Origin of the sequence: Vibrio sp. 947 (assembly GCF_033339115.1) — a bacterium.
GTDB lineage: Bacteria > Pseudomonadota > Gammaproteobacteria > Enterobacterales > Vibrionaceae > Vibrio > Vibrio alginolyticus.
In genome coordinates this window covers 57,672-173,014 of the sequence record NZ_JAWOTX010000008.1, presented here as the reverse complement: position 1 = coordinate 173,014, position 115,343 = coordinate 57,672, and the positions used below count along the sequence as shown (strand labels likewise).

The 115,343-nt window shown below is 44.3% G+C and carries 107 protein-coding genes and 1 other RNA gene (2 of these 108 cut by a window edge); 51 read left to right on the top strand and 57 right to left on the bottom strand.

What is annotated here, in order from left to right; all coding sequences use genetic code 11:
* From queF to xni, 5 genes are all read left to right on the top strand, one after another.
* Nucleotides 1-16, top strand: partial view of an NADPH-dependent 7-cyano-7-deazaguanine reductase QueF gene (gene queF / locus R7Q39_RS12670; protein WP_318076354.1) — the 3' end only. 830 nt of this gene lie to the left of the window's left edge; 16 of the gene's 846 nt are visible here — the last part of the coding sequence; the start codon falls outside the window, past its left edge; its stop codon occupies nucleotides 14-16.
* Between the two features lie 164 nt (nucleotides 17-180).
* Nucleotides 181-2,463, top strand: coding sequence for a tetratricopeptide repeat protein (locus R7Q39_RS12665; protein WP_318076353.1), 2,283 nt, complete (start codon nucleotides 181-183; stop codon nucleotides 2,461-2,463).
* A gap of 98 nt (nucleotides 2,464-2,561) precedes the next feature.
* Entirely contained in the window at nucleotides 2,562-4,127 is a 1,566-nt protein-coding gene (locus tag R7Q39_RS12660; RefSeq protein WP_005381978.1) for a sensor domain-containing diguanylate cyclase, read from the top strand.
* A 291-nt stretch (nucleotides 4,128-4,418) separates the two neighbouring features.
* Nucleotides 4,419-5,795 carry a nucleotide 5'-monophosphate nucleosidase PpnN gene (gene ppnN, locus R7Q39_RS12655; protein WP_005383611.1) on the top strand — a complete coding sequence of 459 codons (1,377 nt, stop codon included), beginning with the start codon at nucleotides 4,419-4,421 and terminating at the stop codon, nucleotides 5,793-5,795.
* 58 nt (nucleotides 5,796-5,853) lie between these two features.
* On the top strand, nucleotides 5,854-6,636 hold the full coding sequence (gene xni, locus R7Q39_RS12650; protein WP_025768895.1) for a flap endonuclease Xni: 783 nt from the start codon (nucleotides 5,854-5,856) through the stop codon (nucleotides 6,634-6,636).
* 108 nt (nucleotides 6,637-6,744) lie between these two features.
* Here the strand turns inward: xni and rlmM are convergent, their stop codons facing one another.
* From rlmM to pomA, 7 genes are all read right to left on the bottom strand, one after another.
* Nucleotides 6,745-7,836 (bottom strand): 23S rRNA (cytidine(2498)-2'-O)-methyltransferase RlmM, encoded by a 1,092-nt coding sequence (rlmM, locus tag R7Q39_RS12645; RefSeq protein WP_017820611.1) that lies wholly within the window; start codon nucleotides 7,834-7,836, stop codon nucleotides 6,745-6,747.
* A complete protein-coding gene (locus tag R7Q39_RS12640; RefSeq protein ID WP_047010151.1) occupies nucleotides 7,833-8,231 on the bottom strand; it encodes a DUF423 domain-containing protein in 399 nt (132 codons plus the stop codon). The genes rlmM and R7Q39_RS12640 overlap by 4 nt, the downstream gene beginning before the upstream one ends.
* Complete coding sequence (locus R7Q39_RS12635) at nucleotides 8,221-8,844, bottom strand: alpha/beta fold hydrolase (RefSeq protein WP_053302995.1); 624 nt, start codon at nucleotides 8,842-8,844, stop codon at nucleotides 8,221-8,223. The genes R7Q39_RS12640 and R7Q39_RS12635 overlap by 11 nt, the downstream gene beginning before the upstream one ends.
* On the bottom strand, nucleotides 8,825-9,745 hold the full coding sequence (locus R7Q39_RS12630; RefSeq protein WP_005383616.1) for a transcriptional regulator GcvA: 921 nt from the start codon (nucleotides 9,743-9,745) through the stop codon (nucleotides 8,825-8,827). The genes R7Q39_RS12635 and R7Q39_RS12630 overlap by 20 nt, the downstream gene beginning before the upstream one ends.
* Before the next feature lie 510 nt (nucleotides 9,746-10,255).
* Nucleotides 10,256-11,704, bottom strand: a complete 1,449-nt coding sequence (gene thiI, locus R7Q39_RS12625) for a tRNA uracil 4-sulfurtransferase ThiI (RefSeq protein ID WP_005383617.1) — start codon at nucleotides 11,702-11,704, stop codon at nucleotides 10,256-10,258.
* Between the two features lie 211 nt (nucleotides 11,705-11,915).
* The gene (locus R7Q39_RS12620) at nucleotides 11,916-12,863 is read right to left on the bottom strand and encodes a flagellar motor protein MotB (protein WP_033905844.1); all 948 of its coding nucleotides are present in this window, start codon (nucleotides 12,861-12,863) and stop codon (nucleotides 11,916-11,918) included.
* Nucleotides 12,864-12,877: 14 nt separating this feature from the next.
* On the bottom strand, nucleotides 12,878-13,639 hold the full coding sequence (gene pomA / locus R7Q39_RS12615; protein WP_005381564.1) for a flagellar motor protein PomA: 762 nt from the start codon (nucleotides 13,637-13,639) through the stop codon (nucleotides 12,878-12,880).
* Nucleotides 13,640-13,902: 263 nt separating this feature from the next.
* Between pomA and xseB the strand changes: the two genes are divergently transcribed.
* Genes xseB through dxs form a run of 3 tightly spaced genes read left to right on the top strand, consistent with a single transcriptional unit; the run spans nucleotide 13,903 to nucleotide 16,937 of the window.
* Nucleotides 13,903-14,145, top strand: coding sequence for an exodeoxyribonuclease VII small subunit (gene xseB, locus R7Q39_RS12610; RefSeq protein WP_005381566.1), 243 nt, complete (start codon nucleotides 13,903-13,905; stop codon nucleotides 14,143-14,145).
* A 21-nt stretch (nucleotides 14,146-14,166) separates the two neighbouring features.
* Complete coding sequence (gene ispA / locus R7Q39_RS12605; protein ID WP_033905843.1) at nucleotides 14,167-15,051, top strand: (2E,6E)-farnesyl diphosphate synthase; 885 nt, start codon at nucleotides 14,167-14,169, stop codon at nucleotides 15,049-15,051.
* Nucleotides 15,052-15,071: 20 nt separating this feature from the next.
* Complete coding sequence (gene dxs / locus R7Q39_RS12600) at nucleotides 15,072-16,937, top strand: 1-deoxy-D-xylulose-5-phosphate synthase (protein ID WP_033905842.1); 1,866 nt, start codon at nucleotides 15,072-15,074, stop codon at nucleotides 16,935-16,937.
* Nucleotides 16,938-16,984: 47 nt separating this feature from the next.
* Here the strand turns inward: dxs and pgpA are convergent, their stop codons facing one another.
* From pgpA to R7Q39_RS12530, 14 genes are all read right to left on the bottom strand, one after another.
* The gene (gene pgpA, locus R7Q39_RS12595; RefSeq protein ID WP_031780838.1) at nucleotides 16,985-17,491 is read right to left on the bottom strand and encodes a phosphatidylglycerophosphatase A; all 507 of its coding nucleotides are present in this window, start codon (nucleotides 17,489-17,491) and stop codon (nucleotides 16,985-16,987) included.
* A 91-nt stretch (nucleotides 17,492-17,582) separates the two neighbouring features.
* Nucleotides 17,583-18,548 carry a thiamine-phosphate kinase gene (gene thiL, locus R7Q39_RS12590; protein ID WP_167415050.1) on the bottom strand — a complete coding sequence of 322 codons (966 nt, stop codon included), beginning with the start codon at nucleotides 18,546-18,548 and terminating at the stop codon, nucleotides 17,583-17,585.
* 78 nt (nucleotides 18,549-18,626) lie between these two features.
* Nucleotides 18,627-19,094 (bottom strand): transcription antitermination factor NusB, encoded by a 468-nt coding sequence (gene nusB, locus R7Q39_RS12585; protein ID WP_005381571.1) that lies wholly within the window; start codon nucleotides 19,092-19,094, stop codon nucleotides 18,627-18,629.
* Entirely contained in the window at nucleotides 19,094-19,564 is a 471-nt protein-coding gene (gene ribE, locus R7Q39_RS12580) for a 6,7-dimethyl-8-ribityllumazine synthase (RefSeq protein ID WP_005381572.1), read from the bottom strand. Before ribE ends, nusB begins: the two co-directional genes overlap by 1 nt.
* A 169-nt stretch (nucleotides 19,565-19,733) precedes the next feature.
* Entirely contained in the window at nucleotides 19,734-20,843 is a 1,110-nt protein-coding gene (gene ribBA / locus R7Q39_RS12575; protein ID WP_005381573.1) for a bifunctional 3,4-dihydroxy-2-butanone-4-phosphate synthase/GTP cyclohydrolase II, read from the bottom strand.
* 173 nt (nucleotides 20,844-21,016) lie between these two features.
* Nucleotides 21,017-21,670 carry a riboflavin synthase gene (locus tag R7Q39_RS12570; RefSeq protein WP_005383626.1) on the bottom strand — a complete coding sequence of 218 codons (654 nt, stop codon included), beginning with the start codon at nucleotides 21,668-21,670 and terminating at the stop codon, nucleotides 21,017-21,019.
* 8 nt (nucleotides 21,671-21,678) lie between these two features.
* The gene (gene ribD, locus R7Q39_RS12565; RefSeq protein WP_158157276.1) at nucleotides 21,679-22,806 is read right to left on the bottom strand and encodes a bifunctional diaminohydroxyphosphoribosylaminopyrimidine deaminase/5-amino-6-(5-phosphoribosylamino)uracil reductase RibD; all 1,128 of its coding nucleotides are present in this window, start codon (nucleotides 22,804-22,806) and stop codon (nucleotides 21,679-21,681) included.
* Between the two features lie 7 nt (nucleotides 22,807-22,813).
* The gene (nrdR, locus tag R7Q39_RS12560; RefSeq protein ID WP_005381578.1) at nucleotides 22,814-23,263 is read right to left on the bottom strand and encodes a transcriptional regulator NrdR; all 450 of its coding nucleotides are present in this window, start codon (nucleotides 23,261-23,263) and stop codon (nucleotides 22,814-22,816) included.
* A 206-nt stretch (nucleotides 23,264-23,469) separates the two neighbouring features.
* A complete protein-coding gene (locus R7Q39_RS12555) occupies nucleotides 23,470-24,720 on the bottom strand; it encodes a glutamate-5-semialdehyde dehydrogenase (protein WP_318076352.1) in 1,251 nt (416 codons plus the stop codon).
* Nucleotides 24,721-24,737: 17 nt separating this feature from the next.
* Nucleotides 24,738-25,877 (bottom strand): glutamate 5-kinase, encoded by a 1,140-nt coding sequence (gene proB, locus R7Q39_RS12550; protein ID WP_054579046.1) that lies wholly within the window; start codon nucleotides 25,875-25,877, stop codon nucleotides 24,738-24,740.
* 121 nt (nucleotides 25,878-25,998) lie between these two features.
* The gene (gene crl, locus R7Q39_RS12545; protein WP_005381584.1) at nucleotides 25,999-26,388 is read right to left on the bottom strand and encodes a sigma factor-binding protein Crl; all 390 of its coding nucleotides are present in this window, start codon (nucleotides 26,386-26,388) and stop codon (nucleotides 25,999-26,001) included.
* A gap of 115 nt (nucleotides 26,389-26,503) precedes the next feature.
* Nucleotides 26,504-27,751 (bottom strand): esterase FrsA, encoded by a 1,248-nt coding sequence (gene frsA, locus R7Q39_RS12540; RefSeq protein ID WP_005381586.1) that lies wholly within the window; start codon nucleotides 27,749-27,751, stop codon nucleotides 26,504-26,506.
* A gap of 91 nt (nucleotides 27,752-27,842) precedes the next feature.
* Nucleotides 27,843-28,307 carry an oxytetracycline resistance phosphoribosyltransferase domain-containing protein Tet(34) gene (gene tet(34) / locus R7Q39_RS12535; RefSeq protein ID WP_005381590.1) on the bottom strand — a complete coding sequence of 155 codons (465 nt, stop codon included), beginning with the start codon at nucleotides 28,305-28,307 and terminating at the stop codon, nucleotides 27,843-27,845.
* Nucleotides 28,308-28,571: 264 nt separating this feature from the next.
* The gene (locus tag R7Q39_RS12530; protein ID WP_318076351.1) at nucleotides 28,572-29,861 is read right to left on the bottom strand and encodes an NCS2 family permease; all 1,290 of its coding nucleotides are present in this window, start codon (nucleotides 29,859-29,861) and stop codon (nucleotides 28,572-28,574) included.
* Nucleotides 29,862-30,884: 1,023 nt separating this feature from the next.
* Between R7Q39_RS12530 and R7Q39_RS12525 the strand changes: the two genes are divergently transcribed.
* Complete coding sequence (locus R7Q39_RS12525) at nucleotides 30,885-32,357, top strand: aminoacyl-histidine dipeptidase (RefSeq protein WP_005381594.1); 1,473 nt, start codon at nucleotides 30,885-30,887, stop codon at nucleotides 32,355-32,357.
* 64 nt (nucleotides 32,358-32,421) lie between these two features.
* On the opposite strand, the gene R7Q39_RS12520 is transcribed toward R7Q39_RS12525, so the two are convergent.
* On the bottom strand, nucleotides 32,422-32,961 hold the full coding sequence (locus R7Q39_RS12520; protein ID WP_005381596.1) for a DUF3332 domain-containing protein: 540 nt from the start codon (nucleotides 32,959-32,961) through the stop codon (nucleotides 32,422-32,424).
* Nucleotides 32,962-33,291: 330 nt separating this feature from the next.
* Here R7Q39_RS12520 and R7Q39_RS12515 point away from each other — a divergent pair, with 330 nt between their 5' ends.
* From R7Q39_RS12515 to R7Q39_RS12505, 3 genes are all read left to right on the top strand, one after another.
* Nucleotides 33,292-34,359 (top strand): succinylglutamate desuccinylase/aspartoacylase family protein, encoded by a 1,068-nt coding sequence (locus R7Q39_RS12515; RefSeq protein WP_017820600.1) that lies wholly within the window; start codon nucleotides 33,292-33,294, stop codon nucleotides 34,357-34,359.
* Between the two features lie 263 nt (nucleotides 34,360-34,622).
* Nucleotides 34,623-36,809, top strand: a complete 2,187-nt coding sequence (locus R7Q39_RS12510) for a TonB-dependent receptor domain-containing protein (RefSeq protein ID WP_258510122.1) — start codon at nucleotides 34,623-34,625, stop codon at nucleotides 36,807-36,809.
* A 118-nt stretch (nucleotides 36,810-36,927) separates the two neighbouring features.
* Nucleotides 36,928-37,368 (top strand): hypothetical protein, encoded by a 441-nt coding sequence (locus R7Q39_RS12505; protein ID WP_005381599.1) that lies wholly within the window; start codon nucleotides 36,928-36,930, stop codon nucleotides 37,366-37,368.
* A 90-nt stretch (nucleotides 37,369-37,458) separates the two neighbouring features.
* On the opposite strand, the gene R7Q39_RS12500 is transcribed toward R7Q39_RS12505, so the two are convergent.
* On the bottom strand, nucleotides 37,459-37,767 hold the full coding sequence (locus R7Q39_RS12500; protein WP_025998700.1) for a DUF3622 domain-containing protein: 309 nt from the start codon (nucleotides 37,765-37,767) through the stop codon (nucleotides 37,459-37,461).
* A gap of 295 nt (nucleotides 37,768-38,062) precedes the next feature.
* Nucleotides 38,063-41,956 carry a phosphoribosylformylglycinamidine synthase gene (gene purL / locus R7Q39_RS12495; RefSeq protein ID WP_318076350.1) on the bottom strand — a complete coding sequence of 1,298 codons (3,894 nt, stop codon included), beginning with the start codon at nucleotides 41,954-41,956 and terminating at the stop codon, nucleotides 38,063-38,065.
* A 299-nt stretch (nucleotides 41,957-42,255) separates the two neighbouring features.
* Here purL and mltF point away from each other — a divergent pair, with 299 nt between their 5' ends.
* Nucleotides 42,256-43,833 carry a membrane-bound lytic murein transglycosylase MltF gene (gene mltF / locus R7Q39_RS12490; RefSeq protein WP_031777268.1) on the top strand — a complete coding sequence of 526 codons (1,578 nt, stop codon included), beginning with the start codon at nucleotides 42,256-42,258 and terminating at the stop codon, nucleotides 43,831-43,833.
* Nucleotides 43,834-44,421: 588 nt separating this feature from the next.
* On the opposite strand, the gene tadA is transcribed toward mltF, so the two are convergent.
* From tadA to R7Q39_RS12460, 6 genes are all read right to left on the bottom strand, one after another.
* On the bottom strand, nucleotides 44,422-44,970 hold the full coding sequence (tadA, locus tag R7Q39_RS12485) for a tRNA adenosine(34) deaminase TadA (RefSeq protein WP_170894037.1): 549 nt from the start codon (nucleotides 44,968-44,970) through the stop codon (nucleotides 44,422-44,424).
* A gap of 212 nt (nucleotides 44,971-45,182) precedes the next feature.
* Nucleotides 45,183-46,742 (bottom strand): AbgT family transporter, encoded by a 1,560-nt coding sequence (locus R7Q39_RS12480; RefSeq protein ID WP_017635695.1) that lies wholly within the window; start codon nucleotides 46,740-46,742, stop codon nucleotides 45,183-45,185.
* A 288-nt stretch (nucleotides 46,743-47,030) separates the two neighbouring features.
* Nucleotides 47,031-47,441 (bottom strand): prepilin-type N-terminal cleavage/methylation domain-containing protein, encoded by a 411-nt coding sequence (locus R7Q39_RS12475; protein WP_031780848.1) that lies wholly within the window; start codon nucleotides 47,439-47,441, stop codon nucleotides 47,031-47,033.
* On the bottom strand, nucleotides 47,431-48,741 hold the full coding sequence (locus R7Q39_RS12470; protein ID WP_064369023.1) for a hypothetical protein: 1,311 nt from the start codon (nucleotides 48,739-48,741) through the stop codon (nucleotides 47,431-47,433). Before R7Q39_RS12470 ends, R7Q39_RS12475 begins: the two co-directional genes overlap by 11 nt.
* A complete protein-coding gene (locus R7Q39_RS12465) occupies nucleotides 48,738-49,355 on the bottom strand; it encodes a pilus assembly protein PilW (RefSeq protein WP_318076349.1) in 618 nt (205 codons plus the stop codon). Before R7Q39_RS12465 ends, R7Q39_RS12470 begins: the two co-directional genes overlap by 4 nt.
* On the bottom strand, nucleotides 49,336-49,845 hold the full coding sequence (locus R7Q39_RS12460; RefSeq protein ID WP_064369022.1) for a GspH/FimT family pseudopilin: 510 nt from the start codon (nucleotides 49,843-49,845) through the stop codon (nucleotides 49,336-49,338). Before R7Q39_RS12460 ends, R7Q39_RS12465 begins: the two co-directional genes overlap by 20 nt.
* A 103-nt stretch (nucleotides 49,846-49,948) precedes the next feature.
* Here R7Q39_RS12460 and R7Q39_RS12455 point away from each other — a divergent pair, with 103 nt between their 5' ends.
* Nucleotides 49,949-50,380, top strand: coding sequence for a type IV pilin protein (locus tag R7Q39_RS12455; protein ID WP_205391100.1), 432 nt, complete (start codon nucleotides 49,949-49,951; stop codon nucleotides 50,378-50,380).
* Between the two features lie 69 nt (nucleotides 50,381-50,449).
* Here the strand turns inward: R7Q39_RS12455 and dnaJ are convergent, their stop codons facing one another.
* From dnaJ to grpE, 4 genes are all read right to left on the bottom strand, one after another.
* Nucleotides 50,450-51,598, bottom strand: a complete 1,149-nt coding sequence (dnaJ, locus tag R7Q39_RS12450) for a molecular chaperone DnaJ (protein ID WP_005381620.1) — start codon at nucleotides 51,596-51,598, stop codon at nucleotides 50,450-50,452.
* 204 nt (nucleotides 51,599-51,802) lie between these two features.
* Entirely contained in the window at nucleotides 51,803-53,716 is a 1,914-nt protein-coding gene (dnaK, locus tag R7Q39_RS12445) for a molecular chaperone DnaK (protein ID WP_005381623.1), read from the bottom strand.
* A gap of 347 nt (nucleotides 53,717-54,063) precedes the next feature.
* Nucleotides 54,064-55,338 (bottom strand): dicarboxylate/amino acid:cation symporter, encoded by a 1,275-nt coding sequence (locus tag R7Q39_RS12440; RefSeq protein ID WP_005381625.1) that lies wholly within the window; start codon nucleotides 55,336-55,338, stop codon nucleotides 54,064-54,066.
* Nucleotides 55,339-55,756: 418 nt separating this feature from the next.
* Nucleotides 55,757-56,353: a nucleotide exchange factor GrpE gene (gene grpE, locus R7Q39_RS12435; protein ID WP_318076348.1), complete on the bottom strand. Its 597-nt coding sequence runs from the start codon at nucleotides 56,351-56,353 to the stop codon at nucleotides 55,757-55,759.
* Nucleotides 56,354-56,499: 146 nt separating this feature from the next.
* On the opposite strand from grpE, the gene nadK reads away from it, so the two are divergent.
* From nadK to bamE, 5 genes are all read left to right on the top strand, one after another.
* Nucleotides 56,500-57,384, top strand: coding sequence for an NAD(+) kinase (gene nadK, locus R7Q39_RS12430; RefSeq protein WP_005381631.1), 885 nt, complete (start codon nucleotides 56,500-56,502; stop codon nucleotides 57,382-57,384).
* Between the two features lie 265 nt (nucleotides 57,385-57,649).
* Nucleotides 57,650-58,840: a DUF3103 domain-containing protein gene (locus R7Q39_RS12425; RefSeq protein WP_005383752.1), complete on the top strand. Its 1,191-nt coding sequence runs from the start codon at nucleotides 57,650-57,652 to the stop codon at nucleotides 58,838-58,840.
* Nucleotides 58,841-59,006: 166 nt separating this feature from the next.
* Nucleotides 59,007-60,671 carry a DNA repair protein RecN gene (gene recN, locus R7Q39_RS12420; RefSeq protein ID WP_025768877.1) on the top strand — a complete coding sequence of 555 codons (1,665 nt, stop codon included), beginning with the start codon at nucleotides 59,007-59,009 and terminating at the stop codon, nucleotides 60,669-60,671.
* A gap of 21 nt (nucleotides 60,672-60,692) precedes the next feature.
* Nucleotides 60,693-61,175 carry a GNAT family N-acetyltransferase gene (locus R7Q39_RS12415; RefSeq protein WP_025768876.1) on the top strand — a complete coding sequence of 161 codons (483 nt, stop codon included), beginning with the start codon at nucleotides 60,693-60,695 and terminating at the stop codon, nucleotides 61,173-61,175.
* Between the two features lie 242 nt (nucleotides 61,176-61,417).
* The gene (gene bamE, locus R7Q39_RS12410; protein ID WP_171344840.1) at nucleotides 61,418-61,777 is read left to right on the top strand and encodes an outer membrane protein assembly factor BamE; all 360 of its coding nucleotides are present in this window, start codon (nucleotides 61,418-61,420) and stop codon (nucleotides 61,775-61,777) included.
* 101 nt (nucleotides 61,778-61,878) lie between these two features.
* Here the strand turns inward: bamE and R7Q39_RS12405 are convergent, their stop codons facing one another.
* Nucleotides 61,879-62,238, bottom strand: coding sequence for an RnfH family protein (locus tag R7Q39_RS12405; RefSeq protein ID WP_025768875.1), 360 nt, complete (start codon nucleotides 62,236-62,238; stop codon nucleotides 61,879-61,881).
* Nucleotides 62,228-62,671 (bottom strand): SRPBCC family protein, encoded by a 444-nt coding sequence (locus tag R7Q39_RS12400; protein WP_005381641.1) that lies wholly within the window; start codon nucleotides 62,669-62,671, stop codon nucleotides 62,228-62,230. Before R7Q39_RS12400 ends, R7Q39_RS12405 begins: the two co-directional genes overlap by 11 nt.
* Nucleotides 62,672-62,790: 119 nt before the next feature.
* On the opposite strand from R7Q39_RS12400, the gene smpB reads away from it, so the two are divergent.
* The 18 genes from smpB (at nucleotide 62,791) to glpC (ending at nucleotide 78,939) form a co-directional block, all read left to right on the top strand.
* Nucleotides 62,791-63,276 carry an SsrA-binding protein SmpB gene (gene smpB / locus R7Q39_RS12395; RefSeq protein ID WP_005381642.1) on the top strand — a complete coding sequence of 162 codons (486 nt, stop codon included), beginning with the start codon at nucleotides 62,791-62,793 and terminating at the stop codon, nucleotides 63,274-63,276.
* A 66-nt stretch (nucleotides 63,277-63,342) separates the two neighbouring features.
* Nucleotides 63,343-63,710, top strand: a transfer-messenger RNA (tmRNA) gene (ssrA, locus tag R7Q39_RS12390).
* A 176-nt stretch (nucleotides 63,711-63,886) separates the two neighbouring features.
* Nucleotides 63,887-65,137 carry an integrase domain-containing protein gene (locus tag R7Q39_RS12385; RefSeq protein WP_065275053.1) on the top strand — a complete coding sequence of 417 codons (1,251 nt, stop codon included), beginning with the start codon at nucleotides 63,887-63,889 and terminating at the stop codon, nucleotides 65,135-65,137.
* Nucleotides 65,138-65,239: 102 nt separating this feature from the next.
* Nucleotides 65,240-66,055 carry a hypothetical protein gene (locus R7Q39_RS12380; protein WP_065274226.1) on the top strand — a complete coding sequence of 272 codons (816 nt, stop codon included), beginning with the start codon at nucleotides 65,240-65,242 and terminating at the stop codon, nucleotides 66,053-66,055.
* A 117-nt stretch (nucleotides 66,056-66,172) separates the two neighbouring features.
* Nucleotides 66,173-66,403: a helix-turn-helix transcriptional regulator gene (locus R7Q39_RS12375; protein ID WP_065274225.1), complete on the top strand. Its 231-nt coding sequence runs from the start codon at nucleotides 66,173-66,175 to the stop codon at nucleotides 66,401-66,403.
* On the top strand, nucleotides 66,403-66,774 hold the full coding sequence (locus R7Q39_RS12370) for a hypothetical protein (protein WP_065274224.1): 372 nt from the start codon (nucleotides 66,403-66,405) through the stop codon (nucleotides 66,772-66,774). Before R7Q39_RS12375 ends, R7Q39_RS12370 begins: the two co-directional genes overlap by 1 nt.
* Entirely contained in the window at nucleotides 66,771-67,583 is an 813-nt protein-coding gene (locus R7Q39_RS12365; RefSeq protein ID WP_082240140.1) for a phage regulatory protein/antirepressor Ant, read from the top strand. Before R7Q39_RS12370 ends, R7Q39_RS12365 begins: the two co-directional genes overlap by 4 nt.
* A gap of 176 nt (nucleotides 67,584-67,759) precedes the next feature.
* Entirely contained in the window at nucleotides 67,760-68,158 is a 399-nt protein-coding gene (locus R7Q39_RS12360; RefSeq protein WP_318076347.1) for a hypothetical protein, read from the top strand.
* Nucleotides 68,155-68,487, top strand: a complete 333-nt coding sequence (locus tag R7Q39_RS12355; protein WP_065274222.1) for a hypothetical protein — start codon at nucleotides 68,155-68,157, stop codon at nucleotides 68,485-68,487. Before R7Q39_RS12360 ends, R7Q39_RS12355 begins: the two co-directional genes overlap by 4 nt.
* Before the next feature lie 11 nt (nucleotides 68,488-68,498).
* Nucleotides 68,499-68,729 carry a hypothetical protein gene (locus R7Q39_RS12350; RefSeq protein WP_065274221.1) on the top strand — a complete coding sequence of 77 codons (231 nt, stop codon included), beginning with the start codon at nucleotides 68,499-68,501 and terminating at the stop codon, nucleotides 68,727-68,729.
* The gene (locus R7Q39_RS12345) at nucleotides 68,722-69,144 is read left to right on the top strand and encodes a hypothetical protein (protein WP_065274220.1); all 423 of its coding nucleotides are present in this window, start codon (nucleotides 68,722-68,724) and stop codon (nucleotides 69,142-69,144) included. Before R7Q39_RS12350 ends, R7Q39_RS12345 begins: the two co-directional genes overlap by 8 nt.
* Nucleotides 69,145-69,835: 691 nt before the next feature.
* Nucleotides 69,836-70,096, top strand: coding sequence for a hypothetical protein (locus tag R7Q39_RS12340; RefSeq protein ID WP_318076346.1), 261 nt, complete (start codon nucleotides 69,836-69,838; stop codon nucleotides 70,094-70,096).
* Nucleotides 70,097-70,130: 34 nt separating this feature from the next.
* Nucleotides 70,131-70,532: a hypothetical protein gene (locus R7Q39_RS12335; RefSeq protein WP_318076345.1), complete on the top strand. Its 402-nt coding sequence runs from the start codon at nucleotides 70,131-70,133 to the stop codon at nucleotides 70,530-70,532.
* A 319-nt stretch (nucleotides 70,533-70,851) separates the two neighbouring features.
* Complete coding sequence (locus R7Q39_RS12330) at nucleotides 70,852-72,555, top strand: DUF262 domain-containing protein (protein WP_318076344.1); 1,704 nt, start codon at nucleotides 70,852-70,854, stop codon at nucleotides 72,553-72,555.
* Between the two features lie 640 nt (nucleotides 72,556-73,195).
* Nucleotides 73,196-74,116 carry an IS5 family transposase gene (locus R7Q39_RS12325; protein ID WP_025594252.1) on the top strand — a complete coding sequence of 307 codons (921 nt, stop codon included), beginning with the start codon at nucleotides 73,196-73,198 and terminating at the stop codon, nucleotides 74,114-74,116.
* 607 nt (nucleotides 74,117-74,723) lie between these two features.
* Nucleotides 74,724-76,394: an anaerobic glycerol-3-phosphate dehydrogenase subunit A gene (glpA, locus tag R7Q39_RS12320; RefSeq protein WP_318076343.1), complete on the top strand. Its 1,671-nt coding sequence runs from the start codon at nucleotides 74,724-74,726 to the stop codon at nucleotides 76,392-76,394.
* Entirely contained in the window at nucleotides 76,391-77,716 is a 1,326-nt protein-coding gene (glpB, locus tag R7Q39_RS12315) for a glycerol-3-phosphate dehydrogenase subunit GlpB (RefSeq protein WP_014257458.1), read from the top strand. The genes glpA and glpB overlap by 4 nt, the downstream gene beginning before the upstream one ends.
* Complete coding sequence (gene glpC, locus R7Q39_RS12310) at nucleotides 77,713-78,939, top strand: anaerobic glycerol-3-phosphate dehydrogenase subunit GlpC (RefSeq protein ID WP_004726856.1); 1,227 nt, start codon at nucleotides 77,713-77,715, stop codon at nucleotides 78,937-78,939. The genes glpB and glpC overlap by 4 nt, the downstream gene beginning before the upstream one ends.
* 146 nt (nucleotides 78,940-79,085) lie before the next feature.
* On the opposite strand, the gene R7Q39_RS12305 is transcribed toward glpC, so the two are convergent.
* Nucleotides 79,086-79,526, bottom strand: a complete 441-nt coding sequence (locus R7Q39_RS12305; RefSeq protein ID WP_237668614.1) for a DUF4832 domain-containing protein — start codon at nucleotides 79,524-79,526, stop codon at nucleotides 79,086-79,088.
* Between the two features lie 9 nt (nucleotides 79,527-79,535).
* On the opposite strand from R7Q39_RS12305, the gene R7Q39_RS12300 reads away from it, so the two are divergent.
* The gene (locus R7Q39_RS12300) at nucleotides 79,536-79,949 is read left to right on the top strand and encodes a LysE/ArgO family amino acid transporter (RefSeq protein ID WP_025594145.1); all 414 of its coding nucleotides are present in this window, start codon (nucleotides 79,536-79,538) and stop codon (nucleotides 79,947-79,949) included.
* Between the two features lie 192 nt (nucleotides 79,950-80,141).
* Here R7Q39_RS12300 and R7Q39_RS12295 read toward each other — a convergent pair whose 3' ends face one another.
* Nucleotides 80,142-80,528: a hypothetical protein gene (locus tag R7Q39_RS12295; RefSeq protein ID WP_065274216.1), complete on the bottom strand. Its 387-nt coding sequence runs from the start codon at nucleotides 80,526-80,528 to the stop codon at nucleotides 80,142-80,144.
* Nucleotides 80,529-81,472: 944 nt separating this feature from the next.
* Here R7Q39_RS12295 and R7Q39_RS12290 point away from each other — a divergent pair.
* Both R7Q39_RS12290 and R7Q39_RS12285 read left to right on the top strand, forming a co-directional pair.
* Entirely contained in the window at nucleotides 81,473-81,721 is a 249-nt protein-coding gene (locus R7Q39_RS12290; protein ID WP_065274215.1) for a hypothetical protein, read from the top strand.
* Between the two features lie 690 nt (nucleotides 81,722-82,411).
* On the top strand, nucleotides 82,412-82,897 hold the full coding sequence (locus tag R7Q39_RS12285) for a DUF6795 domain-containing protein (RefSeq protein ID WP_318076342.1): 486 nt from the start codon (nucleotides 82,412-82,414) through the stop codon (nucleotides 82,895-82,897).
* Between the two features lie 691 nt (nucleotides 82,898-83,588).
* Here the strand turns inward: R7Q39_RS12285 and R7Q39_RS12280 are convergent.
* Entirely contained in the window at nucleotides 83,589-84,152 is a 564-nt protein-coding gene (locus R7Q39_RS12280; RefSeq protein ID WP_005381668.1) for a porin family protein, read from the bottom strand.
* A 397-nt stretch (nucleotides 84,153-84,549) separates the two neighbouring features.
* On the opposite strand from R7Q39_RS12280, the gene R7Q39_RS12275 reads away from it, so the two are divergent.
* The 4 genes from R7Q39_RS12275 to R7Q39_RS12260 all read left to right on the top strand — a co-directional run bounded on the left by R7Q39_RS12275 (nucleotide 84,550) and on the right by R7Q39_RS12260 (nucleotide 89,427).
* Nucleotides 84,550-85,431, top strand: a complete 882-nt coding sequence (locus tag R7Q39_RS12275; RefSeq protein ID WP_318076341.1) for a LysR family transcriptional regulator — start codon at nucleotides 84,550-84,552, stop codon at nucleotides 85,429-85,431.
* A 120-nt stretch (nucleotides 85,432-85,551) separates the two neighbouring features.
* Nucleotides 85,552-87,087 carry a bifunctional GNAT family N-acetyltransferase/carbon-nitrogen hydrolase family protein gene (locus tag R7Q39_RS12270; protein ID WP_005381670.1) on the top strand — a complete coding sequence of 512 codons (1,536 nt, stop codon included), beginning with the start codon at nucleotides 85,552-85,554 and terminating at the stop codon, nucleotides 87,085-87,087.
* A gap of 204 nt (nucleotides 87,088-87,291) precedes the next feature.
* Complete coding sequence (locus R7Q39_RS12265; RefSeq protein WP_318076364.1) at nucleotides 87,292-87,879, top strand: DedA family protein; 588 nt, start codon at nucleotides 87,292-87,294, stop codon at nucleotides 87,877-87,879.
* 180 nt (nucleotides 87,880-88,059) lie between these two features.
* Entirely contained in the window at nucleotides 88,060-89,427 is a 1,368-nt protein-coding gene (locus R7Q39_RS12260; protein WP_005381672.1) for a Na+/H+ antiporter NhaC family protein, read from the top strand.
* Nucleotides 89,428-89,503: 76 nt separating this feature from the next.
* Here the strand turns inward: R7Q39_RS12260 and R7Q39_RS12255 are convergent, their stop codons facing one another.
* The 4 genes from R7Q39_RS12255 to R7Q39_RS12240 all read right to left on the bottom strand — a co-directional run bounded on the left by R7Q39_RS12255 (nucleotide 89,504) and on the right by R7Q39_RS12240 (nucleotide 94,172).
* Complete coding sequence (locus tag R7Q39_RS12255) at nucleotides 89,504-90,343, bottom strand: 3-keto-5-aminohexanoate cleavage protein (RefSeq protein WP_158157263.1); 840 nt, start codon at nucleotides 90,341-90,343, stop codon at nucleotides 89,504-89,506.
* On the bottom strand, nucleotides 90,334-91,665 hold the full coding sequence (locus tag R7Q39_RS12250) for an aspartate aminotransferase family protein (protein WP_054575103.1): 1,332 nt from the start codon (nucleotides 91,663-91,665) through the stop codon (nucleotides 90,334-90,336). Before R7Q39_RS12250 ends, R7Q39_RS12255 begins: the two co-directional genes overlap by 10 nt.
* Before the next feature lie 209 nt (nucleotides 91,666-91,874).
* Nucleotides 91,875-93,143 (bottom strand): O-acetylhomoserine aminocarboxypropyltransferase/cysteine synthase family protein, encoded by a 1,269-nt coding sequence (locus tag R7Q39_RS12245; RefSeq protein WP_005381677.1) that lies wholly within the window; start codon nucleotides 93,141-93,143, stop codon nucleotides 91,875-91,877.
* 117 nt (nucleotides 93,144-93,260) lie between these two features.
* Nucleotides 93,261-94,172 (bottom strand): LysR substrate-binding domain-containing protein, encoded by a 912-nt coding sequence (locus tag R7Q39_RS12240; RefSeq protein WP_137281744.1) that lies wholly within the window; start codon nucleotides 94,170-94,172, stop codon nucleotides 93,261-93,263.
* A 106-nt stretch (nucleotides 94,173-94,278) separates the two neighbouring features.
* Here R7Q39_RS12240 and R7Q39_RS12235 point away from each other — a divergent pair, with 106 nt between their 5' ends.
* On the top strand, nucleotides 94,279-95,535 hold the full coding sequence (locus R7Q39_RS12235; RefSeq protein WP_318076340.1) for a D-amino acid dehydrogenase: 1,257 nt from the start codon (nucleotides 94,279-94,281) through the stop codon (nucleotides 95,533-95,535).
* A gap of 307 nt (nucleotides 95,536-95,842) precedes the next feature.
* Entirely contained in the window at nucleotides 95,843-97,390 is a 1,548-nt protein-coding gene (locus R7Q39_RS12230) for an alanine/glycine:cation symporter family protein (protein WP_005381681.1), read from the top strand.
* A 100-nt stretch (nucleotides 97,391-97,490) separates the two neighbouring features.
* Here R7Q39_RS12230 and R7Q39_RS12225 read toward each other — a convergent pair whose 3' ends face one another.
* The 4 genes from R7Q39_RS12225 to R7Q39_RS12210 all read right to left on the bottom strand — a co-directional run bounded on the left by R7Q39_RS12225 (nucleotide 97,491) and on the right by R7Q39_RS12210 (nucleotide 102,081).
* Nucleotides 97,491-98,081, bottom strand: a complete 591-nt coding sequence (locus R7Q39_RS12225; protein ID WP_262669248.1) for an acetate uptake transporter — start codon at nucleotides 98,079-98,081, stop codon at nucleotides 97,491-97,493.
* A 182-nt stretch (nucleotides 98,082-98,263) separates the two neighbouring features.
* Complete coding sequence (locus tag R7Q39_RS12220) at nucleotides 98,264-99,946, bottom strand: chitinase (RefSeq protein WP_005381683.1); 1,683 nt, start codon at nucleotides 99,944-99,946, stop codon at nucleotides 98,264-98,266.
* Between the two features lie 212 nt (nucleotides 99,947-100,158).
* The gene (locus tag R7Q39_RS12215) at nucleotides 100,159-101,682 is read right to left on the bottom strand and encodes a Na+/H+ antiporter NhaC family protein (protein WP_005381684.1); all 1,524 of its coding nucleotides are present in this window, start codon (nucleotides 101,680-101,682) and stop codon (nucleotides 100,159-100,161) included.
* A 213-nt stretch (nucleotides 101,683-101,895) separates the two neighbouring features.
* Nucleotides 101,896-102,081 carry a hypothetical protein gene (locus R7Q39_RS12210; protein WP_025594098.1) on the bottom strand — a complete coding sequence of 62 codons (186 nt, stop codon included), beginning with the start codon at nucleotides 102,079-102,081 and terminating at the stop codon, nucleotides 101,896-101,898.
* 483 nt (nucleotides 102,082-102,564) lie between these two features.
* Here R7Q39_RS12210 and R7Q39_RS12205 point away from each other — a divergent pair, with 483 nt between their 5' ends.
* The 5 genes from R7Q39_RS12205 to R7Q39_RS12185 all read left to right on the top strand — a co-directional run bounded on the left by R7Q39_RS12205 (nucleotide 102,565) and on the right by R7Q39_RS12185 (nucleotide 106,812).
* Nucleotides 102,565-103,002, top strand: coding sequence for a hypothetical protein (locus tag R7Q39_RS12205; RefSeq protein ID WP_256899415.1), 438 nt, complete (start codon nucleotides 102,565-102,567; stop codon nucleotides 103,000-103,002).
* 74 nt (nucleotides 103,003-103,076) lie between these two features.
* The gene (locus tag R7Q39_RS12200; protein WP_256899416.1) at nucleotides 103,077-104,279 is read left to right on the top strand and encodes a hypothetical protein; all 1,203 of its coding nucleotides are present in this window, start codon (nucleotides 103,077-103,079) and stop codon (nucleotides 104,277-104,279) included.
* A 490-nt stretch (nucleotides 104,280-104,769) separates the two neighbouring features.
* The gene (locus tag R7Q39_RS12195; protein ID WP_256899417.1) at nucleotides 104,770-105,168 is read left to right on the top strand and encodes a hypothetical protein; all 399 of its coding nucleotides are present in this window, start codon (nucleotides 104,770-104,772) and stop codon (nucleotides 105,166-105,168) included.
* Between the two features lie 141 nt (nucleotides 105,169-105,309).
* Nucleotides 105,310-105,891, top strand: coding sequence for a hypothetical protein (locus tag R7Q39_RS12190; protein ID WP_256899418.1), 582 nt, complete (start codon nucleotides 105,310-105,312; stop codon nucleotides 105,889-105,891).
* A 153-nt stretch (nucleotides 105,892-106,044) separates the two neighbouring features.
* Nucleotides 106,045-106,812 (top strand): hypothetical protein, encoded by a 768-nt coding sequence (locus R7Q39_RS12185; RefSeq protein ID WP_256899419.1) that lies wholly within the window; start codon nucleotides 106,045-106,047, stop codon nucleotides 106,810-106,812.
* A gap of 173 nt (nucleotides 106,813-106,985) precedes the next feature.
* Here the strand turns inward: R7Q39_RS12185 and R7Q39_RS12180 are convergent, their stop codons facing one another.
* The 10 genes from R7Q39_RS12180 to guaA form a co-directional block, all read right to left on the bottom strand.
* Nucleotides 106,986-107,240 carry a hypothetical protein gene (locus R7Q39_RS12180; RefSeq protein ID WP_140371510.1) on the bottom strand — a complete coding sequence of 85 codons (255 nt, stop codon included), beginning with the start codon at nucleotides 107,238-107,240 and terminating at the stop codon, nucleotides 106,986-106,988.
* 16 nt (nucleotides 107,241-107,256) lie between these two features.
* Entirely contained in the window at nucleotides 107,257-107,457 is a 201-nt protein-coding gene (locus R7Q39_RS12175; RefSeq protein ID WP_025594149.1) for a hypothetical protein, read from the bottom strand.
* Between the two features lie 52 nt (nucleotides 107,458-107,509).
* Nucleotides 107,510-108,799 carry a P-type conjugative transfer protein TrbL gene (gene trbL / locus R7Q39_RS12170; protein WP_025594150.1) on the bottom strand — a complete coding sequence of 430 codons (1,290 nt, stop codon included), beginning with the start codon at nucleotides 108,797-108,799 and terminating at the stop codon, nucleotides 107,510-107,512.
* 2 nt (nucleotides 108,800-108,801) lie between these two features.
* The gene (locus R7Q39_RS12165; protein ID WP_025594152.1) at nucleotides 108,802-108,999 is read right to left on the bottom strand and encodes a hypothetical protein; all 198 of its coding nucleotides are present in this window, start codon (nucleotides 108,997-108,999) and stop codon (nucleotides 108,802-108,804) included.
* 2 nt (nucleotides 109,000-109,001) lie between these two features.
* Complete coding sequence (trbJ, locus tag R7Q39_RS12160; RefSeq protein ID WP_025594154.1) at nucleotides 109,002-109,778, bottom strand: P-type conjugative transfer protein TrbJ; 777 nt, start codon at nucleotides 109,776-109,778, stop codon at nucleotides 109,002-109,004.
* A gap of 1,006 nt (nucleotides 109,779-110,784) precedes the next feature.
* Nucleotides 110,785-111,549 (bottom strand): hypothetical protein, encoded by a 765-nt coding sequence (locus R7Q39_RS12155; RefSeq protein WP_025594155.1) that lies wholly within the window; start codon nucleotides 111,547-111,549, stop codon nucleotides 110,785-110,787.
* Nucleotides 111,536-112,387: a helicase RepA family protein gene (locus R7Q39_RS12150; protein ID WP_203346621.1), complete on the bottom strand. Its 852-nt coding sequence runs from the start codon at nucleotides 112,385-112,387 to the stop codon at nucleotides 111,536-111,538. The genes R7Q39_RS12155 and R7Q39_RS12150 overlap by 14 nt, the downstream gene beginning before the upstream one ends.
* A gap of 4 nt (nucleotides 112,388-112,391) precedes the next feature.
* Complete coding sequence (locus tag R7Q39_RS12145) at nucleotides 112,392-112,622, bottom strand: helix-turn-helix transcriptional regulator (protein WP_025594422.1); 231 nt, start codon at nucleotides 112,620-112,622, stop codon at nucleotides 112,392-112,394.
* Between the two features lie 938 nt (nucleotides 112,623-113,560).
* A complete protein-coding gene (locus R7Q39_RS12140) occupies nucleotides 113,561-114,757 on the bottom strand; it encodes a tyrosine-type recombinase/integrase (RefSeq protein WP_025594421.1) in 1,197 nt (398 codons plus the stop codon).
* Nucleotides 114,758-115,064: 307 nt separating this feature from the next.
* A protein-coding gene (guaA, locus tag R7Q39_RS12135) for a glutamine-hydrolyzing GMP synthase (RefSeq protein ID WP_005381685.1) crosses the window boundary here: on the bottom strand, nucleotides 115,065-115,343 show its 3' end. Its footprint extends 1,275 nt past the window's final position; 279 of the gene's 1,554 nt are visible here — the last part of the coding sequence; its start codon lies beyond the right edge, outside the window; the stop codon is at nucleotides 115,065-115,067.

Sequence of the window (115,343 nt, the reverse complement as noted above, 5' to 3'; positions counted from 1 at the left end):
TATGGCTCGTCAGTAAGCGCATAGGCAACAGAAATAAGTTCGGCAATCTAAAGGGTTGCCGGACGTTTTTATTGTCCAGGCATGTTACTATATCAAATGGCTTCAACCCGCATTTAAACGGCTAATTGAGGCTTTTCGCCGTTATCGCCATATCTAAAAACAGTTCGAGGGAACGAAAGGATGTTTTGGGACAGTTCGCGTCTATTCAAGTTGATTGGCTCTCTTTGCTTGCTGTTTGTACAGCCACTTCATGCAACCATTTTATCGTCCGCGTTACTCAACGAAGCACAACAATTGGCGGAAATAGAGCCATCACAAGCAAAACAAGCGGCAACCAACTATTTGTCACAGCGTGAACTAACAGAACGCAAAGAAAGTGACAGCCCTTCAGCCATGTCTCGCGACGAAACAGATCGTAGCGTTCGCACACCAAGCAGCACCATCGAAGCGCACAAGATTATCGCTCAGGCAGATTACGCCATGGGTAATGTTCGTTCGGCTATCGAGCACCTAAATAAAGCGGAACGCTTAGCGCAAGAATATCAATTGCCGTACATGGACTTAGATCTCCAGCTGATGCGCAACCAAATGATTTGGATGTACGACGAAAACTACTCAAAAGCGGAAGACACGCTTAACCAAATTGAACAACAGCTCGATGAAGCCGATGCCGTATTACAACGCACCGACAGCGTTCGCTACCGACTAGTGATGCAAAGAGCACTCCTCGCTTCACATAGTGGCGATATCATTAAAGCGGAAAACTTGTACTCTGAAGCAAAGACCATGCTTGACGATAGCCGCTCTGAGTTAGCCTTGATCGACTACTACACTGCCGTCGGCGAGTTTTACCTCAATAGCAAGAAGTACAATTTGGCTTTGTCAGAACTGCTATACGGTTATTGGCAATCTATTGAAAGTAACAGTGGTGCAAGATTAGCAAAAGTGAATCGCCTTTTGGCTAGGCTCTTCCAGGAGCGACGAGTGTACGACAAAGCGATCGAATACTTATCCCAAGCCGCAGATTTTTATGACTCCTACCCTAGCTCTCCGATCCTAGCGGACGTCCTAGAGCAAATGGGCGACATCTACTTTTATCAGGGTAAGTTTAACCTTGCGTTAGTGCATTACTTCAACGTGCTTGACCATGAAAGTACCAGTAAGAACATCAATAGAATCATTAAAATTCGCTTAAGCTTGGCGGCTACCTACCTACAACTCTATAACTACGCGCTAGCAGAGCAGTACTTAGACCGCTCTAAAGAGCTTTTAGAATACACCAATATTCCTAAGCTTGAAGCAAAGGCTGCCCTGCTTCAGTCAGGTCTGGCTTATCATCAAAATGACAGTAAAGACGTCATTACTAATGCAAAGCTGGCGTTAGCGCTTGCTGAAAAGTCACCTGAAAATAACAACTTCATTAAGCAGCAGTCATACCGTTTACTTGGGTTGGGTTACGAGCAGGCAGGCGAATACAAACTTTCTCTGCAAGCTTATAAAAAATACACCAACCTCGTTCGTCTAGAACAAAAGCAGCTTAACCAAATCAGTGAGGATGCGTTCCGTCAGCAAAAAGAATTTGCCGAACAAACCATCCATTACATCGGTCAATCAGAACGCTTAGAGCAAGTGGAAAGAGAGCATCGTAAATTCCAGAAAATCTCATTTGCATTGTTTATTACTGTCTTGGTCATGTTTTTGTTCATTATGCGCCGTGGTGTCATTATGCAGCGCCAAGCAAGTGAAATCGAAAAACTGCGTAACGACCTCTTCACCCACTCTCGCTCTCGTTTACGTAACTTGCGTATGCTGAATGTTAAGCTTTCTCGCTCATTGAAAAAGTCGAGCGAAACTTTCGAGCAATGGCAAATGGGTGAATTGATCCACGAACCACTTAATGATCGCCTACGCTTTGTTATGATCGATTTGCCATTCTTACGAAGCATGTACGTCCATAACGGCTATAAGGCAGGTCTAGAACTAGAACGGGCATTTGGCGACTTCCTTGCGGAAAAAATAGAAAAACCGTCGCGTCTTTACCATTTCTCAGATGCGAACTTACTCTACATAGAACCGAACGCTGACCGTGATGCTTCTGCCGAAGTCATGTTCGAAAAATTCCAGACTTGGGTGGATGAGTTCGCACAGCAGCACAACGTCAATCGTATTATTCGTATGGGCATCAGTGATTATCCGTTCTTACCCCGAGCCTACACTGCAATTAACGATGAGGAATTACTCGATCTGTTGCTGCTTGCGACTCACATCGCACGAGAAGTCAGCTTGAAGGATAAGCAAAGCCACTGGGTGTTCTTAAAAGCCATCGATAATGCGCCTGCTGCTAGCTTTGCAACAGGTAACATAAGAACTGCCTGTCAACATGCCATTAGCCAAGGCCTGATCAAGATCCATTCGTCCTACAAGAATGAGGACGACATCAAGAAAATATTAAAAAATGGATAATTAAACGCCTGTTGAACGTAATAACTAATGACGCTATAAAGTTTTTTGTTATTATCGGATAATTGTCAGTAGTACATGGACTTAACCGTAGTCACTTCATGGGAATCTTGGAATCCGATATTCAGTCGCAGCTGCATCAGCTGAGTTGTCAACTTGACCAACTCAGACTGACTCATCGTGATACTTCACTCAAATTCAAACGTGAACAACAAGTTCTTAAACGCGTTGTGGCATCATTGTCTTCAGCTTGCCAGGGTTCGAATACTCAGGTATCCAACTACCTATTTGAAATCCAACAAGAGCTGCAACATCAAAAAGATATCAGCACTCTTATCCCGCGTTTAGCGGTATTAGAGAGGATGCTCAAACAGCAGTCGAAGACGATGGATAAACAGAACGGTTACCTTGACGAACAAATCAAGCACAGTGGTGAAACACTGCAACGTGTCACTGGCTTACCTGCGCAGTTAAAACGTGAACTACGGAACCTGATGAGTTTCTCTGAAGTTCACGCCAGCAATAAAGCTGATCAAGCCACTAAGCTACTGAGTATTTACGAACGCGCTCTGAAAATCATCACGTCTAATTCACGTCTACATCTTAGTGAATTTGAAAACAATCCCGACAGATCTCAGCTTGAGTGCTTAGCCAGCGACCTCCAACATACTATTACAGAGCTGGATTTCGAGGGAGAATCAGGCGATAGATTGCTGGATATTCGCGCTAAGTTGCTCCTTGGCGTGAGTGCCGAGTCTCTCATTGAGCTTACGCTCTCAACGCTGAAATTGGTTGTCGAAGCAACAAAGTTCGAGCGCGAGGCGTCTAGCCAATTCCTTGATCAGCTGAACACTTCTCTCGCAAGTAACCTAAAAACCGTTCATCAGAACGTCGACCAGCATCATACCTACTTTGAACACCGCCAAGAGCTCAACACAGAAATGAACAGCTTGGTTGAATTAAGCCAAAAGTCACTTAATCAAGCTCAAGATATCGCGGTTGTGAAAAAAGAAATCACGCCTCTTCTCGAAAAAATGGCGTCGCTGACAGAGCGACTGAAAATGACGGAAGAGCGAGAGCAAGCGCTGCAAGAGCGGTTAAGTTACAGTAAGAACCAACTCGAAGCGGTATTTGAAACTACGCAAGATTATCGTCGACGCTTAGATGACCAAGCTCAGCGTATGTTGCTCGACCCGCTGACTAAAGTTTATAACCGCACTGCATTTAACGATCGACTAGAGCTAGAGTATCGCCGTTGGATTCGCTCTCAGCAAAACCTTCGTGTTGTGCTATTTGATGTAGACAACTTCAAAGCGGTGAATGATAGCTATGGTTATACGGCTGGCGATAAAGCGCTGAAGATCATCGCTCGTACTATTAACAAGCGCGTATCAGAAACGGAAACAGTAGCTCGCTTTGGTGGCGAGGAGTTTATTCTACTCGTCCCGGAACAATCTGAAGAATACACACTGGATCTGATTAAGCATATCCAGCGTGATATTAGCCAATTACCCTTTAAGTTCCGTGAGCAAAATATCATGATTACCTTAGCTGCTGTATCGACGTCTTTCAAAGAGTCCGATACGCCAGAGTATGTGCTCGATCGTCTTGGCAAGATGCTTGCGGACGCTAAAAAACGTGGAACAAACCAGCTTAACTGGAGCTAAGATTCGTACAAAAAGCGAGCAAACAAACCAAATTTGGTGCAATCTACGCTTTATAACCACCAATTTTCAACGAGTTATCACATTTCTTCCCTTTTAGTCTGCTAAGCTGTAAAAACCCAAGTCACTTCAAGATGATGTATTTATAGAAGGCAAATGTATCATCTTGAGGTTGCTTGGGAGTTGATAACCATAAAACCAAATCGGCCAACTACCTTTCATCAAACCATACGTATAACACCCAAAAGGTAAGTTGGTACTTTCCCTCAAATTAATGCAACACAAGGAGGCGTTATGATTACCCATATAAGCCCCGCTGGTAGCATGGACTTGCTATCTCAACTAGAAGTAGAGCGCTTAAAGAACACAGCCTCGAGTGAACTTTATCAGCTGTACCGTAATTGCACATTAGCGGTGTTGAACTCCGGTAGCCATACCGATAACTCGAAAGAACTGCTCGATAAATACCAATCGTTTGATGTCAACGTCGTGCGTCGTGAGCGTGGTATTAAGCTTGAGCTGACTAATCCGCCAGAGCACGCTTTTGTTGACGGCGAAATAATTAAAGGTATCCAAGAGCATCTGTTCTCCGTATTGCGTGATATCGTTTACGTAAACATGCATTTGGCAGACGCCCAACGGCTCAACCTTACTAACCCAATTCACATTACGAACCTCGTATTCGGCATTCTTCGTAATGCAAGAGCATTAACTCCAGGTATCGCACCGAATCTTGTCGTATGTTGGGGTGGTCACTCTATCAATGGAGTGGAGTATCAGTACACACGTGAAGTGGGTAACGAACTGGGCCTGCGTGAACTTAACATCTGTACAGGTTGCGGCCCTGGCGCAATGGAAGGGCCGATGAAAGGTGCAGCGATTGGGCACGCAAAGCAACGTTATACTCAGCAACGTTATCTTGGTTTAACCGAGCCCTCGATTATTGCGGCCGAGCCACCAAACCCAATAGTAAATGAACTGGTCATCATGCCCGACATCGAAAAGCGCTTGGAAGCCTTCGTCCGTATGGCTCATGGTATCGTTATTTTCCCAGGAGGCCCAGGCACAGCGGAAGAGCTACTGTACATTCTTGGCATCATGATGCACCCGGATAACGCCGATCAGCCAATGCCTATCGTATTAACAGGACCAAAAGAGAGTGAAGAGTACTTCCGCTCTATTGATGAGTTCATTCGCGACACACTTGGTGAGGAAGGGCAAAAGCACTACGAGATCATCATTGACGACCCGGCAGAAGTCGCTCGTATTATGAAACGCTCCATGGACTCGGTACGCCTTCACCGAAAAGAGAAAGGCGATGCGTACAGCTTTAACTGGTCATTGAAAATTGAGCCAAACTTCCAACTGCCATTCGAGCCTACTCATGAGTCGATGGAACAATTGGATTTAAGCCTAGATCAAGAACCGCAAGTTTTAGCGGCCAACTTGCGTCAAGCCTTCTCTGGCATAGTGGCAGGTAACGTAAAGGCTGAAGGCATTCGAGAAATAGAACGTAGAGGGCCTTTCACCATTCATGGCGACGCAGTCCTCATGAAAAAACTCGATAAGTTGCTAAAAGACTTTGTCGAACAGCACCGAATGAAATTACCTGGCGGTTCAGACTACGAACCGTGTTATCGAATCGCTCACCCGGAAATTGGTGGTCGATAGTCAGGCTAGCATTCGTTACACTAGGGGCATTACGCCCCTTTTTTATTGCTAAGTCATTATGTCTATTCATCTTGTTATCATTGATGCCCTAAACCTGATCCGCCGAGTGCACTCAGCACAACCAGATCCAACCGACATAGCAAGAACCATAACCACAACGCAAAGAACCCTCACTCGCATTCTGTCAGAGGCCAACCCGACACACATCATCGCGGTTTTTGATCACCACGAACAAGACAGAGGTTGGCGTGCTGAAATTCTCCCTGACTATAAGCAAAACCGAAAACCAATGCCTCAGCCACTACTGCAAGGGTTAGATGCGATTCAACAAGCGTGGTGGGAGCAAGGTATTGATTCATTGCTTTCTGAAGGCGATGAAGCAGATGATTTGGTTGCTACACTCGCAACGAAAGTGGCCAGCCATGGTGAAAAAGTCACCATCGTTTCCACAGACAAAGGTTACTGCCAGCTACTTTCCCCTACCCTACAAATCCGTGATTATTTCCAACACCGTTGGTTAGATGAACCATTTATCGAAAAAGAGTTCGGCGTAAAACCAAATCAACTAGCGGACTACTGGGGATTGACAGGGATAAGCTCTAGCCAGGTTCCGGGCGTACCTGGAATTGGCCCGAAAGCAGCGAAAGAGATTCTCACTCAGTTTGAGAGTATTGAAGCTGCCTACGCTAGTGAAGACCTCGTACCGAAATACCGTAAAAAATTGGACGAGCACATTGAGTCTGCTCGTTTATGTAAACGCGTCGCCGCTTTAAAGTGCGATATCGAACTAGGCTTTAACTTGCAAGATATTCGCTTTTTAGGGCCAAACAAAGCGAAGTAGTGCCCGATGGTAGTTTCACACCATGAAACCCTCAGATATTAAAAAAGCGCCATTTGAAGGCGCTTTTTCTATTCTAATCACTATTCCCAAAAGACTCGGGGAATAAAGTTAGTAAGGTGAAATATTCGACAGACATTGGATATGAATCGTGATCTCTTCACGATCATGATACAAATGTTTAGCTTGTAGCTTGAACTTTACCTTATTATCAATGAGGAACTGCTTCAGATTTTCAAGGTCTTGCAACACTTCGTCATAACGCCCTTTCATTGGCAGCTTAAGGTTAAAGATGGCCTCTTTTGCCCAACCTTTTAACAGCCACTGTCCCATCAGGTGAGCAACACGAGCTGGCTTTTCCACCATGTCACAAACAATCCATGTTACGTTCTTGCGGTCTGGTTCGAACTTAAAGCCATCCACCATATGGTGTTTGATCTGGCCAGTTTCCATCAAACTGTCTGCCATCATGCCGTTATCAACGCAGTGAACGAACATTGAGCGCTTCACTAATTGGTACGTCCAACCGCCTGGACATGCACCTAAATCCACACCCCACATACCTGGTGCCAAACGCTCATCCCACTCTTCACGTGGAATAAAGACATGAAATGCTTCTTCCAGTTTAAGTGTTGAACGACTTGGAGCGTCTGCTGGGAATTTAAGGCGAGGGATACCCATGAAGAACTGTGAGTTGTTGTCAGTGTAAGAGTAACCAACGTAACAGTGGCCAGGCTCAACAAAGCAAATGTGCAGTACTGGTTTTTTCGCGTTATCTTTGTTCAGCATTAAGCCTTTGCCGCGCAACGCTTGACGCATTGGGACGGTAAACTTACGGCAGAATTTCAGTAGCTCTTTCGCTTCATTTGTATCTGGCGTTTCAATTCTCAAATCACCACAACGAGGGAATGCTTCGATGTCTGCTAGTTCATTCAAAATTGGACTAATTCGGTCATCACTTGGCAACGATTGAAACTCAGCTGCTACCGCAAACATTTGTCGAGCAAAAATTAAAGACTTAAAGTCTAAACCTCTCGCAAGTTTGTCGGCATCTCCATCTTGGTAACACTCGAAGACAACATAACCTGAGTTTCTCTTCACACGAGGGAAGCCATACACTTCCAACTGTGTCGCTTTGTCCTGAATTTCACCAGCACACTCTTTCTCAAAGCCAGAACGGCAATAGAGCATTAGTTGTTTCACTTGGAGACCTCTTTGATATTGAACGCAGCAAAAAAGAACAGACACCAACCAATCATGAACAGTAATCCTCCCACAGGAGTAATTGGCCCAAACCACTTAATGCCCGTCAGCGCCAGCGCGTAAAGACTGCCGCTAAAACAAAAGATGCCGATAATAAAGCAAATCGCCGCAATGAAAAAATATTTTTGTGCTTTTTGTCCCAAATTGAGCAGAAGCAGAATGGCACAAAACACAATCGCCAACGTGTGAATAAATTGATACAGAACTCCGGTCTCAAATACACCGAGCAAATAAGGGGCCAGTGTCGCTTTTAGCCCATGAGCAGCAAATGCTCCAAGAGCGACCGAAAGCAGCCCAGACAGACCAGAGAATGAGAGTAACCACTTACTTTTCACTGTACACCTCTTTTATAAACGCCGCTAACTGCTCTATCGCGAGTGCAATGTTACCCACTTCAGTATGACCTGAGCTCTTGCGCGGTTTGAAGCTGTGGTCACCATCAGGTAAAAAGCTCACCGTTACTTGTGACGAAAGGACGAAATCATCGAATTCCTCACGCTTACCAAAGGTGTCTCGTTCCCCTTGCAGAATCAGCGTAGGTTTCTCAATGGTTGCTAAGTGCTCGCCTTTGTATTTCTCTGGCTTTCCTGGCGGGTGAAATGGAAACCCTAAACAGGCAATGCCCGACACCAGCTCATTTTCAGCCAACAAGCTCGACATACGACCGCCCATTGACTTACCACCAATAACCACGGGAGAAGAAGTAAAGTGAGCGATCACTTCGCTGTATGCTTCGAGCAACTTTGGCGCGCGATCGGGCGGACGCTTTTTGCCATCTTCCGAACGTTTCACCATGTAAGGGAAATTAAAACGCACTACACGAATACCTTGCTCCACTAATCCTTTGGCGACAGCTGTCATGAAGTCATGCTCCATCCCCGCACCTGCGCCGTGAGCAAAAATAAACAGCGGTCCGTTTTCAGGTCCCTCAGCTATCCAGTGATTCATCCAATACTTCCTCTTGTTCTTTTCTCGCGGTTGCTAACATCCAGTCTCTAAACGTTGCGATTCGGCCCATATCTGCCTGCTGTTCATGACACACCACATAGAATGCATTCTTAGATATCAACACCTCGTCGAATGGTGCAATGAGTCGTCCGGCTTCCATTTCAGGTTTGGCGAGTACGTTGTTACCGAGCGCGACCCCCTGACCGTGCGCAGCAGCCTGTAGCACCATCGTTGAGTGACTAAAAATAGGACCGTGGTTTACGTTGATGCCTTCAATGTTGTAATGACGAGCAAACTGCTTCCAGTCTTTACGCGAAGTATCGTGTAACAAAGTATGTAATTTGAGGTCACTTAAAGATTCTAATGGTTTGTTACCCAAAAGTAATGAAGGTGAACAAAGTGGGATCAAAAACTCTTGGTACAATTTATCTGCTCGCAAACCTGGCCAGTTCCCACGGCCATAGTAGATCGCCACATCAACATCATCAGTCAGTGAGCCTTCATCCATATCTACGGCTTTAATACGTACATCGATATCGGGCTCTTGAGCATTAAAATCGGCCAAACGAGGTACAAGCCATTGGATAGCAAAACTCGGCGGTAGGCTAATCGTCAATGCCCCTTTTTCGCTACGTTCCAACACCTTATCTGTCGCTTCCGCAATCGAGGTGAAAATATCTTTGATATCGAGAAAGTAACTTTGGCCTTCTTCTGTTAACAACAAAGAACGATTACGTCGACGGAAGAGCTTCAATGATAAGAACTCTTCAAGCGCTTTAATCTGGTGACTGACCGCGGCTTGAGTAACAAATAACTCTTCTGCTGCTCGTGTAAAACTGAGATGACGAGCAGCCGCTTCGAAGACTCGAAGCGAATTTAATGGAGGCAATCTGCGAGACATATGGGACCTCTAATAGGATTAGTTTTTTTAATCTGAAACATTATAAAATGTCCGTTGTCGAACAGCCAGATAAATTCTATATTTCACCCCGCAACACGGGCCTGAACGGCTTGATTTCTTTGGAAATCAATTGGCTTCGTTGTTGCGATGTTGTGTTTGCAAACTCGTATTTCGAGTTAGGTAGATTTCTACCATAATGTTTTGTCCACACTCCCTGTGACAAAACATATACTTCCTGTATTTATTTTTGACCTGTCTGTCAAATTTGTTACACCGCCTAAATTAGGCGGTGTTTTTTTATCTATCAAAAATCTCATCCGCATATCTGGCAGCAATATCACTTTATTACTCTTCTTTCGGATTAATTATCGTTATATCAACACAAAGTGTATGGCTTTGCGATGAGCCTCAACATTATGCTAAGTAATGGTTGTCTGTAACGCGATCAAAAACAAAAAAGGCGCAAATTGATGTCTCAATTTGCGCCTTTTAACGTATTTTAACAGTCAGCTATGGACGGTAAACTTTTACGTTGCTGAAGCCTTGCTCTTGCAAGTAAAGCGCTTGCAGACGGCTCATCACACCGCGGTCACAGTAAAGTAGGTATGTCTTAGACTGGTCTAAGTCACCAAACTGTGTACCCAGCTTGTAGAAAGGGATATGTTTCACATCCACACCTTCGATTTCAAGTGGGTTATCGTCTTCCTCTTCAGGACTACGAATATCTAGCACAACCGCGTGCTCTTCTACCGCTTGAACTTGCTCTACTTCTGGTGCGGCTTGCTCAGACTCTTTTGCGATATCACGAATGTCCATCATGCGAGCTTCTTGAACCACTTGCTCAAGGATACTAAAGTCGAATTTCTCTTCTTCAGCTTCTAGCTTGCCTTTCACCGCTTTCACGGTTGGCTTCTTAGAGATAACACCACAGTATTCTGGCATTGTCTTTGCGAAATCTTCTGTGCCGATTTCACGTGCTAGATTGATGATGTCTTCTTTATCCCAGTTGATAAGCGGACGCAGAATCAGCGTGTCTGTTACGTTATCGATGTGGCGTAGATTGGTTAGCGTTTGGCTCGATACTTGACCTAGCGCTTCACCTGTTACCAATGCTTCGATCTTCATCTTCTGGGCGATCATGCCTGCTGCACGCATAAACATACGCTTCAAGATCACGCCCATTTGGCCGTCATCGACTTTCTCTAGGATTTCCGCAACCACAGGCTCGAAATCAACTGAGATAAAACGTACTTTTGCTGAAGAACCGTATTTGTTCCATAGGTAGTGAGAAACCTGCTTAACGCCGATTTCGTGTGCTGGACCACCTAAGTTAAAGAAGCAGTAATGTACTTTTGAACCACGCTTGATATGAAGATAGCTTGAAACACCAGAATCGAAACCACCCGAGATCAGGCTTAACACGTCTTCTTGCGTACCCAGTGGGAAACCACCTAGGCCTTTATGACGAGACAATACTTGGTTTAGCTTGTCGTTCGAGACTTCTACCTTGATCGTCACGTCTGGGTTTCGTAGCTTAACACTAGCGCTTTCAATCGCTTGATTTAAACCACCGCCTACATAACGCTCTAGTTCAATAGAGGTAAAGTCATGCTTGCCACGACGCTTCGCACGTACAACAAAGGTTTTATTTTCGAGTGCAGCACGGTTGAGTTCTAGCACTTGCTCGAAGATATCGTGCAAGTCTTTAAATTCAGTTTGCTTCACTTCCAGTACGTGGTGAATGCCTGGTGTATGAGTCAAAACCTCAAGAACTTCAGCGTGGAATTCGTTACTCTCAGAGGTCACTTCAATGTGATCACGACGGTTAAATACCGCGACAGACTCCGTGCGGCTCTTAATGATGTTACGAATGTTGCACTCTAAAATCTTTGTGAAGCGCTTACGCACAGATTCACTTTTTACAAAAATTTCTGGATGGGGCTTTACAATAAATTTCATAGTCTAATTCGCAGGTTAGTTTCGCAATCAACAAAGAGTGACACTCAACTTCAATACTTCATACGCAGTAAAACCGCGTTTCAGTCACAAAAAGTAGTCTGAGCTCACTTTTAAGGCGCAAGATTATACACCCAAGCGGATTGGAAAAACAAAAAAAGCGAGCAATCTGCTCGCTTTCTTACCTCTTTACTGACTTAAAACTAAAGCCTAGTTATTGAATTACTGGCACTTCTTCACTGTAGAGAGGCTCGCCTTGCATAATGCTGATTTCAACCCGTCGGTTAAGCGCACGATTTTCATCAGAATCATTCGGTAACAAGGGCTCCGTATCCGCCATACCCCGCACTCTCAAACGTTGATGAGAGAAGCCTCTCACTTTCTCCATCTCTTGCGCGACTGATACTGCACGCTGAGAAGAGAGATCCCAGTTAGAACGATAAAGTTCCGAGTCTAGCGGTCGATTGTCTGTATGGCCAGATACTCGAACAATGCCTGGCACGTCTTTTACTAGCTCTGCAATCTGACGAACTAAAGGACGAAACTTAGGCTGCAAGAAAGCCGAACCTTCTGGGAATGCACCTTTTTCACGCATACGTATAACAATCTGCTGACCGAGATTTTCAACTTCAATGGCGCCTTGTTCAATCTCTCGTTCTAAGGCTTTCTTGATGCTTTCCATCAAGGTTTCCATCTCTTGCGACATCTCTTTAGATTGCTGTTGTTGCATGTCCGCTTCGGCAGACTCATTGTTTTGAGTTGACGTTTCTGCCGATTGCCCACCCGTTAACTTGCCTTCATCACGTTTTGTGCCACCAGCTCGATCAGACTCCCCTTCATGAAATTCGAGCGTCTGCTGAGTGATGTCCATGGTTTGCTGCATGATGACATCAATCGGAGTTGGTTCCGGCCGACCCGGTCGAAACTCTTGGGCAATAATGCTAGTACCTTTGGGAATGTCTTTCACTTCAAGCTGATTTTGCACACCGAAAGCAAATTTCATTGATCCTGCAATTTGTTTGAACTTCAGTACATCCATCTCAGAAAACGAGAGCAGAAGAACAAAGAAACACATCAGTAGCGACATCAAATCTGCGAATGTCCCCATCCATAACGGGAGGCCAGGTGGCGGACAATCGCATTTGTTATCTTCATCATCCATCACGACTCTCCAAGTTACTCGTCAATCTCAAGGGCACGTTTACCTTCATTGAGGTAGTTCTTCAAGTAACTATCGATCACTCGCGGGTTTTGGCCATCTTGAATCGCTAATACGCCATCCATGATCAAACGGCGATTTAGCGTTTCTTGGTCACGACGAAGAGAAAGCTTATCCGCAATAGGGAAAAACACCATATTGGACAGGATCGCGCCATACAATGTGGTCAAGAGTGCAACGGCCATTGCTGGTCCAATCGCTTTTGGATCATCCATGTTTGAAAGCATCGCAACAAGACCAACCAAGGTGCCAATCATTCCCATCGCAGGAGCAACGTCGCCAAAGGCGCGAAATACACCAGTACCTTGCGTATGTCGTTCATCCGTAAGCGCGATGTCTTTTTTGAGTGCCGCTCTCACAACGTCGGCATCATGGCCATCAACCAGTAGATCAATGCCTTTCTGCATGAATGTGTTGTTTATTTCCATCTCTTCAAGAGCAAGAAAACCACCTTTACGCGCCGCATCGGCCATTTCCACAATTTTTGCGATCAGGTCTTCGGGTTCATCCGCTTTAAACATGAAGGCTTTGCCAGCAATCTTTGTCGCACCAAAAAACTGTCCCATTGTGAACTTCATCAACACGACGAATATTGAGCCACCAACGACAATAAGGATCGACGTGACATCGACAAACATGCCGATGCTGCCACCAAGCACCATCGCCATAATGACGAATGCAAAACCACCAATCAAACCTAATAGGGTTGCTAAATCCACAAAGCACTCCTCACGCTATACTCAAATACTGCCATTGGGCGGATTATTACCTGTATCGACAACTCGCGCAGAATTTTTAGAAAAATCTTAGCTAATGGATCACAAATTACACTTAACAACCTCAACCAAAATATGGGGTTTCACCGCTTAGACTCGTTGAACGCTAATTTTGTGACAATTATATAAGGTTAAATTTGACCAAGTTACTAGGCTAAGGTAACTTTCGTGCATCTTACCCGAGGCTTGATTAAGGCAGAAAAAAGATGGCGGTCAAGAAACCAGAAAACATGACCTTTGAAGCAACCATTGAAGAGCTTGATAGCTTGGTTGATCAATTAGAAAATGGCGATCTTGCTCTAGATGATGCCCTGCGTAAGTTTGAACGAGGCATTGCCTTAGCTCGTGCAGGCCAAACTAAATTAAGCGACGCCGAACAGCGCGTGAGCATTCTTCTTAGTGAAGATGATGAAGCACCACTGAGTGACTTCAAACCAGATTCAGAATAACAATCAGTAGTGAGCAATGTGATGCAACAGACATTGACGTCTTTTCAACAAAGAAACAATCAGCAATTGAATTTGTGGCTCGATCAGCTTCCATATCAAGAGCAGCCATTGATTCAAGCAATGAAATACGGCCTTTTGCTAGGTGGGAAACGCGTTCGCCCTTTTCTTGTTTACATCACAGGTCAAATGCTCGGCTGTAAACCTGAAGACTTAGACACCCCCGCCGCTGCTATCGAATGTATACATGCCTACTCACTCATTCATGATGATCTGCCAGCCATGGACGATGATGAACTGCGTCGAGGTCAACCAACTTGTCATATTAAGTTTGATGAAGCAACCGCAATACTGACAGGTGATGCACTACAAACCCTTGCCTTCACTATTATTGCTGATGGTCAATTAAGCCCGGCGGCAGAAGCTCAACGCATCAGCATGATCAAAGCCTTAGCGCATTCCTCTGGTGCCAGCGGCATGTGTGTAGGGCAAGCCTTAGATTTAGGCGCGGAAAATCGCCAAGTTTCTCTTGAAGAAATGGAAGAGATACACCGTAAAAAAACCGGAGCTCTGATTGATTGTGCGGTAAAATTAGGTGCATTAGCTGCTGGTGAGAAAGGTATCGAGGTTCTACCTCACTTGGAGCGCTACTCAAAAGCAATTGGTTTGGCGTTTCAGGTTCAAGACGATATTCTTGATATCATCAGTGACACAGAAACACTGGGTAAGCCTCAAGGTTCCGACCAAGGTCTGAATAAGAGCACTTATCCTTCCCTGCTGGGTTTAGAGGGAGCCATAGAGAAAGCTCACACTCTGTTACAGGAAGCACTTCAAGCATTGGAAGCTATCCCATACAATACTCAGTTACTCGAAGAGTTCGCCCGATATGTCATCGAGCGCAAAAATTAACACTATAAGCGCGCATTTATATGACTCTTGATATTTCAAAGTACCCAACACTGGCGTTAGCAAATACACCGGAAGAATTACGTCTTCTTCCGAAAGAAACATTACCAAATCTGTGTGATGAACTGCGAACGTATCTGCTAAATTCAGTGAGCCAATCTAGCGGACACTTAGCGTCTGGCTTAGGCACCGTAGAGCTAACTGTCGCTCTGCATTATGTTTACAACACCCCTATCGACAAATTGATCTGGGATGTTGGTCATCAGGCTTACCCGCACAAAATCCTCACCGGACGTCGCGATAAAATGCCAACAATTCGCCAAAAGGATGGTCTACACCCTTTCCCTTGGCGTGAAGAAAGTGAATATGACACCTTATCTGTCGGCCACTCTTCGACATCGATTAGTGCAGGTCTTGGCATGGCCATCAGCGCACAAAAAGAAGGTAAAGGTCGCAAAATCGTCAGTGTGATTGGTGATGGCGCAATTACAGCAGGCATGGCATTCGAAGCCATGAACCACGCTGGCGACGTTCATCCTGATATGTTGGTGATTTTGAACGACAACGAAATGTCTATTTCAGAAAACGTCGGCGCCCTGAATAACCACCTTGCAAAAGTACTTTCTGGTAGCTTGTACACTTCTATCCGTGAAGGCGGTAAAAAAGTGTTGTCTGGTGTTCCACCTATTAAAGAGTTGGTTCGCCGTACGGAAGAACACCTAAAAGGCATGGTGGTGCCTGGTACTCTGTTCGAAGAGTTCGGCTTTAATTACATTGGCCCGGTTGATGGGCACGACGTCAATGAACTCGTCAAAACGCTGAAAAATATGCGTGAGCTCAAAGGTCCTCAATTCCTACACATCATGACCAAGAAAGGCAAAGGTTATGAGCCTGCCGAGAAAGATCCTATCGGCTACCATGCAGTGCCGAAGTTCGCACCGGCAAACAATAGCTTACCGAAGAGCAGTGGCGGTAAGCCAACTTACTCAAAGATCTTCGGTGACTTTTTATGTGACATGGCGGCCCAAGATCCTAAGCTAATGGCAATTACGCCAGCAATGCGCGAAGGATCAGGTATGGTGCGTTTCTCAAAAGAGTACCCAGACCAATACTTTGATGTGGCGATTGCTGAGCAGCACGCAGTGACACTGGCAACAGGCATGGCAATTGCGGGCGATCATCCAATCGTTGCTATCTATTCGACTTTCTTGCAACGTGGTTATGACCAATTGATCCACGACATCGCGATCATGGACTTACCAGTGATGTTTGCGATCGACCGCGCAGGTCTCGTTGGCGCAGATGGTCAAACTCACCAAGGTGCGTTCGATCTAAGCTTTATGCGCTGTATTCCGAACATGGTGATCATGGCGCCAAGCGACGAAAACGAGTGCCGACAAATGCTTTACACTGGCCATAAGCATTCTGGCCCGAGTGCGGTTCGATACCCTCGTGGTAGCGGCATGGGCGTAGAAATCGAAACTGAGTTTACGGCGTTAGAAATCGGTAAAGGGCGCATGGTTCGCCAAGGTGAAAAAGTTGCTATTCTGAACTTTGGTACTTTCTTGGGTAACGCGCTAGAAGCGGCAGAATACCTTAACGCCACTGTTGCTGATATGCGCTTTGTGAAGCCGCTCGATGAAGCATTAATTCGTCAATTAGCCACAGATCATGACGTGCTCGTGACGTTAGAAGAAAATGTTATCGCGGGTGGTGCTGGTGCTGGTGTCGTTGAGTTCATGATGAAAGATAAAATCATTAAACCTGTGTTGAACCTAGGTTTACCAGATGAGTTTATTCATCAGGGAACACAAGATGAACTGCATGAAGAGCTTGGTCTCGATGCAAAAGGAATTGAAAAATCCATCTTGGATTATTTAGCAAAATAGAATGTAAAAAGGGATGCTCATAGCATCCCTTTTTTTACGGTCAACGTTTAATTCATCCAGCCCGCATATTTTGCGACTAGAAACAGGGCAACACCGGCCATAACTCCCGCCACGATATCATCAACCATAATACCCAGCCCACCGTGAACTCGCTTATCTAGCCACCCAATTGGCCAAGGTTTTACCATATCGAAAAAACGAAATAAGATGAAGCCAGTGATCAACCACTTCCATTCAGTGAGTGGAATATTCAGTGCAGGTACAATGCTCATCGTAATCCAAAAGCCTGCAAACTCATCCCATACGATTGAACCATGATCATGTACTTTCATGTCTGCAGAGGTCACTTGGCATATTTGAATGCCGATCACACACGAAATCAGAACAACAATGACATACGCCGTAAATGGTAATTGTGCCAACAACAAAAAGAAAGGCACGGCCGCCAGTGTGCCCATTGTTCCAGGGATAAACGGGGATAATCCACTGCCAAAACCCGTCGCCAATAGATGCCACGGGTTCTTTAATGAAATCAGAGAAAGAGGGTTGGTCATATCCTTAAACCTATACTGCTAGTTTGGTTTCAATCGTCATGCCTGTGAGTTGCTCAATAGTAACAGGCTCTTGGCTAGAGCTTAGCTCAGATCATTTAAAGTGGTCGAAGCCACTTAAGTCCCAATCAAGTGGTTGATTGTTATCATGCAGCTCGAAGGTTCCATTTGGTCGGATTTGACCAATACATGTGACCTTACAGCCAGTATGAGATAAAGCGCTTTGTAACGAGCCTCGATTTTGCTCCGGCACGGTAAAACACAACTCGTATTCTTCGCCACTTGCTAAAGCATACTGCTGCGCGCTGATCTTATCATCTAAAAACTGGACTAATTCTGAAGAGATCGGTAGCTGAGAGACATCAATACTCACCCCAACCTGAGATCGCTGTAAAATGTGCTTAATATCAGAGATTAAACCATCTGAAATATCTATCGCCGAAGAGGCTAGGCCAACAAGAGCTTGTCCAGCAAGCACACGCGGAGAACTAAGGTAATGAGCTCGCTCTAGTGCTTCCGCGCCGGCTCTGCTGCGCAGAGAGTCATCTAGAATCACATCCAAGCCAGCTTTTGCATCGCCAAGGTTTCCCGTTACATATACCCAATCCCCAGGCTTTGCGCCGGATCGCGTGAGAGCTTTACCTTCAGGTACAAAACCTTGCACCGTGAGTGTCAGACACAATGGCCCTTTGGTGGTATCACCGCCTATTAACTGAATACCATAGTAATCAGCCAGTTCGAAAAATGCATCACAGAAAGGTGCAAGCCATTCTTCATCTGGCTCGGGCATCGTTAATGCAAAGCTCACCCATGCAGGCGTTGCTCCCATCGCTGCCAAATCACTGATGTTAGAAGCCAATGCTTTGTGTGCGACCCATGCTGGGTTCGCGTCGGCTAAGAAATGCGTTCCAGCTACCAATGTATCCGTGCTAATCGCAATCTGAACATTAGCTGGCGCTTTGACCAAAGCACAATCATCACCAGCGGCTAGATGGACATCTTTACGTTGGCTCTGACGACCGACGAAGTACTTGTCTATCAGATTAAATTCACCAGACATAATTCACTTACTTTTTGATGTAAAAGCTTTTGATACAAAAAAGGTCAGCATGTGCTGACCTTTTCATTGAAGAAATCGTTATTTCTTACGAATGTGAGGTGCTGCTTTATCAAGTACACCATTCACAAACTTGTGGCTATCTTCTGCTGCGAAAACTTTTGCAAGTTCAATCGCTTCATTGATAACAACTTTGTAAGGAACATCTTCGCGACGAGTCATCTCGTACATAGCAAGGCGAAGAAGAGCAAGTTCCATCATATCTAAATCCTGCATAGGACGAGAAATGTATGGACGAATTTTGCTATCTAGCTCAGCGTGGCTAAGTACAACACCGCTTAATAGTTCACGGAAGTAAGCTACGTCTGTCTCTGGAGCAGCAAGCGCTGGCTCAGATGCATGAAGTTCTTCTTCATCGTATTTGTCGCCAGACAAAAACTGTTCTTCAATCTTGGCAACATTCTCTTTAGTAATTTGCCATGAGTAGATCGCCTGTAGAGCGAATTGACGTGCGTTACGACGTGCGGCTGGTTTCACACTGGCCCCCATTAGGAATCAATTTCAGATAGTACATTAATCATTTCAAGTGCGCTTAGTGCAGCCTCTGCACCTTTATTACCAGCCTTGGTTCCTGCGCGTTCAATCGCTTGATCGATCGTATCAACAGTCAAAACACCAAATGCTACTGGAATGCTGAATTCCATAGACACTTGTGCTAGACCTTTGTTCATTTCACTACAAACATAGTCAAAGTGAGGCGTTCCACCGCGAATAACAGACCCTAGAGAAACAATAGCGTCGAATTTGCCAGTTTTAGCAACACGCTGAGCTACTAGAGGTAGTTCTACGGCACCTGGACAACGCACAACCGTGATGTTGTCTTCGCTTACTTGTCCGTGACGCTTTAGTGTATCGATCGCACCAGAAAGTAGGCTTTCGTTAATAAAACTGTTGAAACGAGAAATAACGATAGCAATTTTTGCATTTGGCGCTGGGAAGCCACCCTCGATCACTTTCATAAGCTTTCCTTTAACTCTATTTATAAGTGAAATATGTTCATCAAGTGAGAATCGCCGGATTCTAGCACAAATTTGTGAGCAATATCTAATGGAAATTGGAGGCAAATCACCGGTTCCTAGCCATTGACGAGTTAAGCACGTCAAAGACTAGGAACTTATTGTTCGGTTGTTACTCGCAGACGTACTCAACAACGTTCAGACCAAAACCACCTAACGCGTGGTACTTTTTGTTGGTCGATGACAGAAGGCGCATATCATGTACACCGAGATCCGCAAGAATCTGTGAACCAACGCCAACACGGCGAGACGTGCCTTGTTTTTTAGCAAGCGTTGGGGCTTCACCTTTGTCTTGCGCTTCGAACATCTTCACGCGATGAATAAGTAGATCGGTCGATTCTTCATGGCCAAGAACAACCAGCACACCGCCTTCTTCACCAATGCGTTTCATTGCCTTATCTAGTGTCCAGCTGCGCTCTGCATTACGATCGCTACGTAGTAAGTCGGTAAAAACGTCTTGAAGATGAACGCGAACCAGTGGCGCTTTTTCTTTCAAATCGCCCTTGCACATTGCGTAGTGCACTTGGTTATCAATGGTGTCTTTGTAAGTGACTAACGTGAACTCGCCAAACTCTGTCGGTAGCTTGCACTCTGCCACACGTTCAATCGTTGTCTCAGTGTTATTGCGGTACTCAATTAGGTCGGCAATAGTGCCCAATTTAATACCGTGCTTCTCTGCAAAGATCTCTAGATCTGGGCGACGAGCCATGGTGCCGTCGTCATTTAAGATCTCAACAATCACCGATGCTGGCTCTAAACCAGCAAGACGAGCCAAATCACAGCCAGCTTCAGTGTGACCTGCGCGAGTCAGTACACCGCCGTCTTGAGCTGCGAGAGGGAAGATGTGACCAGGCTGCACCAAATCCGCAGCTTTAGCGTTTGGCGCGACTGCTGCTTGAACGGTACGTGCGCGATCTGCGGCTGAAATACCAGTCGTTACCCCTTCTGCTGCCTCAATCGAAACAGTAAAGTTGGTGGTGTATTGCGCATTATTGTCTTGCACCATTGGTGGCAGACCTAGACTTTCGCAACGATCTTTGGTCATGGTTAAACAAATCAGGCCACGGCCATAGGTTGCCATAAAGTTGATGGCTTCCGGCGTAATATGCTCGGCAGCCATGATCAAGTCACCTTCATTCTCGCGGTCTTCATCATCCATTAGGATGACCATTTTGCCTGCGCGAATATCATCAATAATTTCTTGTGGCGTACTGATTGGCATAGTCTGTTATCCCGTTATTCTAAATTTGTTATTGCGACAGCAATGAAAAATTACGTTGCAGTGAATGCTAGTTAGGTCAATAGTTTGAGCTTTGCATTAAGCAAGTCAATGAATCTCGCGGTGTTCTGTGAGTCTGCTCTTTATCGCATGCCTCACGCAGCCACTCCCAAGACTTATGCAAAACCGTTTTGCTGTAAAAAGTCCATCGTGATACGAGACTCGGCCTTATCTTCTTGTTGTCCTTGCAGTAAACGCTCCATATAACGCGCAAGTACATCAACTTCTAAGTTGACTTTGCGCCCCACTTGAAACTGGTCAATCGTAGTTTCTTCACTCGTATGAGGAACGATCGTCAGCTTAAAAGCATTTTTACGTAAGTCGTTGACGGTTAGGCTAATACCATCAACAGTAATCGAGCCTTTCTCTGCAACGTACTTGCTAATTTCCGCAGGCATTGCAACCCAAAACTCTATCGCACGGCCAACTGAATTGCGTTCGACAATTTCACCAACCCCATCGACATGGCCAGAAACGATATGTCCACCCAATCGCGTTGTTGGCAACATGGCTTTTTCTAGATTCACCTTATCGCCTACTTGGTAATCAGCAAACCCAGTTTTCTTCAAGGTTTCTAATGACAGATCAGCACTGTAATAGTGGCTTCCGAAGTCAACTACCGTTAAGCAAACACCATTGGTCGCAATGCTATCGCCTAACTTAACGTCTGACATATCAAGCGTACCCGTTTCAACCGTGACGGTGATGTCTTCGCCCTTCGGCGTAATCGCAGCTAACTTGCCCACTGCTTCTACTATTCCTGTAAACATACTATTTCTTATCTAATTTCATTACGTTTTATGGTGGCGGTGATGCGAATGTCTACCCCAACCATACGAACGTCTGTAATGTTTAAATCTATGACGTCAGCCATAGCGCTTAACCCTAAAGCACCGATAAGCCCCCGACCATCGCTGCCCATGAGTTTTGGCGCAAGGTAAACAATGAGCTCATCTACAAGATTAGCCTTTATCATCGCACTCGCTAGCGTAGCTCCAGCTTCAACCCATAAGTGATTGATGTGGTGCTCATCCGAGATACGTTTTAATGTCGTTGATAAGTCAATTTGGTCAGCGCTGTCCAATAGAGGGATACAGTCTCCATCAGAGCGAACAATAACTCGTTCTCCATCGGTATGGAACAGCTTGAGCGCATCAGTTAAATGGTTCTGACGGTCTAAGATTACACGTACTGGTTGACGAAGCTCTTCTTGTAAATACTGCGCTTGAACACTATTAGGTAAGTCATCCCAGCGCACATTGAGTGATGCATTATCATCAATCACCGTTTTGCTAGTAGAAAGAATGCCACCACTTATCGCTCGATAACGCTGCACATCTTGGCGGGCCGCTGGGGAGGTGATCCATTGGCTCTGACCATTACTGAGTGCGCTTTGCCCATCCAAACTGGCTGCCATTTTTAATTGAACAAACGGCATGCCTGTACGCATGTACTTTATAAAACCAGGGTTAAGGGCAAGGGCATCTTGCTCTAACAAGCCGATTTGTACTTCAACTCCGGCATCACGCAACATCTGGATGCCGCGACCTGCAACTTTCGGGTTTGGGTCTACCATGGCGCAAACCACACGTGCCACTTTGGCTTTAATCAGCCCTTCGGCACATGGCGGTGTACGGCCGTAATGAGAGCAAGGTTCTAGCGTCACATAAGCGGTTGCACCAACCGCTTTTTCACCCGCCATGCGCATCGCGTGCACTTCGGCATGCGGCTCACCAGCACGATGGTGATAGCCTTCACCGACAATTTCTTCATCACGAACGATGACACACCCTACATTTGGATTAGGGGCGGTGGTATAAATGCCACGTTTCGCTAACTTAATAGCTCGTGACATCATGGCGAAATCTAAATCAGAAAACGCTCTTTCAGGAGTGTGTTGAGTCATGAGCTACTCAGTCTTCTAGGCGGGCAATCTCTTCGCCAAACTCGCGAATATCTTCAAAGCTTCGGTAAACGGAAGCGAAACGAATGTAAGCCACCTTATCGAGCTCTTTGAGCTGGTCCATGACTAAATTACCAATCATTTCACTCGGAACCTCTCGCTCACCCGTCGCACGCAGTTGTGATTTGATCATACTGATCGCTAACTCTATAGAATCGGCACTCACTGGGCGTTTCTCTAAAGCGCGTTGAATACCGCCAACCATTTTATCTTCATCAAATGGTTCACGGTTGCCATTCGATTTGATCACTTTAGGCATCACTAACTCTGCGCTTTCAAACGTAGTGAAACGCTCGCTACACGCCAAGCACTGACGGCGACGTCGAACTTGATGGCCATCAGCCACTAAGCGGGAATCAATAACTTTGGTATCGTTCTCGGAACAAAAAGGACAATGCATATCACCTCCATATCTATACCAAAATAACCTCATGAGCAATCACGGATAACCACGCGTTTATGGTTATACGGACTCTATTAAAGCTATTTGGGTATAACGCTTTCAAACCGAAATAAAAGCTCATGTAGTGTAGCGGAATTGGTATGTTAGACAAAACAAAAAGGGGCGCAAAGGCCCCTTTTTCACTCAAGATCTCGTCGAATGTGTTAACTGCGTGCTAAGTAGTTCGCTTTACCAACCCACTTGTAGCTAGTTAGCTCTTCTAAGCCCATCGGACCGCGTGCATGTAGCTTTTGCGTAGATACTGCGACTTCTGCGCCAAGGCCAAATTGCGCACCGTCTGTAAAGCGCGTTGAAGCATTCACATAAACCGCCGCCGAACCGACAGAATTGATGAACAGCTCTGAGTTTTCCAAGCTATTGGTCATGATCGCATCTGAGTGGCTCGCGTTATGGACACGCATATGATCAATGGCATCTTTCACATCAGACACAACTTTTACACCAAGAGTGTAGCTCAACCATTCCGTATCAAAGTCACCTTCAACAGCATCGCGAATTTGTGTTGCTTGAGCCATCAGTGCTTTTGCCTTAGGCTCTGTCACGAAGGTCACTTTATCGTTCATGCGCTCTACGATCATTGGTAGGAATTGCGCTGCAATTTTTTCATGCACGAGCAGCGTATCTAATGAGTTACACGCAGATGGACGTTGAACTTTAGAGTTCTCAACCACATTCAGGGATTTCTTTAGATCAGCGGATTCGTCGACAAAGATATGGCTGATACCAAAGCCACCAATAATCACCGGAATCGTGCTGTTTTCTTTACACATTTTGTGTAGGCCAGCACCACCGCGTGGAATGATCATGTCGACGTAATCGTCCAACTTAAGCAATTGAGAAACAAGCTCACGATCTGGTTTTTCAATGTACTGCACAGAAGCGGCTGGAAGGTTCGCCTTTGCGAGCGCAGACTGAATAACCTTCACTAATTCCATATTCGAGAAAAATGTCTCTTTGCCACCACGTAAAATACTTGCGTTGCCGGTTTTCAAGCACAACGCTGCAATATCAATGGTTACGTTTGGACGCGCTTCATAAATTACGCCCACGACACCAAGCGGCACACGACGACGAGACAGTGACATCCCATTTTCCAGTACCTTACTGTCTATTTCGCTGCCTACAGGATCATTCAAGCTAATGACGTTGCGAACATCATTCGCAATTGCAGTCAATCGTTCTTCATTAAGCAAAAGGCGATCGAGCAGCGCATCGGTTAAACCCGCTTCACGGCCAAGTTCGATGTCTTTAGCGTTTGCCGCCAAAATAGCAGCAGAGTTTGCTTCTAGCTCATCAGCAATGAAGGCTAATGCTTGGTTCTTTTGCGCAGTTGACGCTGTCGCTAATTCGAAAGCTGCATCTTTAGCAGCTTTACCCATATTCGTTAAATCCACTTTGCTTCCCTCTAATTCTATTCCTGAATGACGACCAAATCATCGCGGTGAATCACCTCAGAGCCATAATCATGCCCCAAAATAGAGATGATATCTTTACTGTGTTTACCCGTAATTTTAGTTAGGTCATCACTTGAGTAAGCGCTGATGCCACGAGCCACCAACTTACCGTGAGCGTTTGTTACACGCGCCACTTCGCCTCGTGCGAAGTCACCACTAACTTTGATGACCCCTTTAGCAAGTAGGCTACTGCCCTTGCCGACCACAGCATTGACTGCACCATCATCAATAACGATGTCGCCCGATGCCGCAGGTCCCGCTAGAATCCAGCGTTTACGGTTCTCTAAGGCTTCAGCGCAAGGTAGGAAGCGCGTGCCCTGAGGTTCAGCACTTAAAGAGTCAAAGATAACATTCGACGCACTACCAGCAGCAATAATAACCTCGATACCTGCGCGGCGAGCGATGTCTGCGGCTTGCAGCTTCGTTGCCATACCACCAGTACCCAATGTTGTACCGCTTCCACCTGCGATTTTACGCAGCGTATCGTCGATGGTTTTTACTTCCTTGATAAGCTCTGCGTTCGGATCTCTACGAGGGTCAGCAGTAAACAGACCTTTTTGGTCCGTTAAAAGCAAGAGCTTATCTGCACCACATAAAATGCCTACCAAAGCGGAAAGGTTGTCGTTATCGCCAACTTTAATCTCGCTAGTCGCAACGGCATCATTTTCGTTTACGATAGGAACAATATCGTTCGCAACGAGCGCATTAATAGTGTCACGCGCGTTAAGGAATCGCTCACGATCTTCTAAATCGGCACGGGTTAGTAACATTTGGCCGATCTTGATACCATAAATACCAAACAAAGACTCCCATGTTTGAATCAAGCGGCTCTGCCCCACCGCGGCAAGTAACTGCTTACTCGCCATCTCGTTGGGCAATGCGGGGTAACCAAGATGCTCACGGCCTGCTGCAATCGCACCAGACGAAACCATTACGATTGAATGGCCTTGTTTTTTAAGCTCAGCACACTGGCGTGCTAACTCAACCATGTGTGCACGGTCGAGTGCCAGAGTGCCGCCTGTCAGCACACTTGTACCCAGTTTCACAACGACAGTTTGTGGTTGTGAAACAACTGCATTTTGTTGATTCGTTGTCATGATGTCTTCTGAAGTGAAAAACAAATAAAGAGAGGATGTTTTAACAATCAAATAGGGAATTAACAAGAGAAAAGGTGCGTTTTCGCACCTTTTTGTTTGGTATTAAATGAAAACAACCAAATTAAGCGAAATCGAAAGACTCCGTGTGATATTCGACTTCTAATTTGAAGTGTTCTTCTAAAGTATCAACCAGCTTTTGATGGAATGTGCTCTGCGTGAGATACACTTCCTCTACCACTTTTTTGGGAAGGGCTTCAGATACCCATTGCCCTTCTTTGTTGTACTTGCCAATATGATATTTAGCAGTAAAGCCTCCCTCGATGGATTCCAAATCCATCCACCAGCCCCAAAATTCACGCTTCTCAGGCGATTTTTTGTCGTCTACACATACAGATAAACAATCAAAATAATAGCGCCCTTCTTGCGATTGTGGTTCGCGCAGGTAAGGCCCTATCGCCTTCAACTTTGACATCAAGCGAAAGTGAGTCGGGCCCTGAGTCGTCTCTGACATATGAATCTCCGTTTTCATAGTTAAAAGTAAACACCCAAGAATGATTATTATTTTTAATTATCATGAGCTTATTTTTTGCTCAGATATATCACTCTTAACTAATTTAGGAGAATTGTCACCCTAATAATTCATCTTCTAGCCACTTTATGGCTAAATCGAGGGATTGCTCATATCCTTTTGTAATTGTTTTGGAACTGATTTTTTTCGCTCTACCATACTGGCTAAATAGAGCAACAAGTTGATTATCACTGTGTGGCGACACTGGATCGCCTTCAAGACTCAAAGCCAAAATAGGCACTTTGGTTTTTCGACTGCTCAGGAAGCCCTGAACCTTCAATGACCACGCCATCATCTGACCTGCCATGCTATTAATATCAACCGCATTTTTCCCCAAACGGGAAGCCAAAAGATCTAAATACATCTTCGGCATTTTTTGTAACTTCTGAGGGGAAGTAAAAATATCATGTACGGGTGCGCCTAGAGCGACACAAGCTTTGATCTTTTCCTGCTCGACAAAAGAGAGTCTGATCATGGCATTACCACCAAAACGAAACCCAACTAACCCCACTTTGTGATGATCAACCCAAGGTAGCGAGTAAAGCTCATTCAATACCGCTTGATGTAGGCAACTTGAATTCTCGGTCAAGGGCCAATGAGAGCTATGCCCTACCGAAGGCATGTCTACGGTTAACATCGCAATATCTCGCGGTGCAAGACGATTACGGAACAAACGCCACATGTCGGTTTGTAGAGTATCCAAACCAGCGCTCACCATGACCACTGGCAACTGTTTATCCGTTCTTGGTAAATGGAGGTTCGCGATGATTTTGCGATTTTGGTAAGGCACTTCAATTTGCTTGATGGTGTACTTAGTTTTTTCTGCGCCGTCAGAATACGCTTTGTTTGCCAGCACTTGAGCCTGCGATGCCAAGTTATCATTTTTTAAATGTGGGTAGCCTGCAATACTAAAACACAAAGAAGCAGTGAAGAGTTCATCCGCTGCCTCTTCTCCTTGCATTTCATTTGCTCGCTTCTGATGATCCATACCAAGCTTGATCCACTCAAATGTCCAGTTACCACTGTGATAACCCATTACAGTGTCTAACCAATCATCATTGGTTCGCGAGTGAGATGATGAAGCAATTTTGGACAGTACGCCTTCCATTTCGATCGGAGACAATCCTTGCCAAGCCCATTGCAAGCGACGCAAATGACGATACCAAGCACGATCACCCTGCGCTTCTCGTTCATCAAGTATTTTTTTACTGGTCGGCATGTACTGGGTAAGCGCGGAGGTTTCTTTTGCTTGCTTATGTTTCACGAACAAAGTTTCGGAAAGATTTTTACTGACGTCTTCAGACATAGGAAGAACCCTAGGCTATTAGCATGATTTAATATCATAATAAAAAAAATGCCCCTATAAAGGGGCACTTCTCAATATTCTTTAACCGCGCTTATTTTTGCTTGCGGTTTACTGGCTCAGCATACTGGATTGACATATCCCAAGGCTGCTCGATCCAAGTGTCTTGAGCAATATCTACAACGTAATCATCCAGCAGCTCTTTGCCTGATGGTTTCGCACACACAGCGATCATTTTCGCTTTTGGATACATCTCACGTAGTTTGCGCGCTGTATCACCACTGTCTACTAGGTCTTCAACGATTAGGTAACCTTCGCCATCACCTTCAGGTGCTTTTAGTACCGTCATATCGCGCTGATGATCATGGTCGTAGCTTGAAATACAGATTGTATCAACGTAACGAATACCCAGTTCACGAGCCAAAATAGCGCCAGGAACCAAACCGCCGCGGCTTACCGCCCAAATTCCTTTCCATTGCTCAGCTGGCATTTGTTTCTCAGCCAGTTCACGGCAGTAAGTCTGCATTGCATCCCAAGTGATAATGAATTTTTTACTCATTGTAATAACCTAATAATTTGAAAATATGCATCCTCAAAATCTAGCGAAGTCACTCAAAAGCGGAATGCTCACTAACTTCTCCAAAATGTTTGGAGACGAGGATTTCAAGCTGCGCAAACGATTATTCTACCGAAACACACCGCTAATACCAACGGTGATATCAAAATTCTCTGCCTATTCCGCAGAAAAACCGTCTTCTGTGAACAACGTAAAAAAAGAAAAAGCCAGCGTGAATAAATCCACACTGGCTTTTTGCTCGAGAAATTAACCGACGAGGTATTTAACGATGAAGATGGCTGACATCACCCATACACTCATCGACACTTCACGGCCCTTACCGCTGAATAACTTGATCGCCGCGTATGCGATAAAGCCTAACGTGATACCTTCTGCAATCGAGAATGTTAGCGGCATAACTAAACAAGTCACAACAACTGGGGACGCTTCAGTTAGGTCACGCCAATCAATGCTTACTAGCCCAGACAGCATCAAGATCGCCACATAGAATAGCGCACCTGACGTTGCATAAGCAGGGATCATACCCGCAAGTGGTGAGAACAATAGAGCAAGTAGGAAGAGTACACCAACAACCACGGCTGTTAGACCAGTACGCCCACCCGCAGCCACACCAGAAACGCTTTCAATATAAGATGTCGTGTTGGAGGTACCAAGTAATGCACCTACTGACGTTGCTGTTGAGTCTGCAAGTAACGCTTTGTTTAAACGAGGGATGTTGCCATTCTCATCAGTTAGACCTGCTTTTTGAGAAACGCCAACGAGCGTACCTGCGGTGTCAAATAAATCGACAAATAGGAAAGCAAATACGACGGAAATCATGCCTACTTCAAACAAACCAGAGAAATCCAGTTGCATGAAAGTTGGCGCAATGCTTGGTGGCGTTGACATAATACCGCCCCACTGCACATCACCAAATAGAAGACCAAGCGCTGTAACGCCAAGAATGGCGATCATCACCGCACCTTTCACACCACGGTGAACCAGTGCAATCGTAAGAAAGAAGCCAATCGCGGCCAATACAGATGGCAATGATGTGATCTCTCCCATAGAAACTAATGTCGCTGGGTTATCAACGACGATACCTGCATTTTTTAATGCGATAAACGCTAAGAAAAGACCAATACCAGCTGAAATACCTGTTCGTAGAGAATGCGGGATCGAGTTAATAATCCACTCACGGATCTTAAATACGCTTAAAAGAATGAACAGAAGGCCAGAAACAAATACAGCCGCCAACGCAACTTGCCACGTATAACCCATTCCCAATACAACAGAGTAAGTAAAAAATGCGTTCAGGCCCATTCCTGGTGCCTGTGCAATTGGGTAGTTGGCAACAAATCCCATGATGAAACAGCCGATAGCGGCCGCAAGACAAGTTGCAACAAAAATGGCACCACGGTCCATACCGGTATCCGACAAGATCGCTGGGTTTACAAAAATAATGTAAGCCATGGTTAGGAAGGTGGTAACACCTGCAATGATCTCAGTGCGCACATTTGTGCCATTGTCACTGAGCTTAAAAAGCCTCTCGAGCATGATCGAATCCTGTAAAGGTAAAAAGTAAACGGTTGCGTAATCGATTGGCGGGAATTATAAAGTTATCAAATAGCAAATTCTAGATAGAATCTTCACTCTAATGCGATTTTTTTCTTTGGATATGAAACCCATTCGCTAATTCTTAAAAGCAAAACAGGAAATATATTCATATAAAACAACAAGTAATAATTATCGTTTAGAACCCAACAACAGAATAAAAATTGAACAATGTACTAAACTTTCAGATGAAAAAGGCCCATTTTAAACATGGTATCTAACAGATTTGATGGAAAAGTCGATAAAACCGAAGAATGGGGAATAGAAGAAGGCTTTGATGGCAATAAGTGAGTCAGGAAGAGAAAATAGAGATAAAAAAACGCCACCCAATTTGGGTGGCGGTGAATCATGTCAGCACTATCACTGAAAAAAAATTCCAATTTATAGGGGTGAACAAACTGTTCGAGTCACATGCGTTGACTTCACTTAGTAGCCAAAGCTTGTTGGGTATACAAAGTTACCGGTGTAAACAGACTTGCTATTCCAGAACATTGTACTTGGTAAACCTTTCATAACTATCACCTTTTAAATCAATTAAACATTCGTTGATTTCTCGGTTCCTTGGAGGCGATAAAACGGACTCATCCTTTGAGCATTTCATTCTTCTCTCAGAAGCTGGTTACAAATATACCACCAAGAAATTTAATTACAAGCATTTTAGTGATTGAAATCACAAAAAATACATAAATTGACCTTTATCAAATTTTATATGTAATTAAATTACAATTTTATGAATTAAAAAATAAAGCCAATTTCAGAATGTATGATAGAGAACACATAGTGCTTGTTATTGTATTCACAAACTGTGACAGTTCTGAGAGAAATCCTTGTGATCGCGACTACTCGTACTCCTTATCTGGTGGTATGCTAACGGCAATTTGAAGGCCAAATCGTCTAGCATTTAATGCTACCTTGACAATATTTTTACGGTATATATTTGGCAAAGCACATCAAAAGGAGTCCTCCGTGTCTGAGTTCCATTCTGAGATCAGTACCTTATCACCTGCTCCACTTTGGCAGTTTTTCGATAAGATTTGTTCTATCCCTCATCCATCGAAACATGAAGAAGCATTAGCACAGTACATTATCAACTGGGCAACAGAGCAAGGCTTTGACGTTCGCCGTGATCCAACTGGTAACGTGTTCATCAAAAAGCCCGCGACACCAGGAATGGAAAATAAGAAGGCTGTTGTACTTCAAGCACACATCGACATGGTGCCGCAGAAAAACGAAGACACTGAACACGACTTCACCAAAGATCCAATCCAACCTTACATCGATGGCGAATGGGTAACTGCGAAAGGCACGACGCTTGGTGCAGATAACGGTATTGGTATGGCTTCTTGCCTTGCTGTATTGGCATCTAAAGATATTAAGCACGGTCCACTCGAAGTTCTGCTGACGATTGATGAAGAAGCAGGCATGACTGGCGCATTTGGCCTTGAAGCTGGTTGGTTAGAGGGTGAGATTCTTCTAAATACAGACTCTGAGCAAGAAGGCGAAGTCTACATGGGTTGTGCAGGTGGCGTTGATGGCACCATGACTTTCGATATTTCTCGAGAATCAACGCCTGCAGGTTTTGTAACACGCCAACTGACGCTGAAAGGCCTAAAAGGCGGTCACTCAGGTTGTGACATTCACACAGGTCGCGGTAATGCCAACAAATTACTTGGTCGTTTCCTTGCCGGTCATGCTCAAGAGCTTGATTTACGTTTAGTCGAATTCCGTGGTGGTAGCTTACGTAATGCAATCCCACGCGAAGCGTTTGTTACTGTCGCGCTTCCTGTCGAAAACCAAGACAAACTTGCTGAGCTGTTCAACCACTACACTGAGCTGCTTAAAACTGAATTGGGTAAAATCGAAACAGGTATCGTAACCTTTAATGAAGCGATCACGACTGACGCGCAAGTATTTTCAATCGCCGATCAGCAACGATTCATTGCGGCACTTAACGCTTGTCCAAACGGCGTAATCCGTATGAGTGATGAGGTGGAAGGCGTTGTTGAAACTTCTCTAAACGTTGGTGTGATCAGCACAGAAGAAAATAAAGTCACCGTGCTTTGCTTGATTCGTTCTCTCATTGACTCTGGCCGTAGCCAAGTGGAAAGCATGCTGCGCTCGATTACTGAGCTAGCAGGCGCACAAATTCAGTTCTCAGGCGCTTACCCTGGCTGGAAGCCAGATGCAGATTCCGAGATCATGGCAATTTTCCGTGATATGTATGAAGGCATTTACGGTCATAAGCCGAACATCATGGTCATCCATGCTGGTCTTGAGTGTGGCCTATTTAAAGAACCATACCCACACATGGATATGGTTTCTTTCGGTCCAACAATAAAATTCCCTCACTCTCCAGATGAGAAAGTGAAGATTGATACTGTTCAGTTGTACTGGGATCAGATGGTCGCGCTTTTAGAAGCGATTCCAGAGAAAGCATAATTCAATCACGAAAAATGACAAAGGGTGCCATACGGCACCCTTTTTTTGGTTTAGTTGAACCCAACTACACACGGTTTTGCGCGTAAGCGGCTAATTCATCCATTGAGGTTTGTGCAGCAACTTCACCATCAATGTAGTAAGTAACAAACTCACCATCGCGTACACCCATGAGTGTCGCCTTTTCACCGTTACTGTAAGTAATATCCATTTGAACAGTGTTCTCATCGATTTGCTGCATTCGCCCCTGCTCAATGACACGGTTATCCGCTAATGGTGCGATTGGTGCCGTCGTTAAGGACTTATCTAACTGGTGATTGACATCAATGTAAGTATCTACCTTTGTATCGAAGATATGTGGCTTACCATTTAACGGGTTCTTACCCGTCCAAAATTCTAGAGAGTTAAACACGATATAATCCGCTGCGATCGCGACACCATAAACAGGCGCTAAAAGCATATTTAGGCCACCTCGAGCGTAACGGTTGTCAACAGCTTTCAAGTTAAACCCCATGACATAACCTGTCACGGCATTACTACCTACGCAACCTGAAAGTGAAACTGCTACCGCAGTCAATGCACCAATTTTAGCAATTGCCTTTTTCATCAAAACCTCTAGTTAGAAAGTGTGAAACCTCAAATTCGGCGCGGATATTATCGGATAAAAAGTAGGGTTAAAAGTCCGTTTTTTTGTCCTCCATGAACAGTATTATTTTTAATACAGTCACATTTTTTAAGGCTATTATTGCGCTCTCTTCTCTATGGCTTGTTATGTATTAAACTGATAGAAAAGATCATATTGAAAACAAAAACTTCACACATACCAAAATTTCACGCATGACGATTAAAGTAATTTGTCGTGTCCTTAATGAGAATGATTAGTGCGATTTTGCAGCAATTGTTACATTGCTGATGACGCATTTGACAGAGATGGTTTATGGCCAGAAGTAAAAAAAGCAAAGTGTTTGAGCTCTTAGGACATCAAATACAACCAGGGCAACGATTAGAGATCGAATTTGAAGCAGCGAAGCTATATACACATTCGCCTTTATCTATTCCTGTGGAAATAATCCATGGGAAACAAGAAGGACCAGTGTTAATGGTGAATGCTGCTATCCATGGTGATGAGCTTAATGGCGTAGAAATCGTTCGTCAGATCATTAACCAACTGGATCCACAAAAACTGAAAGGCACTGTCATTGCAGTACCTATCGTTAACGTTTTTGGTTTCATCCATAAATCTCGTTACTTGCCCGACCGACGAGATCTCAACCGTTGCTTTCCTGGCAGTGAAAAAGGCGCACTTGCATCTCGTATGGCACACGGGTTCTTTAACAACATTGCCAAGCGTTGTGACTACATTTTGGATCTACACACAGGGGCCATTCATCGCACGAACTTGCCACAGATCCGCGCAAACTTAAGCAACCCAGAAACTCTGCGTATTGCTCAAGCATTTGCAACGCCAGTGATTGTTGATTCAGCATTGCGTGATGGCTCTTTACGCAGTGAAGCAGAAAAATGTGATATTCCAGTGCTCACCTACGAGGCTGGCGAAGCATTGCGTTTTGATCCACTTTCGATCAGCGCTGGTGTACTCGGGGTTCGGCGCGTAATGCAAGCCATTGGTATGTTGCGAGCGAGCAGGAAAAAGCTGCCTGAGCCTATCATAGCGAAGTCCACCAGCTGGGTTCGCGCGTCAGGTAACGGCATTTTGCGTACTGTCGTTAATCTGGGAGACAAAGTAGAACAGGGTGAAACGCTCGCTTATATTAGCTCTCCTCTTGGTCATGATGAGATAGAACTAAAAGCCCCGAAGCGTGGTTTAGTTATCGGTCAACAAACATTACCATTGGTGAACGAAGGCGATGCAATTTTCCACCTTGCCTATTTTAACCAAGGTGATAATGCTTTAGAGCAAGCAGTCGAAAGCTATATTGAAGGCCTCACTGAATTCGATGCCGAGCCGCTGACCACCGGACAGATACCGTTAGAAACTCAGTAATTCCTACCAAGTAGGCGCCTGATTAGCTCAAAAGGGGCAACAGTGCTCGCACTATCTTGTTTAAAGCCAATAAGCTCAGCGTCCATGATGCTGGGCTTTTTGTTTTATGTACGCTAACGATACTTATCGTAGTTTCCACGAATGGATAAAAAACTTTACAATCCGTCGCAAAAACACATTTGATAATTAATCTCATTATCATTTATTAATCGTAATAATGTTCTTATAATCCCAGCTTCATAAAAACACTATAAATCATCAATATGAAACGATTAAAAAGTCATCCATTCAAAGTAAATCTCATTTCACTGGCTTTGCTCTTCCCTCTTTATTCATATGCCGAGACAGCGCCAAATGAAGAGCTTGAAGTCATAGGCGTTCGTTATGCCAAACCTATTACCATTGCTGAGCCTGCGCAAACCACCATTAATTGGTCAGAGATTGAAGAGCAACAGTACTCTAATTTTGCCTCAATGATCGATGCCGTTCCCGGTGCATCAATAGATGGTGGCGGTCGTTCTGGTGGCGAACGTATTAACATTCGTGGTTTTGATGATCCAAGCGATATCGCCGTCTTTGTCGATGGCGCTCCAATCGGCTTTCAACAATACCGCTACGGTACCTTCTTTTTTGATCCGTTCTTAATTGGCGAAGCAGAAATTATCAAGGGCGCGCACGACTATCGAGCACTCAACGGGAAGTTTGGTGGCTCCATTCGCATTAAAACCAAAAGTGTCGATGATCTCCTGTACGGCGAAAGAAACTTTGGTGCTCGCATCTCAAGTGCATACAACACCAACGGCGATGAGAACGCCTACACGCTAACACTCTATGGTAAAAACGATACTGGTTTTTATTTTCTAGCGAATGGCTCGGTAAAAGATTCTGATGACATTAAAGTCGGAGGTGGTGAAACGCTGGATTACTCAGGTTATGAGCAAGAAAACATGCTCGTAAAGGTTGGTTATGAAAACAACGATCACGAATTTGAAATTAGCCACACTCGCTACAAAGATGAAGGTCGTAAACCTTGGGCTAACCGCCGCGGAAAAATGCCTAACATCACCGAATACAATATCAAGAAATACGGCTCATTAGAAAAAGCCCAATACGCTTACACCGTCGATAACAAATACACGGACAACACCACGACCATCTCTTACCACTACATGCCGACTAACCCGTATATTGATTTCAATATCAAAATGGCACGTTCCGAAAACGATCGTCATTGGGTTCGCCCTGACGTAGCATTCGAGAAAATGTTCGTTTCTGTTGGCAGTTACGGTCATGAGTCATGGCTGAGTTACGAGCGTGACTACGTTGATGTGTTTAACCAAGCACAATTCGGAGACCACACTCTAATCACTGGGCTTCAATATCAAAAAACCGATAGAGACTCGTTAGTATTCAACGCATCATACGACAGTAATGAAGCAAAAAATTACGGTTGGTACACCCCTTACTACGAACCATCTGGCACGCAGTCAATTTATGCCGCTTACATTGCTGATCACTATCAAGCAACAAACCGCCTAACAATCACACCTTCTCTGCGTTACGAATACATCAAGAGTGAAGGAAAAGGGAACGCTGCGCCGGATTATAATGATCCAGCTGCCGGACATAACTACGGTGAAACGACGCATAAAGGCTTTAGCCCACGTTTGGATATCGACTTTGATGCGAGCAATAATACGCGTTTAAACGCCTCCTACGCCTACGCTTTAAAAGCACCAACCGTTGATAACATCTACTCAGTGCAATATGCGCGAGCTACCGCTACGGCTACTGCTTTGAATCTGGACGTGTCTCGTATCCATGCTTATCAAGCAAGCGTTATCAACTTAACGGAAGGGCTGGTGAACTCTCGCGATAACCTCGCAACAGAGTTAACTATGTTCTATAACGATGTTAGCGACACAGTTGATATACGAACGGGCGAAAACCTCGACAAAAATACTACTGAGTTACAAAGCTGGAATACAAACCTAGATGGCTTTAAAAACTATGGCTTTGAGCTAATTTCACAATACCGGATTGAAGATTTCTACAGTAATTTCTCAGCAAGTTACATTCGCGGCAAAAACAAAGGTAGCCTATCTGACTCTACAGGTTCAGATGATGATCATCCTGATGTACCGCCATTAAACATTAATCTGGGTTTGGGTTACGAATGGATTCCTGGTTTACGTACGGGCTGGGAAGTCCGTTGGTATGATGCGCAAACCAAAACCAAGGCAAGCGGTAATAATTTAAAAGTGAAATCGCCAAGTGAGCAATACACGCTACAAAACGCTTACGTGGTTTGGGAAATACAACAAGTCGAAGGCTTGAGCGTTGGCGCGGTTGTGAAAAACTTAACCGATCGTTACTACGAAGCATACCTATCTAATGGCGTGCCTTCGCCTGGTCGCGAAGTCAAACTGCACCTCACTTATCAATACTAACCATACCTAAAAGATGCAGGGCAGACATTAACTGCCCTGTTATATCGTATCCAATGGCCATAATTGCACGCCGTTTTATTTATCAGTATTATCATTTCCTTTTGCTTGCATACACATTATGAACAATCTAAAAACACGGCTTCTTCTGATTTGCTTCTTCCCTGTAGGTAGCCTAGCGCAAGCTTCTGAGAACATTGCAGACTACTTACAAGAACAAAGCAAGCACCAAGTTTCAGAAGATTTTTACGCACAGCCAACAGCAAATAACCTGAATCTAGATGCAAAAACTAACTCTTTAACTTGGCACGAAGATGGTAAGCCGGATCACTGTCGTTACGCCAAGCAGCCCAAAGACGTCGCAACACATTTCGACTACGGTGAAGCAAACGATCTATCTGACGGCTTACAACACTTTGATTTACCGGAAAGACATTCTGCAAAGGTCAAATCGACACATCGCACTTATGCTAATAACCCTCACCTTCTTCCTGGCAATAAACAATTTGCAGCCCCTGAAGACGGCACGTTTAGCTTGTCCGTATCGTCGGATTGTTTTTAGCCGATATAAATAAAAAATGCCCTGAGACAAAACTCAAGGCATTTTCACTATTTGTTTGATGGGTAACGTCACCATCTCACCGATTTAAACTTATTCTTCGTCAGTGTCTACTTCGGTTTCACGTGCTTTGCGGGCTTCTTCTTTACGAACTTTTGCCGCTAGTTGTTCTGCTTCGCGCTCTTGACGTTGCGCTGCTTTACGCTCGTTACGAACCACTTGGTTTTGGATAAATCCAGCCAGTTCTTGTTCAGCCCAAGCTTGTGCTTTCTCTTCGCTGTCAAAGCCTGTTTCACGCTTTGATACTACAGTCTTACGAGATGTCACTTGGCGAGTGATTTCTGCGCTCCAGCCGTTACGTTTTTCAGTGACGCGGATAGCAAATTTTGGATTCTTAGACATTTCTTTCATTTCCTAAGGGATTTAGGGATCAATCAGGGATTCGGTCAACTTGATAACTCCATCTAAGCTGAGCTGTTTAACACCATCCCTTGGTAAGCGCGGTATTAGAGCATAAAAGTAATCTAAACGCTGCAAGTTTTTTACGCTAGATAATAGATGACAAAGAAGAGGCAGAACAAAGCAACGTTTCGCCAAGTCACTAGAAAGAGCGACGAAGAAAAAAGAGTGATAAGAAAAAAGAAAGCGCTGGTCTCTCAACCAACGCTTTACTTAAGCTAGATTAACTTTTGGTTAATTAACCAATATTCTTACGGGCATTTTGGAACATACGCATCCAAGCGCCATTTTCACCCCAACCTTCCGGAGCCCAAGAATTTGCAACTGTGCGGAATACGCGCTCTGGGTGAGGCATCATGATAGTTACGCGACCGTCTGCTGTTGTTAAACCAGTAATCGCGTTTGGCGAACCATTCGGGTTGTTCGGGTATTGTTGTGTTGGGTTACCGAGGTTATCCACGTAACGAATCGCAACCGTACCTGATGCTTCAATCGCTGCTAGGTGCTCTGCATCACGTACTTCTACACGCCCTTCACCGTGGGAAACCGCGATTGGCATACGCGAACCAGCCATGCCGTCGAAGAATACAGAATCAGATTTCTGAACTTCAACTAGACTAAAGCGCGCTTCAAAACGCTCAGATTCGTTGCGCACAAAACGTGGCCACAAGTCTGCACCTGGGATCAGCTCTTTCAGGTTTGATAGCATCTGACAACCGTTACATACACCTAAAGAGAACGTCTCTTCACGGTTGAAGAAGGCTTGGAACTGTTCACGAGCTTGTGCGTTAAACAGGATAGACTTAGCCCAACCTTCACCCGCACCTAATACGTCGCCGTAAGAGAAGCCACCACAAGCTACTAGGCCATGGTATTCATCCAGTACCGCTTGGCCCGTTAGGATATCGCTCATATGGATGTCGGTTGCTTCAAAACCAGCTCTGTCAAACGCTGCTGCCATTTCGACGTGGGAGTTAACGCCCTGCTCACGTAGAATTGCCATCTTAGGTTTAGCACCTTTCGCAATGTACGGTGCTGCAACGTCTTCATTTACGTCGAAGCTGAGCTTAACGTTTAGACCAGGGTCAGAGTTGTCTTTCTTAGCTTCGTGCTCTTGGTCTGCACACGCTGGGTTATCACGTAGACCTTGCATCTTATGCGTTGTTTCAGCCCAGATAACGCGTAGTTCGGTACGTGAACGTTCAAGTACAACTGCATCACCAGAAGTGATAACAAAGTCGTCTGAAGCTTCAACAGAACCAATCACATGTGAGCATGCCTCTAAGCCGTTTGCCGCCAGAGTAGATAGAACTGAATCTAGATCATCATTCTTAACTTGAACAACCGCACCTAGCTCTTCGTTAAATAGAACGGCTAGCGCATCATCACCCAGCTCTGCGATGTTCGCTTTTACGCCACAGTGACCCGCGAACGCCATCTCAGCCAGTGTAACAAAAAGACCGCCGTCGCCTTTATCGTGGTAAGCCACTAGCTTGTCATCACGTACTAACGCTTGCATTGCATCAAAGAAGCCTTTTAGCTGCTCTGCATTATCTACGTCAGCAGGTTTGTCACCCAGCTGTTTGTATACTTGTGCCAATGCTGTCGCACCTAAGCGGTTTTTGCCGTTACCCAAGTCAACAAGAACTAGAGAAGTCTTTCCGTTGTCAGTGCGTAGTTGTGGAGTCACGGTCTTACGTACGTCTTCCACACGACCAAATGCCGTGATAACTAACGACAGTGGAGAAGTGACTTCTTTGCTCTCGCCGTTTTCTTCCCACTTGGTTTTCATCGACATGGAGTCTTTACCAACTGGGATAGTCAAACCTAAAGCAGGACACAGTTCTTCACCAACCGCTTTCACTGCTTCGTAAAGACCCGCATCTTCACCTGGGTGACCCGCTGGAGACATCCAGTTCGCAGACAGTTTAATGTGTTTAATATCACCGATGTCTGTTGCCGCAATGTTCGTTAGTGACTCACCAACGGCTAGGCGAGCCGATGCTCCAAAGTCTAGTAATGCCACTGGCGTGCGCTCACCCATCGACATTGCTTCGCCATGGTAAGTGTCGTAGCTTGCCGCTGTTACTGCGCAGTTTGCTACTGGTACCTGCCAAGGACCAACCATTTGATCACGAGCAACCAGACCCGTTACTGTTCGGTCACCGATAGTAATTAGGAATGTTTTTTCTGCAACAGCAGGAAGACGAAGTACGCGATCCACCGCTTCATTAAGCTCAATACCATCACGAACAATGGCAGGGCTTTCCACTTTTAGTGTGGTTGCGTCACGGTGCATCTTCGGTGGCTTACCAAGCAGGATATCCATTGGCATATCGATTGGCGTATTGTCGAAGTGAGAATCTTCTAGCGTTAGATGACGCTCTTCTGTCGCCACACCCACCACTGCATACGGTGCGCGTTCACGCTTACAGATGGCGTCGAATGCTTCCATGTTTTCTGGCGCTACCGCTAGAACGTAACGTTCCTGTGATTCGTTACACCAGATTTCCAGTGGGCTCATGCCCGGCTCATCGTTTGGTACATCGCGTAATTGGAACTTACCGCCACGCTCACCGTCGTCGACAAGTTCAGGCAATGCGTTAGAGATACCGCCTGCACCCACATCGTGGATAAATGCGATTGGGTTATCGTCGCCTAACTGCCAACAACGGTCGATCACTTCCTGACAGCGACGTTCCATCTCTGGGTTTTCACGCTGTACCGAAGCGAAGTCCAGATCTTCTGCTGACTGACCAGATGCCATGGAAGATGCCGCACCACCACCAAGACCGATGTTCATTGCCGGACCACCAAGTACGATTAGGCTCGCACCTACAGGGATCTCTTTCTTCTGTACGTGTTCATCGCGGATGTTACCCATACCACCAGCAATCATGATTGGTTTGTGGTAACCACGAATTTCTTCACCCGCATGAGAAGTGACTTTTTCTTCGTAAGTACGGAAGTAACCCAATAGATTTGGACGACCAAATTCGTTGTTGAATGCCGCGCCGCCAAGAGGACCTTCAAGCATGATGTCTAACGCATTCACAATACGACCCGGCTTGCCGAAGTCGGTTTCCCATGGCTGTTCAAAACCAGGAATACGTAAGTTAGAGGTTGTAAAACCAACCAGACCCGCTTTTGGCTTACCGCCGATACCCGTCGCGCCTTCGTCACGAATTTCACCGCCTGAGCCAGTCGATGCGCCCGGCCACGGAGAGATTGCCGTTGGGTGGTTGTGCGTTTCTACCTTCATCAAGATGTGCGTATCTTCATGGTGGTACGTGTATTGACGAGATTTAGGGTCAGGGAAAAAACGCCCCGCTTTAGAACCTGTCATAACGGCTGCGTTGTCTTTGTATGCAGACAGCACATAGTCAGGTGTCGTTTCAAAAGTGTTTTTGATCATTTTGAACAAAGACTTAGGTTGATCTACCCCGTCGATAGTCCAATCTGCGTTAAAAATTTTGTGGCGACAATGCTCTGAGTTCGCCTGAGCAAACATCATCAATTCAATGTCGTTTGGGTTACGCCCAAGCTTAGTAAAGTTCTCTACCAAGTAATCAATTTCATCTTCTGCGAGTGCCAAGCCAAGGGAAACGTTTGCCTCTTCAAGCGCAAGACGACCGCCAGCTAAGATATCAACATGTGCGACAGGCTTAGGCTCTGCAACAGTAAATAATGCTGATGCGGCTTCAAATTCTGTGAATACTGTTTCCATCATACGGTCGTGAATTAACGCTTTAACAGCGTCAGCTTGAGCTTCTGATAGAACAACTGAAGATTCGACATAATAAGCCGTACCACGCTCTAGACGTTTCACTTTATCCAGACCACAGTTAACAGCGATATCGGTAGATTTAGAAGACCAAGGCGAGATAGTGCCAGGACGAGGCGTGACAAGAAGTAGAAGACCTTCAGGCTCATGCTCTTCGATGGTTGGGCCGTAAGTTAGTAACTTTTCAAGTTTTTCTAACTCTTGGTCATCAAGGTCTGACTTTAGATCGGCAAAGTGCATAAACTCGGCATAAATGCCAGTTACAGGCAGATCTTGTTCACGACAAAGTTCCAGTAGTTTATTAACACGAAACTCAGAAAGAGCTGGGGAGCCACGCAAAATTCTCATGTGCTTAGGTCTCTTATGCAATTGATTAAGGTGATATTGGAATAAATTCAGACACTTAAAATAAGCCCTGTCGAACCTATGCCGATTCCACCTCGTCATTGCGAGCGCATTATATAGTAATTGTTTTTGTGATGTAACACCAAAAGCAACCGTTTGCGTCATTTTTTTTGTCAAATTTGAATTACAACTAAAATGTCGATAAAACACACAATGTCACGTTATAAGTGTGTGATTCACTTTGCCCCATGAGCTCGCTTTGATATAAAGGCAAATAGAAATTTTCCAAGATGTACCTATTAATGCAAATAAGTCACTTCAACCGGCTCAAGCGCAGTGCTCTAATTTTAGTTTCTGTTCTTTTACTCTCTGCTTGCCAGATTGAGTCGGAGCCCAAAAGTGAATTTGAAAAAATTCAAGAACGTGGTGTGCTTCGTGTTGGCACGCTAAACAATCAGCTTTCCTACTACATAGGTCCCGATGGTCCCGCAGGGTTGGATTACGAATTGGCGCGTCAGTTTGCGGAGCAGCTCGGCGTCAAACTCGAGATTAAACCAGCCTTTCGCCAGGCTGAGCTTTTTCCTGCTCTTAAGAAAGGAGATATCGATATCATCGCTACGGGTTTAAATCAAACGTCACAAGCAGTCAAACGATTTAGACCAGGCCCTGCCTATTATTATGTAAGCCAACAAGTGGTATATAAAAAAGGGCAACTTCGACCACGTGATATCGAACAACTCATTGAATACCAAGCCTCGAAAGACGACGAGTCCGACGAAGATACAAATGCAGGCGCTCAAACATTAAAGATCGTTGAACAATCGCAATATGTTCCGACCCTAACAGCGTTAAAGAAGCAGTATCCAGAACTTCAGTTTGAAATTGTTGGTGATGCTGACACGAGAGACTTACTCAAATACGTATCGACGGGTGAGTTACGTTTTACTGTGACTGATTCGGTGGAACTTTCCCTTGCTCAACGCCTTTACCCCGATCTTGCGCTCGCGTTTGAACTTACAGAAGATCAACCAGTATCTTGGTTTACTCGACGCTCTGAAGACGAAAGTTTGTATGCGATGCTGATAGAGTTTTTCGGTAACATCAAACAATCAGGAGAACTGTCCACCCTCGAAGAAAAGTACATTGGTCATATTGAAGCATTTGACTACGTTGATACTCGCGCATTCATTCGAGCTCTGGATGACAAATTGCCTAAATGGGCACCTTTATTCCAAAAATACAGCGAAGAGTTCGACTGGCGCTTAATTGCAGCATTGGCTTATCAAGAGTCACATTGGAAACCAACAGCAAAATCGCCAACGGGTGTTAGGGGGATGATGATGCTTACTCTGCCAACAGCGAAAAGCGTCGGGGTAACAAACCGTTTAGACCCTGAGCAATCTGTTCGTGGTGGTGTCGAGTACTTACGTCGCATTGTAGGTCGCGTGCCTGATAGCATCAACGAGCATGAAAAAATATGGTTTGCGTTAGCTTCATACAATATTGGTTACGGCCACATGATGGACGCACGACGACTCACCAAAGCACAAGGTGGCGATCCGAACGCTTGGGCCGATGTAAAAGATAGGCTGCCTTTACTGCGTCAGAAGCGCTATTACAGCCAAACTCGCTATGGGTACGCCAGAGGCGATGAAGCGCGTAATTACGTAGAAAATATTCGACGTTACTACCAATCCATCATTGGTCATGTCAGCCAACAGCCAGCGATTGATGAGAATAGCGATGACTTGCAAGTGATTCCGCCGCTCAACCCCGACATTTTGATATCGGGCGCAGTAGAGACCGTCGTAGAACAAGTCTCTGGCGCTTCTGACGTCACGGTTGAAGAAGACACCGAACAAGAAAGCATTGAAGAATAAACCCGCGGTAAACTAAAAAATGACGAGCCTATGAAGCTCGTCATTTTTGTTGAGTCCTAACGAAAACTTATCTAGACTCCAATATTCTGAGTGACACCAACCACACTCAACCATTCCTTTGGTTGGTCGCCTTTTCTTCATCGTTAGTAAAACTGATTGCTTTGTAACAGATTACTTTACAACCACATGGTTTAGCTCACTTGATGAAGCGGCACTTTCGGCTACACTCTGCCGAAATAACGTCACTCCTATTATTAAGCATCGTATTGAAATTGTTTGCTGGCTCTGTGCAATGCAGAAGTCAAATGAAGAACGTTTAAACCATACAATGTTTAGTGCGATTATCGAGCCTATTGCCAAGCATCGATGAGCCGCGCTTTACTGGTATAAGTCTTGTCTGCAGGAGGTTTTGAATATGAGAAGACGTAGAGTGCAGTCAAAGCGTTTAAATAACACAGTAGCTGCTATCCGACGTAAACGTAAACTGACATGTATGAAAAAGAAAGTAAGTTCACGTAATCGTGTTTTTGTACATTTAGTCAATCACTAGTGCGTCCAAGCAAACATCTACCACGTTGTAGGTGTTTGCTAGCCCTCACTACTCCCACTACCTTGCTCGCTCTCTCCATTTTCTAATGCTTTTTGTGCTTGCTTCTTCGCTTTAATTTCCTTTCGGCGACGCTTAAAAAACGCTTGTAGCTGAGTGCGGCACTCATCTTCTAGCAGCCCCTTTTCAACTAAGGCGTAATGGTAAGCGGCTTGACTTTCAAACAAATTAAGCACAGTTCCTGCTGCTCCAGCTTTTAAATCTGGCGCTCCAAAAACAACCCGCTTAACGCGGCTATGCAATAAGGCTCCGGCACACATTGGGCATGGCTCAAGTGTTACATATAACGTCGTATCCAGAAGGCGGTAATTTTCTAGCTTTTGGCCTGCTTTACGCAGCGTTTGGATCTCAGCATGTGCGGTAGCGTCATTAGTACCAATAGAGCGATTCCACCCCTCAGCGATAATTTCACCATCTTTGACAAGCACTGCGCCAACAGGTACTTCCCCCTCAGCTTCTGCTTGCTCAGCAAGCTCCATCGCTCTGCGCATAAACAATTCATCTTGAGGGGAAAACGGATGGTTAGACAAAGGAGGCTCCAAAGAAACAAAAAACGATTGAAGTCAGGAATTTTATCACCAACTTCGGTTTCACTACAGCAACACATCACGGGACAAAGTCTGCAACTCCAAAAAACTAGTTACAAGACCTATCGATGTTCGTTTTACGAGAACAAAAAAACGCAGATCGAAGACCTGCGCTTTTTGGCTGCCAATTAGCGGCTTTCACACCCTACACGTTTTTACATTGTGTAAGTGTAAGGAGCTTGAATGCCTAGCGGGATACCTACCATCCAATAAGCAACTAGGAAGATAGACCAACCGATCAGCATTGCGATCGAGAATGGCATCATTAGTGACGCAAGCGTACCGATACCAGCAGACTTCACATAACGCTGACAGTAAACCACAACAAGAGGGAAAAATACCATTAGAGGCGAAATGATGTTCGATACAGAGTCACCCACACGGTAAGCCGCCTGAGACAGCTCAGGCGAGATACCAACCGCCATTAGCATTGGCACTAGGATTGGACCAATTAAAGCCCATTTTGCCGATGCCGAACCAATAAGTAGGTTTACAGACGCGGTTAGAAGGATCATACCGATGATGGTCACTTCACCTGGTAGGTTCATCGCTTTTAAGCCTTCTGCGCCATACAACGCTAGCATCGTACCGATGTTTGACTGAGCAAATGCAGATAGGAACTGAGCACAGAAGAACGACATAACAATGTATGCGCCCATGGTTGACATAGTATCAGCCATCGCTTTGATAATGTCGTTGCTGGTCTTGAACGTTCCAGACACTTTACCGTAAACGTAACCAGGAATGATAAACAGAATAAAGATCAACGGCACGATAGACTTCATTATCGGTGCTGAGAAGGCAGTAATTTCACCTTCAGGCGAGCGAAGTGCTGATGTTTCTGGAATTAACGCTGCAACAAGTAAAGCAATACCCGCCATCATTGCCCAACCTGCATAACGGAATGCTTTTGATTCCAGTTCAGTAAATGAACCTAGGTTTGGCGCGGTTTCCGCATCATCATCAATTGGCATTTTTGATAAACGAGGCTCGATAATTTTCTCTGTCACGTACCAACCAATCCCCACAATAATGATAGAGGATAGGCCAGTGAAGAAGATGTTCGCTAATGGGTTAACCACGTATTCAGGATCAAGAACCTGCGCCGCAGTTTGCGTAAAGCCTGCTAGTAGTGGATCGATACCTGAAGGGATAAAGTTTGCAGAGAAGCCACCAGATACACCTGCAAATGCTGCCGCAATACCTGCTAAAGGGTGACGACCTGCCGCATGGAAGATAATACCGCCAAGAGGAATAACCAGAACATAGCCTGCATCTGCCGCAGTATGCGATACAATGGCAACCAAAATAAGCATTGGAGTAAGAAGCTTAGCTGGCGTGAAGTTCAGCATCTTCTTAAGACCCGTCGTAATAAAGCCCGAAGAATCTGCAACACCCACACCTAGCATTGCGACAAGTACGATACCCAGTGGCGCAAAACCAGTAAACGTCGTCACCATGTTAGCAAGGAAACTTGCTAGCGCTTCGCCCGTAAGTAAGTTGGTGATAGTAAGAGCTTCGCCCGTTCGAGGGTTTGGAAGATCGAATGATACATTCGACAAAAGTGCTGACGCCGCCCAAGTAATGATCAATGCCCAGAAGAACAAAATCGCAGGATCAGGAATTTTGTTACCTGTCCTCTCGATAAAGTTTAAAAAGCGCTCCATCCCGCTCGGCTTCGATGATGGTGCCTTATTTACAGCTTGGTTACTCATGGTAACTCCATAGTGAATGATGTTGGTGCCAAGGCCTATTTGAATAATTATAACGACCTACTATCCAACGAGTATTCTAGTAAACACTAATGGGGAAAGCACAAGGTTCTAGATTTTTTTTCATAATTGGAGACATATTTTGCAAAAACACCACTTCAATTAAACATAATAAAAACAGTAGCACATCAACTCAATTAACAGTTCAAAAACTATTTATTAACCGTGACAAATCCGGTATTAAACAGGAATTACACCCGCATTTGTCCCAGCCCATGTATGCAATTGAACTTAGTTTTCGAATTCACTGTATTGTGAGATCATCGTTTTAAGCTGAACGGATTGCGTCTGCCCCATTCTATCTTCCCAACTTGTTGTGATGATGATCGTCTTTAGTGAACCTGATACAGTAGCAGGTGGCACATCCCACTCCACCGTGTACGCTCCAGTGGCGGAAGATCCTGTCACGATAGAGGCAAAACTGGCAGTAGAAATCGTAGAAAGCGCATCCGAAGCACCACGCGTTCGGAACCATTCAAGCTGGTTCTCTGTTAGACGCAGTGCTTCAATACTTTTTATGGCATATTCGGATTCGCGTTCTAGATACACGTTTAGCTTAGTTAAACCTAGAGCCCCAACACCGATAAGCAGAAAAGAAATTAGAACTTCAAGAAGGTTAAAACCTTTTTGTTTAGAGATCATTCCAGGAGCCTCGCTGCCACTTTAGTTTCTCAATGTACTTGCCGCTCTTTCCACCATTGTAGGCAGGTATCAAAGATCCATTTAATTTTATAGTTCTATCTTCTGCATCTAACCCTATCCCGCCATCAAGCTTCAATGAACCATCTAGCAAAAAAGCATATTTATTAAAGTCATTATTAATATCATGCTTGTGAAAAGAAGTAGGGGTTACACCTATATCATTTTTTGAATCAAAAAGATCAATCCATATTTCTTTAACATCCAACACAGTTGGCTTTGAAAGGTATTGGTAAAGAAGTCCATCAAAATAACTCATACTTTGACTGTAGAGAACACCATCATAAATAATAAGCTGAATAGCATTATCTACAGGCTGAGTAGTAGAACCAAAAATATTTCCTGATATTGCGCAACTGCCATCGACCCAAAACCTTCGTTTTCCAGCAGCGTAAGCATTAGCTAACTTAGTATGGCATGACTTAACCCAACCTTTAGGTGTCTTACCGCTAGCAATTACAACGCCAACAGGATCCGCTTTAATCTCGTTTTTGAGTTTTGCTACGTTAACTGCGTTGAAATCCATAGTGAATAAGTCTTTGAAAACCGAAATATTTGCAACATTTTCTTTGATATCTTCATTTTTATTCGAAGTGCTAGTAGTAGCTAGGTAGGTTGGACGTTTGGTTTCTTCAAATAAATTGGATTTGTGCGAATTCTTACAAGTAAAGCTAGGAGCCCCTAAAATCCCAGTAGCATGACTACTGACTGAACTGTCCACCGTCAGAAAGTGCTCATCAGAACCACTTACACTTGCTACATAACTCACGGTTCCACCAGCAATAATAGATGTACACTCACTGTCAGACGACAAACCTTTTGCTTTAGGGACAAAGTGCATTGAGCCAGTAAGCTCTACCGACGCACTCGTTTTTAGTACAGCACCAAGGCCGTTCCCTGTCGAAATTATCACTTTACTTAAATTTGTATTTCCCTCTTTAGATGTAACCAAATATTCATAATCGCTGAGCTTTTTTATCGTAGTAGATACTGTACAGCCTAGTAAAGTAATTGTTCCGGAAGGAGGAAGAACTAACATCTTCTCCTTTATTTGTGCAAAAGCACATTCCAGTCCTCCTTCAGCCTTCCAATGTTCTTGTCGAGCTTTTAGTTCATTCTGAGCCACTTTTAATTGAAAAAATACTCCCTTTGATGATGCGAGAGATGTAATCAAAGCAAACAATAATAGTATGGATGTTACTAACAACGTCGTGTACCCAGAACATCCAAATTTAGATCTCATTGCCAATTCCTTTGCTTAATTGAAAATTCTGCAACTTGATTAATTACGCCATCTACAGTTTGTAAAGCCAAAGTAACATCCGTTACAGCGCTAATATTTGTGCCATTCGTTACGACATCAGAATTTACTGTAAAACTCGTCACTTGAAAAATATCTTCATCAAATAAAGAACGACAAAAATCCACACCATCAAAAGACAGTATTTTGGTTTGGGATACTACGCCATTTTCACAGATTACAAGTTTGCTATCTCGCTTCTCATACTTAATATTTCTATAGTTTTTATTTAGCGGAGAGTCATCTCTAAAATAAACAAAACCAATAGAAGATGCACCACTGATTGTAACTGTTTCCAAGGCTCCGGATAATTTAAGAGACATACCATGACCACCATCATAACCAGCCCTTTGAATATCTTCTTTCATAACAGATAAAGTGATATTAAGACTTTGCAATAAATTTAGCTCTAAGCTTTTTTCTTTTGCTGTTTTTTGTAAACTCAAGAATATAGAGCCCACTACACTAAGAACAATTAACCCAATTAAAGAACTAATCATTAATTCAATTAAAGAGCTACCTATTTGATAGCGTTTGTTAGCACTGACGGTAATCATATAACTTAGTTCCAGAGTTACTACAAATCTTAATCCTCCCAGGAGGGTTTGAGATCTTTGCTTGTAGTTTTATGTTTTGAGCATTGGTTGGGAAAAACTCTATATTTCCTCCTTGGGGCCGTCCACGGACCTCATCGAAGCTTATTTTTTGATTATCGTAACTGTGCTTCAAAGATAATTCAGAGTATGCGGAGCCGGAAAGGTTTAAGATTACTCCCCCTGAGCCGCTAGATGAGTTAGTTAACTGTAGAGACCATGCACCTTGACTGACAACGACGTTTTTAGCCATAGAGAAATGAATATATAACTTTTGATTTCTCATTACCGCCTCGGACTTACTTTGGCTTAGAAAACCAGCTAATTCAGTTGCTAATCGCTGCATTTGCACAGTTTGTGAAACACGGCTAAAGCTTGGAGCTGCAAACGCCAATATAATACTCAGTACAGCAACAGTAATAAGAAGCTCCAACAACGTAAACCCGCGAGGCATTTCCCAAATTCCTATGTAAACGGCAAAAGGGCCGTAATTCATCTTGCACAGATGCTATCACCTGCCAAAAATAGGCGGAAAAGTGAAAAGGAAACTACTCGTGATGATTCGAATTTCTCGTTGTAACGGCTACAAAAAAGGATTGAGAGGGATGACATTGATCGAATTACTGATAGCTGTCGTGATTGTCGGGATCATTGCTGCGATCGCCTACCCTTCTTACACTAATCATGTAATCAAGTCTCATAGGACGGTTGCCTTGAGCGATCTTAATCGAATTCAGCTAGAGCTAGAGACATCTTATGATGGTGGGTACGACTGGAGTCATATTCTCTCTGGAGGCACATGCACTCTATGTGACTCAGACACAAATAGATTTTCTTTCGATATTGCGAGCTCTGCAAGTACGGCCTATACCATTACAGCAACAGCAAAATCGTCTCTGGGACAAGACGACGACGAGTGCTTGACTGGTTCTAAAACGATTACTTTAACGTCAACAAATGTCGAAGAACCAAGTGATTGCTGGAATTAGGAAGAACACCGAGATGCAAAAAGGCCTGCATTTTAGCAGGCCTTTGTATTTGTGCTTTTCACTAACGTCTTAGCTGGTTAAATCATCAAAGAACTTTTTCACACCGTTGAAAAAGCCTTCTGATTTAGGCTTGTGCTTTGTCGCCGCTTCACCACCACAAGACTCTTCAAACTCTTTGAGCAGTTCTTTTTGGCGTGAGCTTAGGTTTACTGGTGTTTCAACAACCAACTTAACAATAAGATCACCAACACCGCCACCGCGAACGCCTTTCACACCTTTACCACGCATACGGAACATACGACCTGTTTGCGTTTCTGAAGGCACTTTTAGGCTTACGCGACCATCTAGGGTTGGTACTTCAACTTCACCACCTAGAGCTGCCATCGCAAAGCTTACTGGCACTTCACAGTATAGGTTGTTGCCATCACGCTCGAAGATATGGTGCTCTTTCACGTGCACTTGTACATACAAGTCGCCAGCAGGTGCTCCCATTTCTCCCGCTTCACCTTCGCCAGATAGACGAATACGGTCGCCAGTATCAACACCTGCAGGGATCTTAACATTAAGTGTTTTTGTTTTCTGCTTACGACCTTGACCATGACACTCATTACAAGGGTCTTTAATGATTTTACCTTTACCGTGACAGGTAGGACAGGTTTGCTGCACTGCGAAGAAGCCTTGGCGCATCTGTACTTGACCATGACCATGACAGGTACCACATGTTTCAGCAGATGAACCTTTCTTCGCGCCACTACCATCACAAGTATCACAGTGTACTAGTGTCGGTACTTCGATCTCCTTCGTTACACCACGAACCGCTTCTTCTAGCGTCAATTCCATGTTGTAACGTAGGTCAGCACCTCGCTGGGCACGGTGGCCACCACCGCCACGACGACCACCACCAAAGATGTCACCGAATACATCGCCAAAGATGTCGCCGAAATCAGCACCGCCGCCGCCAAAGCCGCCGCCACCGAAACCACCGCCGCCTTGTTCAAAAGCAGCATGACCGTATTGGTCGTACGCCGCTTTCTTTTGAGGGTCGGTCAGAACTTCGTACGCTTCTTTTACTTCTTTAAACTTGTCCGCCGCAGAATCATCACCCTGGTTTCGGTCTGGGTGGAATTTCATCGCTAGACGCTTATACGCCTTTTTGATATCGCGCTCTGAGGCATCACGGCTTACGCCTAATACTTCGTAAAAATCACGTTTTGACATGTTCTTCGTCACCAGTTAATTACTACAAACGGCATCGATTCACCGCTTGGTGTTTGTATCGTTCTAGGTAAGTGCACTTGTCTGCAACATACTTAACTAGAAAGACAGCGTTTACAAACAGACGGGCGTAAGAGTTGCCCCAAACGCCCGCACACGAAGTCTTATCGACCCCAGATGGCTAAGCAGCCATCTGGTTAAGAAATATTATTTCTTGTCGTCTTTAACTTCTTCGAACTCAGCATCTACAACGTCGTCTTCTTTAGACTGTGCACCTGCGTCAGCACCTTGTGCTTGCTGCGCTTGAGCTTGTTGTTGAGCGATTTCCATCAGCTTTTGAGAAGCAGTCATTAGTGCTTGAACTTTAGCATCGATAGCTTCTTTGTCTTCGCCTTTACGTGCTGTTTCTAGCTCAGAAATTGCTGCTTCAATCTTCTCTTTCTCTTCTGCAGGTAGCGCTTCACCAGCTTCTTCTACTTGCTTACGAGTACCGTGAATCATTTGGTCAGCTTGGTTACGTGCAGTCGCTAGCTCTTCGAACTTCTTGTCCGCTTCTTTGTTAGCTTCTGCTTCTTGAACCATTTTCTCGATGTCTTCATCGCTTAGACCGCCAGAAGCTTGGATAGTGATCTTCTGCTCTTTACCAGTCTGCTTGTCTTTCGCAGACACGTGTAGGATACCATCCGCATCAAGGTCAAAAGTAACCTCGATTTGTGGCATACCACGTGGTGCAGGCTGGATGCCTTCTAGGTTAAATTGGCCTAGAGACTTGTTGTACATCGCTTGCTTACGCTCACCTTGTAGAACGTGGATAGTTACCGCGCTCTGGTTGTCTTCCGCTGTAGAGAAAACTTGGTTCGCTTTAGTTGGGATAGTTGTGTTCTTCTCAACTAACTTAGTCATCACGCCACCCATTGTCTCGATACCTAGAGACAGTGGAGTTACGTCTAGTAGTAGTACGTCTTTAACGTCACCAGCAAGTACACCACCTTGAACTGCAGCACCCATTGCTACTGCTTCGTCAGGGTTTACGTCACGGCGCGCTTCTTTACCAAAGAACTCAGCAACTTTCGCTTGAACCATTGGCATACGAGTCTGACCACCAACTAGGATTACGTCAGTGATGTCGTTTACTGATAGGTCAGCGTCAGCTAGAGCTACTTTTAATGGCTCAAGAGAGCGTTGTACTAGGTCTTCAACTAGAGATTCTAGTTTTGCACGAGTCACTTTAATGTTCATGTGCTTAGGACCAGTTGCATCTGCAGTAACGTAAGGTAGGTTTACGTCTGTTTGAGAAGTAGAAGAAAGCTCGATTTTCGCTTTCTCTGCTGCTTCTTTAACACGCTGCATTGCTAGTGGGTCGTTCTTAAGGTTGATGCCTTGCTCTTTGTTGAACTCATCAACCAAGTAGTTGATTAGACGGTTATCAAAGTCTTCACCACCTAGGTGAGTATCACCGTTAGTTGCTAGAACTTCGAATGTTTTCTCGCCTTCAACTTCATCGATTTCGATGATTGAAATATCGAATGTACCACCACCAAGGTCGTATACCGCGATAGTGCGATCGCCGCCTTTCTTATCAAGACCGTAAGCTAGCGCAGCTGCTGTTGGTTCGTTGATGATACGTTTAACTTCTAGACCTGCGATACGGCCAGCATCTTTTGTCGCTTGACGCTGAGCATCGTTAAAGTAAGCAGGTACTGTGATAACTGCGCCAGTTACTTCCTCACCAAGGAAATCTTCAGCAGTTTTCTTCATTTTCTTAAGAACTTCAGCAGAAACCTGAGGAGCTGCCATTTTTTGGCCTTTCGCTTCTACCCAAGCATCACCGTTGTCAGCCTTAACGATTTTGTAAGGCATGATTTCGATGTCACGCTGAACTTCTTCGTCTTCAAAACGACGACCGATTAGACGCTTAATTGCAAATAGCGTGTTTTCTGGGTTAGTTACTGCTTGACGTTTCGCTGGTTGACCTACTAGCGTCTCACCGTCAGTGTAAGCAATAACCGATGCAGTAGTACGTTCGCCCTCTGCGTTTTCAATTACACGTGGTTTGTCGCCGTCTAATACAGCAACACATGAGTTAGTAGTACCTAAGTCAATACCAATGATTTTACCCATCTGGCTATCTCCGAATAAATTCTATTTTCGTTTGGTTATAACCCCAATGTGGGGGGAGGAGAATCGGGTTTCAACCCTTGCTCACAAACAAAAATAATCAATGTTTGCTTCTCTATGCCACATAGATAAGGGCGGCAAAATGCTTTTCAAGGGCAGAATTAAAAAAAAGCGTCTTTTTTCGAAATTTATGTGTTTCTTTCTGATTAGTTGGGAACTCGTCACACTGCTGTAGCGCAACAAAACGTCATTTCCCAGATAAACTTATTTATGCCCGACTCTTCCTAAATAAAAAACGAGCTCATAAGAGCTCGCTTCAATATTAGGGTTAAAATAAATTATTCAAGGTATTAGGCGTTCGCTTGAGCAGGCTCAGCATCAACACCTTCTTCTTTACCTATCTCACCTTCTGTTTTTGCCACAATGGTGTTCACTGCCGTGTCGCCGACAACGTTAGATGATGTACAGAACATATCATTAATACGGTCGACCGCTGCAATGATTGCCAAACCTTCAGGTGGTAAACCTAGTTGGTGAAGCAAAACGCCTACCATTACCACGCCGCCCCCAGGAACGCCGCCAGCACCAATAGATAACAGAAGAATAGTTAAGCCAAGTGTGAAGATGTCTGCGGTGTTAATTGGCTGGCCAAAAGCGTTCGCAACAAACATCGTTGCTAGAGCAATATAGATAGACACACCAGACATATTCATCGTTGCGCCCAGTGGTACACCGAAGCCAGCAACCGATTTAGAGACCTGAAGCTTTTCTGTCAGTGTGCGCATCGTTACCGGGATAGTCGCGTTTGAGCTCGCGGTAGATAGAGAGAAAAGAATCTGCTCACGAGTTGCACGTAGGAAAGTCTTTGGAGAAGTTCCTGTCGCAATACTCACTGCCATTGGGTAGAAGAAGAAGATCCAGAACACCAACATCGCAACCACCAAAGCCACGTAACCGGCAACGGACATTAATGTATTGGCGTTTAGCGTTGCACCTAGTTGAATCATTAGTGCGAACACACCATATGGTGCAAGACTCATCACTAATCCAACCAATTTCATCATGATTTCATTTGCCATTTTGAATGTGCGAATAGCTGGGCCACCACGAGAATCCAAAGCTTGAATTGCAAGCCCCGTCAAAATTGCCATAAAGATGATTTGCAGCATGTCGCCGCTAGCAAACGCTTGTACAGGATTGCTAGGAACAATGTTAACAACTAAAGAGAAAATGTCCGGCGTCTCTGTCGTTGTCAGCTGTACAGCCTCAGATACCGTTCCTGCTAGATTAGCGCCCGCTCCTGGCTGGAAGATCAAGCCGACAGTCAAAGCCGCCGTAATCGCAATGATGGTGTTAAGAATGTAAAGGGTAAAAGTTTTTCCACCAAGACGACCAAATGCACTGATATCTTTCAAGTCAACAATGCCGCATACGATTGAAACGTAAACTAAAGGAACAACAAGCAATTTGATCAGTGAGACGAACATGCCGCCAACACCTTCTGCTGCTCCAAGTAGGTATGTATCAAAAATCGCAATACCGCTAAATAAGTACTGAATTGCTGTCCCCAGCACAAGGCCGGCAAACAAGCCTATAAAAATCTTACTAGAAAGCGATTTATCCATTATAAATCTCCGATATGTTGTGTTTACTATTTACATTTTTGTAGTTATATATGCTTACTTTTAAAGCATTAGTCGCAAATCATACACACCGAAGTTACAAAATAAAGTGATAATTTACATTTTTGTTAACGAAATTATTTTAGAAAAAATGACTATATTTACATTCCTATGCAGAATAAACATTCACACAGCGAATGATTACAATCACTTATAGTCCTTTCCGTTAATAAACACGCAGCGAGATGAGAGAAAATCTCCTATAGGAAAATAATTAACCAATAGGAAAAAATATGAAGGGGATCAAATTTTCATTTATCGATATACAACGAAGTTCGATGCAGTCATTTATGTTTAAAACAAAAAAGCGCCCATCAAAAATGATGGGCGCTTTTATATTTAAAAAAACAGGGAGTTAAAGTTACTTAGCAACCACTACCATTGCCGGACGAATCACACGACCGTTTAGTTCGTAACCTTTTTGCATAACAAACATAACAGTGTTTGATTCATGATCAGGGCTCTCCTGAATCGACATCGCTTGATGGAACTCTGGATTGAATGCTTCACCTTCAGGGTTGATTGCTTTCAAGCCAAATTTCGCGACAACGTCTACAAACGTTTTATGTGTTAGTTCAACGCCTTCTAGGAACGGCTTCACAGTTTCATTCTCTGTATCTGCCGCTTGAATTGCACGCTCTAGGTTATCAATAACAGGAAGCAGCTCTTCTGCAAACTTGTTCAACGCAAACTTACGTGCTTTATCGATCTCTTGCTCAGTGCGACGACGCATGTTTTCTACTTCAGCTTTAGAACGCAACACCGCATCTTGTTGCTCTTTTACTTTTGCCTCGCTAGACAATAGTGCCGCTTCTAGTTGAGCAATCTTAGCGTCTGTCTCATCACCAAGCTCTTCAAGCTCAGCTTCAACTTCTTGTGCTTCAGCTTCTACTTTTTCAGCCTCTTCGATGATTTGATCAAGCTCTTCTTCTGTAACTTTGTTTTCTTCGTTGCTCATGATATCTCCAGAATTCAACATAATGCCCTTAAAGCCATGCGCGTTTTTGCGGGCTTTAACCACATAAAAATTCGCATATTTAGGTGACTTGCCATTATTATGGGGATGAAGATTCCTGATTCAAGCCTCTTTAATGCGGAAATGCTATGAAAAATCCATGTAACGTGATCGCGATTATCGGAAAACCAAGAGATCAACAAGCAATTCAAACTCATAAAGAGTTGTACCAATGGTTGACCTCTGAGGGCTATAAAGTATTCATTGACGATCGCCTTGCCGCAATACTGGATGATATCCCACAGAGTCAGTTTGCTAGCTTAGTTGAACTAGGAAAAAATGCCGATCTAGCCATTGTGGTTGGTGGCGATGGCAACATGCTAGGTGCAGCAAGAATTTTATCCCGATTTGATGTACCAGTTATAGGCGTGAACCGCGGAAATTTGGGCTTCTTAACTGACTTGAACCCAGACGACTTCCAAGCGTCTCTGCAAGCGGTACTCGACGGTGAGTACATTGAAGAGGAGCGTTTTCTTTTAGAGGCGGAAGTACACCGCCACGGACAAATAAAGAGCCATAACGCTGCGCTAAACGAAGCCGTACTTCACCCAGGGCAAATTGCTCATATGATTGAATTTGAAGTGTATATTGATGAAAGCTTCGCCTTCTCTTTACGGGCCGACGGTTTGATTGTCTCCACTCCGACTGGCTCGACGGCATATTCACTTTCTGGCGGCGGCCCAATTCTTTCTCCTAGCTTGAATGCCATTTCACTCGTGCCAATGTTCCCTCATACATTGTCGAGTCGACCTTTGGTGGTTGATGGAAAACGTCGAATTAAATTGGTGGTATCACCAGAAAACCGTGGAACACAAGAAGTTAGCTGTGATGGACAAGTCTCACTTCCAGTTACCCCTGGCGACGAAATTCACATCTATCAAAGTCCAAATGTACTAAAGCTCATCCATCCAAAAGACTACAGCTACTATCACGTCTTACGGAATAAGCTTGGCTGGTCTAGTAAATTGTTCTAACACTTGTTACTCAGGATAATAACTTCAATAAAAAAGCCAGCAGCTCAATTGCTACTGGCTTTTGGCTTTCTTAGACAAGAAATAGACACAAAGTAGTGAGGCGACACGATATTTGTCATCATTAAAGAGAAGCTTATAAATTTTGATCCTGTGGGCAAACTTTACACAAAAGATAGAAAAGCAAATTCAATGATCTATGTCCGGTGATATTCTCACCATGAATAGAGTATTAACTCTATTTCATACAATCAATAAAGGACATATTATGAAGAAAACCATCATTCTGTCTGTTCTCAGTACATTAGCACTTATTGGCTGCCAATCAGAGGAAACGCAAGTCAACAGTGTATCCAACGCAAAAGCGGAAGATATCACTAAGACGAAGCGTGCCCTAGCTCAACAATTGAGTGAGAACTATGCTGCCATTGAACCCATGTTGAGAAGAGATATTACTCCGCAACAGACTAACGTGTCTGTATCAGCATTTGTTAAGCAAAACCCTAACTCAGAGTTCAGCCGCCAGCTTGTACAAGCTGACACTCAAATTCGTAGCTGGAAAGGTATTTCTGAATACTCAGATCAGTTGTTAGAAGTTCGCTTGGCAAATGAAGCCATGATAACAGCATGGCAAAGTGGCGAGGTCGAGCCATTATTTGCGTTTGAACCAAGTGGTGATGATGAGAATTGGCAATACATCGAAGCATTTGATGTTTATGGCAACATCCATCAACTCGATGTTTACCAGCTCCCTGAGGTACCTGTACTTGTCGTTGATAACAATAGCTCTGCAGAGCTAAAAGCAGGCTTGCAAGCTATGCAAGCTGAGATGAAAAAACTCGGTCAACCAGCTTTAGTTCAACCATATATTGCTGATGAACAACGCCAAAATACACCGTTATTGTCAAGTAGCGCAGTGGGCGAAGCGGCTCCAATTCAAACCACGCAGTTGAAAAAGATCCGTCTAGCCGATGACAAAGAACCTTGGATCTCTGGCAAGGCAGAAATCTACGCTATCGTAACGGGCGTCAATCCAAGTCGTGATGAACCTACTCTCGATTTGGTGGAGCTTCCATACTTAGACTACGATAACCAAGATTACTATCCAAATCAGATCATTATTCACTGGTCTCGTTACCGCTGGGGTGCGGCAGACATTGTGCTCATGGAGCAAGATGACGGCACAGACTATAAACAATTGGCAAAACTCCTTGTTCAAGTTGCCGAAGAAGTATTGAAAGCGATTCCAGATCCAGAAGTTCAGGCTTACGCGATTATTCCGCAAATCACGAACAAGATCATCGACACTATCCCCGATGGTGTACTCACGAATGATGATGACTTCGTCGACGTTTACTACACTCTAATGCAAGATACTTCATACGTAGATCACCCAGGTGCAGGTGTGAATGCAGTCGTCACACTAGAACCACTAACGATTAACCCAACTCGTCCGTAACCTGTTCAATTTTAATGAGTCGTTGTAATCACATCGGCTCATTTTTCCCACTTCATCACAAAAAAACAGCCTACAAAGAAAATTTTCCTTACCTGACTTTACTGTATAAAGAAACAGTATATACTGTTCTCTTATACAGTATTGTTCAGTTATACAGGTAAATAAAATGCTGGCTCATCTAAGTGTTAATAATTTTGCGATTGTTAAGTCTTTACAACTCGAGCTTTCTAAGGGCATGACCACCATTACAGGTGAAACAGGCGCGGGTAAATCCATTGCTATCGATGCTTTAGGGCTCTGCTTAGGCGGACGAGCCGATGCCGGCATGGTGCGACAAGGTGAAGAGAAAACCGAAGTTAGCGCCGCTTTTTTATTGGACAACAACTTACATGCAACACGTTGGTTAGAAGATAACGATCTGCTAGATGGCAGTGAGTGTATTTTGCGTCGTATTATCACAAAAGAAGGCCGCTCAAGAGCCTTCATTAATGGCAGCCCTGTTCCACTATCACAACTCAAATCTCTAGGGCAGCTACTTATCAATATCCATGGGCAGCACGCTCATCATCAATTGATGAAAAGTGAGCACCAAATGGCCATGCTCGACCAATATGCTGGGCATTTAAACCTACTAAAAAGCACACGAAGTGCTTACCAGCATTGGCGTCAGGCAGACAATAACCTCAAGCAACTAAAAGAAAATAGCCAGCAAAACCAGGCGCAAAAACAATTGCTTGAATACCAAATCAAAGAACTAAATGAGTTATCGCTAGGTGAAGAAGAATTTGCAGAGCTCGAGCAAGAGCACAAACGACTATCCAACAGTGGTGAACTCGCCACTACCTGTCAGCAAGCCATCGAACTTATTTACGAAGGTGAAGAAGTCAATGCGCTTGGTATTTTGCAATCGGCCAATCACTCCCTAATTCAATTAGCCGAATTAGATGAAAAGCTATCTGAGCTACCTAACATGCTGTCAGAAGCAATGATTCAACTTGAAGAAACGAAGAATGAATTACGCAGCTACTTAGATGGCATCGATGTTGATCCAGCTCGTATGGCTTATGTAGAAGAACGTTTTTCTAAAGTGATGTCTGTAGCTCGTAAACACCACGTAATGCCAGAAGAACTCTACCAGCATCATCAAGATCTTCTGGCCCAAGTAGAAGCGTTAGATTGCTCCGATGAACGTTTAGATGAACTTGCTCAAGAAGTAGAACACAAGTACCAAAGCTTTCTAACACAAGCAGAAAAACTGCACAAATCACGCATCCGTTACGCAAAAGAACTGAACAAACTGATCACACAAAGCATGCACGAATTGAGCATGGAGAAAGCAGTATTCAGTATCGAAGTTAGCAATGACAACACGCACCCATCGCCGCTTGGCATGGACAGCGTGTGCTTCTTAGTATCGACCAACCCGGGACAACCATTACAACCTATAGCAAAAGTTGCGTCAGGCGGTGAGCTATCACGCATCTCTCTAGCGATCCAAGTGATCACCGCTCAGAAAGTAGATACACCAAGTTTAATCTTCGATGAAGTGGACGTAGGTATTAGTGGCCCAACAGCTGCCGTAGTGGGCAAAATGCTACGCAAGCTTGGCGAATCTACTCAGGTATTGTGTGTCACTCACCTCCCTCAAGTTGCCGGATGCGGCCATCAACAAATGTTTGTAGCTAAGCAAACCAAAGCAGGCCAAACCGAAACCCAAATGCACGCATTAGATGAACAACAACGTGTGGCAGAATTAGCTCGCTTACTTGGGGGTAGTCAAATAACCGACTCAACGTTGGCAAACGCAAAAGAACTGCTTATCGCCGCTTAATAAATCGACAAGGGATGAGAAATGGATATCAGAGCAATACACAAAACCAACTGCTTAGATCTCATCCCTATTTTTATTGAGTTAGAACATTACTACTTCAAAGAAAAAGCTTCATCAAAACACGATCTGGTCCATTATCTAAAGAACCAAGTTTTCTCTGAACATTCTGGCGTTCATATCATTGCGGTTTACGATAATGATGACGTCGTAGGCTTTGCATCTTATACCGTCATGTTCCCTGCCCCAAAGCTCTCAGGGCAGATGTACTTAAAAGATCTGTTCGTATCTTCGAAGGTTCGAGGAAAAGGGGTTGGTCTCAAGTTAATGAAGTATCTGGCATCTTTGGCGATCAAGTGTGGATGCCAAAGGTTGGACTGGACAGCTGAAAGTAGTAACCCTACCGCAGGTCAGTTTTACCGCTCAATTGGTGCAACACTAATTCATGAAAAAGAGTATTATCGTTTTTCAGGTGATGCATTACGCGAATTCGCCAAAACCGACTAACGAGTCACTAGGCTTGGCTCACAGCTGAAAGCGTCCATCACCCTACTTCCGATTGAAATTTGCTCTTCGTCACCTAACTAATACGTCATGTGGTGACATTTACCGCCTAATATCGGTGAATAAATGCAACTCAACTCAAAATTCGTTGTCAGATTGTCTACCATACGACGCATAGCTTTTTACATCTGCGTCGAGCTTGTTTATTATCAGCGCAGTATTTTAAAGGTTACTAAGAAATTATTATGCAATTAAAGAAGTGGTTAGTTGCCGTACCATTAGCAATGACATTGCTGACAGGATGTTCGGTATTGGAAAGACTGGTTTATCGTATTGATATCAACCAAGGCAACTATGTAGAACAAAGTGCGGTTGATAAATTAAAGTTTGGGATGACTAAAGCACAGGTTCGCTTCGTACTAGGGTCGCCAATGCTTATTGAAAACGGCTACCCAAACACTTGGTACTATATTTATCACCATACTCCTGGTCACGGTGATCCAGTGCAAAAAGACCTGATCGTTAACTTTAACGATCAAGGCACACTCGCAGACATCAGTGGTGACTTTCCAAAAAGTGACGCATTTTACGAGCAAATTCAGTGAACTGACTTTTGCAAAAAAACCTCCCGTTTGGGAGGTTTTTTATTATATAGAAATCACGTTAGTCAAACTTTGAGTAACTCACATGAGCTATTGGGTTTATATTAATCCTGCTTATTTTTACGTACAGAACTAGGCTTGCCACCGGTGACTGGGTCTGCACTCCCCTCGGTTTTAGCCTGCTCCGCCCGCTTACGGCGAATCTCTTTCGGATCGGCGAGTAACGGACGATAAATCTCTATTCGGTCTCGATCTCGAACGGTCGCATCCAACTTCACGTTACGACTAAACACACCCACTTTGTTCTTGGACAAATCAATTTCAGGGTACAACTCCAATACACCGGATTGTCGAATGATCTCTTCTACCGTTGCGTGATTATTTACCACTAAGTTAAATACACGCTGTTCATGAGGAAGAGCATAGACAACCTCAACGTGAATCATATCTGACTCAATACTCATAACATTCGTAGACCTGTTTTGCGCGTTTAGTAAATGCATTTACCATATTACTAGTAAGCTCGTTAAAAATCTTACCGAAGGCCATCTCAATCATTTTACTTGAGAATTCAAACTCAAGCTTTAGTTCAACCTTGCAAGCTTGCTCATCTAGCGCGGTAAAAATCCAACCACCACGCAACGTCTTAAACGGACCATCCACTAAGTTCATCATAATTGCCTGACCGGGGATCAACTCATTTGAAGTCGTAAACGTTTTGCTGATTCCAGCCTTCGCCACATCGACAGAAGCCACCATACCATTCCCCGAAGACTCAATGATTCTAGAGCCCGAGCAACCAGGCAGAAATTCAGGGTATTTAGCAACATCATTAACCAGATTGAACATCTGTTCGGCGCTAAAAGACACAAGCGCAGAACGGCTGACTTGCTTCATACATACTCCTATCGATACATGTACAGATTTAAAGCTACTCGCCAATTTTACTTTTATTCCACGATTGCGCAAATAAAAGGATTTCCTATCCGATATCCAACCCGTATAATGACGCTATTATGGCAAAGAAAAAAACGAAACAAAAAGCGGGTAGCAATACTATCGCGCTGAATAAAAAAGCTCGCCACGAGTATTTCATCGATGATGAAATCGAAGCTGGCTTGGAGCTCCAAGGTTGGGAAGTGAAAGCCCTTCGCCAAGGTAAAGCCAATATTTCTGAAAGTTACGTATTTATGCGTGACGGTGAAGCCTTTGTGAGTGGCATGACAATCACTCCTTTAAATCAGGCATCGACACACGTTGTGGCGAACCCTACACGTGTGCGTAAACTACTAATGAGTCGTCGTGAGCTGGATAACCTATTCGGACGTGTAAACCGTGAAGGTATGACATTAACGGCCCTCTCACTGTACTGGTCTCGCTCTTGGGTGAAACTAAAAATTGGCGTAGCAAAAGGTAAAAAGCTGCACGATAAACGTACGGATCTAAAAGAAAAAGACTGGGCAAGAGAAAAAGCACGCGTAATGAAGAGCGCACTGCGTTAATCTTGACCACTTAAACGCATAGTACTGGACAGCCAATGCTTTTCTGTTACTATGCGAATATTACCTGGGGCTGATTTAGGATTCGACGGGAATTCAGAAGTCTGAGGTGCATGCCGAGGTGCGGTAGGCCTCGTTAACAAACCGCAAAAAAATAGTCGCAAACGACGAAAACTACGCACTAGCAGCTTAATAACCTGCTAAGAGCTCTCTCGCCCTAGCTTCCGCACGTAAGACGGGGAATAACGAGGGATCAAACCCAAACGCGCTAGCCCGGATTCTCCCGCCTGAGAGATGAACGGCGAATTTTAATTCAGGCTAGTCATTCATTAGCGTGTCGGTTCGCAGGTGGGTGGCGAAATTAAAGATCGACTAAGCATGTAGTACCAATGATGAACGGTTTTCGGACGCGGGTTCAACTCCCGCCAGCTCCACCAATCATAAAAATCAAGACGTCTCAGGACGTCTTTTTTTATGCCCCAAGCCTAGTATTTTCAAGGCGTTACAGGTACACAAGGTTTCAAGAGGTATTGCTACAGCTCAGATTTTTAGTATTATTCTTAGTATTACCACTCTCGGTAGTACTACTCTGGTAATACTAAAAGGCGTCAATATGGCTAGAACCGTTCAACCACTTACCAACACGCAAGTAAAGCAAGCCAAACCCAAAGATAAGGTTTATGACCTTTCAGACGGTGGCGGCTTACAGCTACGAATCAAACCCAACGGCTCCAAATTGTGGAACTTCTTTTATCCGCGTCCTATAACGAAAAAGAGAAACACCATTAGCTTTGGTAGTTTTCCAGAGGTAACACTTGCTCAAGCTAGAGAACTACGAAAAGAAGCGCGCGCCCTACTTGCTCAAGGCATTGATCCAAAGACCTATCGAGAAGAAGTTCAAGCGGCCAAGCTAGAAGAAGAAACGAACACCCTAGCCAACGTAGCCGCGCAATGGTTTGAGAAGAAAAAGAAAGGTGTCACTCAAGCACACGGTGAGGATATTTGGCGTTCTCTCGAATTACACGCATTCCCCACGCTAGGGCAATTCCCGATTAGTAGTATTACCGCACCTAAAGCAATAGCCGCGCTCAAGCCACTTGAAGCAAGCCAAAAACTCGACACCTTAAAGCGAGTCAATCAACGCCTAAATGAAATTATGGATTTTGCCGTTAATACTGGCCTTGTTCACTCTAACCCACTAACAGGCATCAAAGCAGCATTCGACAAACCAGTCAAAACGAACAATCCCCACATTAGACCCGAGCAGTTGCCAGAACTACTAGCAGACATAGCCAAGGCTAACGCTAGAAAGGTAACAAAGCTTTTAATTACATGGCAGCTTCACACCATGACGCGCCCTAATGAGGCAGCCGGAACACGGTGGGATGAAATAGATCTAGATAGCCGAACGTGGTTGATACCCAAAGAGCGCATGAAAGGAAGAATGGATTTGCGCAGAGAACACCGCATACCTATCACTGACCAGATGATCAGTATTTTGGAAGAAATGCGCCCTATCAGCAGTAATAGCCCGTTTGTCTTTCCAGCCGATCGCAATCACCACAAGTCAGCCAATGAGCAAACGGCCAACAATGCGTTAAAGAGTATGGGTTACCAAGGCAAACAAACGGCTCACGGATTGCGCGGCCTAGCCTCAACCACACTACACGATAACGGCTTTGAACATATCGTCATTGAGGCATGCCTAGCCCACAGGGAGAAAAACTCAGTATCAGCCGCTTATAACCACAGTGACTACTTCGAGCGAAGAAAGCCGATTATGAGCTGGTGGAGCGAACACATAGAACAGGCTAGTTATGGGAACTTGAGCCTCACTGGTACGCGCGCACTAAAGGCAGTGTAAACAAGAATTCAGATCATGCGCTGGCTAGGGTAGCTCCCGAACGTCGTCACTCTAACGGCTACCAGCGCCCCCTTTTAGAGTCACATTGAGAGAGTGTGAGTTATGGCGAAGAAGCCTCAACCCTTAGCCCTAGAAACCAAACTACCTTACATAGAGTATTGTACGCTTGAGCAAGCCGCCGAACTTCTCAGTGCTCCGTTGTGGATGATAGATCACTACATTGAAATAGGTGCTGTTCATCCTGTAGTTCAGCTAAATAGACGGGTGGATAGTGAAAACATCACAACTATAGACGCGAATGGTCACGTTGCTGTCCCAGACGCTAATACACTAGAGAAAGCTAATGAATGTAGATATAGCAAGATAAGAAGTATCGGTGACGGTGAATATTTGTTGTCGGGTCTCTGGAAGATAATAAACCTCGTGATAATTAAGGACATTTTGTCTTGTAGAGAGCCTGGGCAACGGGCTGTTGGTTTATCGAGCTTAGTCCGTTTCTCTCCGGTAGATGTAAAAGGAGAGGTCTTTGTATCAAATCTTTGTACCTATACAGTATTTGATGACCAGATAACAAGAAGCGATTTACTTCTTTTAAGGGATGACTTGCTAGCTATTGAGGGAGCCATAGAAAAGCATCAACCAATTAGCAACATTTACAACGATAAGAAATTATCCAAGGAACATACAAAACAACTAGCAGCAAACCAAGCTGGTGCCGTTCGCACCACACCAAAACAAAGCGATCTTATTGTCGCATTGATCCTCTCTCATCCGAAGTTAGGTAAAGAAGTCCTAAAAGAACCTTTTGCAGCATGGGAAAAGATAAACACGCAGTTTTCGAGTGACGCCATCAAATTCAACGAAAATATAACGAAAGAATCAGTAGGAAGGTGGATTAACGCTAGCTCTAAAGCATGACCTTATTTTCATTGAAAATAAGAAAAAAACTCCTTATTTTCAACCGCTACCATTATAAATTTTATTTAATAGCCCCGAAGTTCACAAAGAATCAAGAAGAAATAAAAGGGGCTAACCATGTCACATCACCACAATGACCACCCAACTAAAAACCAAGTCCGATTTATCCGACTATCCGAAGTACTGAATAGAACCGGATTATCCAAGGCTCACGTATACCGCTTGATGAATGATGGCGAGTTTCCGCAGACGGTTAGCTTGGGCTTACGTGCTGTTGCTTGGCTTGAATCAGAAGTTAACCAATGGATTGAACAGAAACTTACTCAGCGCAACGAGGTGGTCAGCTAATGGATATCAACGAGAACGGGAGCAAGCGAGTACTAATCCTCGTCAATCCAACACCTAGCGCTGGTGGGCATACAAGACCGGCTAAATCATTCCTCAGTGAGCAAAGCGCACTAGATTATGCCTTAGAGGGTGATGCACTTCTCTATGTGTTCGAAGACTCGACAGTATACCCGATGGTTCGAGGTGCAAGGTCTGGGGCTGGATGGGGGCGGTCTATGGCTGAATCTTTCCTTTATTCAGGGCTGGAACTGGAAAAGGGTGAGGTCATTGATATGTGCTTTCACGAAGATAAACAAACAAGCATTGGGTTTGTTAATGTGCTGGTGGATTACGTTATTGAATGTCGTAAAGAACAGGAAGCGGGGCTATGAAAAAAGAAAACGCCCAGCAAGGGGCGCAATCCGTTTCAGTTTCCGATAACGAGTATAGCACTATCCACCCGATAGCCAATGCTGGTGAACCTATAGCTATGAGCAGTAGAGAGGTAGCAGCACTAACTAGTAAGCGTCATGCTGATGTAATGAGAGATGTTAGGGTAATGCTTGATGAGCTTGAAAAAGATGTACGCAATTTTGCTCACATCTATTTTGATGCTCAGAACCGAGAGCAAACCGAATATAGGCTAGATAAAGACCTAACCTTAACTTTGGTTTCTGGTTACAGCATCAAGCTACGTCACGCGATTATTCAAAGGTTAGATGAGCTAGAAAGAGCATCACAGCCCCGAATGCCACGCACCAGAACGGAGGCTATCGAGATGATGCTAGAGCAAAGCCGAATGTTAGACCACCAGCAAGCCTATATTGAAGAGACTAAGCATGATGTTGAGTTTGCTAAGGCTGTGAGTTCGTCTAAGGACGGGAAGAAGCTAGAGGAGTTTGCAAAGGTTGTAGGTATCGGCAGAAACAAGTTATTTGCCTATTTGCGAAAGGCTAAAATCCTCCAAACAGACAACGTTAGAGAGCACAGTGATACTCATAATGTACCTTATCAGCGCTATCTCGATGCTAAGTACTTCACTGTTAGCCGTAAAGCATACCAAAGCTCATCAGGTAGACATCGAGGCCACACAACTCTAATTACTGGCAAGGGTGAGTTATGGCTAACTAAGCAGCTCATTAAAGATGAACTGTTGCCAGCACCAGCACAAAAGCCACCAGCACACGCCCACCAGCTTTAGGACTAAATAGAATGAAAACTACAGTGTATGCGGTAAATCCGCAGGGGTTCGGCTTGCCTAAAGAAAACCATAGCGGTATATTCGTTCGCACTAAAGCAAAATCTTTAGTCGGGATTGGTCTCCCGCAATATTACTCGGCGCATAGACGCCAGCTCACTATTAGTGCTGGTTTTTTTATGCGTACAATCTGCACACATTTTTGTAATTCCTTAGGGAAGTTGCATCTAAATTATGGTGGGCTGGTTGAGGGCGCTTCGGCGCGCCGTTTCCGAGTATGCGGTAAGACCAACCTTGATCAGTCCACCACCAGCCGATTGGTCTCTGCTTGTGGTGGTTATATCAAACCATACTCGGAGGCTGTCATTATGACTACTACCCCTACCCAAGCTGTAACCTCAGCAATGATCTACACATTTATTGTCGCTGGTGGCGTTCGTGCGCTATCTGACTTTAAGCGCATCCGTACTATTTCAACCCACGCTAAAAGCGAACAGGAAGCCCGTCACGCCCTTTTAGGCTTGCCGCTGGTGTTTGTGTCTCGTACTCCCTCAAATGCTCAGGAGGTGGCTGCATGAGTCCACAAGAAAAGGATAATCAGGTACTGGCTCTGGAAATGGCTTGTAGCGTTATCGAGTGCGCCTACGATGCTCTGTGTCTTCAACGGGAAAGTGTACAAGATGATCTGTGTTGGGCTTTAAAAAGCCTGTACGAATCCTTAGTAGATATTGACTGTCCTTGCGCCCAAAAAATAGCTGGCCTTGCGAATATTGTTTCAGAGAACATAAGCTCTGGCGCGAAATTTAAACACAATGATCTACTTAACATCCTTACTTTCATGTTGAATGTTGCTCAAAAGTCTCTAGAGAAACCTGAACAACAGCCAACGCTCCTACACCAGCGATAGGAGCACATTTGATGACAAATACAGCATTGAAACTGAACGCTCTAATTAATCATGAATACTCTGTGTCATTGACGATTGAAGAGTTGGCGCGTCAGACGTGCATGCCTGCAACCGAGATAGAGGCGGCAATCAAAGTTCTTGAGGATAGAAATCTTGTAACCGTGGTTAAGCTCCCTTTGTCGGAACCTCGCTACATTATTGATATTAAGGGCATTAAAAATCAGGGAATGCGAAATGGCTAAAGATCGCAAAAACAGGGGGCGGTTTGCTGGCATTCCTGTGTTTGTTATGGAGTCTAGCGCCTATGTGACATTACCACCCTTGGCTAAGTGTTTGTTGTATGAACTTGCCGCACAGTACAACGGGAAAAACAACGGCTATTTGAGTCTGACTAGAGCAGATTTAAAGGATAGAGGCTACCCCTCTACAAATTCAAATACAAAGGCAATAAACATATTAGTTCAAGCTGGGCTTATCACGCAGACTCGCAACGGTGGGGTAGCTAAAGGTAGGCGAATTTGTAATCTGTTTGCTTTGAACTGGCAGCCAATAGACGAAAGGATTGATAAGTCTCTTGAGCGCGGTTTTCCGTTTAATGGTAGTTTTCAATTGTGGCTAGAAGATATGAGTAAACAGGTTAAAATCTTAGCTCGCTAAAAAATCAGGCGTATTGATTTAATACACGGTAGTCCTATTTACGGTATTGATTTAATACACGGTAGATCTCCAACGGTATTGATTTGATACACGGAAGGAAAAAGTCAGTTTAACTAGAAGCCCCGTCCCATATAGGTTTGGGGCTTTTTTATGGAAGTTGTTAAATATATGTACCGTGTATTGATTTAATACACCTTTATATATAACCATACCTATAAAATAAAAATTATGGCTTACGTATGCGCGCGGGTCATTTTCGGATTAAACGCTTTTTCAGTTTTGTAGGTAAATCACCATACTTCAGAGCTAAGGCGATGCCGAAGAGATTATATGAGCCATTGGCAAGTACGTGAAAGACAGCCATAACTATCGGAAGACAATATAGCCTGAACGAAAATGGGTCACTTTAACGCTATCCAGAACGATGTGAAGACTAACGCTTGATTGGTTTTATACTAATTTTGTTTTATATTGACGCTAAATAGTCGAGGAAAAAACAATAAAGTTTGATCACAACAACTACAATCACATAGCCAGCGCATTTAACGCTGGCTTATTTTTGCCCCGAAATGAGTTAGCTCGCTTTGCTATCACACTTCAATAACCTTTAATTTGACCAAATTTCTCTCATTTATGTAACATAATTTATGTATATAGCGATTCGCTCTTGGACTCAGTTTATAGGGATACTATGAGTTTAAAAATAACCACACAAAAAGTTGATACATGGAAGAAACGTATTCAAAAAGATGGCATCAGAGGTTCAACATACCTTTGTCAACAAGGTGGAAAAGTCTGGGTTTCTGCATCGGTAGACCACCAAGCTGTCTGTCTTAAAGTTTTGGGCAAAGACTCTGGAACAAGTTCTCTGGATAGTTACTTGCGATGGGATGATGTTAGTTCAACCGACCTAGTTGAGTTGCTATTTCAAATAGAATTGACGAAGTCATAAGTCGAAGCTCAGGTTTATCTAGCAGAGGCGCGTTATGAAAAGAGTAAAAAATGCAAGATACCCATATTTTCTAAAGCAAAATGAGTCTCTGATTAGTCGTAACACCAAGTGCTTGTTTTTCAACTTGTGGGATACGATGACAGGAAATCGGGACTACATCGGATTGGATTATGACGATTATCGGCGAAGATGGTTTAATCAAGTTAACCATAGAGGCTATTTGATTAAGTCGCTCGGGCCATTCCTAGAGCACGGTAGAGTGCAAGACGCACTAGACACGTTGGCTCAGTCAGATGACTTCACTGTATCTAGTGATGATATTTATCTAGTGTGGAAAAATGTTTCTGAAACGATCGATGATATTTGCCCATATAACGTCAAGCATCCGTTAGTTGAGGTAGAGCGAGAGCTGGCCAGAGCGCATAATTCAAGATGAATTCTGTAGCCAAGTAGAAATTAGTCCTTACTAATTTAGGGGGAACCTGTACCTCACTTTTACTGTCCAGAGTCTTCTCTGTGGGCACCTTTCTGAATCAAAAATGCCCCGTTTTGCGTTACGGAAAGCAAACCTCTTCAGCCTCATTTCAAAAGTTTTCGATAGATTTACTAATGCTAAATGCGACGTATATAGGAATATACGTTTTGTCATTTTTCCTGCTTTTGGGTAGCTCAAATTTGAAGATACGCTGATTAAATCATTGTCTTATGCAATCAATTTGGCATTATCGGTGATAAATAGAGTAAAAGCATCCTGCTTGACGATTAAACAAGGAAAAATGATGGAAGCAAGAAATAGAGCACTCCCCGATTGGATGACACGAATTCGAACAAGGCAAATTGTCCTTCCTCGCTTTCAAAGATTTGAAGCTTGGAGTTATGGGCAAATTACTTCTTTACTAAACACCGTTCTAAAACAGCTTCCAGCCGGCGCAATTTTAACTCTCGAGATTGGCGAGAAAGAACCATTCATATCTCGACCGATTGTAGGTGCGCCAGCGGAAGGTGAGAAAATTATTGAGCATCTTTTGGACGGCCAGCAACGATTAACCTCCTTTTGGAGGGCTTTGAACGATCTATACGAAGATAGAACTTATTTAATTAAAATTGAGGAAGATGAGGAGCTAGAACTTCCATTTTTTGCGACCTCAATATCTCGATACGAGAAGAATGGAGAGAGATACCCTTTGTGGGCAAACTCCCCTAGCGAAATGTGGAGTAGAAGGCTTATACCAGTATACCTTTTGCGCCCTGATACCGACGCGGAAAAATTGTTCAAAGGTTGGGCCAAAGAAGCTTCAAATGGAGACATGGACTCACTTCTTGAAATCAATGATCTTGGAAACAAGCTTCGTAGCAAATTCTCAATATTCAACATTCCATTCCTGTCTTTACCTGTATCAACAAAGCCAGAAGTCGCGTTAGATGTGTTTATTCAAATGAACACATCATCTTCACCGCTTACACCGTTTGATATAGTTGTCGCACAAATTGAAGCTGCGTCCGGAAAATCTCTTCATGGTTATATAGAAGAACTTAAAAAAGATGTTCCTTATTTGAGCCGATATAACGCACCCGAAGATATTGTTCTCGCAGTTGCTGCCTTGGTGAGCAATAAGCTACCTTCCAAAGGTACTTACCTGATGAGTGAGTTTGCGACTTCGTTCGATGAAAACTGGTTGACGATTAAAACAGGAATCAAAAAGGCGGTCTCATTTCTTACTGATGAAAAGATTTTGGATTCTAGGCGCCTCCCTAGTGATGTCGTAGTTTACGTACTTGCGGCTCTATGGGGAAAAGCAGATGAAGGACTAGATAAAGAAGGGGAAATTCGTTCGACTCTTAGAAAGTATATTTGGCGCTCTTTTTTTACAGAAAGATATGATCGTACAACCAATAGTAGAGCATTTGCCGATTATAAAGAGTTATTGAATGTCATCACTACTGGTAAGGGAGCACCAGAAATATTTGACGAAGCACTGTATCCAATAGCTGGCGAAGAAGAAATTAAGTCAGCGGGTTGGCCGTACAGGAAAGATCGTTTGGCTAGAGCTATTCTAGCTGTTGGATTAAAATCTGGAGGTTTTGATTTTGCTGATGGTGCTCCTGCCTCGTATGAAAACGTTTTAGTAAGAGAGTATCACCATGTCTTTCCACAGGCTTGGCTTAAGGATAAGGACTACAAAGATTATCAAATCAACAGAGCCCTAAACTGTGCACTGATTTCGTGGAGAACAAATAGAAATATATCTGCAAAAACGCCGTCAGATTATATTTCAGAAAGAATGGAGGCATCTTCACTTGGCCAACCAGAAGTCGAGAGGCGCCTCGAGTCACATTTAATTCCGGTCGTGAAGTTAATGAATAATAACTATGAAGAGTTCTTAACGGAAAGAGCGTTACTCATGAAAAAGGTTGCTGACAAGCTGTGTAGCGGTCAAATAGTAGAAGGGAAGCTTTAAAAACATAAGAGTCCTTATGCGATAAATAATAAATAGTATTCTTTTGGCTGTTGACGCAGCCAAAAGATCGGGAATAATAAAGTCAGCGATTAGATTTCCCCAAACTCAACTAATCTGAACCGCACGATTTAGGACACAAACTCTAAACCACTTCTGTCCAGAAGCGACTTACCAATCCAATTAAAATTTCACTCTCACCGCATAACTATTATTAACGTCACATGAGTTATATTTGGGTAAATTACGACTGATTGAAATCGCAAATTTGTTAGACGAAACCAATAATGGGGCATTTCTGTGTTTCATGCCCCATCAGCAAGCCTCTAGATATAAGTTTTCCTGAGCATCGTTTCTTTAACGTCACACAGAAGGGTGATTTACCATCCACGAATGCAACTGCTGGGCTTTATTTAGTGCGATACTAATTTCTTCCAATACTGAGTCAAAACTCTGTTCTGCGATTGATATTTGAGGTAATGGTGTTTCTATGTTTACTGATTTTCCCGACTTTATGATTCGATATCCACTACGTTCCAAACCTTCAAATTGACTTTTGATATCGGCTTTGTTGCTTAAATCGATGGAACTAAATCAAGAAGCTACGATCTGATCGGCTACACCCATTAATCGTCGTAGCCTCATGCCTAAACCTCGTTACAAAACAACTAACTGGACGCAGTACAACAAAGCCTTAATAAACCGTGGCTCTCTGACCTTTTGGATTGATGAGGAAGCGATAGCCGAGTGGAAGCAAAACAAACAAGGCAAGCGCGGCAGACCTCGCCAATTCAGCGACTTAGCCATTACTACTGCACTGATGGTGAAACGCATATTCTCTATGCCGTTGAGAGCACTGCAAGGATTTCTAGACTCGGTATTTAAGCTGGCTAACATCCCGCTAGTTTGTCCCCACTACACCTGTATAAGCCGTCGAGCTAAGGAAGTTGAGGTTTCATTTAAAACTAAAACCAGAGGTGCGATACAACACCTAGCCATTGATGCCACTGGCCTCAAGGTTTATGGCGAAGGCGAATGGAAGGTCAAGAAGCATGGTACTGACGGGAAGCGTAGGGTTTGGAGTAAGCTGCATATCGCAGTAGATACTAGCACCCACGAAATAGTCGCAGCAGAGCTGAGCTTATCTAACGTAACCGATGCCGAAGTACTTCCCAACTTGCTTAAGCAGACACGCCGTAAAATCATTGAGATATCAGGCGATGGTGCTTATGACACAAGGAATTGCCATGATGCCATACGGCTCAAGCGAGCTGTTCCGCTCATTCCGCCACGAGAAGGGGCAGCCTTCTGGGAACGAGGACATCCTCGCAACTTAGCAGTGGGTTGCCAGAAGCTCTACGGCTCTAACAAGAAATGGAAAAAGCGGTATGGTTATCATAAGCGCTCGCTCTCAGAGACAGCAATGTATCGGGTAAAACAGTTGTTAGGTGGGAAATTAAGCCTGAGGGACTACAACGCTCAAGTTGGTGAGACTTACGCTATGATCAAAGCGCTGAACAAGCTTACAGGGCTAGGTATGCCTGAAACTCAGTATGTTGTTTAAGAACTGAACAACATGGGGCTACCATGTCTTCTCATCGAATTAAGCAACAAAGCCTGTTGTTTTGTTCGAGTCATAAGTAAGAGTCCTGTTTATAGTTATGTACACAAACTTTGTGTGGGCAAATCTGACACAGAAGAGCACTCTCGAAAATCGAACAAGGAAATTTATGAGCGTTCGAGCACAAGTTTGTTAATGTCAAACTCGTTTTTTGTTAATTGGCGCATCATTTTGATCATTTCATCAGTAGGGTTAGTTTTTATCGCGCCATTTTCTAATCAAGAAAACCCTAATAAACTGAGCAATTGCTTATTAAACAAGGCATCATACGTTTTCATTTACCAACAACGTTCTTGACTCCGCTTGCACATCAGACCAGCTCGTTAGCGAATTTATTCCTGTTTTCATCGATTTACATGTAACAAATATGTGCCTAACCCTGTTAAATACCAGCAACATTGTTGGTTAATTTCTCCACACCCACACGAAACAATCACCAAAACTATCAATTTAACGCTCGTTCGCGCTTTTGTGAGCAATATATCGAACGTAAATGATAAAAAAAAACATACTAGTTGTAAGTTTATTAAAGTTGCATAAGGTAAAGGTCATGACGGCTTATCAACGAATGGAAACCGACGTTGTCATCATTGGCGGCGGCGCGACCGGCACAGGCATCATGCGAGACTGCGCATTGCGAGGCATCGCGTGCATTCTGTTAGAGAAAGATGACATCGCCTCCGGCACCACGGGTCGTAACCACGGCTTGCTGCACTCTGGTGCGCGCTATGCCGTCACTGATGCAGAATCGGCCAAAGAATGCATTCAAGAAAACCAAACGCTCAAACGCATCGCTCGCCATTGTGTGGAAGCGACTGACGGCCTATTCATTACCCTGCCTGAAGACGAACTCAGCTTTCAAGACACCTTTATTCAGGCTTGCGGCAATGCCGGTATCGAAGCGACCCGTTTAACGCCAAAAGAAGCACTCGCGCTCGAACCGAACGTGAACCCGGCGCTGATCGGTGCGGTGAAAGTGCCCGACGGCACGCTGGATCCGTTCCGTTTATGTGCCTCGAACGTCCTTGATGCCAAAGAGCACGGCGCGCGCATGTTCAACCGCACCATCGTCACCAGTTTGATTCGCCAAGGCGATACCATACTCGGTGTACGCTGTTTGCAATTGGGCACCAACCAACAGTTTGAAATCTTTGCCAAAGAAGTGATCAACGCCGCGGGCATTTGGGGACAACATATCTGCGAATATGCCGACCTCAACATCAAGATGTTCCCTGCCAAAGGCTCGCTGTTGATCCTCGATTACCGCATCAATAACTTGGTGATCAACCGTTGCCGTAAACCTTCCGATGCCGACATTCTGGTGCCCGGCGACACCATTTCACTTATCGGCACCACGTCCGAACACATTGATTACGACCAGATCGACAACTTGCACGTCACCGAACGTGACGTGGATGTGCTGTTGGCAGAAGGCGCGAAACTTGCGCCGATCATGGCCAATACGCGCGTACTGCGTGCCTACGCGGGGGTACGTCCTTTGGTTTCGGTAGATGACGATGGCAGTGGCCGGAATATCAGCCGCGGCATCGTTTTGCTCGATCACCAAGAGTGCGACGGCCTCAAAGGCCTCACCACCATTACCGGCGGCAAACTGATGACCTACCGCTTAATGGCGGAATGGGCGACCGACTTAGTGGCGAAGAAACTGGGCAACACTCAGGCGTGCGAAACCCACACGCGCCCACTGCCGGGGTCAAACGAAACGCCAAAAGCCATCAAGAAAACCGCCAGCATCGCCAAACCGGTGTATGAATCCGCCATTTATCGCCATGGTGAACGCGCCACGCAATTCTTGTCTGACGATGCCAAGAGCCAAGCGATTATTTGTGAATGTGAAATGGTCACTGCGGGCGAAATTGAATACGCGATTAAACAGCTCGACGTCAACAACTTGGTCGATCTGCGCCGCCGCACTCGCTTAGGCATGGGCCCTTGTCAGGGCGAACTGTGCATCTACCGTGCGGCCAGCCTGTTTTCCGAATATGGTCAGGTCGATGGCTGTCAATCGAGTGAATTGTTGGTCGATTTTCTAGAAGAGCGCTGGAAAGGCATCAAACCCATTTTCTGGGGTGATGCGCTGCGCGAAGCGGAATTCAGCTATTGGATTTACGAAGGATTACTCGGTGCCAGCGACCTGCCCCAGCCCGCTCAATCAGAACACCCTCAAGCAGAACAACAAAAACAGGAGGCGGAATTATGATGCATTATGATGTGGCCGTGATCGGCGGGGGCATTGCGGGTTATACCGCTGCAATTCGCAGCCTGCAAGCTGGCAAAAAAACCGTGCTCATCAATCAGGGTCAAAGCGCGTTACATTTCTCTTCCGGCTCCATTGATGTGCTGGCGAAATTACCAGATGGCAGCGCGGTCACCCACCCGTTTGATGCCCTCGACGCATTACAGCAACAAGCGCCGTCCCATCCGTACAACACGGTGGGTCGTAGCACGCTGCAAAAAGGGCTGGAATGGTTTCGTCAAACGCTCGCCACCGCGAACGTGCCGCTATCGCATCAAGATGATTTGGCCAATCACGGGCGCATCACGCCGCTTGGCACACTCAAAGCGACTTGGCTATCGCAGCCATTTGTTTACCAACACCGCCAAGAAGTTTCGTTTGAGCGTATTGTGGTGGTTTCGATCGATGGCTATCGCGATTTTCAGCCACAAATGCTGAAAGATAACCTTCACCAGCATCCCGATTTTCAAGGTGTGCCGATTCACACGGTCACCCTGTCGATTCCGGGGTTTGACGGATACCGCCGCAACCCAAATGAGCTGCGCTCAATCGACATTGCACGTTTGCTAAAACACGATGCCGCGTGGACCGCGCTATGCGATGGTTTGATGCGTGCAGCCAATCGCAACGACTTGGTGATCATGCCCGCGATCATGGGCAACGGCGATGGCCTAACGCTGCTAACGAAGCTACGCGACACCACGCAACTGCAATTTCACGAAGTGCCGACCATGCCACCATCGCTGCTGGGTATTCGCATTGAAGAGGCGCTCAGTCGCACCTTCCTGCTGCTGGGTGGCATTCACCTCAAAGGCGACAAAGTGGTCAACGGCACGTTTGACGGCGAGCGTCTGGTTAGCCTGCAAACGCAAAACCTGCGCGACATGGCCATCAGCGCCGACAACTACATCATGGCAACCGGCAGCTATTTCAGCCAAGGGTTGCATGCCGAGCAACACGCCATCCAAGAACCGATCTTTGGCTTGCAAGTGACGCATAAACCAGCACGCGTTGATTGGCGCAATCCGGCCTTCTTTGCCGACCGTTCACACCCTTTTATGGCATTCGGTGTCGAAACCAACGCGCAATTGAACCCACAGCGCAGCGGCGTCACCATTAAAAACTTGTACTGCTGCGGCTCCATGTTGTCGGGATACGATCCCGTGTTTGAAGGGTGCGGTGGCGGCGTCGCGATTGGCACCGCCTACCACGCCATCATGCAATGCCTAGAACCTCAATTGTCAGCGTCTCACCCTAACCCATTCGATCAGGAGGTGCTCGCATGAACGCGCCATTTTCAAAAGCTGCTCCTCTGAATACCAGCTTTGACCAATGTATTAAATGCACCGTCTGCACGGTGTACTGCCCCGTGGCAAAAGCCAACCCAGATTACCCAGGCCCGAAACAGTGCGGGCCGGATGGCGAGCGCCTGCGCATTAAAAACCCGGAATATTACGACGAAGCGCTTAAATACTGCACCAACTGCAAACGCTGCGAAACCGCGTGTCCTTCTGGGGTGAAAATCGGCGACATCATCGCCGTCGCGCGGGGTAAACATGGCAAGAAACCGCTCAATCCGAAACTGATGCGTGACTACGTGCTGAGCCACACCGACCTGTTCGGCTCACTGGCCACGCCATTTGCACCAGTGGTGAACTTCGCCACATCGATGCCATTGGTGAAAAAAATCATGCACAAAACCATCGGCGTGCATGACCACAAAGCGTTGCCGAAATACTCGCACGGCACGTTCCGTCGCTGGTTTAAACAAAATTGCACCAGCCAGCCGCTGTATCAGCGCCAAGTCACCTACTTTCATGGCTGCTACGTCAACTACAACCACCCACAATTGGGCAAAGATCTGGTGAAGGTGTTGAATGCGATGAATATTGGCGTGCGCTTGCTGAACAACGAGAAATGCTGCGGCGTGCCTTTGATTGCCAACGGTTTTCATGACAAAGCGCGTAAAAACGCATTGCTGAACGTGAAGAACATGGAAACTGCGGTCAATGAATATCACACCAAAGTGATTTCAACCTCCTCAACTTGCTCGTTCACGCTGCAACAGGAATACCCGCATGTGCTCGGCGTCGACAACAGCCAAGTGTCCAACGACATTGAATACGTCACGCGCTTCCTGCTGAAAGAGTTTATGAATGGCAATGCGCCGAAAATGAAACCGGTCAACCTCAAAGTGGTTTATCACACGCCTTGTCACTTGGAACGCAGTGGCAACGTGATGTTTACCATTGAGTTACTGCGCATGATTCCGGGCCTAGAACTGATTGTCCTCGATAGCGAATGCTGCGGTTTGGCGGGCACCTATGGCTTTAAAGAAGAGAACTATGACGTGTCGATGAAAATCGGCTCGCACCTGTTTGACTCGATCAAAGCCTCCGATGCAGATTTTGCGATCACCGACTGCGAAACCTGTAAATGGCAAATCGAAGAGAACACCGCGCTGGAAACCATTCACCCGGTCAGCTTGCTGGCGCAAGCACTGGCTTAGTCTTCCAACCCCAAAAAGGCGTCTTCAAAGAAAGTCGTTTCAACGCTCAACGTACAAAAAAGCGGGCATTGCCCGCTTTTCTTCTGTCACTTTCGCTTTTCGTTTGCTGCTGTCTATCGCACCACAGCATGGCGAAGGCTGTCGACCTAACGAATGGTCACGTCAGATAAGCGATACCAGCCCGACGCCTGCAACCCTTCATTGGCCAGATTCACTTCTGCCTCAGCATGGCGATCGACCAAAGCCAACTCAAGGTAGTAATGGCCGGTGGGGATCGTTTCAGGCAAAGTGAAACTGCTGGAGGTCGCGTGTTCACCCGGCAGCCAACGCATGACATCTGCGGTTGAGACGTTGAAAAACGCGGTTTCTTCGTCCTCATTCACCAATCGATACGCCAGATAATGGTGCTGATACGGTGGCGCGTTCCCTTCGTTCACAAGCAAGGCCTGAACCGTCATGGTCGCGCCCGGCGTCAATTCAGCAGGGTGCACCAGTGTGTCTACACGCAGACGATAGCCAATTTGAGCCAACGCATCGTCCAACAAATCACGATACTGAGTCGGCACCACGTGCGATTTCAGGTTCAATGTCGAAGCGTGCTGCGCAATCGCCCAATCCAAGCTTTCTGGTATGGCTACCAATCTGCAAAATCAGCTTGGAAAGGTTCAAGTCACCTAGAGTTGGAAAATTCGGACATTGCCCAGAGTTGGTTAAAAGTCGTTTTAATGGCGATGGCTATCACTTTTTTAAATCCACATGTATATCTGGATACGGTGGTGATACTCGGGGGCGTGACTGCTCAAATGGAACCTGATGAAAAACTATTGTTTGTTATAGGGGCACTGATCGCATCAGGGGGCTGGTTTTATGGATTAGTGTATTTGGCTAACAAGTTGATCCCACTTTTTAGTAAGCCAAGAACATGGCGAATTTTAGATTCTGCGATTTCATGCATCATGTGTGGTATTGCATTGAAGCTGGCAGCACCTTTGTTTAGCCAATACATATAGAGCGTCGCGATGAAGCTGCATTTCTATTAACTAAATTGCTCCTGTTAGATTGGACACTGAGTTTCCATACCAGAAGTTATTCGTCCTTTGCTAATTTAAGTAAATACTCTAAACCATTTCTGTCCAAAAGTTTGCTACAGCGCATGTGATTGTAGTTAAATGCGCTGGCTATGGAGTTCTGAGTAGGGTGATTTATTGCTTTTCAACGTAAATCGCTTGACCACTAACAGTTTGTTCAGATATTGGGATCAAGTACTGATAGTCGGTACCTTGTCCACCTAACATTACAGAGTTATTGCTACCTGTTGCTCCTAGTAAAACCCCATTTGCTCCAAGTTTTGCGGCCTGTTTTTTCAACTCCTCAATTGCATAGTCAATTGACCCTTGATTTGTTAAACCTGCATCACTTGAAGCATTAACTAAAGCAATTGTGTCATATGACTCTGGCGGTTCGATATAGAGGCGTACGTTTTCTGGGGCGATGGGTTCTCTCGCCTCTCCAACTAAAATTGAAGACCCTGAAGCACATCCTGTGAGTGCGAGGATGAACGCAAGTAAAAGTGATTTATAGATTCTCATTTTTAACTATTGATAAACGACTATTGAAGCGAACCATTATACAGTTTATGGTACAGTTTATGGTCAGAATCATGAGAAAAAGTAGCGATGGCCTCTTGCGTTGATAAGGATCACCTAATCGACTTAAACACGGAAAGGGGCATAAATTTGTTAGCTCGAATCGCACAGAGACACAACTGCGTCGTTCTTCGCATTACCTCTGACATGCAAAGTGGCATAGAGAAAGTGGCAAATTTTATTGTCTTCCGGCAATAAGAAACTAGTTCGTGATCTGTTTCGAGTGTACCGAATCGGTACAGTTGAATTAAATCAATAAGTTAAAGATAAATTTGAAGCTCATATTTACGGTTTAGTGATGAAAAAATTACACACTCAAAGCGGCCTTAGTTCAGAATTGGTGGGCAAGACACTTTCACCAGCAGCATAGGATTAAAGACCTAGATGAGTGTGTCCGATTTGGTACAGTTGAATTAAATCAAAAGCTTAATAGGAAAATTGCAGAGCTTGCCGAGGGACCACCGAAAAGAAAGGAAAGTGAACACTGCGAGAACGATCAGAAAAGTGAACACTGAGAGAATGTTCAGAAAGTACGGCCAAACCTAAAGACACCAAGGGATTAACACCGCTCAATAGCCAGCGAAAGAAGCCAAAAAGCGCGAAACAATCAAACTATTCGCGTTCTACGAGTTTAAGTGCCGTTATGCATGATGTTCAATCAAATAGAGGGCGCATTTAGCCGACACATCCACCAGCGGTTCGGGGAGCGCTTGCATTAGCAATTACATATATGCGCGCAACGGGGCGCAAGAGATCGCTAAAGATATTTTCAATAAATACTCTTAGGGCATATGGAGTAAAAGTTAAACTTGAAACTCCATAATACGTTATCGTTGACTTTCATTCCTCGGCTACAGGTAGGTTAATAAAATGGGGATGCGCCTTATATGGGATATGGTCTTATTGATGTTGGTCGTACAACGGCAAACACAGCAGTACTAGGTCTTTCAGACCTGAACAAGCAGGAACAGCAGCGTAAATCAACAAATAAACAACTAAAAGCGCAGTACAAAAACGGCATTGTTTCCGGCGCTGGTGCTGGTGCCGCTGTAGGGGCTTTGGCTTCTGGTCCTGCTGCACCAATTGGAGCAGCCGTTGGTGCCGTTATTGGCGGCCTAGCTGCTTCATTGTTTTAAGGGTTTAAATTGATGATGGATGTAATCGGTAGCTTTAACTGGCTTGGAAGTCAGGATGACTTTTCATTTTAGTATTACCCTAAGTATTACCACCATAAAACCCAAAAACTTAAACCAATAAATAACAACAAGTTAAGGGCACAACTCAGATGCCGCCAGCCCAAACGTTTGGAAAAGGCCACCTTCGGGTGGCCTTTTTTGTATCAACTAAAATAGTCTCTTTTTTCAAACATTCATGCTTTCTGAAATCTTACTACATAGATTACCGCATACCTTTGGCCCATGTAGGTTTACAAACTCGTTGAGTATTAATCAGTAAACAAGAAGTTCATAAGTACTAATCAAAAAGGCAGAGAGCATGGTACTAAAAGCCCTGCAACTTAAAAGTTTTCTGCTTACCTATCCTTTCTAAGAGATAACTAGATCTAAGTCTAAAGCCTATACTCATCTCCCTCGATGAATTGATTGATGCATTCATTGTTAGTCCCTACTCGCTTGTTTCATTACAACTCTATCGATGTAATGACTACAAATAGTAGTTACAAAAAATAATGTAACTCTAATTACAAAATTAACCTTAGATATTGAATAGAAACACAACATATATAGATTTTTAAATTTCAAAATGAAAGTATTGTTGTGAAAAATTAAGTTGCTGGAATTATTACCGTCATATTAGTGAGCATTGTAATGAATTTTGAAGAAAGTAAATTGAATGACGAACACGTTAATCAATACACACCGAAAATCAATGGTGTGTTAACAAAGAAAGGAAAACCACTTAGTAGCCTGAAGGTTAGCCTTAGTATTGGTTTAAGCACCTCAGGGAAATCAATAGACTTATCAACATTCACAGACAGTACTGGTCGCTTTGAATTTTCTCCAGTCTATGAAAATAAAAACATCATAAGCACTCCTCTTATTGAGCACTATGTAACTATTGTTTTAGTCGCAGAACTCAGTAATGATGAAAGTACTATTATTTGGGAAGGAAGCTTTGATGGTTATAAAATAGAGGATTACGTAAAAAATAACATGGCTAACCTTTCTTGTGACACTGAGAACCCTCTTAAGTACTTTGCTTTTTCAATTGATGATGAAGAAAACGATGACTACTACGTGAACAGTCAATGTAAATTATTTGGTTATATAGACTCTGACTTGTATGGAAATTAAATAATGCACTCATGATGCAACTCCAGTTCCTATGTCTCCTCTTTGGCCATTTACTCACGGTGGTATTGAGTATCGGCTAGATGGAAGTTCTGGCATCTACTTCTGCGCTCATGGACTAGGAAAAAAATCTGTTCCGGGTTATGTCAATACCGCTACAAGTAATGAGTGGTCGGCACTACAACCCAAATCTCAAGCTTACCTAGAACGCAACGTATTTCTTGACTTCAACAATAGATATAATGCTCGGATGACTGATGGTTGGGTAAGTAAAATAGTCTCTTCAACTTTGACTTTACTAAGAATTTCAGGTCTGGGTCATATAATACAACAGATGCGACCGTAGGCCTTACTGCTTGGGATCAACTAGCTAAAGCTATGGCGTACATTTCAAAACTAAAAAACGAGTATACAGAACACGTCCGCGGTATTTTAGGTCACATGAATGTAATGTCAGGTAGCGCAGCGATCGACCTATCGAGTATTACTTATAGAGTGATAAAACTTTGTTTTTCGAGACTAGTTAGAAGGTTAGACAGTCATGTTAGAAATGCTCTAAATATAGTAGCGTGACCGTAAAAGACACTAACAATTATTCTAAAAACCGCTCTATTATCCTCAACTAGATTGAGTTCAGAAAAAGCGAAGCTATTTAGGCTTCGCTTTTTATTAGGGCTTAGAGTTGTTAACAATATTAAAATCTATATTCCACACCTAGTGATGCTTGGTTAAAGTCTGTTTCCGTGTTTGCACCGTTCGCGACATTCTCCGCATTGAGTTCTACGTCGTACCACATATATTCTGCGTTAACTAAGAAGTTATCAGTAACTTTAAAACCAACACCGGCACCAGCGAATACACCTTCATCATCTTTGTTGCCTTGGAAGCCCGCAACGTTGTAATCCGTTGAGTACCACATTTGACCGCCTTTTGCGTAAAGGTCGACACGATCAGCAATGGGAGCGGTAACTTTTAGAGCCGCTGTATAGCCGTCCGTTTCGGCATTTGCTAGGTTATTACCATAGCTACCGAAATCAATGTAACCACCTTCCAACGCTAAGTAAGGATTAAAACGGTAACCAACTAAACCTTGAATAACATCGCTGTCATCATCAAAGTCATCTTGTCCATCAACTTTTAAGTAACCGTAGTTGGCGCCAACATATACACCATGATCGTTGGAGTCCGCAGCATGTGATAAAGTACTAAACGTTGCTAAAGAAAAAAGGCTAATCAAAGTAACAACATTGCTTTTCATTTCGTTCTCCTAATATAAGTTCCATTGAAGGTTCGAATAGTAAAGAGCAAATGCAATGCCAACTTTAAATTAATGAAAAATATATTTAATTTTATAGAATACTGACAATCCTCTAAAGATCGCCGAACAAAAATAGAAAAAAGAGCTGTCTGTTTACTTTATATAAACAATACTAAATTGAGGTTAATCTCTGATGTGAAAAATATTCTTGTTAATTTGTAGATTTTTCAAAGAAATTAAATAAACATCTAAAATACTCTTGTAGATTAATCCGTCAAAAAACGCTTAGCTAGTTTTTATAAGAAAGGAAGCTAATCACACATACGTTGCATCTTACTTTGCTTCAAGCCGTGAATACTCTACTCTTTGCCTAAGCAGAGTTTAATGGAACTGAAGTATGTTAAAAGGCAGTGAATACCCTTCTATTCGAGCATTAAGGACGTTTGTCGCGGTCTCTAATTACCTCAGTTTCTCTAAAGCAGCGGATGCCCTATGTATTACGCAAAGCGCAGTAAGCAAACAAATCGCATCGCTGGAGCAATTGGTGGGTTTACCTTTAATACAAAGAGGGACGAGTGGTATTGAGTTAACCGAAGAAGGCAAGCGTTATCTGCCGCAAGTCACAGAAGCTTTGGAGCTTATTCAGCATGCAACTGCCAACTTAATCCAGTCAGATTCAAAGCAAGAATTACTCACCGTGGACGTAACCCCTTCTTTTGCCAGTCTTTGGTTGATACCTAATATTGATGACTTCCACCAGCAACATCCTAACATCCGAGTAAGAGTCTGTACTGGGGATGGGAACGTCAAAGATTCGAGCAACGAAAGTGACTTACATATTCGCTGCCTTCCATTATCCACACATTATGAATACAGCCACTTACTGTGCGAAGAAACATTGTTATTAGTCGGTTGTACAAATGCTCCTGCAATTGAGAGTGTGCACGCTGTTAGCAATTATCCTTTTATACCTCAAATCACTCGCCCTCAGCTATGGGAGCAATTTAAAGCTGTCTACACTGTAGAATCTCCCGTTACCTATCAACCAGTAGGCGTCGAACATTTTTACCTAGCTTGCGAAGCTGTCAGAATGGGAAAAGGGCTCGCCTTGCTTCCCGATTTTATGGCGCAGTATTCGATTTTAAGAGGGGACATTCAGCATGTTCTCAACCTTTCTTTACAGAGCGGTTATGGTTATTACGTGATGATCCCAAATTATCGCCTTTCGGCTAAAAAAGTAGCGGTGTTTCACGAATGGCTGAAGAGCAAGCTAAGTTAATGTTGTTTCTTTAAGCTCGTTTAGGTAAACCAAAACAACTCAAAGACTTCGGTATCTGTCTGCTCAAATTTATGGCATTCTCATCCATACTATTTAAAAAGGATAAATGGATAGTAGGATATGGACAGCAACACGCCAAGACTCTCTTTACGCACCATTGAGCCGACCGATTACCCAGAGCTCGCGGAATTAATGGACCTTGTTTTTCCTGATGTTGGTGGCTCATGGCCACGCCTGACCATCATGGATCTCATTCATCAGTTTCCTGATGGACAAATCTGTATTGAGGATAACGGAAAAATTGTCGGCGCAGCGCTAACAATCAAAGTGGACTACAACCGATTTTCACTTCCTCACCTATACACCGACATCATCACCGAGAACAACGTCATCCAAAACCAAGTGACCGGTGACGCCATGTATGGTCTCGATGTATTTGTTCACCCGGACTACCGTGGACTGCGTTTAGGTCGCCGTCTGTATGATGCGCGTAAAGAACTTTGCCGGAGTAAGAACTTCAAAGCAATTTTAGCCGGTGGCCGCATCCCGAATTACCACAAATATGCTGACGAATTGAGCGTGGCTGAATACATCGACAAGATAAAACGCCGTGAGCTTCACGATCCTATTTTGTCTTTTCAGCTTGCAAATGACTTCGATGTAAAGCGTATTATGCGTGGTTACTTGCCAGAGGATAGTGCTTCTAAAGGCTACGCAACTCTACTGGAGTGGGATAACTTCTTCTACGAAGAGGATATTCAATCCGTACACGATGTAGAAAAAACGCTGATTCGGATTGGTGTTGTGCAATGGCAAATGCGTGCTATGAATGACTTAGAGGACTTGCTCGATCAGGCTGAGTTCTTCATCTCTTCTCTTGCGAACTACAAAGCCGATTTCGCCCTATTCCCTGAATTCTTTAACGCGCCGCTGATGGGATTGCAAAACGACCAAAATTCCGTCGAAGCAATTCGCTTTTTGGCTAGCTTTACAGAAGAGATCAAAAACCGCTTCTCGCAGATGGCCGTCACCTACAACATCAACATTATTGCAGGCAGTATGCCCGTCATCGAGGATGGCAAGTTGTATAATGTGGCCTACTTGCTGCAACGAGATGGTGAAATAAACGCTCAATATAAGATCCACATCACGCCCCATGAGCAAAAAGACTGGGTGATCGACGGTGGTGACAATGTTCAAGTGTTCGAAACCGATGCAGGCAAAGTCGGCATACTGATTTGTTATGACAGCGAGTTCCCAGAGTTGGGAAGAATGCTCGCCGAGCAAGGCGCACAAATTGTGTTCGTTCCTTTCTGGACAGACACAAAAAATGGCTACCAACGAGTACGAATCTGTTCCCAATCACGAGCCATCGAAAACGAATGCTACGTTGCAATTGGGGGCAGTGTCGGCAACTTACCTCGTGTTGATAATGTCGATATCCAGTACGCACAATCTGCCGTATTCTCACCGTCGGATATCTATTTCCCACACGATGCGACCTTGACAGAAGCAAGCGCCAACACCGAAATGATAATCTTCGCTGATGTTGATTTGACTAAGTTGAAACAGCTTAATACCGAAGGCTCTGTCACCAACTTACGTCATCGCCGCCTTGATTTGTATGGCGCATTCACCAAAGCCAAAGAGTCATAAGGATCTCCCTAGTTCGCCGCTACCAAAGAGCGTGGCGGCGAGTAAAGCCAGCTGCAGGTTGATTCTGCGCAATTATCAGAGGCATGTCAGTTTTTCTCAACGGTGAGAAACAAGAATTGACCCAATAGGACATTCGGAGTATCACTCCAACTTCGTTCCGCTTTTATTAGGGGAAAGCTTTTGGAACATATTAACGAACTTCTCATGTCAATGAAGCCTTTGCTTGAGCAATATGGCTACGTTGCGCTGATTGTCAGTATATTTCTAGAAGGGATAGGTATCCCGATGCCTGGTCAATCACTGATGATCGCGGCATCTTTGCTCTCGTCAGAACAAGTCATGAACCTAAGTATGGTAATGATGGTATCGTGGCTGAGCTGCTTTTTTGGTAATACCTGTGGCTACTTAATCGGTTATTACTTTGAGGGGTGGTTAGATAAAAAAGGCTACATTTCCGGCCCGAAGATGCAAACGCTTCAATTAACTATCCAGAAATACGGCCCTACGTGCTTGGTCGTCAGCCGCTTTATTGAAGGAATGAAGCAATTTATGCCTCTTGCATGTGGTATCGCGAAAATGCCACGTAGAGAGTTTTTGCTCGGTAACGCCCTCGCGGCGACGGTTTGGGTATTGGTATTCAGCTTGTTAACTCACTTTGCATATGAACATTTAAGCGTGTTGAGCAACCTGTACACCGAATACAAATATCTGGTATGGGCATTTGCTGCTGTCTTATTTACGTGGATGGTTTTAGGTATTGTTAAACGCAAAAAAGCCAAATCAATGCAATAACAACAGTCTCTTCATTAGCGCATAACTAAAGCTCGTGGTATCAGTGAGATACGCAACACGAGCTTTTATCTTTTTCTTTACGTGTAAAATTTAAACAGCCATTTAGACGTCTAGACGTTGACAATGTAGAAATGTGATATTAGTCTGCTCTTCTCTCTTATCATTAACATTGTCGTTTACATGTCCGGTTCCCAACAAACTACTAAAACAGTTGCACCGTCTGCGGTCGCACTGATCCCATTAATTGTATTCCTTGCGCTATTTATTGGCGTAGGCACTTACTTATCTTTGCAAGGCGTGGAATTTGCCTTCTACCAGCTGCCTGCACCCATCGCGGTATTACCAGCCATCATCATTGCGTTTCTTTTAAGTAAAGAGAAACTTAACCGCTCAATCGAACACTTCATGCGTGGTGTTGGCCACCCAGACATCATCGCAATGTGTATGATCTATCTGCTTGCAGGTGCCTTTGCTGCGGTAGCAAAAGCCTCTGGTGGTGTTGATGCAACAGTGAACCTTGGTTTATCCGCTATTCCAACCAGCATGATTTTACCGGGCATTTTTCTGATTTCTGCTTTTATCGCAACAGCAATGGGGACTTCGATGGGTACCATCGCAGCCGTTGCCCCCGTAGCGTTGGGGATTGCTGAATCAGCAGGAATGAGCTTACCGTTAACCGCAGGCGTTGTGCTGAGCGGCGCTATGTTTGGTGATAACCTTTCTATCATCTCTGACACCACCATCGCGGCGACACGCTCTCAAGGTTGTGAGATGAAAGACAAGTTTAAAGAGAACATTCGTATTGCTTTACCTGCGGCGTTGATCGCGATTGCAGTGTTCGCTTTCAACAGTACCGCGACTCAAGTGCCTGCAACTGGCGATATTGAGTGGCTAAAAGTCTTGCCGTACATCACTATTTTGATCCTAGCGGTATCTGGTGTAAATGTGTTTGTGGTTCTGTCGATTGGCATTCTTTTGGCTGGCGGCGTGAGCTTGGCATCGATTGACAATTACGGACTGACTAATCTAGCCCAAGACGTTTACAAAGGCTTTGGTAACATGCAAGAGATCTTCTTGTTATCCATGCTGATTGGTGGTTTGAGTGAACTAATGCGTCGCCAAGGTGGTCTTGCTTTTCTAACAAATTTCGTTAGTAGCCTTATCCACGCGTTTGGCTCTAGCCACTCTAAGCATGCGAACAGTCGTGCAAGCGAGCTAGGTATTGCAGGTTTGGTTTCAATGGTCAATGGCTGTACGGCAAACAACACCGTAGCCATCATTGTATCGGGCAGCGTTGCCCGCCAACTGGCGGAAGAGAATAATGTCTCTCCTCGCCGCTCAGCAAGCTTGTTAGACATTTTCTCATGCGTGGTGCAAGGCGTGTTGCCTTACGGTGCTCAAGTACTGCTGCTAGGTTCCGTGTTCAACCTCTCGCCACTTGAAGTAGTTGCCAATTCTTACTACTGTTTTGCATTAGCGATAGCGGCTGTTGTCGCGGTGTTTATCAAACATCCCGCTCGTCAACCTGTAGCGCAAACTGAGAACTAACGACAAATACCGAAAAGGCTCCGATGGAGCCTTTTTACTTTCCTTTCTTCTTTTTTTTTCTTTTCCGCGAGCAGATTTACTTCAAAGCTGAACGCAAACTTTGCGCACTGTGTAAAGGAATCGCAAAGCGATGCGCCACATCGCGTAGAGCTTCTACCTGAGCCGCGTTACTGATTGCTAATTCGCCTGCCACATCGACGTGGTTATTCTCAAACCCCACTCTCACATCGAATCCAAGTAACATCGCACTCGCTAAACAGTCTTGCTCTCGCGCGCCAAAAGCACAAATGGCACATCGAATTTCTTCCTCGACAAAACGCGCCAAATTCAAACCTCGTAAATCCCATGGCGAAGACTGTTGAGCTTGGTGATAACGCCCTAACACCACTAATGCATGCTGATGCGTTTTAGGTAACACGCCCGCATCACGCAGTTGGAAATAACGTTCAATGTCGGTTGCATCGTAGAGAATAATTTGGCTCACGATGTTGTGTTCTGCCACCCAATGGAAAAAGGCATGCCCTTCTTTCTCACTTGCGCGATCAGGGATTAACTCCCTCAATGCGAAAGAAGCCGCTTCTGGTTTCACAGCTTTAACTAACGCCATCTGTTGTGGCGGAGAATACAAGCCCACCGCCTCTGTGGTGAGCTGTACCATCATGTTTTGTCCCACCGCTTCTTTCACGGCATGGTAAATTGCCATGTTGTCGTCGATGTCTAATGAATGACGTCCGTTGGCGTCTCTAGCATGCAAATGGATCATGGCAGCCCCTGCCGTTTGACAAGCGATAGCCTCTGCAACCAGTTCGTCTGTTGTCATGGGTAAGCTGGCGTGATCGTACTTAGTTTTTCTTGCACCGTTTGGGGCCACGATAATAGCGATAGGCTCTCGTATAGATCGATTTTCTAATTCCATTCCTTCGCTACCTCTTTTAGCGTTAATGAGAGTTTGCCAACTAGCTCATCAATATGGTGAGGCTGAATAATGAATGGCGGTGCAAGCAAGATATGGTGCCCATTAACGCCATCAATCGTTCCTCCCATTGGGTAGCACATTAAGCCATTTTCCATTGCTTGCTGTTTGATGCGTTTGTCTGCCAATGTGGCTTTACTCAGAGGCGCCTTGCTTTCTTTATCCGCCACCAGCTCAATGCCAAAAAATAAGCCTTTACCACGAATGTCGCCAATGTACGGTAAATGGGCCAATTCAGAAGTAAGCTCATTACGCAGCAAAGCACTTTGCTGATTCACCGCCGTTAATAAATCATCTTGGAAGATGGTTTGAATGGTTGCCACGGCAGCAGCGCACGCCACAGGGTGCGCCATAAAGGTATGGCCATGTTGGAAAAAACCGCTTCCACCGGCAATAGCTTGGTAGACTCGATCATTCGCAACCACCGCGCCAATAGGTTGATAACCCGCACCAAGCCCTTTAGCCATACACACCAGATCGGGGTCTGCCTCTTCTTGCTCAAACGCAAAAAAACTACCACTGCGTCCAACGCCACACATGACTTCATCCAAGATCAATAACACATCGTATTGGTCGCATATTTCGCGAATACGCTTGAAATAACCTTGTGTGGCAGGCACAGCTCCAGCGGTGGCTCCCACAATGGGCTCGGCGACAAAAGCCATGACATTATCAGCCCCCAACTCAAGAATTTTTGCCTCTAGCTCATTCGCCGCTCGCAATGAGTAATCCAATTCCGACTCATGACTCTGCTGATAACGATAAGCATAGCAAGGGGCGATATGATGGCTCGGGTGTAAGATGGGTTTGAACGGTTCACGTCGCCATTCATTACCTCCGACAGCCAAAGCCCCCAAGGTATTGCCGTGATAACTTTGCTGACGCGCGATGAATTGCTTTTTCTCTGGCTTACCTGATTCCACGAAATACTGCCGCGCCATTTTTAGTGCCGACTCCACCGCTTCTGATCCGCCACTGACTAAATACACATGGTTGAACTGTTCAGGCATGTGCTGACAAACCAATTCTGCTAGGCGCTCACTGTTATCACTAGTAAAAAATCCAGTATGAGCAAACGGCACTCGCTCGATCTGTTCCAACATCGCTTTTTTAACGGCTTGATGACTGTGGCCAAGGTTTGATACCGCAGCCCCACCACAAGCATCGAGATACTGCTTTCCATGCTTATCGAATAGATAAACACCTTCACCTCTATCGATGATTGGCAGCGTGGCATGGCAGTGACGGTGAAATACGTAAGACATTTGAGTCCCTTCCAATGTGTAATACATGCACACATCATCAGGAACAAACCCAAACGTGACAAGAGAATAAATCTCACCCTCTATGAGCTTTTGGAATACCACAAACCAAAAACACCAAAACCCTTGATATTTAAACAATAAAATAAAAATAGGCCAGCTTTTTTTAAAGACTGGCCTATGGGTAACCCAAAGCTAAAAAAAGAATCGTTTTACGCGTTTAGTGCCTGTTCTAAATCGGCTAGAATATCGTCAATATGTTCAATACCCACCGATAAACGAATCATCTCTGGAGACACACCAGCTTGTTTTTGTTCTGCTTCGCTCAATTGACGATGAGTCGTCGATGCAGGATGGCAAGCCAATGATTTTGCATCGCCAATGTTCACCAAACGCTTAAAGATTTTCAAAGCATCATAAAAACGCACACCAGCGTCATAACCATCTTTTAAACCAAACGACAAAATCGCAGAAGGCTTACCTTTCATGTATTTTTCGGCGAGATGAAAGTGTTCAGAACTTGGTAATCCGGCATAACTTACCCAACTGACTTTGTCATTCTGTTCCAAGAATTCAGCCACTTTGAGTGTGTTCTCGGTATGGCGCTCCATGCGCAGCGGTAACGTTTCTAGCCCTTGCATAAGCATAAATGCATTCATCGGTGATAATGCGGCTCCGGTATTACGCAGTGGTACGGTACGCGCACGCCCGATAAATGCCGCCTCACCAAACGCTTCGGTATACACCACGCCGTGGTAAGAAGGTTCTGGTTGGTTGAAAACAGGAAAGCGGTCTTTGTGCTGTGCCCAAGGGAATTTACCGGAATCCACAATCACGCCACCTAATGTGGTGCCATGCCCACCAACGTATTTAGTGAGAGAGTGAACTACGATATCCGCACCGAACTCGATGGGTTTGCACAGCACTGGCGTCGCGACGGTGTTATCCACAATCACAGGTACGCCTTGTGCATGAGCAAGCTCCGCCACACGTTCTAAATCGATGATATTACCCGCAGGGTTCCCAATGCTCTCGCAGTACACCGCTTTGGTATTTTCATCAATTAACTCGGCCAAACTTTCTGGCTTGTCATCTTTAGCAAACTTCACCTGAATACCTTGATTTGGGAGCATGTGCGCAAACAAGGTATAAGTACCGCCATAAAGTTGCGGCGTAGAAACGATGTTATCGCCCGCTTGCGCTAACGTCAGAATCGCATAGTTAATCGCTGCACTCCCCGCACTCACGACCAATCCAGCAATGCCGCCTTCTAACGCTGCCATGCGTTTTTCCAGCACGTCATTAGTCGGATTCATGATGCGAGTGTAGATATTCCCCGGCACTTCCAAGTTAAACAGATCAGCACCATGCTGCGCGTTATCAAACTCGTACGCGACCGTTTGATAAATCGGTGTCGCGACAGATTTGGTGGTCGGGTCAGTTTCGTAACCAAAATGGATAGATAGCGTTTCGTCTTTCATGTTCTTCCCTGTCTTTCATCACTCAAATAGCGGCAAGCAAAGCACTTACCTTGCTTAAAACTTATATTGCCCAATTTTTCAACAAATAACGTAGGGATGAATCACAGAGATAAAATGCTAATTCAACTGTCCAAGTAACCAGTGACGAAACGTTTCTGTCGCATTCGTACGTGTGTTCATGATCAAGTAATACCCTGCATTGGCAGGAATCGGTTTGAATGGAGAAACCAAACGCTCTGTCGTCAATTCATCCTCAATCAGTGCCATTCGTGCCATCGCAATCCCAACGCCAGCTTCGGCTGCAGACATCGCCATATCCGTTCGATTAAAAAAGTGTCCGATATCGGTTTTAAAATCCAACCCCATCGCTGACGCCCAATATAGCCACTCATAGTCACGCGTCGCTTTTTCCCATGGCATCGCATCGTGTAGTAGCGTCGCCTCTTGCCATTGCTTCACTGGCATTGAGTTTTTTTGCTCACCAAACAACGTTTTTAGCCAGCCATGATCCTCAAGGTATTTTGGACTCATCACCGGTAGCAAATGCTCATCCAAAATCAGCTCCGCGTTAGCATTTCTATAAGGATGAAGACCATAGTCAATTGCGACGTCATAGTCTTTTATCTCACTATTTACCAGCGCACCTTCCGCAAAGATTTGTACTTGGATATCCGGATTATCATGATGGAAGCTTTCGAGCTTTGGGACTAACCATTTGAAAGCAAAAGAAGGCGTCAACTTCAAACGAATTTCATTGGTTTGCTTTTCTACTTTGAGCTCATCAAGCAATTTGCTCAGTTCCGAAAAGTGAAACTGCGTCGCTTGGTGTAACTGAGTGCCTTTTACGGTTAAACGAATACCGCGAGAGTGGCGTTCAAATAAAGTAAAACCTAATAACGCTTCCAAATGAATAATTTGTTGGCTTATGGCACCAGTGGTGAGGTGTAAATGTCTTGCGGCACCAGTAAAGCTGCTGTACTCCGCGACTTGGCTAAATAGGCACAAACCACTTATCAGATTACTTTTCATCCTTGAGCCTATAGTTTTTCTAAATGCAGTGTGTAATTTATATCGATTGTTAACAAAAGGTAAAGAAAAGAAACTGAGCACTCTGATAAATGTGTGGAGTGCATCAATGGAAGTCATCGTATTAGGCAGCGGCGTTATCGGCTTAACCTCTGCTTGGTATTTATCTCAAGCAGGCTATCAAGTTACCGTCATTGACCGCCAAGCAAGCAGTGCCATGGAAACGAGCTTCGCCAATGCCGGGCAGATCTCATATGGCTATTCTTCGCCTTGGGCTGCGCCTGGTGTTCCTGTTAAAGCCATTAAGTGGTTAATGGAGGAGCATGCTCCACTTAAAGTCAAACCCACTCTGAATGCCGACATGATCCGCTGGGCGAGTAAAATGGTCGCGAACTGCACCCTACCTCGCTATCAAGTTAACAAGGCTCGCATGCTTTCGATCGCTAACCACAGCCGTATTTGCTTAGAACAGTTACGCCAAGAACACGCCATTGAGTATCAAGGACGTCAGTTTGGGACCTTGCAAGTATTCCGAACACATCAACAGCTGCAAGCCATTGAAAAGGACATGCAGCTCCTTGAACAAAGCGGAACCCGATTTAAGCTAATGGACGTCGAACAATGTATTGAACAAGAGCCAGGGCTTGCACTTGTGAAAGACAAACTGGTTGGTGGCTTGCATCTACCTGATGACGAAACGGGCGATTGCCATCAATTTTGCCAACAACTAACGGAGCTTGCTAAGGCACACGATGTCCGATTTGAGTTCGATACTGAAGTAAGCAATTGGGTTACAGTAGGCAAAAAGATCATAGGTGTCCAAACGAACCGAGGACAATTTAAAGCAGACCAATATGTGGTGGCCTCTGGCAGCTACTCTACAGCGCTACTCAAGCAACTCGATATTGATATTCCGGTCTACCCTGTCAAAGGCTATTCACTCACCATCCCGATGGAAGATGAACACTTCTCTCCTCGATCTACTGTGATGGATGAAACCTATAAAGTCGCTATGACTCGATTTGATGACAGAATTCGCGTAGCTGGCACCGCAGAATTAGCAGGGTTTGATGCTTCCCTTCCACAAAAGCGCAAAAACACCATCGAAATGGTCATCCGTGATCTTTTTCCTCGTTGTGGTGACTTCAGCCAAGCTGAGTTTTGGAGCGGCTTTAGGCCAATGACGCCTGATGGCACACCAATTATCGGCGCGACTAAATACGATAACCTTTTTACTAACACCGGACACGGAACTCTGGGCTGGACGATGGCTTGTGGTTCAGGTCAATTGCTAGCAAGCGTAATGAAAGGTGAAAAAGCAAAAGTGATGGATAATGCGGAGCTTAACCTTTGTCGTTACGCCTGAGGACATCACTAAACAAAAAACAGGCAGACACTTACTCCACAAAATGCATAACCACTGGTATTTTTAACTCATCAAAATCGCAGCACATTTAAATGACAATGTGCTGCATAATTAATCATCAAGCAAATCTTCTACCTAAAAGGAGCAAATAAGCAACAAGAACCAAATTTTAACAACTACTCTCCATTCTGTGTTCATCATCACGCTACAAAGGATTTGTAGCTAAAAAAGTTAACAATTGCATTACATAAAGGGTAATGTATTGTGTGAAAAACAACCACAAACACAACTAACAGGGAAAATACTCATGCAGTCATTAGTTGATTTTCTGAATGGAATTATTTGGAGCCCGGTACTGATCTATTTGTGCCTTGGCGCAGGTTTGTTCTATTCAATCATGACGCGTTTTGTACAAATTCGTCACTTCTTTGAGATGTGGCGCTTATTACTTTCAGGGAAGAGTTCAACAAAAGGGATATCATCATTTCAGGCACTTGCCGTTTCACTGTCTGGCCGTGTAGGTACAGGTAACATTGCTGGTGTTGCTGCTGCTATCGGTTTCGGTGGCCCAGGCGCCGTATTCTGGATGTGGGTCGTAGCCTTCTTTGGCGCTGCAACCGCATACGCAGAATCAACACTTGCACAAATTTATAAAGAAGAAGACGAAGGCGAGTTCCGTGGTGGCCCTGCTTACTATATTGAGAAAGCAATGGGACAAAAATGGTACGCTTGGATCTTTGCTATCGCGACCATCTTTGCTTGTGGTGTTCTACTTCCTGGCGTTCAATCGAACAGTATCGGTAACGCAGTAGAAGCCGCATTTGGCTCAGGTGACATGATTGAAACCGCTATTGGTACCTTCAGTTTTGCTAAAATTTTCACTGGTACGGTTGTTTGTGTCATTTTGGCTTTCATCATTTTTGGTGGCGTAAAGCGTATCGCGAACTTTACCCAAGTCGTTGTGCCATTTATGGCGTTAGCTTACATCATTACTGCGTTTGTCATCATCCTTCTAAACATTGGTGAGGTTCCACGCATTTTCGGCATGATCATTGGTGACGCATTCACACCAATGGCAGGCGTTGGTGCAGCAATCGGCTGGGGTGTAAAACGTGGTGTCTACTCCAACGAAGCAGGTCAAGGTACTGGTCCTCACGCAGCAGCAGCAGCGAGTGTTGATCACCCAGCTCAGCAAGGTCTTGTTCAATCTTTCTCTATTTACATCGATACACTACTTGTGTGTTCAGCAACCGCGTTCATGATTCTTATCACTGGCGCGTACAACGTAAATGGTGCGATTGAAGGTACATTCCTGGTTCAAAACCTACCAGCGGATATTGGTGCAAATGGTCCTGTGTTTACACAGATGGCGATCGAAAGCGCACTACCTGGCGTGGGTAAACCATTCATCGCAATCGCTCTATTCTTCTTCGCGTTTACGACCATTCTGGCTTACTACTACATTGCAGAAACGAACATTGCTTACATTCGTCGTACGTTCAAAGTAAATGGACTGATGTTTATTCTGAAAGTCATCATTATTTCATCCGTGTTCTACGGAACCGTGAAAACCGCCAACTTAGCATGGGCGATGGGTGATGTAGGCGTAGGACTGATGGCGTGGCTAAACATCATCGGTATTTTGATCATCTTCTTTATGTCGAAGCCTGCACTCAAAGCACTGAACGACTACGAAGAGCAACAAAAACGTGGTGTGACCGATTTTACATTTAACCCTGTTGCACTGGGCATTAAAGGCGCAGATTACTGGGAAGATAAGTACCGACGTAAAACGGGTAAAGCACCAACGGCAGACAGCAATAGCGCAGAAACTGTTGAGCAACCATCAACATAGCGTTATCACATAAATAAGAAAAAGCAGTGGTCCGATTGAGGACATAAAAAAGGGGGATTAACCAATGGTTAATCCCCCTTTCTTCATTATGAGTAGCAGCTTAGGCGATAACCGCTTCAACTTTACGAGTGATTTTTGCTTTACCTACAGGTAACACTTCACGACCAAATTCGTTGTTCAGTACTTGTGCCATTGCGAAGTAAATTGCACTTGCGCCACAGAAGATACCCTCGAAGCCAGCGATAGCACCGATCACTTCGCTACCAGTGAAATCACGAACAGCAAGCAAGAAGAACAGGATAGTTAGAGAGCCAAATACCACTTGCTTCGCTGTTGGGTAACATAGAGAACCAATGAACATGAAACCAGTGAAGATGCCCCAAAGCGCTAGGTACCAACCCATAAAGCTTGCAGGGCTTGCAGGAAGACCCATGTGAGGCATTACGATTAGACCAACCAATGTTAGCCAAAATAGACCGTAAGAAGTAAACGCAGTTGTGCCGAATGTATCACCGCGTTTAAAGCACATGATGCCAACGATTACTTGGCTAAGGCCACCGTAAAAGATGCCCATCGCTAGAATCATAGAGTCAATTGGGAAAAATCCTGCATTATGAATATTGAGCAGAATAGTGGTCATACCGAAACCCATAAGACCTAGCGGTGCTGGGTTAGCCAGTTTTGTCGACATGTACAAATACCTTTTTTCAAAAATGTTGATAAAAAATGCGCGCGAATTTTAATGGGCTCCAGAACAAAAGAGAAAAGCTGTTATTGAAAACTTAGATTCCATAAATAAACCACTACATATATAAAAAAAGACCCTGCAAAAAAGCAGAGTCTTTATAGATGGTTAGGTTGTTTTTCACTCGATCACTGACAAGAAATCTCGTCCCAGAACCAGTTGCTTTGCGTTGGGCTTTCCCACACTCCTGGGCCATTTTTCGCAACAAAACATTTGTTTTGGTACGTCACTTTATCGCCGTTAGCGACTTGCGTTACACCCGGCTCCCACTGAATAAAATTGCCTGTCACTGGTGGTTCTGGCTCGGTTACTGGCGGCTCTGGCTCAGTCACCGGTGGTTCAGGTTCCGTTGTAGGCGGCTCCGTAGGAGTGCCTGAAACCAGCTTCCAAGGGTCTCCTTTCGTTGGCTCATTACCTTGTGACCACCATTTCGCTTCGTAAACAGCACCTTGGTAAGAAACTTGATCACCCGTGTTATATACTTTGCCAGAATCCCAAGCTGCCACACCACCTACAGGCGGATCGACCGGATCCACTGGGTCTAACTTGTCAACTACACGAACTTCTGGCCAACCCGCATGAGATTGGTAGAAGTTAGTTACACATTTCTCATAGTCACCCGCAACTAGCGCAGAGTAAGCCGTTTGGAAACCAACAAGTTCACATTCAAAAGAGTGGCCTCCCGGACGATCTGAGTAGTATTTCCAGTTCCCATCCCAGTTGGTGTACAACACGTCTGTCGCACCATTCAGATTTAAGCTGCCGTAAGGCGTCTGCTGCCAACAGGTATTGGTCTCATCGGCTTCAATTGGAATTTGATAATGAGCGGCAAGTCCTTCCCAATAGCGAATACGGTTAACAGGTTGGCCTTTATCTTTGTTTTGCTCTCCACACTCAATACCACCATTGATCACGTTGATGGTGGTACCAAAGCCGTAACCAATGCCAGCATCAAGCTCACGCTGTGAAGGCACCCAAGTACGGTCAATCACATGTAGCATTGCAGGTTTCGGTGCTTGTGGGGTTAGGAAGAACCAGATAGCCGATGCTAAGTTCAGCCACGAATCCGCAACCAAGCCTGGATTTTTCAGCAATACAGATGCATCGCCATCAAACATCACTTCAGAGAACGCGCCATAGTTAAAATGGTAAGAAAGCTGCTTTGCACCACGTCCAAAGTAACCTTGTCCAGACTCACATGGCCAGCGTTTGTTTTGCCAGTCATTTTGACCACAACCTGTTGTGTAACCTTCTTGCCCTTCAGACCATCCCATTTCTCGCACATGAACCAAAGCTTGCTGCCACTCTTCCAACCCTAGCGGATTATCCGATACGTTATCAATCGAAATATGGCCACCGGTTTCTTGTGCAAAGTGAGCAAACGCTGTCACGATCGATTTTTTACAAATTGCATCCGAATCACGACCGTCTGTGTACTCACCACAGAATGCAGGGAACTTACCAATTGCACGTAGGAAACGCGTGTAAGTGTATTCAGGTGCCGCCATTTGAGTCAGGAAGTCCCACTCACTTTCGGGGAATACACGCTCTACACGCTTCACGTTTTCTGGGTTGGTTGTCGCCCCTGGAACAATCGCTTCAACCACTGAGTTCGGGCGTGTCTCTAATGCTTGTGACCAAATGGCATACATAGGATCAGAAGTTTTGCTTTGCTCTACGGCTTGAACGTCACCACGAGCAATAACATAACCATTCGGATTTTGCGGATCGGGCTGAATATTCATACTCGCATTCACTTGTGCTGCTAAGACACAACTCAATGCAAGAGGAAGATGTTTGAGTGCAAACATGTCTAGTCTCCGGATTTCAACAATACAATATACGAGGAATAACTAGACATATAGTGGATCATATATACGAAACACCGAGCCAAGTACGTTGATTCTGCGAGACAAAATGAATAAATAGGTCCTCACACACATTTTGTCACAAGAAAAATGTTACCTTGACTCAAAAGAAAAGCGGAGACCCTGTGAGCCTCCGCTTTGTGATGTTTCTCTCTTTATTGTTCTGCCGAAACCACCTCTAGCTTCGCGGTTGACTTTTGTTTAGACAGCACAAAATAAACCACACACTGAGAAATAATTGCGGCAAGCACAATCACTGGTGAGGCGTTGATTCCAGCTAAAAGAAAACACCCCAATGCGATCATTCCATTGAGTAATGCGTAAGGCAATTGTGTACGGAAGTGCTCATACTGTTCACACCCCGCTCCTGTCGACGACAAAATCGTAGTTTCAGAGATGGGAGAACAGTGATCGCCAAACAAGCCACCAGATAATACCGCACCAATACAAACCAACAGTGGTGCATCAATCGCGACGGCAGTTGGGATCACTAATGGCATCATGATGGCAAACGTCCCCCAAGATGATCCCGTAGCGAACGAGATAATACCGGCCAGTAAAAACGCAACCGCTGGCAATAACCAGTAAGGGAAACCGGCTTGAGCTTGTTCAGCAATGTATGCAGCTGCACCTAATTCTTTCCCAACCGAGCTAAGCGCCCAAGCCAATACCAGAATCACCGCCACTGACATCATGTTTGACATCCCTTTCAGATAAACCTGAATACCATCCGAAAGCTTTCTTACTCCATAAAACGCCATCAGCGCAATTAAAGTGAAGGCCGCGAAGAAATATGCAGAAGAAAGTGCAGCCCTAAACGTTGATCCTGCCACTTTTTGAAATGGAAAACCGTGTGGCACGAGGATGGTACATAGAACCACCAGCATAACGAGCAAAGGTGCCCATACAAAACTAGATTTTGCATTTTTATGCGTAAACACATTCATGGACTCCTGCACTTTCCCAAAGTCGGAGCCCTGCTCTGCTAGTTGTTCAGCCTTCGCCATCGGTCCGAAATCTAATTTGAAGAAAGAGACAATCGGCACAATCGCGATCGCAAGAAAGGCGTAAAACTGATACGGGATCGCACCAATGAAAGCATCCCAATCACTCATACTGACATTCAGGGCAGTAAACTCTTTTTGAATCAATCCCATGATGTAAACGCCCCATCCGATAAAAGGGATCAAGATTGCGACGGGAGAGGAAGTAGAGTCGATAATAAAAGCTAATTTTTGGCGTGATACTTTTAACTTATCAAATAAAGGGCGAAAAACAGGGCCAACAATCAGTGGTGTACCAAGGTCTGAGAAGAAAATAACCACACCACCGAACCATGCGGACAGTTGAGCTTGGCATTTACTCGCAACCCATTGAGTAACCTTTTTAGCAAACGCCACACCACCGCCAGATTTCTCCATCAAGGCAACAAAGCCACCAATAAAGACCAAGAGCAAAATGACGCCCGCATTGTAGCTGTCAGTTAATTGCGGCAGTAGATAGCTTTTCATCAATGCACTAAACGAGTCTAGTGGCCCTTTTTCGACAAATGTCCCTTCGAGCATAGCGACACCACTCACCACACCCGCGAATAAACCAACAACGACATTTCTTGTGGTCAGCGCGAGGAAAAGAGTAATAAGGATGGGAATGAGAGAGGTAACGTCAGCCTGTTCCATAGCAATACCATTTATGATAATCAAACAATTAAAATGAATATATATTTAATTTAACCGCATGTATATATCTCTCACAAAAAAGTTGAGCCACCTCTTCACAAACTTGAAGTACAAAAAAACCAGCCCGAAGGCTGGTTCTTATAAACTCAACAGTCTAGAGGAAAATTATTCCCACTCGAAGATCAACGAGCACAAAATACATCTAAATAACAGCTAGTTAGAAATGCCACCTTTCTCGATACCATCATCTATACCATGCGCAGAATTTTTTTGATTTTTTGCGTCTCGTCGGCGTTTTAGTTCGGCTTTGGCCCAAATTGAAGATTCTTCCATATCGCGACGAAGTTCTTGTATCTCTTCAACACTAAGCCGTCGTGGACCTGAGGTAATTCTATCCATCTTGTGCCTCCAACTTGTCGCAGTACATTTTAAAACGCATCAAAACATGAGTTACTAACAAGAAATATTGGGGATATTTTTAGATTGTTTTTCATACACATCTTGAAAGCCATCAACACTGCCCAAAGATTATACAACGAGGAATAACCTCGTTAAATAAAAAGGATCAAATCATGGGTTTGAAACCAGGGCCAAAACCAATAGCCAAGTCGACCGGCAAGCCAGATCAACGTCGACGTGACAACAAAAAAACTCCAGGAAACACTCCCGGCTTAAAGCCAAGCAAATCCTCGACCAAGTAACGCTACCTCAATATCGAGTCAGTGTAAGTGGTACTGACTCTTGTTGCTAAAACCCAAAACACGCTTTTGCCCCATTCCGTGCTAGCACCGATCGTTTATATCAAAACATTCCGTGTTATTTGACTTAGTTTTCATAATGAAACTATAGTGCTGACTGTCGAATAATAGTTAGGAGATAATCTTGAAAAATATCGATATGTTCAATCTGACGGTCTCCGAGATATTAGGTCAGTGCTACAAAAATTTTCCTAATGAAACGGACTTTGACTATAGACAGGTTGCTCATCAAGTATCCCAATACTATGACCAATCAGATTATCAAGAAAATTGCGTCATGCTTGAGGGTATCTGCCGAGATACCATGAGTTGGCTGTATCAGGCTGACTATCTCTGGACTAGGTTTCCTGTTCGCTCTGAACGTGCCACCATAAAGGCTACTGGAATCAGGCTTTCTCCTAAAGGCCTTGAAGCATTAAGTTCGATGCCTGATTCTTTGACACAGAAGAAGCCTGTTGGAGATATCTTGCAAGGTGGAGTAAAAGAGACGGGGAAGATGGCTGCATTGGAGGCGGTTAAATTCATTCTAAGTGAAGGTGTGAAAATATACAGCCAACCTTGACTTCTACTGACTTCGGTTAGCTTTTTGAAAGCATCCAGAAGTGTGCCAGTACGATCTTAGCTATGGAGCAGTTTGTGATAAACATAACGTTACGCCAGCAAAGCCTAGAAAATGAAATTGCTATAAGTTTAGAGAAAAAAACATATACTTCATTTGCCGACTGCCTATTGTACTCGTTTAAGAAGTGCCTTTCTAATCAAGTGAGTGGTGATAATAGGGTGATCAATAATTTGTTGGTTGATGCTGAATGCTCAATTGAAAATAAAACGTCACTTCTATATGGGCACTCTCTCGCTTCCATTGAAGACTTTGAACTTGCTTTGAATCTATCTATGACTATAAAAGTAAAGAGAAATTTTGAAGATGACGAGTTCGAATATAAACCAGTTTTTAATTGCTTTGATAAGCAAATTTTTGAACCAACTTTTTCAAAAAAGCTAAAAAAGCAAATTAACTACACCTATTCAGATCTACGTGTTCAATTGCCTCGACTAGACATCAAAAGTAAGCTTTCAATCAACTGCCTTTCTTTGCTTGAAGAAACATTGTCACCTGAAAGTTTGTACCTATGTGAGTACGACTTATTTCGTTGTGCTCACAATGAAATGACGTTTGTAAACCAAAGTGACGGTAAAAGGTATTTGTGTTCATGCACGGAAGGGTTTCATGAAGAGTTACTTTCTGACCCTAAGAAAGCTTCTAGCCATGATAGTTACAACAGTGAACGATTCATGCTTTCAGAGTTAGTAAGCTTGCCTAGATTAAAAGACATTTGTCATTTGTGCGTAATAAAAGAATACGGTGTTGAAGAAAGCATAATTCGATATGGAGAACCTTCTCCATCGTTACATTATTCCTATGAAGCGTTTGCTGAACGAAAAAAGCACGAATCTGGTTGGAGTTGGATTTGTGATAATCTTGAACAAGCACTTGGCAGACAAAAGTGGGTAAATGAGAATAAAGTTTTCCTATTCACCAAGGATTTAATGATCGAGCAACGTATTCTTCGAGAAGCCTCACCAACATGGCTTGGTAAGCAAAGGCTTGATGTATACCTACCAGAACTACGACTAGCGATAGAATACCAAGGTAAGCAGCATACTGATTCAGTTGATTTTTTTGGTGGTGAAGATGCTTACAAAAAGAACTTAGAACGTGATGCCCGCAAGGCTCGTTTATGTAAAGAGAATGGAGTAAGTTTAATATATGTCTACCACCATGAAAAAGTCACACTAAACCTTATGAAGCGCAAGCTTCAGAAATATCTGAAGAAATAGCCTTATTTAAAATGGTCTTAAGATTCCCAATAAATATGCTAGAAACATAGAGGTAGCATGACTGTAGATACCTCTATGTTGATGTATGAATGGCCACCAACTGGATAGACTTTAGTGAGGTAGATTTTGACCAAACTTAGCTTATCCGAATTGCATGCATCGGGGTACCAACCCAAAGTCGTTTTTGTCCATCAACGTGTCAGCTTGATCTTAGCTGGCACGAAAATGCCCCAGAATTGTTTATCTCAAGATTCCTGACGACTTTCTTAAGTCAGTTCTTGACCTACTTTTTGTAATGGCAGATTATGAGTCTAATTGAGCACTCAAGACTATACAGATATGTTCTGTAATTTGTGAGTGTAGGAAGAATAAGACCTATAGAACAATACATTGCTGCTATGGTATCTGTATTTTCTAAAAATATTATAAAGACAATGTCTGCTGAAAAAGCACTGTTAGCAACCTAAAGGTAACATGGAGTATATAATTCATGCAGGAAAAAGATATGTTTGTCAGTGAAAGTGAATTTAGAAAAGATATTCAAGAATTAAAAAAAGCGGTTAGTAACAAAGATATGAAGCCAATCATTCTTTTTGGCGAGAGTGGTATAGGTAAAACTCCTATTTTAAGTCATATCGGTGGTGTTCATGAGATTTATAAATATGGAACACCAATATCAAATATTAATAGCGTAGTTAAAGATATTATTATTGAATCATTAAACCGAGGGTTTCATCAGGAAGAACAAGATAGAATACTACAACATGTATTCTCAATAAATGATTTAAGTTTATTTAATGAAATTGAAAAATTAGGTATATTTCGATGTTTTAAAATACGAAGAACAAATTATTCCGTTTTGAGTAAAATACTAAACGAAGAATTATAAATATACCGTGAAAACGGTTGCTAACAAAACGTTCCAATTGACCTCCTACTGTCACGAATTTTGGTTCCCAATATTAGCGCCAGCAGTCGGCAATTGAACTACACGTTATGACTCTTTCTGGTTAGTCGTTAGGAAAATTAAATGAAAAAATATTTATTCTTTGTGGTAATAGTTGCCGCAATTAGTGGTTGCGTAAGTGTCAGTAAAGAGTATCGCTTGTCAACAAACGTACAATCTTTAGAATTCAACTCTTTATTATCAGAGTATAAGGTACGTCCTACATTTGTCTCACTTCTAGAAATGAGTGATGGCGATGAAGTACTGAACATTAAAATGGATAGCTACCTTTCTTCGAGTGACGGGATCAAACCTAGTATTTCAATAGCTCGTAAATATGTAGATGAAAATATCGCGGCTATAGATAAGTATTTAAAATGGGAAAAGATTGCTCTTAATCGGAAAGATCAATTTACAAAAGAAATTGCTGTCACGAAGTCTTGGGATAATTCGGGCGCCACTATTGAAAATAAGTACATATTCCATTCTGGAAATGAGTTTAATCATTATCTTGAGATTGTAACCTGTTCTCTAGGTATATGTAATCCGTCGAATAAGTCACCAATAATGCTCGATTCACACGGAGCAATAGCACTGGAAAAAGTGTTAAGTGATTTCGGTGCTGGTAGTGTTTCTAAAACCGACGTAGACAGTGTTTACAAGTAAGTCATAACAACACGCAGGCACCGCGAGGTTTTTCCCGTTGCGGCTTCACCTTCACTACAAAGCCGTACGTGCTACGGGTGTTAGGTTTCTGGAAGAATACATAAAATGTTTAGTCGAAATTATAGATTACTTACCCAAGAGGGACATTTGACAATGTCGAGTCTTTTGGGGGGATTAAACTCATTAAGAAACGCTAATATTGATGAAATTCATCGAGGTTTGTTTTATTCGGGTTTATTCGAGCTTGCAACAGGCTTTGAACGTTTGATGAAAATAGTGCTTATCCTTGATCACCAGCTCAAAAACGATCTCAAAAATCCAACAAATAAAGAGTTGAAAGCTTTTGGTCATGATATAAAGGATCTTTTCAAAAACTGTTCGGTACTACCTCAAGCATATGGATTACGACAAGAATTAAGTCTTAATGATAAGCAAAAAAAAATAGTCTCTACTCTTACAGAGTTTGCGAAAGGTTCGCGATACTACAACCTTGATGTGTTAACTAACCACAATAAAAATGATGATCCTATTAGTCTTTGGTTATCTGTAATTGATGACCATATTTGGAGCTTACGTAGCGATGTGCGTATAAAGCTACAAAATGATGCAATTCAAGTTATTGATCGCTCAGGTATGACTAGCCGTTGGCAGCAAAATGTAGATGGTGAGTGGATAACAATGCTCGACTTTTACTATTTGATGTCTGCTACAGAAAAGGCTAATCCTCATGTAGTGTGGTCGGTTATTGAGGTACTGCGCCCATTTTATGGATTGTTGCGACACCAATGTCATGAGTTACACGAACTATATGCGTTGCAGGGTAAGGAAAATGAAATACCTTTTATGTATGAGTTTTTCCCCTTTTTCCTAATACCAAAAAATTCCGCTTTGAGAAAGAAACAGTGGGTTTGGGGAAAATAAGCCCATACAAGATTTTAAGGTTTCAAGATATTTTTACTAACCTGATATAAGCGGTTTACCAGATTGCGCGTAACTCACTTTTGTCCAAAAACGAGTTACAGCTTCACTATAATCGGTTTGATGTATGTGAAAATACGGGCCGGTGCACCATCACTGGCCCGTGTGCTTTCTAACTACTTGCGTCGGCCAAACGGCCAGCGTCTCATGTTGTCGATTTGATCGACCGATCTATTCATGTCCTTGTAAGCACGCCCGGCTAACCGGTTTTGGAATACCTCCATTTTGTCAGCAATGACTTTCATTTTCGGGCCGTATCCGGAGCTGTGCATCCACTGTCCTAAAAAATAGAAGGCCAGCATTACAATGAACATCACGGCGAATAAACCAAATACCTCTGCAAGGTTTTGGGGGGGAAAATTAAACTCCATAATCAGTAATCCTTATCTAGTTAGGCCATACGGCCTTTTTAACAAAGTTGGCAACCTCTTCGTTACGTTCCTGCTGTTGTTCTTGGGAATACGAAACGTAGTCCTCAACGTCGAAGGCGTGCTTTTCCGGGTCACGCTCTTGCCACTCAGCGTGTGCTTGGCGTGCTTCTTCCTGATCCTCACTGGACAGGCCATCAAAGCCGCCGTTTTGATTCATCCACCCAGTTCCACCGCCTAAGCTATCGTTGTCAAATGCAGGAGAAGCGTCGTCAGTCACCCTCCTTATCATCTTCCCCGTCCCCTTTCATGTTATTTCGTACTGAACTGGCTAAACGACCTCCAGCGGTTTGGCCTATACGCTCCCCGGCCATATCGCCCATTCCTTTAATCAAATTAGCGCCAGTATCCGCTGCAACGCGGCCCGCTTTTGCAACACTATCCTTAAAGCCGCCAGAGGATTCGCCATTGCTAGAAGATTGGTCGGAAGCTTGGGAGAAAGAGCCAGCTTCGTCAGAGTCACCGCTACCGTTAAATGCACTGCTAAGGCTCGACATAACGTCAGTATTGTTCGCTACGTTCTCACCTGCTTTTGCAAATGCAGCCTGAATAGCAGACGCACCGCCAGCGGTAGCCATTGCTGCACCGGCAGCCATACCACCAGTGGCAACAGCCGAGCCGGCCATCGCCCCAGCACTTATGCTGCCAGCACCCGCCGCCGCGCTGCCTCCAGGAACTAGGCTAGCAACCACATTAGGGACAGAGTGAATAAGCATTACGAGAACCAGTGAAACGACAAAGATCACCAGCAGTTCACGCATAGGGGCATCATTGGATAGATCAGCATAAAAACCGTCCATTATCGACATAGCGATACCAATGAGCAAAGTCATTGTCATCAACTTCAAAGCGACACCCAATACGCTTTTGAAGTAGTTGATTGCTATATCTGAAGTCCAACGCGAACCACCAAACCCCAGCACGAAAACACCGGCATATATCAATATCCAAGCTGTTACCAAGGCCAACAACACATTAGCCGCCACAACCGCCATACATGCCAAAATTGCTAGCGTGATGAAGAAAAGAGACAAGTTATCTATAGGGCTTGTGATGCTGTAATACTCACCTGCTTTAACAATAATGTCGAAAGCAATGCTGATAGGCTCTGAGGGGGTTAGGTCTCTCGGAAGGCCACCGGCTTGAGCACCGATCGTTCTCAACGAGTCGATGATTGACGTCGCAAAGTCTGGGCCGTTTCTGAGTAACCAGAGGAAGAAACCAAACGTCAGGATAAAGCGCATAAACTCGGCAAAGAACTCCCTTATATCCGCTTGTTTAAGGATCAAAGTACCGCCAGTCCAAACTAGAGATATAGTACCCAGCGTCCAAAACAGCCACACGGCATGGTTTGTAATTACCGTGCTCCAAGTAGCACTAGCGGTCATGAAGCGCACGGCTACCTCATCCAAGACACCATTAGGCTCAATGGCCGCCGACGCAGTTTGCGAGGTCAGTAACACAGCTAGTAGCATCACAAGTCGAATGAATATCTTGCTCATAATTAGAACCCCTTATTCTTGGAGCGATCCGTGCGTTCGCCCATATCCCAAAGACAGTTCCCTTCTTCCCTCAGATCTTTCGTCAGGTTCGGGTTATTACAGTTGATCGTTGTAGGCTTTGGCCCTCCATCCTCACCACACCCTACCAGAACGAAAGATGCCAACACGCTGACGATAAAAACACGAATGATATTCTGCATGATTAGAACCCCCTATTTTTTGAACGGTCGGTAGGCTCTCCCATATCAAATAACCTTTCACGGGACGCTTGATATTGAGCTTCGCGGTCGGCTTCCGCCTGCATTCGAGAACCAACAGCATTCTGCTGAGCAATTAACAAACTACGGATTTGAAGGAGTTGGTTGACCTGGTTACTAGCAAGCTGGTTGGCATAGCCAATAGCAGCTAACTGACCATCTGCTCCCTGAGCTGCTGACTGTAATCGGTGCAGCTGACGAGCGTCAGCCTGCAAGTTTTTATGCTGTAGCTTCAAGCCTTCAAAGAGAGCATCGTTGGCTGTTTTCTGGGATTCGGACGCCAAGCGACGGTTTTCTTCCATCTTCGCTTGTTCTACAGGCGTACAACCTCCAGATCCATTGAAGCAAGGTGAACTGCGGTAGTAGGCCACATCCTGGAATTTGCTTAGGTAAGCATCAAGGCTACCAAGCTGGTTTTGATAATAAGCAAGCGTATTGGTGGCATGAGTTAAGTCATCAATCGTCGATTGTGCCTGGTCCCAAATATAAGCCACTGGGGCCATAGTGTTTTGCAGCTGGTTTTCATACTGCTGCAACTGAGTTTGGTACTGTTGGATCTGCTTGGCTGTTTGAGTGACAGACTCCATTGCTGACATAATATTTTGTGTCAGGTTCGTTCCATCAACAACCGGAATCCCAGCTACTACCGGTATGGGAGAGATAAATGCTAATGAAATAGCGGCCGTAGTTATTTTAGCCGCTAAAATACGTACGGTGTTCATAATTGAGTGCCCTTAGTATTGTCGTGACTAAGTTGCACCCACCAACCTGTATCGGCCCAAAATCTATAGATATGAGCCTTTACCCCTACTGAAAATCAGCGGTGAATGTGGACCTCTACAAAGATAGGTTGTCACTTTCTATCCTGGCGTCCGACCTGCGCGACACCTTAAAAACGCGCGGCCTCAGATCTTTGAAACATAGGTGTCATTCCCCTTAAAGCTGGTTAGGAGTTCCAAGGGTTAAAGTCGATAATTAGAGACCTCGTAGAGCAGGATACCGTTGAGCCCGAAGGTGCGAATAAAGGACGAGTGAAATAGGAACCATCAACTTGTTGGTGGGCCTACTTCACCTATCCTGCCCGCACTTCGGCCCTGTTTTCACCACTAAAACACCTGCATTGGTCCTTGCAATTATCTGTAATGTTCTGCTTAAACTTGTACAACAGCAACTATTCTTTAAAAACAAAGAGTTAAAGCAAAAAACGGCGTACTTATAGTCATAAGATAGCGTTTTAACTCGATTATTTTTCTCCAGTCACTACATAGAAAGCTCAAATTTCCTATCACTTTCCTTGTTTGAGCAAGTGACCGCCCCCCAAATGTCAATGAAAATTGAAATCAACAAAACCAAATCACCACACCTCCTTTAATTTCAATTAGTTAAATAAAGGCAAAAGACTGCCTACCTCCTTTCATTGACACTTTCAGCCAATCCACATGTTAAAATATTTTAAGTATTGTCTCCCTTCGGTCGGGTTGTACTCCAAGAAAGAAGAGCTCCTGAGCATCTTGCCCTTCACCTCTTGGCGTTAAACCAACGGCCTATGGCCGTTCGATAAAGCCATAGGGCTTTATCACTTTAAGGTGTAAAGCCCGTATAAAACGGGCGGTCCCACCGCCTGAATATCCTGAGATATACTGAATATCCTGACAAAAAGACAAAAAATCGGGCCTCTGTGAGTCATACACGGGCCCCTATGAGGAACTTCCGGGCCGCTATGAGGCGCTATCGGGCCGCTGCGAGTCGTTTAACCCGATTTTCACTATTTATCTCTATGCCGATGCAACGCAACTTATCTATATCTTCTTTTATCCTCGTTCGGTGATTGCTCATTGTCTTACTACTTACTTCATCACCGCTCACGGCCTTGATAAGCGTGTCTAGATGCCAACCTCCGGCAGGATCGCACTTATGTGTGAGTACAAAGCGAGCAACAGCTTGGCTAATCCCATATTGCAACCTAGCAATAAGTGTTGGCTCATAATAGAGAAACAAATCCTGCTCAAGCAGCATTACCAAAGCGACTCCTAACCGGACACGCCACAGATTCCGCTGGCCTCCAGTCAGAGGGTTATGGCGAGTCATAGAAGACGGAACAACATGATCAACTAAACCGCCAATGATACGCTCTCCCGTCAACTCCAGCTTCGGAGTAACAATTTCAACAGTAGCAGCTCGCAATTCACAAACTAGCTTTTTTAGTCGGTTATCACTGTATTGGTGCTCGGACAAAATTCGACGCAACTTTGCTGGATCAACCAACAGCTCAACACCACCGTCTGAAATATCGCGTCGACGCTCAGCCAAATACAGCATGGACTCAACAATATCCGCATGGCGCTGCCCTAATCGACCTGTAACCCGACAGCGACCAAATCGGGTTTCCATCCATTCACCCATACGCTGTACTGGCTTTCGGCTAGGCTGATAGATCATAACTCGAGCCTGCAACACCGTACTGGTAGGTGCAACCTTATTACCAGTTGTCATCACAATTCCCCACCACTGTTTTAAGCTTCATCGCTGACTGCCTTTTTCTCCGTTCCAGAACAGCAGGTTTGAGCACACCGCCGTCATGTCGTCTAAACCAACACTCAGAAAATGGGTCACCGTAATTAGCTTTGCTCACCCCAAAACGGACAAAATATTTTCTCTGGTTTCTCTCAACACCCAATTTTTCTGCTTCAGCGGGGGTCATACTTGCGAGATAGGCTTGCCAGCGGATATTGTCGACTAACACTGACGATCCTCGGCTGGCTTGCTGATGGTCGCCAGCCCCCATCATCACAGCTCCTTTGTTGGAGTGATGCAGAAACACAATGGAACAATCCGTTTCAGCGGCAATAGCCTCCATTCTCCCGATCACCTGTGCCATCGGTGCACTGGCGTTCTCTTCTTCAATATGAAAACGACGCAGAGTATCCAGAATCAAGAGCCGTTTCCCCTCAGCAACCTTTCTGATGTCTCCGAACCATGCTGAAGTCATAATGTCAGGACACCTGCCAATCAATGGTTCAATAAGCAGATTTTGGGCCACCATTTGTTTTTGTGTAGGAGAAAGGTATGTTCCCAAAACGTGTAATCTATGATGAATAGCAGTAGTCGGGTCCTCGGCAGGCAAATAGGCCACTGAGCCATTAGCCAAATCACCTATGCCCAGCAAATCCGGCCCTCCCGCTATCTGTGCTGCCAATTGAAGGGCAAGCATTGATTTACCTACGCCGCCAGGAGAAACAATGGACCCTACGGTTCCCGCTGCCATATTGGGCAGCACGTAATCAATCGGTGGAGGCAGTTCATTAAATGCAGACATAAGATCAAGTCCCATATTTTTAGCCTCCTATAAAATATCCAGGTCTCTTAGCCTGAATTCGAGATCTTCTACGTTCTTCAATCCATTTCTCAACTTCAGCTAAATCCCAGGCTACATTTCTACTTGTAAGAACAATACGGCGTGGAAATTCACCCCGTTTCTCCAAGTTATAAATAGTCCGGTCTGAGAGTGGAATCATTTCCAGAAGTGCTTTCCTATTAATTAGTGTTTTATGTGCCAGTGTTTGCATTTATTTGCCTCCTAATACCAGAAGAGACTTTAATAATAACAACAAAATTAAATTTTAAAACATAAAATAAACACCAATAAATTAAAAACAAAAATATCATTTACAATGACCACGATATATCGGAATTAAATAATCAACATATCGAAAATAAAGAAATAAATTAAGAAATAGTAATCATAAATATTTATTGAAAATGGATTTTAGCGGCTAAAATAAAACCTAAAACTATTCCATTTGAAGTTCACATCATTAACCAAATTCACACTTTAAGTTAAGATGTAACTCTTACGGAAAAGTTATCAAAAAATTTAGCGGCTAAAATTTTTATAAGGCAGCCTCAGCGGTGGTTACAAGGATGGAGTCAGTACCTTTAGAAGTAATCCAGTGATTTTAAGCTAGTACATCTCATGCCGACTCAACACACATCTCTTTACACTTGATAATTAAATGTTCGTTAAAACGGTATAGAGAAAAGTAGCTGGTTTATTCCATCGCTAGTTGCTCAACTTTGACTAACAATTAAATATACATTCAGTTATAATGATATATTAGGAATCTTAACGGCCATTTTTTAAAATCACAAAAAAATTTAATTACCCTCCTTTTAAAAGGACATAAACACACAATGTATTTGTGTCCTTTTTATCAGTAAAATATTAGGATTGTTTTTTATTTAAATAAGAAAATTCTTAGCTCGAAAAGTAAAAACTCAGAATACTTCAATAATTCATAACCTAAGAAATTTTGGTAATAATACTTAACCGTAGCTAAGAGCTTTAAACTGTTCTGCCATATAAGTTACGTTAAAAATGGTTTAATACTCAACATAACTCAAATTAGGCCCAATCAGAACTAGCGATATAAAATCCTTTTCATCCCACTACTAACATAAAATTTAAAAATTATTATCTACAAAGACGCAATAAAATAGAAAACAATTAAAAATTTTGACCGGTCCACTCATCTATCATATCAGCCCAGTCCTGTAGCATTGATGCTCTTTGTTCTCGATACTCAGCTTTGTTGTAAACGGCCCTAACCCCTTTCTGTTCGTGCGCCAGGCATTTTTCTATCCAATCAGTGTTGTATCCAGCTTCATGCAGCAGTGTACTCGCTGTTCTACGTAGGTCATGCGGCCCAAACTTACTTAGTGACTGACCTTCCTTTTGCGCGGCTTTATATGTCAAATCCATAACTCGGTTCATCGTCGCACTACTCATTGGAGCATCAGAGTCATAACGGGAAGGAAGAATGTAATCAGACCCACCGGCAAATGTCTTCAAGGCGATCAGAATATCCATCGCCTGGCGTGACAAAAATACCAGGTGCGGGTTACGTCGTTTCATTCTCTCCTTGGGGATCGTCCACAACGCTTCACTGAAGTTAATTTCATTCCAGGTTGCATTAGTTAACTCGCTTTTGCGTACCATAGTCAGCAACAGCAGCTTTACCGAAGCGCGAATCGAAGGGGTTGTACCTACCTTTTCCATGTAGTGGTACATCAAACCGATCTCAGCCGGTGTTAACGTTCGGTCTCTTGGTTCAAATCGAGCAATACTGGCGGGCCTCACCAAGTCTGCCGGGTTCTCAACTTTCTGCCCTCTCTCAATCGCCCATCGATACACCTGGAGTACAATGTCACGTGTATGTACAGCTGTTGCCGGTGCTCCACGCTCTACTATCGCGTCAGTCAATGCTCGCAGATCTTCATGAGTGATTTCTGTCAGCTTCTGATTGCCAAACTTACCCTCTAACTCTCGGGCATAGACTGAGCGACGCATATCCCGGGTAGAATCAGCCATCTGGTAGCCACGCAGCCATTTCTGAGCCCAGGCACCAAAGGTTTCAGCATCTTTGGTTCTCGCCTTAGCACGGGCTTTCTCTTTGGCCGGTGACTTTCCATCAGTAACCATTCTCTTCGCTTCATTGAGACGCTCACGCGCTTCTGCTAACGTGATGCCTCCTACTCCGTAGCGACCAAACGTAATGGTTTCTTGTCTGCCATTGATCGAGTAATTGTAGCGAAAAGAGATAGAGCCTGCGGTAGTGACAGCAACATAGAGGCCATCACGGTCATTGACTTTGTAAAGTTTATCTTTGGGTTTGAGATTGCGTAGCTTGGTATCAGTCAGCATGTTTCGACCTATTATTCTTGTTTGATACCATGCTGAAAAACCTCTAAAAAATCAGAAATTAATCTTTATAAAACAGATAGATATAAAAATTTAATACCATGCCCCATCAAAAATACTCAGCATGGTATCGGGCGTAATCCATGGCATTACCGATGAATCATACCCATCAAAATACCACGGTCAAACCGTGCTTGGCGTTGCCAGACATTGCCAAAAATGACTAAGCCAAAAACAAAAAAAGTCCGCAATTACGCGGACTTAAGTATGATTTAGTGCTTGTTAATGCCAGACCTTTCTTAAAGGAGCATTATTCCCACTCGATAGTCGCTGGTGGCTTACCTGAAATGTCGTAAACAACACGAGAAATGCCATCAACTTCGTTGATAATACGGTTAGATACCTTACCTAGGAAGTCGTATGGTAGGTGTGCCCAATGAGCAGTCATGAAGTCGATAGTTTCTACCGCACGTAGAGACACAACCCAATCGTACTTACGGCCATCGCCCATTACACCAACAGAACGTACTGGTAGGAATACCGTGAACGCTTGAGATACTTTGTTGTATAGATCAGCTGCGTGCAGTTC

Coding starts and splice junctions, on each gene's coding strand:
- R7Q39_RS12665 (WP_318076353.1), top strand. CDS start 181: ATGTTTTGGGACAGTTCGCGTCTATTCAAGTTGATTGGCTCTCTTTGC.
- R7Q39_RS12660 (WP_005381978.1), top strand. CDS start 2,562: ATGGGAATCTTGGAATCCGATATTCAGTCGCAGCTGCATCAGCTGAGT.
- ppnN (WP_005383611.1), top strand. CDS start 4,419: ATGATTACCCATATAAGCCCCGCTGGTAGCATGGACTTGCTATCTCAA.
- xni (WP_025768895.1), top strand. CDS start 5,854: ATGTCTATTCATCTTGTTATCATTGATGCCCTAAACCTGATCCGCCGA.
- R7Q39_RS12635 (WP_053302995.1), bottom strand. CDS start 8,844: ATGAATCACTGGATAGCTGAGGGACCTGAAAACGGACCGCTGTTTATT.
- R7Q39_RS12630 (WP_005383616.1), bottom strand. CDS start 9,745: ATGTCTCGCAGATTGCCTCCATTAAATTCGCTTCGAGTCTTCGAAGCG.
- thiI (WP_005383617.1), bottom strand. CDS start 11,704: ATGAAATTTATTGTAAAGCCCCATCCAGAAATTTTTGTAAAAAGTGAA.
- R7Q39_RS12620 (WP_033905844.1), bottom strand. CDS start 12,863: ATGGATGATGAAGATAACAAATGCGATTGTCCGCCACCTGGCCTCCCG.
- xseB (WP_005381566.1), top strand. CDS start 13,903: ATGGCGGTCAAGAAACCAGAAAACATGACCTTTGAAGCAACCATTGAA.
- ispA (WP_033905843.1), top strand. CDS start 14,167: ATGCAACAGACATTGACGTCTTTTCAACAAAGAAACAATCAGCAATTG.
- dxs (WP_033905842.1), top strand. CDS start 15,072: ATGACTCTTGATATTTCAAAGTACCCAACACTGGCGTTAGCAAATACA.
- pgpA (WP_031780838.1), bottom strand. CDS start 17,491: ATGACCAACCCTCTTTCTCTGATTTCATTAAAGAACCCGTGGCATCTA.
- thiL (WP_167415050.1), bottom strand. CDS start 18,548: ATGTCTGGTGAATTTAATCTGATAGACAAGTACTTCGTCGGTCGTCAG.
- nusB (WP_005381571.1), bottom strand. CDS start 19,094: ATGGGGGCCAGTGTGAAACCAGCCGCACGTCGTAACGCACGTCAATTC.
- ribE (WP_005381572.1), bottom strand. CDS start 19,564: ATGAAAGTGATCGAGGGTGGCTTCCCAGCGCCAAATGCAAAAATTGCT.
- ribBA (WP_005381573.1), bottom strand. CDS start 20,843: ATGCCAATCAGTACGCCACAAGAAATTATTGATGATATTCGCGCAGGC.
- R7Q39_RS12570 (WP_005383626.1), bottom strand. CDS start 21,670: ATGTTTACAGGAATAGTAGAAGCAGTGGGCAAGTTAGCTGCGATTACG.
- ribD (WP_158157276.1), bottom strand. CDS start 22,806: ATGACTCAACACACTCCTGAAAGAGCGTTTTCTGATTTAGATTTCGCC.
- nrdR (WP_005381578.1), bottom strand. CDS start 23,263: ATGCATTGTCCTTTTTGTTCCGAGAACGATACCAAAGTTATTGATTCC.
- proB (WP_054579046.1), bottom strand. CDS start 25,877: ATGACAACGAATCAACAAAATGCAGTTGTTTCACAACCACAAACTGTC.
- crl (WP_005381584.1), bottom strand. CDS start 26,388: ATGTCAGAGACGACTCAGGGCCCGACTCACTTTCGCTTGATGTCAAAG.
- frsA (WP_005381586.1), bottom strand. CDS start 27,751: ATGTCTGAAGACGTCAGTAAAAATCTTTCCGAAACTTTGTTCGTGAAA.
- R7Q39_RS12530 (WP_318076351.1), bottom strand. CDS start 29,861: ATGCTCGAGAGGCTTTTTAAGCTCAGTGACAATGGCACAAATGTGCGC.
- R7Q39_RS12520 (WP_005381596.1), bottom strand. CDS start 32,961: ATGAAAAAGGCAATTGCTAAAATTGGTGCATTGACTGCGGTAGCAGTT.
- R7Q39_RS12515 (WP_017820600.1), top strand. CDS start 33,292: ATGGCCAGAAGTAAAAAAAGCAAAGTGTTTGAGCTCTTAGGACATCAA.
- R7Q39_RS12510 (WP_258510122.1), top strand. CDS start 34,623: ATGAAACGATTAAAAAGTCATCCATTCAAAGTAAATCTCATTTCACTG.
- R7Q39_RS12505 (WP_005381599.1), top strand. CDS start 36,928: ATGAACAATCTAAAAACACGGCTTCTTCTGATTTGCTTCTTCCCTGTA.
- R7Q39_RS12500 (WP_025998700.1), bottom strand. CDS start 37,767: ATGTCTAAGAATCCAAAATTTGCTATCCGCGTCACTGAAAAACGTAAC.
- purL (WP_318076350.1), bottom strand. CDS start 41,956: ATGAGAATTTTGCGTGGCTCCCCAGCTCTTTCTGAGTTTCGTGTTAAT.
- mltF (WP_031777268.1), top strand. CDS start 42,256: ATGCAAATAAGTCACTTCAACCGGCTCAAGCGCAGTGCTCTAATTTTA.
- R7Q39_RS12480 (WP_017635695.1), bottom strand. CDS start 46,742: ATGAGTAACCAAGCTGTAAATAAGGCACCATCATCGAAGCCGAGCGGG.
- R7Q39_RS12475 (WP_031780848.1), bottom strand. CDS start 47,441: ATGATCTCTAAACAAAAAGGTTTTAACCTTCTTGAAGTTCTAATTTCT.
- R7Q39_RS12470 (WP_064369023.1), bottom strand. CDS start 48,741: ATGAGATCTAAATTTGGATGTTCTGGGTACACGACGTTGTTAGTAACA.
- R7Q39_RS12465 (WP_318076349.1), bottom strand. CDS start 49,355: ATGATTACCGTCAGTGCTAACAAACGCTATCAAATAGGTAGCTCTTTA.
- R7Q39_RS12460 (WP_064369022.1), bottom strand. CDS start 49,845: ATGCCTCGCGGGTTTACGTTGTTGGAGCTTCTTATTACTGTTGCTGTA.
- R7Q39_RS12455 (WP_205391100.1), top strand. CDS start 49,949: ATGATTCGAATTTCTCGTTGTAACGGCTACAAAAAAGGATTGAGAGGG.
- dnaJ (WP_005381620.1), bottom strand. CDS start 51,598: ATGTCAAAACGTGATTTTTACGAAGTATTAGGCGTAAGCCGTGATGCC.
- dnaK (WP_005381623.1), bottom strand. CDS start 53,716: ATGGGTAAAATCATTGGTATTGACTTAGGTACTACTAACTCATGTGTT.
- R7Q39_RS12440 (WP_005381625.1), bottom strand. CDS start 55,338: ATGGATAAATCGCTTTCTAGTAAGATTTTTATAGGCTTGTTTGCCGGC.
- grpE (WP_318076348.1), bottom strand. CDS start 56,353: ATGAGCAACGAAGAAAACAAAGTTACAGAAGAAGAGCTTGATCAAATC.
- nadK (WP_005381631.1), top strand. CDS start 56,500: ATGAAAAATCCATGTAACGTGATCGCGATTATCGGAAAACCAAGAGAT.
- R7Q39_RS12425 (WP_005383752.1), top strand. CDS start 57,650: ATGAAGAAAACCATCATTCTGTCTGTTCTCAGTACATTAGCACTTATT.
- recN (WP_025768877.1), top strand. CDS start 59,007: ATGCTGGCTCATCTAAGTGTTAATAATTTTGCGATTGTTAAGTCTTTA.
- R7Q39_RS12415 (WP_025768876.1), top strand. CDS start 60,693: ATGGATATCAGAGCAATACACAAAACCAACTGCTTAGATCTCATCCCT.
- bamE (WP_171344840.1), top strand. CDS start 61,418: ATGCAATTAAAGAAGTGGTTAGTTGCCGTACCATTAGCAATGACATTG.
- R7Q39_RS12405 (WP_025768875.1), bottom strand. CDS start 62,238: ATGAGTATTGAGTCAGATATGATTCACGTTGAGGTTGTCTATGCTCTT.
- R7Q39_RS12400 (WP_005381641.1), bottom strand. CDS start 62,671: ATGAAGCAAGTCAGCCGTTCTGCGCTTGTGTCTTTTAGCGCCGAACAG.
- smpB (WP_005381642.1), top strand. CDS start 62,791: ATGGCAAAGAAAAAAACGAAACAAAAAGCGGGTAGCAATACTATCGCG.
- R7Q39_RS12385 (WP_065275053.1), top strand. CDS start 63,887: ATGGCTAGAACCGTTCAACCACTTACCAACACGCAAGTAAAGCAAGCC.
- R7Q39_RS12380 (WP_065274226.1), top strand. CDS start 65,240: ATGGCGAAGAAGCCTCAACCCTTAGCCCTAGAAACCAAACTACCTTAC.
- R7Q39_RS12375 (WP_065274225.1), top strand. CDS start 66,173: ATGTCACATCACCACAATGACCACCCAACTAAAAACCAAGTCCGATTT.
- R7Q39_RS12370 (WP_065274224.1), top strand. CDS start 66,403: ATGGATATCAACGAGAACGGGAGCAAGCGAGTACTAATCCTCGTCAAT.
- R7Q39_RS12365 (WP_082240140.1), top strand. CDS start 66,771: ATGAAAAAAGAAAACGCCCAGCAAGGGGCGCAATCCGTTTCAGTTTCC.
- R7Q39_RS12360 (WP_318076347.1), top strand. CDS start 67,760: ATGCGTACAATCTGCACACATTTTTGTAATTCCTTAGGGAAGTTGCAT.
- R7Q39_RS12355 (WP_065274222.1), top strand. CDS start 68,155: ATGAGTCCACAAGAAAAGGATAATCAGGTACTGGCTCTGGAAATGGCT.
- R7Q39_RS12350 (WP_065274221.1), top strand. CDS start 68,499: ATGACAAATACAGCATTGAAACTGAACGCTCTAATTAATCATGAATAC.
- R7Q39_RS12345 (WP_065274220.1), top strand. CDS start 68,722: ATGGCTAAAGATCGCAAAAACAGGGGGCGGTTTGCTGGCATTCCTGTG.
- R7Q39_RS12340 (WP_318076346.1), top strand. CDS start 69,836: ATGAGTTTAAAAATAACCACACAAAAAGTTGATACATGGAAGAAACGT.
- R7Q39_RS12335 (WP_318076345.1), top strand. CDS start 70,131: ATGAAAAGAGTAAAAAATGCAAGATACCCATATTTTCTAAAGCAAAAT.
- R7Q39_RS12325 (WP_025594252.1), top strand. CDS start 73,196: ATGCCTAAACCTCGTTACAAAACAACTAACTGGACGCAGTACAACAAA.
- glpA (WP_318076343.1), top strand. CDS start 74,724: ATGACGGCTTATCAACGAATGGAAACCGACGTTGTCATCATTGGCGGC.
- glpB (WP_014257458.1), top strand. CDS start 76,391: ATGATGCATTATGATGTGGCCGTGATCGGCGGGGGCATTGCGGGTTAT.
- glpC (WP_004726856.1), top strand. CDS start 77,713: ATGAACGCGCCATTTTCAAAAGCTGCTCCTCTGAATACCAGCTTTGAC.
- R7Q39_RS12295 (WP_065274216.1), bottom strand. CDS start 80,528: ATGAGAATCTATAAATCACTTTTACTTGCGTTCATCCTCGCACTCACA.
- R7Q39_RS12290 (WP_065274215.1), top strand. CDS start 81,473: ATGGGATATGGTCTTATTGATGTTGGTCGTACAACGGCAAACACAGCA.
- R7Q39_RS12285 (WP_318076342.1), top strand. CDS start 82,412: ATGAATTTTGAAGAAAGTAAATTGAATGACGAACACGTTAATCAATAC.
- R7Q39_RS12280 (WP_005381668.1), bottom strand. CDS start 84,152: ATGAAAAGCAATGTTGTTACTTTGATTAGCCTTTTTTCTTTAGCAACG.
- R7Q39_RS12275 (WP_318076341.1), top strand. CDS start 84,550: ATGTTAAAAGGCAGTGAATACCCTTCTATTCGAGCATTAAGGACGTTT.
- R7Q39_RS12270 (WP_005381670.1), top strand. CDS start 85,552: ATGGACAGCAACACGCCAAGACTCTCTTTACGCACCATTGAGCCGACC.
- R7Q39_RS12265 (WP_318076364.1), top strand. CDS start 87,292: ATGTCAATGAAGCCTTTGCTTGAGCAATATGGCTACGTTGCGCTGATT.
- R7Q39_RS12260 (WP_005381672.1), top strand. CDS start 88,060: ATGTCCGGTTCCCAACAAACTACTAAAACAGTTGCACCGTCTGCGGTC.
- R7Q39_RS12255 (WP_158157263.1), bottom strand. CDS start 90,343: ATGGAATTAGAAAATCGATCTATACGAGAGCCTATCGCTATTATCGTG.
- R7Q39_RS12250 (WP_054575103.1), bottom strand. CDS start 91,665: ATGTCTTACGTATTTCACCGTCACTGCCATGCCACGCTGCCAATCATC.
- R7Q39_RS12245 (WP_005381677.1), bottom strand. CDS start 93,143: ATGAAAGACGAAACGCTATCTATCCATTTTGGTTACGAAACTGACCCG.
- R7Q39_RS12240 (WP_137281744.1), bottom strand. CDS start 94,172: ATGAAAAGTAATCTGATAAGTGGTTTGTGCCTATTTAGCCAAGTCGCG.
- R7Q39_RS12235 (WP_318076340.1), top strand. CDS start 94,279: ATGGAAGTCATCGTATTAGGCAGCGGCGTTATCGGCTTAACCTCTGCT.
- R7Q39_RS12230 (WP_005381681.1), top strand. CDS start 95,843: ATGCAGTCATTAGTTGATTTTCTGAATGGAATTATTTGGAGCCCGGTA.
- R7Q39_RS12225 (WP_262669248.1), bottom strand. CDS start 98,081: ATGTCGACAAAACTGGCTAACCCAGCACCGCTAGGTCTTATGGGTTTC.
- R7Q39_RS12220 (WP_005381683.1), bottom strand. CDS start 99,946: ATGTTTGCACTCAAACATCTTCCTCTTGCATTGAGTTGTGTCTTAGCA.
- R7Q39_RS12215 (WP_005381684.1), bottom strand. CDS start 101,682: ATGGAACAGGCTGACGTTACCTCTCTCATTCCCATCCTTATTACTCTT.
- R7Q39_RS12210 (WP_025594098.1), bottom strand. CDS start 102,081: ATGGATAGAATTACCTCAGGTCCACGACGGCTTAGTGTTGAAGAGATA.
- R7Q39_RS12195 (WP_256899417.1), top strand. CDS start 104,770: ATGCAGGAAAAAGATATGTTTGTCAGTGAAAGTGAATTTAGAAAAGAT.
- R7Q39_RS12190 (WP_256899418.1), top strand. CDS start 105,310: ATGAAAAAATATTTATTCTTTGTGGTAATAGTTGCCGCAATTAGTGGT.
- R7Q39_RS12185 (WP_256899419.1), top strand. CDS start 106,045: ATGTCGAGTCTTTTGGGGGGATTAAACTCATTAAGAAACGCTAATATT.
- R7Q39_RS12180 (WP_140371510.1), bottom strand. CDS start 107,240: ATGGAGTTTAATTTTCCCCCCCAAAACCTTGCAGAGGTATTTGGTTTA.
- R7Q39_RS12175 (WP_025594149.1), bottom strand. CDS start 107,457: ATGAATCAAAACGGCGGCTTTGATGGCCTGTCCAGTGAGGATCAGGAA.
- trbL (WP_025594150.1), bottom strand. CDS start 108,799: ATGAGCAAGATATTCATTCGACTTGTGATGCTACTAGCTGTGTTACTG.
- R7Q39_RS12165 (WP_025594152.1), bottom strand. CDS start 108,999: ATGCAGAATATCATTCGTGTTTTTATCGTCAGCGTGTTGGCATCTTTC.
- trbJ (WP_025594154.1), bottom strand. CDS start 109,778: ATGAACACCGTACGTATTTTAGCGGCTAAAATAACTACGGCCGCTATT.
- R7Q39_RS12155 (WP_025594155.1), bottom strand. CDS start 111,549: ATGACAACTGGTAATAAGGTTGCACCTACCAGTACGGTGTTGCAGGCT.
- R7Q39_RS12150 (WP_203346621.1), bottom strand. CDS start 112,387: ATGGGACTTGATCTTATGTCTGCATTTAATGAACTGCCTCCACCGATT.
- R7Q39_RS12145 (WP_025594422.1), bottom strand. CDS start 112,622: ATGCAAACACTGGCACATAAAACACTAATTAATAGGAAAGCACTTCTG.
- R7Q39_RS12140 (WP_025594421.1), bottom strand. CDS start 114,757: ATGCTGACTGATACCAAGCTACGCAATCTCAAACCCAAAGATAAACTT.